This window comes from Marinobacter alkalisoli (genome assembly GCF_045449855.1).
GTDB lineage: Bacteria > Pseudomonadota > Gammaproteobacteria > Pseudomonadales > Oleiphilaceae > Marinobacter.
Window position 1 is genome coordinate 1 of the sequence record NZ_JBJJLC010000003.1, and the last position, 112324, is coordinate 112324.

Sequence of the window (112324 nt, forward strand, 5' to 3'; positions counted from 1 at the left end):
CCGCACTCGCTTCCCAGAACTGTCAGTTACCTGAGGAGAACGAAACGCCATGACGGTTGAGACGCAAAAAGAGACCCTGGGTTTTCAGACCGAAGTGAAACAGTTGCTTCACTTGATGATCCACTCTTTGTACTCCAATAAAGAAATTTTCCTTCGTGAGTTGATTTCCAACGCCTCAGACGCGGAAGACAAACTGCGTTTTGCGGCATTGAAGGACGACGGCCTGTACGAAGGCGATCCCGAACTGAAAATCCGCCTGGACTACGACCAGGAAAAGAACACCATCACCCTGACCGACAACGGCATCGGCATGACCCGTGATGACGTGGTCCAGAACCTCGGTACTATTGCTCGCTCCGGCACCGCCGAATTCCTGCAGCAGCTGTCGGGTGACGAGAAGAAAGACAGCAAGCTGATCGGTCAGTTTGGTGTCGGTTTCTATTCCGCGTTTATCGTGTCCGACAAGGTGGAAGTGTTTACCCGCCGTGCCGGCGCTGCGGCTGAAGAGGGTGTGCACTGGGAATCCAACGGCGATGGCGAGTTCACCATCGAGCAGGTTAATCGCGAAAACCGTGGTACCGAGATTGTCTTGCACCTGAAGTCCGACGCGAAGGAATTTGCTGACGGCTTCCGCCTGCGCGGCCTGGTGAAGAAGTATTCCGATCACATTTCCTTCCCGGTGGTGATGAAATCCGAGTCCGAGGAAGAGGAAGAAAAGGGCAAGGACGAAACCGTCAACGACGCCACCGCGTTGTGGACCCTGCCGCGTACCGAGATCAAGGACGAGGAGTACAAGGAATTCTACAAGCACATCGCCCACGATTTTGAAGACCCGCTGACCTGGTCCCACAACAAGGTGGAAGGCAAGCTGGACTACACCAGCCTGCTGTACATCCCGGCCCGTGCGCCGTTTGACCTGTACAACCGGGAAGCGCCCCGGGGTCTGAAGCTGTACGTGCAGCGCGTGTTCATCATGGACGACGCCGAGCAGTTCCTGCCGCTGTACCTGCGCTTTGCCAAGGGTGTGATTGATTCCAACGATCTGTCCCTGAACGTCTCCCGGGAAATCCTGCAGAACGACAGCACCGTTGAAAGCATCCGCACGGCGCTGACCAAGCGTGTGCTGGATATGCTGTCCAAGCTGGCGAAGAAGGATCCCGAACAGTACCAGAAGTTCTGGGGCGAGTTCGGCACCGTCATCAAGGAAGGCCCGGCGGAAGACTTCAGCAATCGCGAGAAGATTGCCGGCCTGCTGCGTTTTGCCACCACCCATACCGGTGAGCAGACCCAGAACGTGTCCCTGGATGACTACATCGGCCGCATGAAAGAAGGCCAGAAGAAGATCTACTACATCACTGCGGATAACTTCATGGCCGCCAAGAGCAGCCCGCACCTGGAAGTGTTCCGCAAGAAGGGCATTGAGGTGCTGATCCTGTCCGACCGCATCGACGAGTGGATGATGGGTTACCTCAACGAATACGACGGCAAGCAGTTCCAGGACGTAGCCCGCGGTGATCTGGATCTTGGCGAAGTGGAAACCGAGGAAGACAAGAAGCACAAGGAAGAGGCTGCCGAGGAGCATAAGGACCTGCTTGAGCGGATCAAGAAGGCTCTGGACGACCGGGTTCAGGACGTGCGGGTCACCAACCGTTTGACGGATTCACCGGCTTGCCTGGTGGTGGGTGACTTCGACATGGGTGCCCAGATGAAGAAGATCATGGAAGCCGCCGGCCAGAAAGTGCCGGACAGCAAGCCGATCTTCGAGATCAACGTGGACCACCCGCTGGTTCAGCGCCTGGAGAACGAGAAGGGCGATGAGCGCTTCGGCGAACTGTCCGCCGTACTGCTGGATCAGGCCACCCTGGCCAGCGGCGAGCAGCTGGCGGATCCCGGTGCTTATGTGACCCGTCTGAACCGTCTGTTGCTGGAACTGGCGAACTAAGAGCCTATGCAGCAGATCATTGTGGACATCAGCATCAGCCCTGATGAGTGGGTCAAGCTCTACCAGGGCGTGGCCACCGATGTTCACACCACGGCCCGGGACGGACGCTCTGTCCGCTTCCCGGCCCGTATCCTCTCCCGTTTCTATCTCCGCGATGGCGTTCGCGGCAGTTTCCGGATTCTGTTCGACGACGCCGGAAAGTTCTCCTCCATTGAAAGACTCTGAGCGGATCAGGTTTTTAATCTCCACCTTCCTCCCTCTTTTTCGATATACAAAATCTTTCACTCGATTGTTTTTAATTAATTGTTTCTTTGGTGGTGCCCGGAGTTAATCTGAAGGTGTCCTCGTTAGCGTAGGAAGTTTTTATAGGTATTCACTATTCAGACAGTAGGAAACATTCAAGCAGCCAACTGTGGTTGATCTATATTGAATGGTGCCCTTGACCAAATACGTTTTTTGCCAAAGTAGCAAAAGCAGGAGAGAACTATGAGTCAGAATAATGGTACTGGTGGTAAGTGCCCGGTTATGCACGGTAGTAGCACTTCGGCCAGCCAGAACAACACCAGTTGGTGGCCGGAAGCTCTGAATCTGGACATCCTTCACCAGCATGACCTCAAAGCCAACCCGATGGGAGAAGACTTTGACTACCGCGAGGAAGTCAAAAAGCTGGACTACGATGCCCTGAAGAAAGACCTGAATGCGTTGATGACAGACAGTCAGGAATGGTGGCCGGCAGACTGGGGGCATTATGGCGGCCTGATGATCCGTATGGCCTGGCACTCTGCAGGTACTTATCGTCTCGCCGATGGTCGTGGCGGCGGCGGTACCGGTAACCAGCGTTTTGCGCCGCTCGGTTCCTGGCCGGATAACGTGAATCTCGATAAGGCCCGCCGTCTTCTGTGGCCGATCAAGAAGAAGTATGGCAACAAACTGAGCTGGGCTGATCTGATGATTCTGGCCGGCAACATCGCTTACGAATCAATGGGCCTGAAAACCTTCGGTTTCTCCTTCGGTCGTGAAGATATCTGGCACCCGGAAAAAGACATCTACTGGGGTGCGGAAAAAGAATGGCTGGCTCCATCCGACACCCGTTACGAAGATGTGGAAAAGCCGGAAACCATGGAGAACCCGCTGGCTGCCGTGCAGATGGGCCTTATCTATGTGAACCCGGAAGGCGTCAACGGTAAGCCTGACCCGCTCAAGACAGCCGAGCAGGTGCGTGAAACCTTCGCCCGCATGGCGATGGATGATGAGGAAACCGCAGCGTTGACTGCCGGTGGTCACACAGTTGGTAAAACCCACGGTAATGGTGATGCCGAAACTCTCGGTTCCGAGCCGGAAGGGGCAGACGTTCACGAACAGGGGTTGGGCTGGTTCAACGCCAACCTGAAGGGTAAGGCTGCCAATGCCATTTCCTCGGGTCTCGAAGGCGCCTGGACAGCCAACCCGACCAAATTCGACATGGGCTATTTCGACATGCTGTTTGGCCATGAGTGGGAGCAGAAGAAGAGCCCGGCCGGCGCAAACCAGTGGGAGCCCATTGACATCAAGGAAGAGCACAAACCGGTTGACCCGACCGACCCATCCATTCGCCACAACCCAATGATGACCGACGCGGACATGGCGATGAAGATGGATCCCAAGTACCGGGCGATCTGCGAGAGGTTCATGGCGGACCCCGAGTACTTCAGGGACTGCTTTGCCCGGGCGTGGTTCAAACTGACCCACCGGGATATGGGGCCGAAGGCCCGTTACATCGGCCCGGAAGTGCCGGCCGAAGACCTGATCTGGCAGGATCCGGTTCCGCAAGGCGAGACCAACTACATCGAAGAAGTGGTCAAGGAGAAAATCGCTGAAGCCGGCCTGAGCATCAACGAGCTTGTCTGCACCGCCTGGGACAGCGCCCGCACCTTCCGGGGCTCCGATATGCGCGGTGGCGCCAACGGCGCCCGTATCCGCCTGGCTCCCCAGAAGGGCTGGGAAGGCAACGAGCCGGAGCGCCTCGCCAGGGTGCTGAAGGTCTACGAGAAGATCTCCGCCGAAACCGGCGCCAGTATCGCTGACGTGATCGTTCTGGGTGGTAACCTGGGTGTCGAGAAGGCGGCCAGCGCGGCTGGCCATGATGTTCATGTGCCTTTCCTCAAGGGGCGTGGTGATGCCACGGACGAACAGACCGACGCAGAATCCTTCGAGCCGCTGGAACCTCTGGCAGATGGTTTCCGTAACTGGCAGAAGAAGGAGTATGTGGTCAAGCCGGAGGAGATGCTTCTGGATCGTGCCCAACTGCTGGGTCTGACCGCACCGGAGATGACCGTATTGCTGGGTGGTATGCGGGTGCTGGGCACCAACCACGGTGGCACTGCCGACGGTGTGTTCACAGATCGCGTTGGCCAACTGACCAACGACTTCTTCGTGAACCTGACCGACATGGCAAACCGCTGGGAGCCCAAAGGTAAGAACTCGTACGACATTGTCGATCGCAAGAGCGGTAACACCCGGTTCACAGCGACCCGCGTTGACCTCGTGTTCGGTTCCAACTCCATCCTGCGTGCCTACGCTGAGCTGTATGCCCAGGACGACAACCAGGAGAAGTTCGTTAAGGACTTCGTTGCCGCCTGGACCAAGGTGATGAACGCCGATCGTTTCGACGTTAAATAACACCTGACCCCAAGCCGGGCATCCTGATAGTGGGATGCCCGGCTACCAACTTGTCGCCAAATTCCTTACAATCCGCTCCGCCTGATTTTTGATCAGCCGCACTCTGATTCTTTTCTCTCAGCTTCTGGAGCCTTCATGCGAATCATCCTTGCCCCGATGGAAGGGCTGGTCGACGCGCCTATCCGCGAAACCCTGACGAAAGTTGGCGGTATTGACCGGTGCGTGACCGAATTTATTCGCGTGACCCACGGTATGCTGCCGCCCAGAATCTTCTACAAGTTCGCTCCGGAGCTCCATAACCGGGCCCTCACCGAAGCCGGGACACCGGTAGCCGTCCAGCTATTGGGGTCGAACCCCGAGATGATGGGGCGTCACGGTGCGAAGGCTGTCGAGTTGGGGGCCGGGCAGGTGGATATAAACTTCGGTTGCCCGGCCAAAACCGTCAACAAACACAAAGGCGGTTGCGTGTTGATGCGGGAACCGGAGCTGATGCACGAGATCACCGCCGCCGTTCGCAAAGCGGTGCCAGCCGGAATAGCGGTGACCGCCAAGATGCGCCTGGGCTATGACGACCGCTCCATGGGCGTAGCCTGTGCGCAGGCACTGGAAGCTGCCGGTGCGGCGGAAATCGTGATTCATGCCCGCAGCAAGGTGGACGGCTACAAGCCACCCGCGTACTGGGAGGAGATCGCCAAAGCCCGGGAAGCGGTCAACACCCATGTGATTGCCAACGGTGAGATCTGGACCGTTGACGACTACTGGCGCTGCCGAGAAGTCTCCGGCTGTGAGGATGTGATGATCGGGCGCGGTCTGATTGCCCGACCGGACCTTGCCCGTAAGATCCGCGCCAGCCAACTGGGTGAATCCGTACCTGACATGACCTGGCCTGAAGCCGTAGCTCTGGTACAGGAATACGCCAATGCGTTGCAGGCGCGCCTGGAAGACAGATTCGTCACCGGTCGCATCAAACAATGGCTCAATTACCTCCGCCAGGGCTTCCGCGAGGCTGAAATCCTCTGGCCCGAGGCAAGAAAGATCCGCCAGGTTGAACCCATGCTGGCCTGCCTGCTGCAACCGGTTCCGGTTTCCCGCGCGGCCTGAATTACCCCCGTTTCTGTTTCCGATCCTTTCCTGCCGTCTACACTGGTATGAACGAGGTTTTATTTGCGGAGAGGGAAGCGATGAAACGTTTCGGATTGATAACCACACTGGCGGTCGGGCTGGCTCTTGGAGCACCCTGGGCGCTGGCAGAGGAGGCTGTCAGGATTACGCCCCTGGGCAGCCACGATGGTGAATTCTGCAGCCGTGACCGGGCCCTCGTGCTGGAAGATCCCAACGGCACCCGTATTCTGTACGATGCCGGGCGCACCGTGGCCGGCCCGGATGATCCCCGGCTCGGGGATATTGATGTAATCCTGGTGTCCCACATGCACGGCGATCATGTCGGCGATCAGCGAATACGTGAGACCAACGCCGGTAGCTGCGCATCGCCGGATACCTCCGTGGGCACCTTGCCGCAATCGAATACCGTCGACATTGCCGTGAAGAAGAGAGCGCGAATTGTTACCGGCAGCGAAATGCCCGCGTTCTTTGCGGCCAAGCTGAAAGAAGCCGGCGCGGATCCTGCCAACTCGGTGCTGGTCCGCTTTGGTGGTGAACGCGAAGAGGGTGGCGTGAAAATCACCACCGTTCCGGCTGTCCACAGCAATGGCGTGTCACCATCCTTCCTGACCGGGCCGCTGGCGGAACACCTGAAGGCTGCCGGCGTTGGCGCCAGCGTCGGGCCACCCACCGGTTACGTGCTCACTTTCAGCAATGGCCTGGTGGTTTACCTGTCCGGTGATACCGGCATTACTTCCGAACAGAAACTGGTGGTGAACGAGCATTACGGGGCTGAGCTGGTGGTGATGAATATCGGTGATACTTTCACCACCGGTCCGAAAGAGGCGGCTTATGTTATCAATGACCTGATTGGTCCGAAATCGGTGATTGCCTCCCACGCCAATGAAGCGGCCACCGAGGATGGCAAGGTGCGGGAGGGTACCCGCACAGCGACCTTTACGGAACTGGCCTCAGTGCCGGTACACGTGCCGTTGAGTGGCCGGACCATGGTATTCGATGGCAACGCCAACTGTTCGTCCGGTTGCCAGTAGTGGTCTGAACAGACAGCGGACAAGGGAGGGCGCTCAGCCCTCCATGTCCGGCGTGTAACTGCCGTTGCGTGCGGCGCCGTTGAGTTGTGCCCGTTTGTGCATTGCCTCCTGGGCCGCCGGACCGTTTTCAAGGCCTCCCGCCCATGCCTTCTGTGCCGGTTCCTGCAGGGCCCGACCGTAGGAAAAGCTCAGCGCCCATGGTTGGGGGCCGTGCTGGTTCAGGGCATTCAGGTTGCTGGTGGCTTCTTCCGGTGTCTGCCCGCCGGACAGGAACACAATCCCGGGAACGGCAGCTGGGACCACCCGGCGGAATATCTTCAGGGTCGCTTCCGCGACCTGTTCCGGACTGGCTTTGCTGGTGTGGGATTTTCCAGGGGTAACCATACTGGGTTTCAGCAGCATCCCCTCCAGCAGGACGCCATGCCGGTCCAGGGCATGGAATACCTCCCTCAGCACCGCCTCGTTGACCTCCGCACACCGTTCAATGGTGTGATGGCCGTCCATCAGCACTTCCGGTTCAACAATGGGTACCACGCCCAGTGACTGGCAAATGGCGGCGTAGCGGGCAAGCACTTCCGCATTGGCTTCGATGGCGAGGCGGCCCGGATTGGTGTCGGTAATGTGATAGACATCCCGCCATTTGGCAAAGCGGGCACCCTGATCGCGGTATCCCTGCAGGCGTTCTTCAAGGCCATCCAGACCGACGGTGATCTCATCGCCGGGCGCATTCACCAGAGGTATCTTGCCCTTGTCGACCTTGATGCCGGGCACTATCCCTTGGTTCTTCAGCAATTCGGGAATGGCGATATTGTCCAGGCTGTTCTGGCCAAGGGTTTCCTCATACAGGATGACCCCACTGATGTAATCCCCGAGGCCGGGGGTGGAAAAAATCAGGCTGCGGTACTCCCGCCGCTTGTCTTCGGTTGACTCGACACCAACGGCGCTAAAGCGTTTGGCGATAGTGGGGGCGCTTTCATCCGCAGCGAGAATGCCCTTGCCATCCTCAATCAACTCCGCGACGGTGTCTTCAAGTACCTGTTGCTGACCCATGTGTCCCTCCTTGTCCGACTTTGGTGCTGCATTGGTAGTGTGTGTCTTCCAATTGTAGACGGTCTGCCCGGCCTGATCTTACGAATTCCATCGGGTTGGCATTCGCTTGTCATTTAATTCACATGCGTAGTATATTTAGTTCACATGTGAATTAAGTGGCGAGAACATGGATAAACGGCTTTTCTACCTGCTCAACATCGCCCGACATCGGGTATACAAGCACGCCGACCAACGTAGCGAAGAGGCACTTGGCATTTCGGTTACCCAGATCGGGGCCTTGTTGCTGGTCGCCGGTGACGAAGGTTGCCTGCTGAAGGATCTGGCCCGCAGCCTGAACCTTAATAACTCCGCGCTTACCGGCCTGGCTGGCCGTATGGAACAAAAAGGGCTGCTGGAGCGCCGCCCCTGCGAGCAGGATGGGCGAGCCTCTCGTCTTTACCTCACCGAGCTCGGGCGCAGCAAGATCGACAGCGCCAAGCCCCTGATCACCGAACTGAACGAGCGCATGACCGAAGGGTTCACCGACGACGAAGTGGACGTAATCCTGAGGTTTCTGAATCGCCTCGTGAATGATTTCTGACACCAATAGCGAGGGAGCCAGATATGAGTGCCCACGAATCCGCACTGGACGTTGTTAACCGGCAAGACATACCACTGACCACCGACGGCGGCCATCGGATCAGCCTCCGCGTATTTCCTGCCGAGCCCGCCCGGTCGGTGGTGATTATTGCCGGTGCCATGGGGGTAAGTCAGAATTGCTATGAGAAGTTTGCACGATTCCTGTGCAGCCAGGGCTACACCGTTCTGACCTTTGACTACTTCGGCACGGGCGACTCTCTGCACACCCACCTGCGGGATTGCCCCACCAACGTAACGGGCTGGGGGAGCGAGGACTGCCATGCAGTGATCGAGTTTGCCCGCAGGCAGTACCCGGGCCAGCGCCTGCAGTGGATTGGCCATAGTGTCGGCGGGCAACTCCTGGGCATGACCCCCAACGTCAACCTGCTGGATAATGCCGTTACCGTGGCCGTTGGTAGTGGCTACTGGCGAGAGAATTCACCGCCCACCAAACGCATCGCATGGATACTGTGGTACTTCGTGGCACCTGCAACGCTGCGACTGCTCGGATACTACCCCGGAACCCGTCTCAGGCTGGTTGGCGATTTGCCTCCCAATGTCATGCGTCAGTGGCGGCGCTGGTGCCTCCACAAGGATTATGCCGTGGGCGTGGAAGGGGAAGGGCTGCGCGAGCAATTTGCCAATGTCACGGTGCCGATTACCGCGGTTTCTTTTACCGACGACGAAATGATGTCCGAACGTAACACCGAATCCATTCACAGCTTCTATTGCAATGCTCCGTTGACCATGAAAAGGATCGACCCGCGCGATGTGGGGGAAAGCCGGATTGGTCATTTGGGGTGGTTCCGGGAGCGTTACCGAGAGTCATTGTGGCGGGGAGTGCTATTGCCGCTGTTGAAATGAGTTGCGCTCCGCCTGTTTACTCCGGGCGGAGCGTGACTTCGAGAGCTCTATCAGGCGGACAGCCGCTGGCCGTACTCCTTTTTCAGTTTGGCGACGTTGTCCCAGAACGGCTCAGGATCGCTGCCTTCGAGCCGGGCCACCAATATATCCAGGTGGGCATGCCAGCCGGAACTGACTGAGAGCAGGGTGGCCTGGTCGGGCACGCGGTGATGGGTTATCGTCAGCATGACCTGGTTGCCCATGGGTTCCAGTTCAAAGGAAACGCCACCGGTTTCGCCCCAGGTGATGGCCAGCTTGCGGTGCATATCCAGATCCGTAATCCGGCCTTCCATCCGGTGCTCCCTGGAAGCCTCCGCTGGTCGTTGGCCCGGCGGGTTGGTCAGCTCATCATTACGCCAGACAAACTCGAAAGGCGTGTCCGCTTCCATTTCCATTTCGCCCGCCGCCAGCCACTGGCTGCGCAGTTCACTGTCGGTGAGATACGACCAGACACGCTCAACAGGGCCGGGTAGAAGGCGCTGAATTTTTAGCGTGGCCGGCTCGGTCAGTACGCCATAATCACTGGGGTTTTGATAGTCCGTCATGGGTTTTCTCCTTGTCGGGTGTGGTGTCAGCAGCCTCCTCCTGGTGAAGCAGCCGTTCCAGTACATCCAGGCGATCGTTCCAGAAGCCCTGGTAGAAACTCAGCCATTGGTGTGCGCTGGCCAACGGCCCGGGGTCCAGGTGGCAGACATGAGTGCGGCCACGCACCTCCCGGCGAATCAGCCCGGCGTTTTCCAGCACCTTGATGTGTTTCGAGGCAGCCGCCAGCGACATCTCGAAAGGCTCTGCAAGCTGACTGACCGAACGCTCCCCGCCAGAAAGCTCATGCAGAATCTGGCGGCGCGTGGAGTCACCAAGGGCGTGAAAGATAGAGTTCAATTGATGCGTATTTAATTCAACCATGAGGTTGAATATAGGGGTGCGGCTTATTAAAGTCAACCATTCGGTTGAATGTTTAATCGTTATGGAAATAAAGAAGATGCGGCGTTAACGGAGACCTGGTTGGTCAATACTGGGCCCGGTCGTTGCCCTCCGCGGCATCCGTGGGCACCAGTGCTTTCACCAGCTCTTTCATGTCGAGCACGCCCACCTGTTTGCCTTTGCGCATCACCCGGTAGGTGTGATTGGTGTCACCTTCGGACATGGCAATCACCGATTCCAGGTTATCCCGCTCGGAAATATCGCCGGCGCAGTCTTCCGGCGCTTCGGTTGTTTTTTCCATGATCGAGCGAACCCTGAGCACCCGGGCGCGGTTGATGTCGCTGATAAAATCGATGATGTAAGGATCGTTGGGGTGCATCAGAATGTCCTGGGGTTCGCCCTGCTGGACGACGTAGCCGTCCTTGAGGATCACCAGGTGGTCCGCCAGTTTCAGCGCTTCGTCCAGGTCATGGGTGATGAAAACAATGGTTTTTTCCAGCTCGGCCTGCAGTTCCAGTAGCAGGTCCTGCATGTCGGAGCGAATCAGCGGGTCGAGGGCGGAGAATGCCTCGTCCATCAGCATGACCGGTGAATTCGATGCCAGCGCACGGGCAATGCCCACCCGCTGCTGCATACCGCCGGACAACTGATGCGGGTACTGGTTCTCGTTGCCTTCCAGGCCCACACGGGCGAGCCATTTCTTGGCTTCAGCTTCAAAATCCTGAACCCTATAGCCGCGCACCAACAGAGCCATGCCAGCGTTCTCCAGCACGGTCTTGTGGGGGAGCAGGGCAAACTTCTGGAACACCATCGACATCCGTTCCCGCCGCAGCTTGCGCAGTTTGTTCTCGTCGAATTGCAGCACGTCTTCGCCGTCGACCTGAATTTCTCCAGCGGTTGGTTCTATCAGGCGGTTGAGATGGCGGATCAAGGTGGATTTGCCGGAGCCGGACAGACCCATGATGACGGTAATCTCGCCCTCGCGGATGTCCACGTTGATGTCCTGGAGGCCCAGCACATGGTTGTGCTTATTCAGCAACTCGGTCTTGCCCATGCCACGGCGAACGTAGGCAAGGGCAACGTCGGGGACGGGGCCGAAAATCTTGTACAGGTTCCGGATGGAAATCTTGATATTCCGATCCACAATTCGCTCCCTTACTGTTTCTGTGAGGCGTTAATACGTGCCAGCGAAGCTTTGGTCACCCGGTCGAGGATTACCGCCAGAATCACGATGCCAAGGCCCGCGACAAGTCCGACGCCAAGCTCCAGGTTGCGAATGCCCTGCAGCACCAGTACGCCAAGGCCCGGCGCCGATACCAGGGAAGCAATTACCACCATCGCCAGACTCATCATGATGGTCTGGTTCACCCCGGCCATGATGTTGGGCAGGGCGAGCGGAATCTGGACCTTGTAGAGCTTCTGCCGGCTGGTCATGCCGAACGCATCGGCGGCCTCGATTACATCCTTGTCCACCAGGCGAATGCCCAGGTTGGTGAGGCGGATCACCGGCACAATGGCGTAGAGGATGATGGCAATGCCGTACAGTTTGGATTCGGTTACGCTGAACAGGAAAATCAGCGGAATCAGGTAGACGAAGGGCGGCAGGGTCTGCAGCATGTCCAGCACCGGAATGGTCAGCCGCTGCATCATGTCGCTGCGGGACATGGCGATGCCTATGGGCACACCGAGAATCACGCACAGGAAGGCACAGACGAAAATGATGGCCAGTGTCTGCATGGCGTATTCGTAATAGTCGATAAACGCCAGTAAAGCCAGGCTGATCGCGACAAACACGACCAGCTTCCAGGATTTGGAAACCACGAACACCACCGCCAGCAGTATCGGGATCACGATCCACCAGGGCGTGTTGAGCATGCCGTAGAGAGCACCGTCCAGGAACCAGCTCAAGGGTTGGGTCAGCGGGTCGAGCACGATACTCATGTTATCCTTGACCGCCAGGAAGCCTTCCTCAAGGCCCTTGGTCAGATCCCTTGATTGTGGAAACGAGGCGCAGGATTCATTGAGCGCGTCCATGGAAGGAAAGGGCAGTTCCCAGAGGGAGTCCGGTTCGGCTTCGGTGCCCTTGGTTTTCTTCAGCAATTCCGCCATCGACAGGGGAGCGTCGCTTTTGTCTTCCGCGCACCAGTCTTCAAGTCCCAGTGACGAAAACAGGAAATCGTAGGTAGCCATCTAGGTTCATTTCCCCTGAATGTTCAGGATTATGGAGCCCGACAGGGTTGCCGGAAGCCGGAACGGACAGAGCCAGCGTTCCGGCTCTGTCCGTCAGGTCCGGTTATTATTCCAGTACAGCGGCGAGGCGTTCCCTCGCAGAGTCATTCAGCCAGCTGGACCACTCGTCACTGTTGTTGTTCAGGAAGTAAACCGCCGCCTCTTCAGCCGAGGCATTGCTCTCATCCATCCACGCCAGCAAGGCGCTCATGGTGTCGGTCTTGAAGGTCAGCTTACTGAGCATCTCGGCCACTTCCGGTTCGCGTTCCTTGAAGTCGGTGGTGACAGACGTCAGCACGGGCGCTGCCGGAAACTCCGAAACGCCGGGGTTATCGGCATCCTGAGTCTGGTTGCGGGTATGGATGTCGGGATCGTAATCCCCCAGCTCGACGCGGGTCATGTCAAACTTGCCGAGGGGAACGGTGGGGCCCCAATAGTAGCCGAACCACGGTTCTTCATCCTGCACGGCAGACGCCATGGACGAGGCCAGTGTTTCGCCGGACCCGTGGTTGAACACCTCAATGCCGGAGGATTCCAGATCAAGCGCCCGGATCAGGTTGTCACTGACCACACGGCAGCCCCAGCCGCTCGGGCAGTTGTTGAAGCGGTTGTCCACCAGCTCGGGGTTTGCCATGACGCCTTCGATGGTCGTCAGTTCCGGGTGCTTTTCCGCCAGATAGGTGGGAATCCACCAGCCTTCAACACCGCCGGGATCGAGCACTTTACCCAGGCGTTCGACCTTGCCCTGTTCTTCCAGCCGCAGGTAAGCCTCACCTGCGGAGTTCAGCCACAGCTCGGTAACAATGTCCGGCTCGCCATTCTCGGCAACGGACGTGACCGCCGGAACGGTATCGGATGGCACAACGGTGACATCGCAGCCGTAGCCCTGCTCCATGATGAACTTGGCAACGCTGGTCACCACAGTGTTGGAGGCCCAGTTCATTTCGGTGATGGTAACTTCACCGCAATCCGCCTGGGCGAGTGCGGGAACGGATAGTGCGCAAAGCATTGCAACAGACGTTAGCCTTCGCATGGTTGGTCCTCCTTATTGGGGTGGAGATTGCAGCAAAAAAGCCGCGGGCGAAGTCCGGATGACCTCGCTGGAAGTGAGAACTGCTTGTAAACCGACCGCTGAAATAGACCGAAAATAGGTTTACCCCTCGGTTAATACCTATACTCAAGAATAACGCTCCATACTTGAGTTACAAGTCTGTAATGGCAATTGATGTTAAATCCGGCCGCAAACCAGGAGGGAAAGGGCAGTGTCGTATGCTGACCAGGGTGTGGAGCGATTGCTTCACAAAGACCGAAGGGTCGTGCTGGCGCTACTGATTGCCGTGACCCTGGCCAGTTGGGCCTATCTGCTGGCCGGTGCCGGCATGGATATGTCGGCCATGGAGACAACCACCTGGTCGCCCGGCTACGCGGTGGTCATGTTTTTCATGTGGTGGATCATGATGATCGCCATGATGCTGCCGGGCGCCACCCCCATGATCCTGCTGTTTGCAAGCGTAAACCGCCGCCAGCGGGAGCAGGGCGGCCCCTACGTACCCACAACCCTGTTTACCGCAAGCTACCTGCTGGCCTGGGCCGGCTTCAGCCTGGCGGCCACCATATTGCACTGGGCCATCCATCAGGCCGGCCTGCTGGCGCACATGGCGGTAACCAGCGAACTTCTTGGCGCCGGAATACTGCTGACCGCGGGAGCCTATCAACTAACCCCCCTCAAGCAGGCCTGCCTGCGTCACTGCCGGATGCCTGCCATGTATATTGCGACCCACTGGCGACCGGGCCCCCGGGGAGCGTTTATCATGGGCCTGCAACACGGCGCGTTTTGTCTGGGTTGCTGCTGGGTGCTGATGCTGCTGCTTTTTGTTGGTGGCGTGATGAACCTTTACTGGATCGCCGGGCTGGCGATCTACGTGGTGCTTGAGAAAACCATCCCCGCCGGCAACTGGCTCGACTACGGGCTGGGTGTGATACTCATTGCCGTTGGGGGATGGTTGTTGGTGCAGACTTAGCCACGGCGGGTCTTGCTCTGGACCCGACGACTCAGGTCTTCGTCGCGGTGATGAAATGGACGGGCACCTTGAATTCCACAGCCCCGTGTGAGGTCAGAAATGGCTCCAGTTCCTTGCTCGCTTCCTGGACCACTGCCTCAATCGCACTCTCACCGAGCTTTATTCCCGCGAAGGGGAACCAGCCCCGGACATCCGAAAGCACCATGTTCCTGACGCTGTCAAAGTGCGCTGTGCCCTCGTGGGTGATAATCACCGGGGCCTGTATGCCCGCATCGTAGAACAGCTGGGAAAGCCGGCCTGTATCGCCCATCGAAAACGGGATCTGAAGTGTGTTGCCCACTCCCGGGTCGACAAGGCGCTCAAAGATGCTTGCCATGGTTGCGTAGGCCGGCAGTTTGTCGAGGGAATCGAAAACCGCCACCGCCAGGTGACCACGGGGCTTTAACACGCGTTTCATCTCCCGGAGCGCGATGTCCGGGGCGGAGAAGAGCATCAGCCCGAACTGGCTGACCACGGCATCGAACTGGTCGTCTTCATAGGGCAGCGCCTCGGCAGAGCCTTCGCGCCAGTCAATTCCCGGGGAGTTGCGCCTGGCCACCGCAAGCATGCCCGGATTGATGTCGACACCGGAGACGGCTCCGTTCTGACCGACACGTGCCGCAATCGTTCGGGCGAGTATGCCAGTGCCACATGCAACATCCAGTACGCGTTGGCCCGACCGGATTTCCGCGGCATCCGCCAGCCGGTCTGTCCACTGCTCGAATAATGCGGGGGCCAGCAACTGCTCGTAGGCTTCCGCCACCTTTTCGAGTTCCTGATCGCTTAAGTGACTCATGGAATGTCTCCTCTCATTCCGATGGATCCTAAGACTTACCCGCCAGCGTCTTTATTAGATTGATCGAGTCACGCTCGGTTCCCGGGGCGGCTTCCAGCAACCGACGGGACCACTGCGCGGCGGACTCGCTGTCCCCGGAAGCATCGGCCGCCCGGGCAGCCCCTTCCAGGGTGTGGTACCTTTGCGGCCAGGTGCGATTGGACTGTTCGTAAGCGGCCAGGGCTTCGCTCGGGCGATCCAGGGCAAGCAGCAGGTCGCCAAGCGCCTCATAGGGGGGGAGCAGGGCACCAGGCGTGACCGGATGCTTCTCCACCGTGGCTTCCATTTCCCCGGCATAACGCATCAGGTCGGCGGCACGTTCGGGGTCGCCCTTCGCCTTTGCGATCCAACCGGCAAGGATCAGGCGATCCACTTCAAGGTAGGTCGAGAACCGCTGATCGGCGGCGGAACTGGCACTTGCAACCAGTGCCGCTAACTTCTGCTCTGCCTCCCGGGCGGTTTCCAGATCCCCGGTGTGGACGGCGCCCAGCCCGCGGGCAAACCAGCTCAGGCCATCAGGCCACGGAAACTGGTCCCAGGCAATATAGTCCACAGCACGCGGGGTAATGGCGGCAGCCGCTTTCCAGTCCCGCGTTTCAACGGCCAGCCGTGCCGGGATGGAAGCCAGGTGATACGCACCGGGGAAATTCCCCTGGTGAGGGCCATTCGCCTGTGCGGTTTCCCAGACTTCCCTTGCAGCGTTGTCCTCCCCACGTTGGAGATGACCGTAGACCAAATAATCCAGGGCGTGGATGTAGTGGAACGACGTCGCGCCATCGACCTTGTGATCAACCGCTACGTCGGCAGACCGGTGATTCCATTCGATCACCCTTGGCCAGTCACCGAGCCGGACGTATATGTGTGAGGGCATATGCAGGGCATGGGGCACGTTGGGCGCAATTTCCCCATAAGACTTCACTATTTCAATGGCGTTGCCCGAGCGACCGTCGGCATCCGTGGCGTGAATGGTGTAATGCACCGCCCCCGGGTGAGTCGGTTCGGTTTCCCAGGCAGCACGCAGGATTTCTTCAGCTTCATTGTGCAGCGCTTTCCGGTCCTCGGCGGACAGTGCGAGAGTCAGGCGAGACAGCGCGTACAGTGTTGCGACGTTGAGATCTTCGGGGAAGGCCTGGTAGGCCTTGTCCATGCCCTCGATCCAGCCAGCCAGACGCTCCCGGAGCTGTTCGGTCTCGGGCTCGAAGAACGCCGCGGTGGCCTCAATCAGAAGCCGTTCCCGCCCATCCTCGACGGCTTCACGGGCCTTCTGGATCGCCTGGCGGCCCTGGGTGATATCCCCAGCGCTTGGCGTGGTGCCCCATAGCGGTTGGAACAGGGTTGTGGCGACACCCCAGTGAGCCATGGCACAGCCGGGATCGGCCTGGGTAATGGCCTCAAACTCGGCGCGTGCCTGGGTGTACATCATGTGATGCATCATCCCCAGCGCGTGATCAACATCAGCGCGCACATCGTCATTGCAGTTGGCCTGGAAATCAATCGTGCCGATAGCATCCCCGGCGTTCGCCGAATGCCCATTGTTCATGGATTGTTCATCTGCCGAAGCAGGAAGGGTAAGGCTCAGGGTAGCGGCAACAATCGCTATGCGAAACGTTGTGTTCATGACAGGACTCCAGTGGACCGTGGTGCTGGTGGAGCCGGCATGTCATACGCCGGTCAGCTACCGACAAAACACAGTCAGCAGTTGGCCCTGCATGCGCAGCTTGTAACTAAGAAATTACTCCTGTCGTGGTCGCTTTTCCAGAGGAATTGTGACGGTGGATTTTCAGGTCGAGTGATCTTATGCCTGACAAAAACCTGCGCTATACCTGCTTCGGCATTTCACCGTATATGCGTTTCATATCCGGAACCTCAGTCGCATGATAGTGCACCCATATATACAGATGGTTAAACGCAGCAACACACAGCGCGGCCAGTGAAGTCCACCAAAGGGCGGGAACCCATAGGAGGAGAAATCCATAGATATACATGCCATTACTGGTGAACCGGAAAATGCCTCTGCGCTCAAACGGCATGGGCCGGTAACGATTGTCGAAATGATCGATTCCAAACGCCCGCCTGAACCCAAAGTAGCGTTTCACTGAATAGAACAGATATAACGCAGGAAGCAGCAGAATCAAGGCGAGGATTTGCAGCGCGGTGGCATTGCCCGGCAACGTACCCTGGTTCGAAAGCGCGACCATAAAGACAGCAGCAACTCGCATAATGCCCAGGACTGAAAATCCAACGGCATACAAGGGAAACCCAAGCTTACCGAACATGCGCGTGAGCCAGGACGCATGTAACTGCGTTCTCCAGCAGAACCACACATACACCTGATGGGTTATCGCAATACCGATAGCGAACCAAAGCCAGAATGGCGTGGTGACTCCCCAATACTGCCCTGTATTGACGCCATGGTATCTGGTGACCAGCCACATTCCGGCGAGCAAGGCAGCCAGGAGCGCAACATGGAGCCACTGCCTTTCAAATATCAGCCGGGCATGGAGCATGATGTATTCACTCTGCCTGTCAGTGGGCCTGCCTGACCCAATTCATACCCCGGACCTGGCCTTTTGAATCAGCGCAGCCAATTCCGGTGCGATCGGCATTTTCCTGAACGGGCTGACATTGGCGCCACCCGTATTGCCCTGGGGGACTAGCCCAAACGCAGTTTTTGTCGCAGCGCCAACAATCCGCAAGACCTGACCGAGCGCTTCACGAACAGAGTGATTGCGAACGGCCCATACCAGCATCAACACATGAACCTTAACGTGCCAGTACGTGGATTCCTGCCCAATCACATGGGCCCGCTCCAGATGGGTAAACTCCTGCTGCGGGTTACCAACTGATCTGGCTTGCACGGCATCCGCCAGTTCTGCCTCGACGTAGGGGGCAATTCGTTGTGAAAAGCTGTGTGGCATAGTGGCTTCCTTCGGAATAGGCAATTGTTTATCCCGCTTGAAATGGGACTATTCGGACTGAACCTGAGTTCCCAAGGCAAGCTGGACAGCGTAATCCGCATGGATTTCCGTGGTGTCGTACAGCTTCACCGCTGTATCTGCCTCCTGAATCAGCAGCCCGATTTCGGTACAGCCCAATATCACCCCCTGGGCTCCGCTATCAGCCAGGGACGAAACCACTTCAAGGTACGCGGCCTTTGAGTCAGGGTTGATCACTCCCCGGCACAGCTCTTCATAAATAACGGAATGAACAACGTCTCTCTGGGCTTCGTCGGGCACGATAACGTTGATGCCACGCGCCTGGAGCCGTTCCCGGTAAAATGCCTGCTCCATCGTGAACCTTGTGCCAAGCAATCCCACGGACGTGACCCCGTCCTTGATGAGTGCATTGGCGGTGGCATCCGCGATATGGAGGAGGGGAATAGAGACAGCTTCTTCGATTTGGGGGGCAACCTTGTGCATGGTGTTGGTGCAAATGACGAGAAAATCCGCACCTGCGGATTCCACTGAGCGGGCTGCCGCGCCCAGAATCTCAGCCGTTGCGGCCCAATCGCCCTGATGCTGAAGCGCCTCAATTTCTGCAAAATCCACGCTGTAGAGAACAAGCCTGGCGGAATGCAGGCCACCCAGTTGCTCCCGCACTTTTTGATTGATTAACCGGTAATAGGTCTGGGTTGATTCCCAGCTCATCCCGCCGATCAGTCCGAGTGTTTTCATTCAGAACCTCCGTGTTAAACGTTTCCTGGTTTTACCCCTGAGCAATCAACTTTGCCAGGGCCCGGTCAACATGGCCACGCCAGTCAGTACGCTGTATTTCCTGAAAACCGGGATCGCCACCAAATGCACTGGAGAGCACGACATCCGGTTCCAGTTCCCGGAGGATTTTCAGACTCTCAATCAAAGTATCCCGATCACTGTAGCCAGGAATGAGCCCGGCTTGCCAGGTTCCATCTTTGCCCGGATACAGCGTGTCGCCTGTGAAAAGATAGCGTTTGCCATGAGGGGACTCCACAAGGAAGCACGTGCTTCCCGGGGTGTGTCCCGGGGTAGGGATCACTTCGACATTGCCCAGGTGAACTTCGCGCTTGTCGAATAGAATATCCGGAGTACAGATAGGGGCGAACTTGGCCAGTTCATTCTCATGGCCGCCCAACCTGGTGTTGAATCGCTCGCGAATCAGCTTCAGCGTTTCGCCCAACTCGTCCTGGTGACTCAGATACTGGTACGCCACGCCACCAAGCTCTGCCATGTTGTCTATTTCATGCCGATGGCTGGTGTTGTAAAAGAGCACGTTCCCATCATCCCGGGTGAGCAGGTAGGCATGGGTCGTCAGACCCGGGATGGGGTTCTCCGTCTCTGTTTGCCACAAATCAGGTTGTATCTGCTTCATGTCAAAATGCTCCTTGCCGTTGGTTCGGGCATCCCGCCGCCCGCGATTATCTGGCCCTGAATGTAGGTTATTCCACGGTAACCGTGATCTTTTCCGACATGACGGGTGGCTCGTGGGGCACGTGCATGTAGTCGCCCAATAGCAATTGCAGGGTATGTTCGCCCGGCTCTAATTCCAGCTCGGTACTGGTTTGGCCGCCGCCGAAGTGAATAACCTGATCCGTTGACGGCAACGGCGCATCCATGGGTGGCAGAGTGTCCAGATCGACCAAAAGATGGTGATGGCCGGTATTTTCCTTGTCGGTGCCTGCCTCGGCGACCTCCATACCTTCCAGGCCGAATTCCACAGTCACCGGACTGGTGACGGAGTCCCCGTCCCTTGGGCTAAGTATTGTGACCTCCGCGTTTGCCGGTGCACTCGCGCGTTCAGTGGACGGATTTTCGGTCGCTCCTTCGCTATCATCCATGGTCGCCTGGTCCTGCGCCATGGGTTCTTCTTCCTCACTGCTATCGGAACAGCCTTGCAGCAAAATGCCGGTGGTGAAAAGAATACTGATCAGCGAGATTTTCAACGGTGCATGCATGGCGAATCCCTCCTTGTGCCATCAATGGGTCGGGAAGAGCCAGCGCTTCAAATGACGACGGCTGGCCCATGTTTGATACTACAAGCAAGATAACAAAAAGCTAAAGATAAAAAACTGTGTGGTCAGGATCCAGTCACAAAGGCTTTGCCCTTCGCCGGCATGATTGAGAGTTCTGTAGTGGCCTATCGACCCCCGGCAACATCGAGCAGCGACCCGGTCACATACGAAGCCTCGTCGGATAGCAACCAGGCAATGGTATGGGCCACTTCTTCCGGTTGACCGCCGCGTTTGAGGGGAATGGAGGGCATCAGCCGTTCAACTCGGCCGGGTTCGCCGCCATCGGCGTGGATGTCGGTATGAATAAATCCGGGGCGGACGCCGTTTACACGAATCTTCCTCTCTGCCGCCTCGGTAGACAACCCCTTGGTCATCGCGTCCATGGCGGCCTTTGATGCCGCGTAATCCACGTATTCGAAAGGGGAGCCGGTACGGGCGGCGAGGGAAGACACGTTCACGATAGCGCCGCCGTCGGGCATCCGCCGCATGGCCTCGCGGCAGCAGAGGAAGCAACTGGTGACATTGGTGGTCATCACCCGGTTAAAGCGCTCGACGTCCATATCCATCAATCGCGATTGGGTAAACAACGCGCCAACGTTATTCACCAAAGCGGTTACCGGTCCAAACGCCTGCTCCGTGGCATCGAACAACGCGATGACGTCCGGCTCCTGGCTCACATCGGCCTGAAAGGCGAGGGCGGTTCCGCCGTCGGCGACAATCCCTGCTACCACCGCCTCAGCCTGCTCAACTCGGGAGCGGTAATTCACGCACACCGCGTAACCCTTCGATGCCAGCAGCTTTGCCGTGGCGGCTCCGATTCCGCGGCTGGCGCCGGTGATGATGGCTACGTGCTTCATGGGCGGCTTCCTCGGTTTTGTTGCGAAATCTACGGCCACCATTTCAGGATGATCGGCCTGACGGTCAGCCCATGGATGATGATCGAGAGCACGACAACAACCAGTGTAATGTGGATGAACTCGACGTCCACCTCTTCCGGCAACCCAAAGACGATCGCGAACATCAGGTAATAGATCGAGCCGATGCCGCGCACGCCGAACCAGCCGACCAGCATCTGCAGCCTGAGGGGCGTTCCAGAGCCAAGCAGGCCGAGGAAGACGCTGACCGGGCGAACAACCAGAAACAGGAACAGCGCCAGGCCGACCGCTCTGAAACTCCAGGAGTCAAGAAACAGCATCCCACCCAGCAACACAACGAGTACCAGCTCAGACAACCGCTCCAGGGGTTCCTTGAAAAGCAGAGCCCCTTCGGACACCTGGGGGCTGTGCTGCGGCGTCGGCATTGCGGTGTGACCCGAAGATTCCGGTACCGCGTGTGCGTTATTGCTGGTGGCATCCATACCCGCCAGCTTGAGTTCTGTTTGCCGAAGCGAAATAGCCGCCACAAACACCGCCAGAAATCCCCAGGCCTGGAGTGCCAGGCAGGCACCATAGACCACACCGATCAAGCCGAGCCCCAGAAAGTCGTCCAGCAATGGGCCTTCGCTGTCCTGGAGGCGCTGCTTCTGGACAATTCGCGCCAACATCTGTCCCAACACCAGCCCGACCCCCAGCGCTGACAGCGTCGACCACAAGACGTCCTTCAGCACCCAGGCGCCCAGCAGTTCGACACTGGCCGGAGCGTTCATCAGGGCCAGTCCCAGCATGATGAACGGGAAGGCACTGCCATCATTCATGCCAGCTTCACTGGTCAGGGTGAATCGTAAAGGGTCTTTGTCGCCCACGTGGCGAACCTGAACCTCCGTTGCCAGCACGGGATCGGTGGGCGCGAGAATGCCGCCGAGCAGAATAGCCGCGCCCAGAGGCAGGGCAAGCACGTAATGAGCAAACGCCGCGGTCAGGGCGACACTGATGGTCATGGACAGGAAGGCGAGTCGTACCGGAGCACGCCACTCCCGCCAATGGAACGGCAGGGGCATTTTCATGCCGGCGATAAACAGCGACACCAGCACCGCAACTTCGGCGAGCACTTCCAGCAAATGTGCTTCTTTCAGGGGATTGAAATGGAAGGCACCAAACACCGTCGGCCCGAGCACTACCCCAACCGCCAGGTAAACCATGGGCTGTGTCAGATTGAAACGCTGCAGCATGGATGACCGCAAACCCATCATGATCAACAGGCTTCCGATCAACACAAACCAGACGGCGATGGTCACGGTGGTTCTCCGATCCAGGGCCAGTTTAGACGTTATCGTATCCGGAGACCGGTCCGCGAGGGTAAATCAAAAAGCACTATTAACCGAGTATGATATCAGTCAGACCTTTACGTTTACCTTTATCATCGTCATCGTCTTTATCATCGTCATCGTCATCGCCACTACCGTCATCAGACCCGTCATCGCCAGTGCTGTCATCGCCACTACCGTCATCAGACCCGTCATCGCCAGTGCTGTCATCGCCACTACCGTCGTCAGACCCGCCATCACCAGCGCTGTCATCACCACCACCGTCATCAGAACCGCCAGTACCATCGCCGCTTCCTGAGTCATCATCCTCTGGAGGTGTTGGTGTTGGTGCTGGGGGAATGACCCCAAGGTTTCCACTTGAGATCAGGTCTACAAATGCCTGATAGCCAGTCACATTGGTCATGTCTCTCACTGCTGCGGAAAAAACATCAAGCAGCTGGTCCACGGCATCGTTGATCTCGAAGCTGGACTTGAATGGATCAAATCCGTCGTCCGGCAGGTTATAGTTTGCCTTCCGTAGCGCGCCCAGAAACTCCTCTTTGGCCTGATTCAGGCTACCTACGGTCGACGCATGCTCATCTTGTTCAAACCAGTCCATTGGCGCCCTGGACGCGGACAAGGCAATGATCAAATCCGTAAACGGGGTAATGTTGATGATGCCTTCCGAATTGGCATAGCTGTGCAGGATTTTATCCTCACCGTCGCCAGTCACCCGCAAGGCACAAGGTAAAGCAGAATTCTCCACCTGCCCCAGAAACCCACCGGAATCATCAGTGGTTACGGATTCGATAAAGCTTTGCCCACCGTCACATCGTGCATCAACCGGTGCGTTGGCGATTGGGGCGCCAACGGCAGCCCGCCCGGAAAGTGTCACTAACTGATCACCGGCAACATCACCTGAATCGTCAGATGAGGGCCCTGACGGACTACAACCATGCAATGCGACTGCCAGAGCCAGGATTCCTGCCCTGTTTGATATCCATGTCATGGTCAAACCCTCTCAGTACCCGACATGAGAGTTGCAGCAAAATGAACGCCACAGGGTAAGAAGTTTCGTGAAAACAGAGTGGGGGAAAGCCGGATAAGAGCCTGTCATTGCGAGGTTGTAAAATATGCCGACACAATAAACATACCGTGCCTTGTTACCAGGCACCTGGCATCAAAGAATCGTCAAGACTTTGCAGGCGTTTCATTCATTCGTTTTCGCCCGCATCCGCCTCGGAAATACGATCCAGCTCCCCCAGCTTCTGCCCACTGATGAGGTTACGAAAAATCTGGGAAGTCATGAACGGCGCCGAACCATCCACATTGGGCGCGCCCGAACCCGCAGCCATATCACGGCGGTTCACCGTCCGTGTTTCAAAAGACAGCCGTGTCAGATTCGTTGTGTTGGGAACGCTTGCGTGCAGGTGGGCACCTGAAAAGCACAGGAGATCACCCGGTAACAGACTGACCACCAGGGCGTCGTCCCAGCCCGGTGCTTCGGTCGCCGTCGGCAGAAGCGGATAAACGGGAGTGCTTTTCGTCCGGTGCGCCTGCACCATCTCCTGAAAATTCCAGTCGGCACTGTTGTTCTCGACGATCCGCGTAAAAAAGCCGGGGAAAAGCGCGAGCGTTCTCTCTGGCGTCGTGTCGTAGAGTGGCGCCCACCAATTGACCTGTGCCGGTAGATTGGAGCCCCAGGTGTCCCTGTGGGCGCGAAGCGGTTCGGTTCGCTCGCCTTGTGCACCCGATTGGGGTGGCTGGACACGAATGACAGCGCCGTCGCCGTAGGTCTCGTCCAGATCCGTATTGATCGCAGACAGCGCTTGCCGCCACGCCAGATCCACGTCGCTGTCCTTTCTGATTGCAGCGCGCAACGCCTCGACGGCGTGTTCGATTTCGATGGAGGACATCGATAGGTGGGCACCGGTCGGATCCTTGCCAAAATAGCGGATGCAATACGCGCGCAACCGATCGGTCAGCTGAGCCATCGCAGCAAAACCGCGAAAAACGATCAGCTCGCCCCGGTAGAGTCTGGCATTGCGCTCGGCCTCGGGCAGGGGTGTTGCGAGATGATATAAAGCTGCCATGGGCCGACACCTGTCCAGAGTGATGTTATGGGCCGGGTTGGATTGTCGCACATAACGCCAAGCTAGCGTAAAGGTCGCCCGGCCAGGCGCTGTTGCTGTGCCCGGATGGTTTCCGTGAGAAAGTCCATCAGCGCATGAATCCTCACCACGCCTCGCAGGTCCGGGTGCATCAGAAACCACAGGCCGTATTCCAACTCGGGGATGGGGTCGGTGAGCTGGATAATGTCGGGATCTCCGTCCGCCAGATAACAGGGCAGCACGGCCAGCCCCATACCAGAGCGAATAGCGCTGAGAATGCTGACCAGAGTATCCACACGGTAGACGCAGGCTTCCTTCAGCGCGTTATTGTCCATCCACTGGTTCAGCGCTGAATCCTGTAGTCGTGGCCCGGCGCCAATCCAGGGCTGGCTGACAAGGGATTCGATGGGCGCACCCGGGGTCAGGCCGAGACTTCGGTGTCCGTAGACGGCCTGGCCAATGGTGGTCAGCGGTCGGCCAATCAGATTTTCAGGGGGACGGTTGGACGGACGAATGGCGACGTCCGCTTCCCTACGCGTGAGGTTGAACAACTGGTTGGAGACAGCAACGTCCAGCACGATGCCAGGATATTTATGCCGGAATTGCGTGAACAGAGGCGCCAACAGCCCCATCAGCAGGGAGTCCGTTGTGGTGGTCCAGATCTCTCCACTGGGCTCCAGGTCACGACCGGCGACTTTACGTTCGGCGGCCAGGGCGGCCTCGTCCATAATCCTGCCCGTGTCGGCAAGTTCTTCCCCCGCAAGCGTTGGCCGATAACCGGTCCGGCTCCTCTCAAAGAGAGTCACCCCCAGACGCTGTTCAATATCACCCAGCCGCCGGAAAACCGTAGCGTGACTAACCCCCAGTGCCCGTGAAGCGCCGGAGAGGGAGCCCGCATTCGCGACTGCGAGTACGGTCTCAAAGTCACTCCACGCCAGATGACTCCGGGTTTTCTGCTCAGCGACAGAAGACTTATCGGATTGCTTGCCTGTTCGTTTTTGCAAAGTCTGTACTCGCATTTATGGAATAGTTTGCAGTTAAGAACAATATTAGCATGTACCTGAACTCACGAGATAACCACGACGCACCGCTATCAGGTGCGGCGTATGGAGGTCAGAGACATGTTGATTTCAGAAGAGATGAAGTACTTTCACGGCGGTCTTCCTTTTGCGCGCCGCGACAATGATGACGTGACAGACCGGAGAGTCGACGAGTCACTCGGCGGATGCATACCGCCCAGATATCAGAATGGGCTGGGAGGCATTGATATTGAGCAGGTAAGCCGGGATCAGCGCCAAGCGCGGCGAGAGTTTGTCGGGGCGATGCTACAACGCCTGGGGAAACTGCGGCACCGGCATTGAGAAGTTATGGGCGCGGCTGATCCGGAAGCCAGTTGTCACCAGCCAGAACTTCCGCAATGGCCCGGTAGCCCCTGTCACTTGGATGATAGCCATCACTGGCCAGAAGTGAAGCATCGGTGATCGCCGGGTAACCCCGGTATTGGAAATCCCCGGGTGCCTGCCTGGCCAGTTGCTCATAGACCCGATTCAGCTGCCGGGCCCGCCACCCGATGATGTGTCGAAGCGGGGAGGGCAACGCTGTAAACAGGTGCATGGGCGGCACGCTGAGCAGGTAAACCGGCCCCGGGTAACGTGGGGCGAGCATGTCGCGAAGCGCCAGCAGTTGCCGCCGGAACCGATACCTGGGTGTGAAGCCGGTGGTGTCGTTGACGCCCATGCTTAGCAGAACCACATCGGCCTGTGGTAGCTCCATGCTGGCCAGTTTTCGGTTGAGCTGATCCATACGGATGCCGTTCACGCCAAAGGTGTACCAGGAAACGGTTTGGCCTGTTCGCTCCTGCAGTTGCAGCGCCAGTTGGCTCGCAAGACCCTGCTCATGGCTGGATACCCCCACGCCGGCCGCCGTGGATTCGCCGATGACCAGAAGACGCAAATCCGGCAAGCCCTCGCCGTACTGGCCGGATGGGACACCCTGGGCTTCAGGCAGCCGGGGCGTATTCTTCCGGGCCCGTTTGCCCTGATACAGCAGAACCGGGAAGAGCAGGGCGGTGGTTAGCCAGAATGGAATGTGCATGGGGCGTTCTTTGTGGCAGCGACGCGCGTTAGCGCGTCCGCTGGCCAGGTTTGTTAGCAGAAATGTCCTTGAGACCACCCGAAACATACTTGTGTAAGACACTGGAGACCAGAGACTGGTAAGGAAGCCCCTCTTCCAACGCACGGCGCTGAAGTGCCTCCAGATCCCGGCTGGAGATTCGGATATTGATCCGCTTGTCTTTCTTGAACGTTTCTTCTGCCGCCTTGGTGAGATACTCCCGGCGGTCATCGTCCAGGTCCGATTCAAACTCCCCGGATTCATATGCTTCAAGCAGCTCTTGCTCTTCAGAATCTAATTTGGTTTTGGCCATACTACCCCCCTAGAAATTTCTTGGTGGCCTTGCGACTGGGAATAATTGTCTTGAAAAAGAATTCCCTGTCATTCTCAACGTACGGTACCAACCAGGCGTAGTCATCAATCCGAACTACAAATAAACGCTGGTTCGGATACTTGTCCCTGTTGGGGTGAGGTCCATCATCAAGTAAACCACCAGATTGAAGGGCGAACAGAACATCTTCGAAAGAAACCCCACGTTCGCTCATCAACTGCTGATTCTTTTCCGCATTCCAGTTAATTTGCTTCATGACGCGAGTCTAACAGAGTGTGTGCCTATTGGCATCTTGCTGTCATAGGCACGCTAGAAGCGCTGCCGGAAGACGATCCCGACAACCGCCTCGCCACTTCCTCCAGCAACGCCGAGGCGACGCCTTTCCTCGCGGCATCCGGCTCGGAAACTTTTCCGGCCCCTTTAATTTCTCTGATAGTGTAGGTTACTGCAGTCTCACTCAATGGGGCATCAGGATGAAAGCAATTGGCCTACTGTTCGTGTTGTTCGCCATTTACGGATGCTCCGGAAAACCCCATATCGTTGAGCCGGATGTCCTAACTGACAGCTCTCGGACGAGCAGACTGTACGTTGTGAGCCATGGCTGGCATGTGGGGCTCGCTATCGCCGCTGAAGAACTCAACCCGGTGATCCCGGATCTGAAGGAGCGGTTTTCAGGAGCAGAGTATTACGAACTAGGGTGGGGCGATGCGGGGTTCTACCAAGCCAGTGAGATCACAACAGGGGTGACGCTTCAGGCCATCCTCTGGTCGCAGGGAGCCGTGGTACACGTTGTGGCATTGCCGGTTTCTCCTGATGAGTACTTCCCCGGGACAAATGTTGTCGACACTTGCCTGAACGCTGAAGAAGCCGAATCCCTGACGCGCTACCTGTCCAACAGCCTTGCCCGGGATGCCGCCAACAACCTGATGGAACTCAAGCGTGGAATCTATGGTGACAGCCAGTTCTACGATGGCGAAGGCCGGTACCACTTACTCAATACCAGTAACAAATGGGCTGCGAAGGGGTTAAAGAGCGCGGGAATGGATATATCGCCAACGTTCAAGCTTACGGCCGATAGCGTCATGGGGTTTGTTGAGGAGAACCGCAAAGACTGCAGCCTGTAAATCCAGGTAACTCGGCAATAGAGGAGCTCCTGGTTAGCCAGAAGGGAAGGTGCTGCAGTAAATTACCGGAGTTGACTGTCCTTGCTGCCACGGCGATTAATACCGCGTGAAGAAGTTTCCTGCTTTTCGAGAGCGGATTGACACTCAACGCAAAGCCGGACGCCGGGAATCGCTTTGCGGCGCGCTTCCGGAATAGCACAGTCACACTCTTCACAATGGACGGCGCTCTCACCCATAGCCAACTGGCTCCGTGCGCGTTGCACTTCATCTTCAACGCTCGCGTCGATTTGATCCTGAACGGCGCCATCCCGTGACCAACCACCTGCCATAGCGTTCTCCGATCTGTGAATGAATCCCCGTCTCTGTTGGATACCGTACAGAAACTGCACATCAGTATGGCTAATATTTTACATCACGGGTATAGCAGTAAGCGATCGGCTATCAGTTTCCCGGCCGTCTAACCTCAGGATGAGGACAGGCGAGCCTACAAGGATGATCAAGGATAAGTTGGACCCCAAGGAATGACACGGATGTAATTGGGTGTGTCCGGGAAACTGATAGCCGATTGCCCCTAGTTTCCAGGCTGGCGAACGCGGGATACAGCAGCTTAAATTACAAAAGGTGCCGCACTGACTGCTTGAATCCAGGAAAGGAGGAAAGTTATGGATGTGCCCACGTTTGATGAGCTCAGGGATCTGCTCCAGCGTGACCCGGAAGGCTTTGAGAGATTGCGCGCGACATTGATTGACGACTGTATTCGCCGCAGTTCGAAGTGCAATCAACGCCGGTTGCGGGGCCTTCAGTTTGTGATCGATGCCCGGCGCCGGATAGCCGGCAGTCCCATGAAGGCACTACTGGATATTCAGACCATGATGCGCGACTCACTTCTCGCTCTTCAGCAGGCCCTACTTGCTCAGCACCGCACCTGTGAACCACCCGCGCCGACAAACGCAAGAATCCTGCAATTTCGACGGTCCCAGTCCTCAGTGGATGAACTGTGAATCGGATTCGTAACTGATCAGTGCCACCTCTGCAGGTATGCCAGGGCGTACAACTCGAGTTCGGTCTGCGTGTAGTAAAAGCCTTTATAGATAATGAGCGGCTCATGACGCGCCAGGTTGATTACCTTGTTATGGTCTATTCCGTGGTGTGTTGAGATCACGCCTTTGTGCGCCAGCTCTGAGTGAAGCGCGTCTACAGACCTGCCCGCCGAGTAATCGCGGAACAGTGGGTCTGCGAGCTCCGCAAGTTGTTCACTGAGTGGCGTTGTGGGCGCGGCTATGTCGCCGTTCTCAGAGGGACGCCCGTTGGGCGCAAGCCGCGCGCAACCGCTGATGCTGAGCCATATCGCCGTAGCGCTGAGACCGGCGAGCAAGGTGCGCCTATCCATGAGCCTTTCCTTTTAAAGTGCTGGCAAGATGCGCGCCCAGGCGCAACGCCATTGCCACAATGGTGTAGGTCGGGTTGGAGGCGCCGCCGGCAGGAAAAACCGACGACCCGGCCACGTAGAGGTTATCCGTCGTGTGCACGCGGCAGTTGCTGTCGACCACGGAATCGGCCGCAGACAGCCCCATTCGTGTGGTGCCCATCAGGTGTCCGCCATCATGCACCCTGAATTCGGGCTGCAGGACAGAGGGGCGTCCCAACCCCGAGCGCAGTAGTGCCTTGCCGAACAAGTGCCAACTCTCACGCGCCAGATCATGGTAACGGTAGTGGAAATCAACCCGCGGCATGGGGAGTCCAAGGTAATTGCGCTGGTCGCTGTCACGTACGGAATTCCTGGAATCCGGGGCAATCTCGGCCCGAATGGCGACCGGGGTATAAAGCATCTCGCGCCGCGTGCCCAGCAGCACGGCTGGGGTCGTCTGTTTCAGATTGAAATCAGCGCTGAAAGACAGCACGCCATTCTCGAGGCAATAACTGTCTGATAACTGGAGTGCGTGTACCACGCGAGGATCGTCTTCGATGCCCACCGGGAGCCTGTCCCGGTCCAGGTACATGTCCGCCACCGCGTAGATGTGTGGATGCTCCATCAGGCCCAGTCCGACGGGCATTGGCGCAACAATATCAGAGAGCTGCAGCAACCGCGGATTGCCCACCCCACCACAGGCAAGCACAAAGGTGTCTGCCGACACGAGCGTTGGTGAGAGCAGGGGCGCCAGTGAGTCTTGCAGTTCCAGAGCAGTGACGGTGCGCCCCCGCGTTTTGAGGCGGAGACCGGTGGTGCCAAGTATCAGGTCAACGCGAGGATGGTGTTGGAAGAACGAATGGTACTTTTTACTAAACCGGACCGGCGGGCTCAGGTAGAAGGGCTTGTAAACCAGCTCCGATGTTCCTTCAATGGCCACCATCGGTTGGCGATAGGCGTCGTTTGGCAGCTCGAGAATGCGGGCGGCAGCTGGGTACCAACGGTTTATTTCCTGATAGGGGACAGGCCACGCTTGAGCTGTGAAGGCTCTCTTCTCCAGCACGGCACAAAACCCGCCCCAGATGGTGGAGGTGCCGCCAAAGCAACGTTGCGTGTGCATGGGAAAGTAAAAGTCTGGCAAATCGCCATGTAACTGGACGCTGGCCAGGGTCTGGATGGTTGGGTGTGGCTCCAGCAATCCGCTCTCGATGACGGCGATTTTAAGGGAAGACTCTTTGGACAACTCAAGCGCCGTGGTGATGCCGGCGGGACCGCTACCGAGGATAATAACGTCATAATGACGGTGCTTGGGTTGATTGAGAATCATCGATTCAGCCTTCCCCGCTGGTTCGCCCGGGACCCGCCCGATAACGTCGCGTACTTCGTTCAGTATTGACGACATGCCGCGAAAAGCACGTAAATTTTTCGTAAATGAGGGAAATCCGGGCTAACGCGGCCGGGCAAAAACCTGGGTCCAGAAAGGGGAATATTGCGAGCCTGGCGCGTCGATCCTTGCCGCGCCCATTTCGGTGAATTCGGCACTCATTAAATTGGCGCAGTGTCCCGGGCTTGAGAGCCATCCATCAACGACGTCATCGACAGACTGCTGGCCTGCTGCGATATTTTCACCCACCGCCGACCAGCTGTAACCCCTGTCATTCACCCGCTTGCCGGTTTGAACACCTTCAGGGCCGGTATGACTAAAGAATTCCAGCTCTGCCATATCCTCCGAATGGGCCCGGGCGGCATCCTCGAGCTTGCAGTTCCAGGACAGCGGCTCTGCTGCGTCAAAGTCCTGGTCGCCGCATTGCCGGGGCTGGCTGCGAGCTTCATTGACGCGATTCAGCAAAGCCCGATCGGTTTCGTCCATCTCGCACTCGCTGGCCACAAGAAAACCGGAAAAGCCGAGAAAAACCAGCAGGGCAAGGGCGTAGGGTGAACGGGGAAATGAGGAAGTCATAACACACCTACCGAGTACGCTACAGAATTGGCATCAAAGCCGGGTTTACTGACCAATGGTTGGCTTGAGTTCACCCACTATTAAATCATTGGATCATTGAATCCGGAACAGATCTATTCTTTATCGTCGAAGATAATCCTGTCCCGGTTTTCGCTGGGGCTGATCACCTTGCCGAAAAACCAGCGAAACCCGAGTCAGTTCTTTGGCATTACGGCCACTGCATCTCGCCCTTGAGCACCTTGGCGCTCAGTTCGAGGCTGCTGTCGTCGAGCAATGCCGGGTACCTGGCTTTCATCGCCGCGATCAGGCTTTCGCTGTCCTTGGCTTTCGGCAACTCGGCTTCCAGAGTCAGCAGGTAGTCGCGGGTAAAGCGCAGGTCGTCCAGGTTCAGCTTGGGCTGGCCCAGGTAATGGCCGGGGATCAGCGTGGTCGGTTGCAGGGCTTCGAGCTGGTCGAGGGATTTGAGCCAGGACTGGCGCGCCTCGACGGTCTGCGCATCGGCGATCCAGGGGTGGATGTTGGCGTAGGTGAGCACCCCGCCGACCACGGTTTTGATGCTGGGGATCCACAAGCTGGTGTGCTTGGGATCGTGGCCGACCAACTGCAGGCTTTGCCCTTCCAGAGTCAGGCTATCGCCTTGCAGGATTTCCGGCACAATGGTGCGCTCCGGTGCGGTGTCCTTGAGGATCGGCCCCCAGTACGCCAGCTTGGGCTCGCGGCTTTTCTCGATATAAGCGACGGTCTCTGGCGTTGCCAGCACCATGGCTTCAGGGTAGGCGCGGGTCAGGGTGTCGAGGCCGAAGTAAAAATCCGGGTCGCCGTGGCTGATGAAAATGGTGGTCAGGTTTTTGCCGCTGGCCTGGATGCGCTCGACCAACTCCCGGGCTTCGCGAGTGGAAAACTGGGCATCGATCAGGATCGCGTCGCGCTCGCCGCTGATCAACGTCGAAGTGACCGGGAAGATGGCGCTTTCGCCGGGGTTGTACACCTCGACGCTGAGCGGTTGCGCCAGGGCGGTGCAGGCACTGGCGAGCAAAGCGGCGCCGGCGACGAGTTGGCGGACAATACGGGTAGTGGACATGCTGACCTCCGTTTCTTTAGTGGTGGAGAGATATTAGTTGCTTCAATTGTTGCAAAAAACCCCATAAACTGAGCAGGTTTATTGCGTATATCGAGCGAATAATGGATCGTCTGACGGCAACCCGGGTATTTGTCGAAGTGGTGGAGAGGGGCAGCCAAACCGCGGCTGCCGAGGCGCTGGAGATGTCGCGGGCGATGATCTCGCGCTATCTCGGGGAGCTGGAAACCTGGGTCGGCGCGCGTCTGTTGCATCGCAGCACGCGCAAGCTGAGCCTGACCGGCACCGGTGAACAGCTGTTGCCGCAGTGCCGGGAAATGCTCGCGGTGGCCGAAACCATGCAGGGCATCAGTTCGAGCGGCGACACCGTCCCGCGCGGCAACCTGCGCATCGCCTGCAGCCAGTCGTTCGCCCAGGCCTGGTTGGTGCAGGCGTTGAACGAGTTCATCGCCCTGTATCCGCAGGTCGGCATCGATCTGCTGATCGGCAGTCAGGCGGTCAATCTGGTCGAGGCGCGGGTCGACCTGGCACTGCGCATCACCAATCAACTGGCCCCCAATCTGATCGCCCGCCAACTCGGGGTATGCCGCTCGGCGGTGTGCGCCACGCCGGCCTATCTCAAGCGCCACGGCACCCCGCAGCGGCCCGAGGATCTGGCCCAGCACAATTGCCTGAGCTACGCCTATTTCGGCCGCAGCACCTGGAAATTCAAGCGCGACGGCGAGCCCTTCGCTGTCGCCGTCAACGGCAACCTCAGCGCTAACGAATCCATGGTGCTGCTGGAAGCCACGCTGGCGGACGCGGGCATCAGCCAGCAGCCGCTTTACTCGGTTAGCGCGCTGCTACGCTCGGGGGCGCTGGTGCAGCTGTTGCCCGAGTATCAAACGCAGGCGTTGGGCATCCATGCGCTCTATGGCAGCCGCCGGCAAATGCCGCCAGCGCTGCGCGCGTTACTGGATTTTCTGGTAGAGCGGCTTGCCGAGAAGCCGGACTGGGTGAACCAGGGGCCATAATTATCGGAGTTGGCTGTCCTTGCTGCCCCGGCCCCGCTTTTCTGGTTCCCCATTTCCGCCTTGGACGCTCTATTCCCTGGGGACTATGCTTAAATCAAAGGTGCCCGACTTGAGCCATCGGCACAAGGAGTGGCTGATGAACCGCCAGAAAGTTGTCCGCAGGAACAACGTCCACCTGATCGGGGATGGTGCTCGCACCATGATGCTTGCCAATGGGTTTGGTTGCGATCAGACCATGTGGAGGTACCTGGTGCCGCGATTGCCGGAGCATTACACGCTGGTGCTTTTTGATTATGTCGGCTCAGGCGGCTCGGATATATCGGCGTTTGACGCGGATCGCTACAGGTCACTGGGAGGCTATGCGAGGGACGTCACGGATATTTGTGAGGCGCTTGAGCTTCAGGACGTGATTCTCGTGGGCCATTCGGTAAGCAGCATGATCGGCCTTCTTGCATGCCAGGCAAATCCGGCCCTCTTTGAGCGGCTGGTGATGATCTGTCCGTCTCCCTGTTTTCTGAACATACCCCCCGACTACCTGGGCGGCTTTGAACAGGAAGATCTCCAGGAGCTCCTCGACTTGATGGAGAGGAATTATCTGGGGTGGGCCAGCTTCCTGGCCCCGCTGGTCATGGGACGCGAGGCACCACAGGATATGATTGATGATCTGGCCAAAACCTTCTGTTCAACCGATATCAGAGCTGCCAGGGTTTTCGCCCGGGCCACGTTCTTTTCGGATTATCGCCACATTCTTCCCGACTCAAAGCATCCCGCGCTGATCCTGCAGAGCGAAACTGACGCTTTGGCCGATCAAAGGATTGGTCATTATATGCATGAGCGGATGCCCGGAAGTACGTTTTCGTTGATCAGGGGAGAAGGCCACTGCCTCCACATGACTCACCCTGCCGACGTAGCGGACCGTATCGAGCACTTCTGCGGTGACCGGAGGCGCTGAATGCAGGAATTTTCCGACCCCGGCCCTGAAGAGTTCCCCTGTGGTTGCATGGTGACTACGGGCCCGGGTACGCCCGGTGAGCGCAAAATCGTGTTTGCGAACCGCTATTTTTATAACCGGCTGGGTTTCAACAGCGGCTCCTTGCTCGGACACTCCCTCGCTTCTTTGCTGACGCCCGCATCCTGCATCATTCTCGACAGTTTTATTCTGCCGATGCTCAAGCATGAAGGGAAAGTCGAAGAGATTCTGCTAGAGGTCCTCAGCTCCGATGACAGGCACATTCCTGTGGTGGTTAATGCCGTAACTGACGGGCCGGGGGAGAAGTACATTTATTGGAGCCTGTTCCGGGCGGTTCAGCGGGACAGGCTTAACAAAGAGCTGAACCAGACTCGGGATCTGGCCGAGCAGGCGAGCAGGGCAAAATCCCGGTTTCTGTCCAACATGAGCCACGAGTTGCGTACCCCGATGAACGCAATTCTTGGTTTCAGTCAGATAATGAAAGCCGATCCTGCTCTGTCCGAAAGTCACTGGAGCAGTGTCGATGAAATCATCAAAGCCGGTCATCATCTGCTTGAACTGATCAACGAGGTTCTGGATCTGGCGCGGGTGGAGGCTGGGCAGATAGACGTGTCACTGGAGCCGGTGCAGGTCACCACGTCCATTGAAGACGTGCTGGGACTGGTACGGCCTCTGGCCGAAGAACGTGAAATACAATGCCGCCTTAACGCCACCGAATGCCTGAGTGTGAAAGCTGACCGTACTCGCCTGAAACAGGTGCTGCTGAACCTGGCCTCCAATGCCATCAAGTACAACCACGTGGGCGGCGAGGTCACCGTGGATGTTAAGCGAGTTCAACACAACGGTGACAATCGGGTGCGACTCTCTGTTACTGATACAGGGCCGGGCATTGACCCTGAGGATTTACCCGGATTGTCCACACCCTTTAATCGTCTCGAGAAAGAGGACAGCAGCATCGAAGGCACAGGCATCGGGCTGACCATTACCCGGCAGATTGTCGAAGCCATGGATGGGACGCTGGGGATAAGCAGCGAGGTAGGCGTTGGCAGTACCTTCTGGATAGAGCTGCCCGAGTGCCAGCCAAAGGCTCCCCCACCAGAAACCTCGGCGGAGAAGCCTGCAGCTGACACCGGTGCACGAGAGCCACGATCAGACATTGTGTTATACATCGAGGACAACCCCGTCAATCTCAAACTGGTGGAGCAATTTGTCCGCCGGCACGGCAGGGCCCGGATGGTGGCAGCAGATACTCCGGAAAGAGGCATTGAGCTGGCTTCCACACTCAAGCCGGCGATTATCCTGCTCGACCTTAGCATGCCTGGTATGGACGGCTTTCAGGTAATGGAGATACTGAAGGCGAAACCGGAACTGGCAGGCATACCCATTATCGCCATGAGCGCTTATGCCTTGCCGGAGGACATCCACCGGGGAAAGGCCGCTGGTTTCGACGATTATCTGACCAAACCGCTAAAGCTGAATCATTTCTTCGAGGTTCTGGATCAGCATCTGAATGATCAGCCGCGCTGAAAGACGCCCACCAACCGGTTCATGCCCATCAAATGAGGCTCCACCTTTTCGAGAAATTCGCCCAGGCTGAGGCCGGCAGGCAGGTCCAGTTGCTCGTCCAGGGCCAACACCCAGAAATAATAATGATGTCGGCCATGGCCCTTGGGAGGCATGGGGCCGCCATAGCCACTGGTTCCGAAATCGTTGGTGCCCCGGGTGCCTTTTTCCGTGCCCTCGTCCAGATGGGGTGTCGAGGTCGGCAAGTTGTACAGTACCCAGTGCACAAAGCCGTAGGCGCCGTTTTTCACCTGCGGAGCGTCGGGGTCGTGACAGATTACCGCATAGGATTGGGTTCCCTTGGGCGCACCGCTCCAGGACAAGGCGGGTGAGAGGTCGGCGCCTTCTCCTGTATGCCGGGTGTGGAGCTGGCCATCCGGACCGAAGTCGGGGCAGGTTACCTTCATGCTGGACAGTGCGAAGGCCATGGTCTCACTCCTTCTTTCAAAGAGGGACGAAAGCCCTGCCGCAGGCTTGCTGTCGGGCGACAGAGCGTGGTTTAAATTCCATGATCCTCCCGTGTTGGTGGGCTTTCAACAACTTCGTTTCCGCAGGGTGGGTCGCAAATTGCCATAATCGGTCTTGTTGGTAACTGTGGTGTCCACGGCCTGATGACCACCAGCATGAAATTGGTAGAATAGCCCCCAATCAACACCGGACAAAGAGGCTACCAATGACGCCAAATTACCTGCGCACCCTGGTCGTAACCGGTAGCGAATTGAATCCTTGGCTCCAGGCGGTGGCTGAGCTGCGCATTCGGGTCTTTCGCGACTTCCCCTACCTCTACGATGGCTCACTGGAATACGAGCGCGATTACCTGCAAACCTATGTGGAGTCCGGCACAGCGGTCTGCGTATTGGCGTTGGACGGCGACCGGGTCATCGGCGCCTCGACGGGCCTGGCCATGACCGACGAAACCGAGGAGTTTCGCCAGCCGCTGGTCGAGGCCGGGCTGGATATCAATTCAGTATTTTACTGCGCCGAATCCGTGTTGCTGCCGGACTACCGCGGCCATGGCCTGTATCGGGCCTTTTTCGATGAGCGGGAGGCTCACGCCCGCCAACTGGGCAAGACCCTCAGTGTATTCTGCGCCGTGCAGCGGCCGGAGAACCACCCACTGAAACCGAAGGACTACCAGCCACTCCATCCGGTTTGGAAACGCTTCGGTTACAACCCAATGCCGGAGATTCAGGCAACCTTTCCCTGGAAAGACATCGACCAGCCTGTTGAGACGGATAAGCCTCTGATGTTTTATCGGAAATACCTGGGCCGTTGACGGCGCATCTCTATTTACTCTTTCTCTCACCCATCGTCGGGCTAAAAAAATAGGTCCTTCCCGGTTTTCACCGACCTTGTGGCATACGCTGCAAGGTTCCATACTTTGAGTCTCAGGATCCCTTTCCGGGGATCCACGGCGTATAACCTCAACAAGAGGGGAAGGAGCCATGTCAAAGAAATATGCCGGGGGTTGTGATCATATCCACACCCATTCAAGTAATGATCCGATAGACAACCACATCTGCCATTGTTCTGTCTGTAAACGTGTCACCGGGCAAGATTCGACCCATGTCGTCTTCTTCAACCACCGTGACCTGACAGTGGACAATCGGGAAGGCCTGAACCGACAACCTTTCAACGATCAGAATCCGGATGGACCACTCGAGCTGTGTACCTGCGCAACGTGTGGCACACCCATCATGCTGGATGACAAGCAAAGACGAATCCGAGCGATTGTTCCGAACCTTATGGGGTACGATCCAGAGAGCCTGCCCCCGACTTACCATGCGTTTTTTGACGAGTCCACGGGCACGCCTCGTCCTGATGATGGTCGTCCCGTTTATGAGGGTCTGCGGCCCGACTTCGTCTGGCCGCCTTCCGCGTGAATAGACTGGATTTCGCGACCGGGTGGGGGAACGGCATCCTATGCTGATCAATGCGGATTTCAACAAACGCGCAGTGGTTCACGGAGCGCGCCAGGACTGGATTCCGTCCCCCATGCCCGGTGTCGAACGGCGGATGCTCGATCGGATTGGCGACGAGGTGGCGCGAGCCACATCCCTGGTGCGCTACGCGAAAGGCAGTGCATTCTCACCCCACACCCATGACGGCGGTGAAGAGTTCCTGATCCTGCATGGGGTTTTCCAGGACGAGCATGGCGATTATCCGGCGGGAACCTACGTGCGCAACCCGCCGACGTCACGCCATACGCCCGGGGCAGAGCAGGGCTGCCTGATGTTCGTGAAACTGCACCAGTTTGATCCTGCCGATCGCACGTTCGTCAGGATCGATACCAACCGAATCGGTCGCATAACCGATCCCGAGAGGCCGGATGTAGCCGTCTCACCCTTGTTCGAAGATGAACGGGAGACGGTTCAACTAGAAACCATAGCCCCTGAGGCGTCGGTCAGGGTCGGCGACCCCGGGGGCTTCGAAATGCTGGTGGTTGATGGAACACTCACCGTTGACGGCGAAGACTACGAACCTCAATCCTGGCTGAGACTGCCCCCCGACGATTACGCGAGACTGGTGGTGGGACCAAAAGCCGCGACTGTTTGGGTCAAGCGGCGTCATCTCAGACAACGTGCGCTGAACGCAGGTGCTTTTGCCATTTCGTGAATGGACGGATTCGTCGAATGTTCCGTTAAGACATCTCCGAGACCTCATCGCTGGACGTCGAAGCGGGGATAGGGCGGTCAGTTTCTGGAGACCGGTGGTAAACCACCAGAAGGTGTCGCCCTGGTGGAACGACCTGATGCGGATGGAAGTCAGTCCAGCGCTGACGGATGAACAGATCGCTCCCTTGATGGCCGCGGCAGTTGAGCGGTGAACCCATTGACCTTTGTCATCGTGTAGCTATATATCCGGAATGCAGCCGCATCTTTGACGAGCAATCGGTAGGGGGAGTGCAGGGGTGATTCTAATCAAGGTGTTATGGTACCTGGCGGGCTTCGGCGCGGTCGCCGCGCTTGGCCTGATGCTTATTACCACGGTACGCATCGCCGTTTTCAGATTTCACCCACGCCCATTTCGCCCAACTTCCCTGGAGCACGGGGCGCTAATTGCCAGTATTCTGGCGGTGCTGGCCTCTGCCCTGTATTTCCATATCGGTTGGCAACCGGAAACCATTCAAATATCGGTACAGCGACTGGCCGATGGCACCACGGACTACAGTCGGAGTGTGGCGGAGCCGGCACGGTTGCAGCTGGAATGGCGGGGCAAAGTCGAATTTTTTCTGTTTCTGGTCATCCCCTTGATGATCGCCATGCTGGCTTGGTCCATGAAGCGGACTCGAACTCGACCCATCGTGTATGGATTCTGTGCTTTGTTGATGGTCAGCCAGTCTGCCGTCGGCATGTCCGGCTATGGGCTCCTCTATGTGCCGGCCGCCCTGTTTCTTCTGTTGGCCGGGGCCTGCGCGCTTTTAAAACCACCGGGCCGCGAGTGAGCAGCGACGGTTGGACTGCCTCACTCCAGAACCCCGGACCAGTTTCGGTCTCCCTGCTCCTGGTTGGAAACCTCTAAACCAACGCCCCATTAACAATAGCCCGCAATTCCTGACGGATCGGGTAGGTCGATGAGGGGATCAGTTGCGTCATGAAGATCACCACCAGCTCCTCCACCGGATCGATAAAAAAGTTGGTGCTCGCCATGCCACCCCAACCATACTCGCCGACCGATCCGTTGATCTGGGATTTGGCGACGTCAGTCTTTACCGAAAAGCCCAGACCGAAGCCACTCCCGGCGTAAGGTGTTTCGCTGAACGCACCGACAGAGAGGCCAGGCAGGTCCTGATTGCCGGGCAGATGATTGCGACGCATGAATTCCAGCGTCTTTCGGCCAATAATCCGCCGCCCACCAAACTCGCCGCCCTGACAGAGTGCCTGGGCAAAGTGGAAATAATCGTCAATGGTGGAAACCAGCCCGCCGCCGCCAGACAGAAACTTCCTTTTGTCCCGGAAAGGGGAGGTCTGCGGATCGTCCTGCAGCTTGAACTGATCGACAGGATCGTACTGATAGCAGGCGGCGAAACGGTCAAGCTGATCGTCACGAACATGGAAGCCGGTGTCGGGCATGGCCAAAGGTTCAAAGATATGTTCGCGCAGATACTCATCAAACGGCTGATCAGCCAGCAACTGCACCAGATACCCCAGCACATCCGTGCTGACCGAATAGTTCCAGGCGGTACCCGGTGAGAACTCCAGCGGCAGTTCCGCCAGATGACCGACCAGCGCTTCCAGTGTCATATTCCGGCTGCCATCCAGCTTCAGCTCCCGGTAGGCGGCGTCAACGTTGGTGCGGTTCATGAACCCGTAGGTCAGGCCTGACATATGGGTGAACAGGTCGCGAATGGTCATGGTGCTGGTTGCAGGTGTGGTCAGGAAGTTGGGATAGACACCGCTTTTGTAAACCCGCAGGTTTTTCCAGGCCGGAATATACTTGTGTACGGGATCATCCAGCAAAAACCGCCCCTGCTCATAGAGCTGCATCATGGCGATAGACGTAATCGGCTTGGTCATGGAATAAATGCGGAACACCGTATCCCGGCAGACTGGCTTGTTGCGCTCCACATCCATCAGCCCCTGAGCTTTCAGATAGGCAATTTCCCCACGCCGCGCCACCAGAGTCAGCGCGCCGGGCAATTTCCCCGGCTGGATATAGCGACGATCAAGATGGTCTTCAATGTGAGTAAGGTGGTCTGGTGAAAGGCCGGTGACCTGTTTGGATTCCGTCATAGTGATTACAGCTCCAGTACGAGATTTCTGCCGCCAAGAAAAAGCACCCAAACCGACACTGTAACCCAATGAATGATCACCGGCACCCAGATAGACCGGGAGAGGGCATAGCCATAGCCACAGGTGACGCCCAAGGCACAGGTGATCACCAGAAACCAGGGGTTCAGGAACAGCGGAATGGCCGTGGGATTAAACGCCAGCGCATTGAGCGGGTGCCACAGCACAAAGACAACCGTGCTGATCCCCACAGCCCAGGTGGCCTTGACGACGCCGGAATCCAGTACATTCCGCGGAATAAGCACGCCCCTGAAGAAGGCTTCTTCAAGAAAGGACGGGAACACAAACAAAAGGATGGGCAGCAAAGGCGTGAGGGTTGAGTCCAGCCATCCAAACTGAAACAACCCGGCCCAGAAACCGACTGACAGAGCTATGATGACGAACACTGGCACCAGTGCCCAGGCCTTCAATGGGGCCCGGAAAGGGGAGGCCAAAAGACTCTGGCCAAAGTTGTTACGGAGGTACTTGAAAGGCTGCTTTGACATCATAGGAGTGCGTACACCTGCCTCGATCTGCGCTAGACCTTGCGCCTCATCTTTGCCGCGATGAGGGATACCCACGCCACGCCAATAATCAGGGCTGACAGCAGCAGACCGCTCAGTACAAATGCAGACGGCGCCCCAAACGCTGGCTGAGGTACAGCCTCCCGAAACAGGCCGTTAGAGATGGCCAGGGCGAGTATGCTTAGCCAGATTATTAGTGCCTTTGAGGCCTCGGTCATATCATGTTTCGGGGTTTTCCCACAGCCTCAACGTTTAGCGAAGCGGCCCGTAAGGGACGTCCGGCTTGCGTGAATGGTTATTTGGACGATTGTCGTGAATCAAGCATCTTAGCTCCTGATCAACCTCACGAACGAATGCCGCTGATTCGCGGGCCAAGTCCATGATTTTGGATTGAGTAATTTCATGACGATTACCTTCTTTGTCCAAACCGTTGCGATGAACGCAATCATGTCTGATGAGAACCGCCTGGAATAGCCAAGGAATGTCTGGAAACTCAATACCCAGAACATCTCTAAACATAGGCTTAACTTTACGTAAGTCATAGAAAATCAATGCTTTTAGGTACCGGCCCACCGTTATTCGGAGCTCTTCCCACTGGGAAAAAATTTCCTTGAGCGAGAATTTTTGTTTGGCCAACTCTGGATCTGACTCAACTAATTTCTGAATCAGCTCTTCAGAGTTAAGAACTGCATGAATGAAAGCACTGGATAAATATGCCTCTACAGCAGTAACTGTTTGAACATATAGCATATTCTTCAATGTGCGATCCGCATGGGGTGGGACAGGCATTTCTACCAGCGCCACTATCCCTTGGATGACCTCAGTGAACTCCTCAAACTGTTGGGTAGATTGGATGATCCAAGAAACATCATCTTCTTCAGGTAGGTTTCTAGCATCAAACGATAGGTCCACCGCTCCAGCGACATTTACATCTACGTCGAAGAAAGTGTTCGATACCTCGACTTCGAATTCGTTACCGCACCCATCACAGGTTGCAGCATCAAAATACTCTGTTCTGCTATCGCTGTGCCTTTCCGCCATCAGGTTCGGAGGCGGAACCGGTAGTGTTTCCTCAACGACCGCGCCACAAGGGCAGTAGAAATGGATATCAACTTCCATGAATACTCACTAAGAATTCCAAATAATGCTTCGAATAAGCCGCCAATTTGTGAGCGGCAGCGAGTATATTGGTCGGCTTCATTCGCTTAGGCTTTGTTGCGATTCAATTCTCTGAATGAATGCTTCGAATATAGCTCGTCCTTTTTCAATATTTTCTTGAAAAATTGCTCGATAATCCTCTTCTTCTATCTCAAGATCGAGCTCGTTACGAACTGACAGAACCGCATCAGGTAATTCTTCGGAAACGTCGTAAAAAGCACCCATAGTTTTTTTTGTAAATTCGAGATGTTCTTGATTCTGCAAAACTGAAAGCTCAACGATCTCACCATCCAATCTATCACGTTGCTGGCTTTCGAATTTAAAGCTTTGATCTACGTACTCCCAAGTCCCCTGATTGACTACACCTTCTAGGTTAAGGCTCTTCATGACTTGGATGTACCTTTCCACTTCTGCCTGATGCTCATTCCGGATAATTTGCAAACCCTGAATTTGGCCCTGCCTTTGTAATAACTCGGCTCGTTCGAGAATTAAGTCAAGAAAATTAGCAGCGACTTCACCAATAAACTTGGTCACCGCATTGACAGTTTCTTTTCCGCCAACCAGCTGAACTCTTGCGATCTTTCCAGCATTAGAAGAGAAAGTGGAAGTAAGCTGGTCATTGGAAATGGTTAAATTGGAGAGACTGCTCAACATATTTTGGATTATAGTAATAGCCTCAACTGCATCCATATAAACTTCTTTCTTCAGCGTTTTCTCTCGTTCAATGGCTGCAATTTTTATCTGATTATTGCTTTTAACCTCTTCTAGAATCTTTGCATAATCAGTTTTCACGGACTCTACTTTTTCTGTAATACCCTCAATATCTTCTTGCGTCGCCAGATTTTTACCCTTTTCCGTCAGATATCCAGGTAGGAAAAATTTGATCAGCAGGAAAACTACCACACCAGCTATCGCAGCCTCAAAGCCATAGCGGATCGCGAAGTAAAATAATGATTCAATTTGATCTACTGGCACCTGCTCTCCTTATATGCCTAACGCCGCGCTCTGGGGCAAACTGAAGCGCAGCGTAAGTTTGCCCCTAGCAGCGCTTTATTATGGCCTGAGCTATTTTGTTAATATTTTATCCGCATGTGCGTTGGCTATATAGCCGAGCACTTGCTTTTCCTTAGATGGCTCAAAGGTTTTTGTCGATTTTGCTTTCACTTTTATTGTTGAAGCGACTGCACCGACTATTGTTCCAATGGGAACCGTATATAGACTTGTAAAAAAATCAAAGGCTGCGCCAGCTGCTACGCCGGTCCCAACATTTTTTCCATTTAAGTTTAGCTCTGCGGAAAGATCGAATTTACCACAGCTTTTCCAACTTTCTTTTGACACTTGATCAATAGCTACAATGGATTTCTGAAATTCAGATACTGTTTGCTTTGATTTCAAACTCGGATCTGGAGAACTGAGTACCTCGATGTACAGATCATCGATTGATTTGTGCAAATATTCCAGTTCATCCTTTCTGCGCTCCTTAAATTCAAGAATATCGGGAATATGGACATCGCCAGAAGGTACTGGGAGGCAATTAACGAGATCAATTCGAATGAGTTGCTTTTCTACCGAATCTTTGTCTGGAATAATAATCTCATCGCCTATTTGGTGAAGCACCCAATCAATATTTCTGTCATTTTCTATCAGATCCTTTGCTATTGATGTTTGCGCTATCAATTGAGCCCTAGCCATTAATTCGCCATTGAAAGTACCTGAAAAAGGAACTCTAGGTCTGGTAACAATACCTGTACTTAATAATTCATTTTCTTCCGGTACGGCTAAATGGATAATGTTATTCGTAGGAATTACAACTTTATCCCAATAAAGAAGGAAATACCTGAGATCTTCTTGTGTTAACCCTCTCTCAGTTCGGAATTCAGCACCATTACCAGAAACACGGGCAGGCGCTGCAATTATTCCTTTTTCCATCAGTCATTCCTCGAACTAATTTTTTGGTAGCCATAACACCGAAGCATTTAATGGTCGTGCGCAGCATGACCTTTAAATGTCTATTGGACTAAGCCGCCAAGGCCGCTGCTATCGGGCGGAGTATAAAGATAAAGTAATTCGGGGGCAGGAGCCGGAGCGGTGAGTCTGGTTGCCGGGGTGCATCAGCACCAGCGTACATGGGCCTCGTTATATCCTTCATGGGGCGGTTCCTTGTTGTGGTTTCATTCAGACTACCCCGCAGATACCGCTTTTTCCAGTCCTGGACCATACAGAAGCCCAGCTCACAAGGAACTGTAGGCTTTCACCCGCCAGATCAGGATCAACAGGAAGGCTAGCCAGTCGGCACGGCCGCTCTTCTGAACCGGGGGATCTGACGGACCATGCGAACCAGACCCTCATCACAGCGTGGGCATGGCCAGCAACGTTGGGACTCTGGGCTCACCCGCCTAATCTTCGACCTCCCAAGCAGGATTCCAAGCGATTTCCCAAAGGTGGCCGTCGGGGTCTTGGAAGTATCCGGAGTACCCGCCCCAAAACCGGTCACGGGCAGCATCTGTGACCTTGGCCCCAGCCTTTTGCGCCAATTGCATGATGGCGTCGACCTTCTCCTTGGACCCGACGATATGTCCGATAGAAATTTCGGATGAGCTAGGAGAATCCAAGGAAACATTCGCATCCTTGGCGAGCGCAGGTCTTGGATAAAGCGCTAGAATCAAATCATCGTTCATGTTAAAGAAAACAACGGCGCCGTCCTCGAATTCGGTACCGATAATACCTTCGGTAGGTAGACCCAGACCGTCACGGTAAAAGGCCAGTGCGCGCTCCAGATCGGCCACTCCCAGAGTGATTACTTTGATACGAGGCTTCATAAACTATTCTCCTCTCAGCCAGGTCAGTCTTCAGCCTAGCTCATGAGGACAGCGGGGAATTGAATAAATCGGACAACGCCACGCCAGACAAATGCCGAGGCAGTAGGCGGGTCGGAGACTGACCGGTCAAAGTGCGCACCTCGCGGCACAGGTGCGCTTGATCGGCATAGCCGGATTCCATGGCCAGCCAGGTCAAGCTGGTCGATAAAGAGGTATTGGCCAGCCAGCGCACACGCTGCAGCCTCATGATGCGCTGGAACACCTTGGGACCATAGCCCAGGGCAACCTGGCAACGGCGATGCAATAGCCGCTCACTCAGTTGCAGTTCCTTGGCCAATTGCCGAATCTGCCCATCAGGATTGGAGGCGAGCCAGTGGGCGGTGTAGCACATGGTCGGGTCCAATGGGGCGATATCAACGAAGTACTTTTGGAGCAGGGCCGGCAGCTTGGTCAAGGTGAGCTGGGTAGCCGTGCATAGAGGGCTGGTTCGCAAGATATCCGCCAGTGGCACATGCAGATTGCGAAACTGCGCTGCGGGAAGACCCAGAGCGACACCGGCCCAGCCTGGACGCAGGCGGGCTCCCAACACGGCGGTACCCGGAGGCAGGGTAAAGTGCTGTGCCCGGTCCATGGGGCCGGCTACCAATGGCGTAGCGCCATTCAGCCAGATCAGATCCACACAACCATCCGGCAAAATGGGGCGCTGGCCGTCGGTGTTGCCAGTGATGTGCAGCTGCCACAGGCAAACTAGTTGCCGAGTCAAGGCTGGCGGTGGCGGCCATTCCCGATAGTGGAACTTGGACAGAGCATGCATAGTTACCTCTCTGCAAGCATCGCTCGCAGCATTCGCGGCTTTGGAATGAAGGCGAAGCCGCAATGGAAAAAGCGTCGCCGTGCCTGCGATTGATACTGATTGAGCCTGCTCCCCAGTCCAACGGTTGCCCGCTAAGCTGGAAGGCGACCAAGCTCTACAAGGGAGAAGACTCATGAACTTTTACCATAGCACCCACCGCCATTATTGTGGAATCGATTTGCACCCCGCAGTTTGTATGCCTGTATCCTTGAAGAACAGGGTGATGGTCTTCGGGTGGAGATTCCGTTCGTGGAAAACCAAGCCCCTGTTCTTGCGTATGAAAAGTGGGAAAACGCAGTTCCAATGCTCGAGAATCCTATGAAAGTCCTCTAGTGTGTTCAGCTAGCGCCGGAAGGCAACCGAGTGATGGACGATTGAAGAGTGAGCCAGTGAGAGAGGCATGAGCCGCACAAAGGCCGTTGTATTGCTGGGCCCAGGTGGCCCGCAATGAATGCGGTAGTTCTACGCTAAGCGTTATATCCGGCGGCGCTGCGGCTAATTACGGCCGTGCAGGCCTGGATCTTCTATGTCTTCAGCCGATTCATTGTTGCTGGGGAGGGCATTGGAGTCTACGCAGTATTTTTATATCTGATCGCTCTGGTAGTCAGTACATTCTTATGGGCTGCGCAGGTGAGTGGAAGCTAGATATATGGTTACTCTATTGGGCAGCGGAAGAGCGCAGGGCTTTGCTGGGAAATGTCGCTTTCAATACTCCGAAAAAACTGTCACCAAAACCACTTGCCATCCCGCCGATGACCCAATAGCATTTCAAGCGTTGTAAAAGGACCAAAGGACAACACCGGACAAGGAAGAAGGAACAATGTCCTACCAGCTCTACGTGACGGGTGGCTATGGTTTTACCGAAGCCATTCTGCCGACGCTGTTGCACCCCTCAAACGCCGTGGACATCGCCCGGGACTATTTCATCCGTGGCTACCAGGGCCAGCATATCGACTTGCCCCCGGATGCCGATGTTTCCCAGACCGGCAACTTGACCAACGCCCAGAAACGAACCCTGTTGGAAGACCTGCAAGAGGGACGCCTGGTGCTATCCAGCCGTTATGAGCCGGGCTTTGCCCTGTTCACCGACACACAGGTCAGCCCGGACACCCTGCGTAACGACTTGCCGCCCACGCTCCGGCAACTTCTCCAGCAACACTGGCCGGGCCAATCACGGGGCGGTGCCGCTGCCGCCTACTCTGACTCCCTGGCACCAGCCAACGAGCCAATTACTCAATCACCGGAACCCCCTGCGTCTGAAAGCCCCGTGCCGGGCGCTGGCCCCTACAATGTAATCCTGGCCTACCGCTGGCCCGACGGCACTGGCGTGGCTGGTCTTCCCTTTACCCTGGCAACAGACGATGAGAGCGTAACGGGCACTCTGGATGCAAACGGCGAAGCGCGTATTGAAGGGCTGAATGGCCGGTTCGCCTTCGTCCGCCTGAGTTCGGATGCCTCGGATGACGAGGTGGGTCACCAGCGCCGGGCGATTCAGCATGCCCTGACAGAAATACTGAAGCGTGAGCAAGGAGAGGCCGATGCCCTGGAGCGGGAATACCAGCAAATGCCCTGGTACCAGCGCACGGCCGTTAGTACCGGTGCAGCATTCCAGGGGGTGGCGGACGCCGGTATCGGGCTCTTGCGGTTTGTCGATGGCATGGGGGACCTGGCCACACCGACCCTGACCCTCATGGATGGCCTGAAATCAGCCTGGGACGCCAGTGAGGGCAGCCCCGACACGTCCTGGTACGAGTCCTATCGGGCGAACTATAAGGAAGCCCGCCACCAGCGCTGGGTCAAGGCCCTGGGGTTCAATCCCTCGGATATCTCCCGTGAGGACGTGGCTCAGGCCTATGAGTTGACCAACCTGGTAATGTCCGACCCCATGCTCCGGGAAAGCCTCAACGACTTTGTTGCCGAATACGCCAGGATACAGCACCACACCGAAGTCACTTACTTTACCGGGGCCGTGGCCTTCGACCTGATATTGATGGCCTTGCTGGCCGTGGCCACCGGCGGTGCTGCGGCGGGGGCAGCCGCAGGCCGGATCCGCCATGCGGGCCTGCTAGCCTCTTTGGGCAAGACCGTTAAGGCCTACGGTGCCGCCGTGCGCAAACAGCGCCTGAGGTACCTCTGGCGCAATATCGATCTGAAGAAGCAGAACCATCTGGAAACCACGGCCTCCAAGCGGGTTGAAGGCCAGGAGTTGAAGCCTGCCAAGAATGTTCCAAGCACAACGTTGCTTACGCCGAAGCAGGGAATTTTGCAGGGAAAGCCAGAACTGCCTCATCCAAATGCTAATGCTGATATGGTGCGATCATTAACAAGGCAAAATGAATCAGCTGAGTTATTGGCTAATAGAGGTTTGGATGTTAAGCATCTTCCAAATTCTGGCAGAAAAGGCGGCAACCCAGATTTAGATATTGGCGGTAGGCCTGCCGATGTTTACTCGCCAAAATCGAAAAATCCTAATACTATCTGGGACAATATGACACACAAGGTTGAACATCAGTCACCTGACATAGTTCTTAACCTTACAGATTCTCCAATAACGTCCACTGATATGCTGAAATTTTTACATGAAAAGCCCGTTAATGGGTTAGAAAATCTTTACTTGATCAAAGGCGATGAAGTGTTACTAAAGAGGTATTAATTTATGTCGATGACTTTAAACCTGGAAGCCGCAGAGGGACTAAAGTTGGAAGAGGTCGCCCAAGCGCTGGGTCTAGTTGCTGGATCGGAGGTCACCAATAAAGGTTCTTCGCTAGAAGCATATTTTCCAAATTCAAATGTCTCTGTGTCGGTTAAAAATGATTTGAGTGATACATCTGTTTTAACAGAAGAGTTAGAGGGTGTTGACTGGAAAGTTGGTGTGCGAATCTATTTCGATATCGATTCTTCACGCTCCAATGCTATGGATGACGTAAAAGAATTTGTACATGCATTTTCGAGGTTAACGTCGGTTCCGTTTGCGCTCTCATTTGAATATGAGACTCTATATGCGAAACGTGATGAGAGCGGACTGGTGCTGAGCAGTGAGTTTTAATTGAAACCTTCTGTTCCAAACAAAAAATAAATACTCATTAGGCGCGCGGATTATCCGAGTCGGCTGAATTTTTGGTGATTCCTGATCTCAGCTAGGGCATGTCTATTACGCTGAACCCTCTGAAGTAGGAAATGAACGACGGCGCAAGCTTGCCGATGAGCTCTACCGGGTGGGAGTGCGGTAATGATTACATCGATGCTATGCAAAGCTCTATATCCGGCGGCATTGCTGCTAATTGCGACCGTGCAAGCGTGGATCTTTTATATCTTCAGCCGGTTCATTGTTGCTGGAGAGGGTGTCGGGGTTTACGCAGTATTTTTGTATCTGGTTGTTTTGGTTGTCAGTGCATTGTTATGGGCTGCGTCATATTACTACCAGCGGGGCAGGGCAAAGGCTGTGGTGTTTTGGGGCATCGCTTTGGCGCTGATGCCTATAATATTGGTTCAGCCAGTATGGTGGTCTGCGCCGGTGATTGGAAATTAGACGGACTTGCCAACTGGACAGCCAGGCTGACGGAGGGGGCTTTCAACGCTCCAGTACCAGGTTTCTGCCGCCAAGAAAAAGCACCCAAACCGTCACTGTAAGCCAATGAATAATCACCGGCACCCAGATAGGCCGGGAGAGGGCATAGCTATAACCACACGTAGCTCCCAAGGCACAGGTGATCACCAGAAATTAGGGGGGGCAGGAACAGGGGGTTACCGATGGATGACCTGTTAGGTTCCTGAGTGAAATTAACAGCAGTCATCTTTGTCCATCTGAGGCTTCTGTTTGAGCAAGGAGCGGATAAACAATTTTCGTGGCGGTATCCATCAGTTTTTAATGCACTTGGTAAAGCGAACATTATTAGTAGTCAACCTTAGCCATTTTGCTATGTTTAGTTATATATCAAATCATAATCTTCTTCTGTGTCGAAATACTGTTGGGCTTCAGTAGTATATGAAACTGCGGTTACTCTAAACACCCGGCCCGAACCACTTACCCATTCAAATGTTTCCGGATTAAACACAACATAATTCTTACCCCCACTTACACTGCTTTTAAATGCGAGTCCATCAAAGCCGATCTTACGTACTATTTCAGCAATGAACTGCGTAACACTGTATTGCCTATTCATTGAGGGGGAAACAGCCTTGGACAACGTGTTCTGTATTGCGATCATAAGTTCAAGAGCATCTAACCCATCATCGGAGAAAAGCTTTTGAGTTAGGCTGAGCTGCGAGAAATCAGCTATTTTCAATTCTTGAGTTGATTTGAACTCACCTACGGATACATTTTCTCCAGGATGTGGCCGAACTTCTGATACCGCGGTTTCGGCATCAGTAGATAAATATAAGTAAGAAACGCCCGGGCGATTTATTCTGCCTCCTTTGGCTAAGTGTATAGGAGGGGCACCAATCTCAGAATTCCGATAAGCCTCATGAAACTCTTCCTCATGCCTCATTTTCTTCCAATCAAAATTACTGGCCTTTAAAATTGATCCAATTCTCGCTCTATAGTAACTGGTTTTCGGCATCAATATAGCTTCTACATGCTCTGAAATAGAATGAAAACTTTTCTCAAACTCCCCTTCCACTAGATAGTAGTTAGAATTTGCCAATCTAGCTACTATCTCATCTAGCGCTTTTGACTTTCCAACAGATACGGCAGTCTTGGGAGGGAAGTTATAAATATTTCGTCCATAAGCAGTATATATTGAAATATCACGGTCTTGATTTAATATTTCCAGAAATGTGAGAAGAAATTCCTCAGTATCAAGGTCAGAAAAGCTATCTGGAATAACTAGTATCGGATTATCCATAGACAAATGGTGACAAAAATCGTCACCACCTAAAGTGCTATGGTACTCCGTCTCAGAGTAATAGTATCTAAGTAAAGCTTTTATGGCTTTAATAAAAACCAGTGAAGTTGTATCGATAATTTTCACTGAGTCCCTTTTGCAAAGTGAACATTTTCCTACCTCATTTTGTTCAGAAATTACCTCTTTTAGAATTGGTGCAATACAACAAGAACTACATATCCTATTCATATGATCGATTATTCTTTCTAGTTTAATGTCGCCACTAAGTGACCATTAGTTATGGAGAAAAGCGGGATGAAAAATAGGTCGCACTGATTGGCATGGTTATGCCCAGTTACCATCTGGAATTATATATTGGCCTCGAATGGACTTAGTATCATTGTCGCCCGTGTGTATAAACATTTGGCTATCTGGAAGATAGAAAAACCGACTGTGTACATGACCATCGGCCTGAATTAGCTCAAGCTTGCCGTTCACAATTCTCCATGTATTTTCATTGTCATTATCACCCTCAGTGATTTTTCCACCAGACCCGAACCTAATTGTCTTAGATCTATCTCGACCCATGCTAGGGTTGTAAAATAGCCTGAACTTCTTTGACAATAAAAAGCTCTCAAAATCAAAATTACTTTCAGACAATTGATAGGCAAAACTATTATTAAGGCTCTTTTCTATCTCTCGCTGCTTATACTCTAACTCAGCTTTCACACGCTCACTTTCATATCTCGCCTTATCCCGCTCTCTCTGTAACTGATCTCTGAGAGATTCGATTTTTTGTTTCTCTACCTCGGCCTCTGAAGTGTTACGATTAGCTCTCTTCTCATACTCCTGCTTTCTTTTCTCCAGTTCAGCCTCTTTCTCAGCGATACGAGTTTGTGCAAGGTTCTGCATTTCAGTTAACTCGTTCTTCAGCCGATTGATCTCATCCTGCTGCTCCCGGGCTAATTGGTCTTTGGCTAAAATTCTATTCAAATTTGCCTGGGCTTCAGCTCTCGCAACAGAGGCCACTAAAAAATCAGTATCAACCCCTAGCTTGTGCTTTCTTCTGTGGAGGTTAGCTACCTCCTGAAGTTTTTGAACTACAAAATTAATCCATGGCAGAATAAGCGCATAGAAGACTGCGAATAGAAGTGGCGCAATCAATAGGTTGTTGAGATGTAAATAGTTCTGTTCAATGAAACTTATTCGCTGCTCAACAGTTACATTGCTGCCAATAAGTACTGTTAGAAGCTTCCAGTTTGAAACTATCCACGCAGCAGTGAATGGACCAAGCAAAGGGTTTCTTATGCGATCGGCTGCCTGTGCCCGCAACTCTGAAATTAATTCTCCTAGCATTTATTTCCTCGGAAATGTTGTAAGGCCTTTCGTACGACCTAAAAGCTACCGCTGACGTAATTGTTAGGACTTCTGCCTGGACAGGGATAATTTAAAGTTATCCTTAAAGTTTTTAGACATCAGACTGATTTCGTTTTTTCCATTCGACAAATGGCCGATAAACGCTTGATTAGTTGGGCTATCTAATCCGAGCAATGAACTAGGTCTGCCGTCACTTCTCTTGCGCGTGTAAGTCCCTTCAATAGTAGACCCTGACACCTTAGCCGAAAGTTCAGCTGTGTAAGCGACATTCCCGTCTAGGGCTACTACTGCCTCAATCCAGTTAGCCTCGATAACACTCTTATCTATTTTAATAGTCATTGGGTAAACGCCATTTACGTACCAATCTCCCTCTAGCGACTTCGAGTTACCAAGATAGTATTGCTGGGTATATTCTCTAATCTGCTTCTGCCGGCTAAGTGATTTTTGGCTCAACTCTTCCCAATCATTTTTTTGCTTCTCTTTCCTATCGCTGATTTCAGAGAGCAAGTTATGAACATTTTGATGAGGATCATCGTCCTTTAGTGCGTTTTTGGCGATCTTTTCTGCCTCATCGGCAAAGCCAGCCCCTAGAAGCAAGAAACCTTGGTTCGCCATTGATAATGTATTGTTGTGGTTAGATGACTCTTTGTACTGATCTACTGCCATTATTTTGAGTCCAGCCTCTTGAGCTCTTACTCCAAGATTGTTCAATGCTGTCGAATTATTTTTGTCTATTTTTAATAATTTAACGTAGTTACTTATTGATATCTCATCAATATCTTCTTCGCTTGCGGCATAAGCTGACCTGAATAGTTCACTTCTATTGTTTACATCGAATTCCAATGACTTGTCTTTACAATAAATCGACATTGATTTATTGCCTAAACGATATTCTACCTCTGAGAGGGCCTCATAGAGCAATGCTTTTTGCTTATCATTTTCGACAGTAAGCAAACGATTCGTTATCAGCTTCTTGGCTTCAACGAACAATTCCTCTCTCACAAGGGAGTGCGAAAGATTGACTAGGGCTGTTGTCTTTAAAGACTCTGACTTTGTTTCCTTCAGAGCCGATCTCCACAATTCACTTTCCTTTTGATACTGCACACTGTCCCTGAGACAGAATGAAAGCCACATCAACGTGTTAATTTTAGATTCCTCTGTTGTGGCTTTGCGTGATAGCTGTTCTAACTCTTCAATTGCCGAGTTATCTTGCCCCTTCTCAAATTTTAGATATAGATAGAAAGCCTTATTTTCCTCTAGCTTAACTTCATCTGTCTCATTTAACCCATATTTTTTAAACGAAAGCTCTGCATCATCTATACGCCCTTCATCAAATGCCTGATACATGTCAGACATCCACTCCGCTTCTTTTTTCTCTATTTCTACTTCTGTTTCTGCTTCTTCATTCGCGGGAGACGGTCTTTCGTCTTCGGTACGTAATCTTCTATCTTCCTTATCTTTCTCTGTTGGGGCAGAGGCCTTCATACCGAGCTCAGATCGTCCATTTTTATAGGTTAAAGAAGTAAGTCTAGAAATAAAATTTGATATGGACGTTCGACAAATAAATAGCAAGAACAGAAAAACAATAGCGATTGAGTTGTTCGAAAAAAAATCGGTAATAATTTTTAGCGCTTCTAAGACCATACTTTGTGACTCATTCATAGATCACTCATGGAGACCTAACGTTTCACTTGAGCCGCGTCTTGTCCAGAAGCGCAGCGGAAGGGTGAGGCGTTGGACTCGAAGTGGTTGTTAGCATCCTTCGCAAGCAAGAGCGTCCTCTCAGGGGCGCTGGAGTCAGCACGGTTTATGAAGGCTTGGACGTATCCTTCGTACTCTTTTTGGATCTCCTCGCCTCTTAGGTAGAAACGGGGATCCTGGCAGTACGTTTCGTAGATGTAGAGCTCAGACATTACGTCCAAGAGCAGGCACAAGCGTACGCAGTTTTCTTTCGTTCCAAAATGGGAGTCGCTTAAAAGGTGGGCTGCTAGGTGCCGGTTGAAGTGTGAGTGTGCGTCCCCTTCTCCTGACGGCCTGAACAGATGCTCTCTAAGGATCTTGTCTGCAACGTTTACGTAGACTTCGTGGAAGAGGGGATTTCCAGGGCACGGTTGCCGCCTGTAAGAACTGGCGACAAATCGCTTAATTTTCCTAAAGTCTGGCTTTTTCCCTCGCCCGGTATACCCCATCCACCTTAGCGTTACTCCTTCTATGACGGGGACTAAAGTCAGGTACGCACTGATGTAATTCCCTCGAAAATAGGAAATTACCCCGGCCTCGATGATAGAAGCGCAGCCTCTGAATATAGGGAATACTTCGAATCGGCCCTTTTGCTGAAGCGCCCTCATCCGAGGCGACATCGTGATGTCTTCGATGGCCAGAAGGACCCTTTGCTCCTCCGGGCGGGCTCCGGTAACCAATTCCCTGAGATTACGGTAGTCCGCCATGGTACTTTCCGGCGGAAGGCAAAGCGCAAGGTCTGCGAGGATTCCATTAAGTGCAAGAATTCCGGCCACATCCTCATTGGAAGTGCACGCGACGTTCGACTTTGCCTCGTCCTTCGCTCTCTGCTCACGGGCTTTCTCAAGGTGTAACCGGTAGGCTTCCGCGCTTACTTGGTCCCATTCATCTTCATTCTGGCAAAGGCGCGATCTAATGCACTGTGGCGTATCGCCTCTCCCTAGCGCCAAAAGAACCTGTTTAGCTTTTTCTAGTACGTCCACTAGTCCCCCTGTCTTCGAGGTTAACGCCAGAATAAGCAGCCGTTTGGAGCGCCAGCGCAAAACGGTCGGCTTGATTCACTTGTTAAAAGATATTTCCAATAGCTAAACCGATTGATAGAACACTTGCGGCGATACCTATCAAAATAACAATCCAATGCTGCGCTGCGACCTCGACCCAGTACTTCGGGTTCATTCCATGAATGTCGAACCACCGCGCATTGGTCTTTAGGCTTCCATCCAAAGTTCTACCGAGAATGTTTGAAAAAACATCAACTTTTCGGAGGGTGGACTGGTGAAGCTTCACATATTCTTTACTGTCGAATGCGTCGGCTTCCTCTTTGCCCGTTAAGAAGTTTAAACCAGTCATGTTGTTTTTCTTCATTAGGCTTTCTAGTCGTGGATGCCCAGTGTATCGAGCTCCATAGAGAGCAATGAGAAGCCTGGCCAAATCAACCTTCTGAGAATCTTCAAGGATCTCAGGTTCACCTCCCAATACTCGGAAGCGATGCTCAAGCGCCGGAAAACCGTAGTTTATATCGCGCATATTCCAATGCACCCAAATATGCGTTTTCCGCTCCCTTAGGAAGCTAAAAAATTCCGCAAGCATCTCTTTTTCTAAGCGGTCGTAATTGTTCTCAATATCCGAGAAATCTACGCCCTCTGTTTCAGCAATTTTATGGATTGAGAAGGAAACCGTTTGTGCTGACAGATAGTTACGGACGGCAATCGAGGTAACTCTCGGTGTTTGACCCTCGGGTCGATCATAAAAACTCTCACACGAGTAGTGGACCAATAGGACGTGCTCTTCCTTTCGGCCCAGATCCTCCAAGGTTTGCAGCGCAACTTTGCGACGACGTCGCTTCTCAATCTCAGATGCCATTTTTTCCCTTTTAACGCTGAAGCTCAGTTGTGGCGACGCAGCCGATATCAACTGCAGCGACTTGGTGTACGTCAGCTCACAAAATTTCGTGGATTCTCAAATAGATATTGCCAGTCTCTGACGCTTTTCTCCGTTTCCTCAGAAGCAATTGGACGAGGTCGATTCGACCCTCTAGCACCGCCATAAGATCACTGCCGTCCATTAGAATCAGGAGCCTTCTGCCCGAAGAATGGGTTTTGACCGCGTCTTCGGAGTACCCGTTGACTGACAGGAATAAGCCGAGAGTGTTTTCAAGCTTTCTGGATAATTTTCCAGCCATTCCGTCGAGGTCATTCGCTGCAACTGGCTCCTGTTGCCATTTAGCTTCCAAGAGATAATCAGTTCCCTCGAAGCTGAATGCTCCGTCAATTTGTTCACCCGTAATACGAAATGAGGCTTTAGGGTCTAGATCGAAAAGCCCGAACAACCCCTTTAACACCTTCTCCAGCCTAAAACCTCTCTGCTGAGGATTATCCGAACTTACCAGCTCGAAAAATTCGGCTTTTAGCTTATCGAGTTCTTCTTGTACCGCATTTACACTCATCAGTTTCTGGTGAGCTTCTTTCCGACGTTTCTCGGCTTGCTTCTGTTCTTGCTCTATATCTTGGTGCCCTTTCAACTGTGCTCGAAGAGCGTCAACCGCAGTTTTAGCGTCAGAAGCTTTTTTATTACCGTCTTCAAGCTTTTTCAGATGCGAGTAGTCTGTAACTTTGCAGACTTCAGACATAAGGCGAATAAGATCTCGCTGATAAATCTCTTCATTCATTGCAAGGTGGTCAACTAAGGTAGCAACGATGTTTCGCTTGTAATCATCCCAGTTCAGTCGAGCCAGCACCTGAGGATCGGATAGGCATTGAGACAGAAAACTCCGAAGCTCAGACTTGAACCAGTAAACGAGTGTCAGCGCTTCCTTCAATGCCTGAAGAGAAGCTGGCGCGATTTTCTGCTGCATGGACTGGCCTCCTATGACGTACAACGCCCGGCACATACGCCGGTTTGGAGCCGCGAAGCGGCGGAAAAACGGTCGCTGTGATGCCGCTTGTTAAGCACAGTCCTGCTGACTCGCGATTGATTGATCGTTCTGACCTCGCGAAATCACCGAAAGAGTCGCTTTTCTTTTGCGCTTTTTTACGTACCCGTACCCCCCAAGCAGAATTAAAAGAACGAGCGCCGCAGCAGCACTCATCCACACATATCCTTCTCTGTACCAGGGAAGAGCTTGTAACGCCTCTGCATTATCAGTCGCAACTGCTTCGGTGGGGGTGATTTCAGATTGGCTAACCGTAGGAGCAATGTCAGAGGGCTTCAGGTTTTCAAGATCCGAACGCAGGGTATCAATCTGTTCTTGCAGCTCACCTACACTCTGACTGGTTGTAAAATCTCCCACATCGGACTCAAGCTGGAACAATCGTTCTTCTATTGAGTTAATACGGCTCTCTTGCTGCGTTTGCCTTGACTCTAAGTCAGCAACACGCTTTGGAGCCGACTCGAAGAAGTCGATGTCAAAACTAAAAAGTAAGGCAAGAAGAACACCAATGGCAATCCATTGGCCCCCTTCGTTAATTACTTTGAGCAGACTCATCCATCCTCCTTCTTTCTATGCTTAACGCGAAGCTAAGCGGCGGCCCGTCAGGGACGTCCGGTGGACGGCCGTCAGGCCGGGAACGTACTTAAGCGATTTGTTAACCGCTGTCACGACATTCTCCTGATCTCGACTTTACCCACCTTCTTGCCCTCCTTAACACCGCGATGGTCGTGGTAGGGGCGACGAAAGCTGAAATTGGTTTCCTCGTTCGTTGTAATAACAACGTGGTCGATTTTTGCCCGCTTGAACGTGGAAGTGGCGGCTTTGATTGCATCCCCAACTGAAGTAAAAAACTGATCGTCTTTTTGAAGGTTGCCACTCTGGCGGAAAATTCTGACCCGGAAGTTGCCTGGCTCTGCAAGACTGCAAACTTGAGTCAGCTGATCTAAATACACGACCTCGGTGTTGTTCGGGTCATCCAGCTTCTGCTGCTGGTTGAGCATGACGACAAACACTCCAATTACGAGCGCTCCCATCAGCAGTACACCGATAATCGCCTCACCTTCCATGTTGCTTCATCCTAAACGGTTAACAGTGATTAGACCGCAGCCAAATCCCCGCCATAAATATGACTGATTCGTTATTACGCTTATTTATTCCATTAATCGCCGAAATACCTGTGAAAAATAGACCTAAAAACAGCAATTTGCAAAGCTAACACGATCAATTCTTCACTATGTGGCGTAATAATGAAGCTGTCGCGTTCCTGCAATAACGAAACGGTCAAATGATTACGGCGGCCCAAACAAAAAAGGCCCGAAGCTTTCACTCCAGGCCTTCTCATCAATCACCGGTCAATCACCTCAACCGCACTTACTATCGCCACAAGACAGGCAAGTCGCACACCCGTCCATCACGATCACCGCCTTGGTGCTGCACTTGCCACACATGGTGGCGTTGGCGGGGTAGTCGCTGGCTTTTTCGTCGTTGGTGGCCGTGGAGTGGCCGGCTTCGAATTCGGCGCGTTTTTCGGCGAGGATGCGCTTGGTGGTTTCGCTCATTTCCTCGCTTTCCAGCAGGCCGATGGCCTTCAGGTGTTTCTCGATCACAGCGCCGATTTCAGCCACCAAAGAGGGCATGAATACGCCGCCTTTCTTGAAGTAGCCGCCGTTGGGGTCGTACACGCTGCGCAGCTCTTCCACCAGGAAGGTCACGTCGCCCCCCTTGCGGAATACCGCAGAGATAACGCGGGTGAGGGCGATTACCCACTGGAAGTGTTCCATCGACTTGGAGTTGATGAACACTTCGTACGGCTGCCGGCTTTCGTGGTCGGTGCCTTCGTTGAGCAGGATGTCGTTGATGGTGATGTACATCGCGTGCTCGGCGATCGGCGGTTTGATCTTGTAGGTGGTGCCCAGCAGGAAATCCGGCCGTTCGATGTATTCGTTCATCTCAACGGGTTTGGTTTCCGCCTGCACCGGTGCCTGGTGTTCGGTGGCTTCGGGGTCGGCTTTCTTTACGCGGTAGCCGACGATTTTGTTGCTGATTTTAACTGTCATGTTCGTTGTCCTGTGTCGGGTTCCCGGATCAATATTTACCGTAGGTGCCTTCTTTGAGGGCGTCGAAGAGGTTGGCGGCGTTGTGGATCTCGCCGTCGTACTCCACCTGTTCGTTGCCCTTCAGGGTCACCTTGCTGCCGTCGTCCAGTGTGAATTCATACAGAGTGTTTTCCAGGTCTTTCTCTTTCACCAGTACACCCTGGAACGCCTCGGGGTTGAAGCGGAAGGTGGTGCAACCCTTCAGGCCCTTGTCATAGGCGTACATGTAGATGCCCTTGAAGTCCGGGTAGGCGAAGTCCGTGGGCACGTTGGCGGTCTTGGAGATGGAGGAATCCACCCACTTCTGGGCCGCGGCCTGGATGTCCACGTGCTGCGTCGGCGTGACGTCGTCGGAGGTGGTGAAGTAGCTTGGCAGCTTCTTGTCTTCGTCCTCGGAGAACGGCATCGCGCCCTGGTTCACCAGGTGGCGGTAGGCCAGCAGTTCGAAGGAGAACACGTCGACTTTTTCCTTGGTCTTGCGGCCTTCGCGGATGATGTTCCGGGCGTAGTGGTGCGAGAAGCTCGGCTCAATACCGTTACTGGCGTTGTTGGCCAGTGACAGGCTGATGGTGCCGGTCGGCGCGATGGAGGTGTGGTGCGTGAAGCGCCCGCCTTTCTCGGCCAGTTTCTCGATCAGCTCCGGTTCCACGCCGGCAATCTGCTGCATGTAGCGGCTGTACTTGGCGTGCAGCAGCTTGCCCTTGAGCTTGTCGCCCAGCTTGTAGCCGTCTTCGCTCAGCTGCGGGCACTTGGACAGCATCTTGGGGGTAATCTCGAACTCGTCGTCCATGATCGGCGCCGGGCCTTTCTCTTCGGCCAGGGCCAGGGACTGGCGCCAGCCTTCCACGGCCATCTCGCGGACCACTTCTTCGGTGAACTGGACGGACTCTTTAGAACCGTAGGGCATGCGCAGCATGGCGAGGGTGGAACCCAGGCCGAGGATGCCCATGCCGTGGCGGCGCTTGTAGGTGATTTCGTGGCGCTGTTCGGCCAGCGGCAGGCCGTTGATTTCCACCACGTTGTCCAGCATGCGGGTGAAGATGCCCACCACCTTGCGGTACTTCTCATAGTTGAAGCTGGCCTTGTCGGTGAACGGGTAGTCCACGAACTTGGTCAGGTTCACCGAGCCCAGCAGGCAGCTGCCGTACGGGGGCAGGGGCTGCTCGCCGCAGGGGTTGGTGGCGCGGATGTCTTCGCAGAACCAGTTGTTGTTCATCTGGTTGACCTTGTCGATCAGGATGAAGCCGGGCTCTGCATAGTCGTAGGTGCTGGTCATGATGGTGTCCCAGATGAACTGGGCTTTCAGGGTGCGGTAGATGCGGCACGCAACCTTGCCTTCATCGTTGACCACGTAGCCTTCCAGAATGGGGAAGTCGCGGTACACAAACTGTTCCGGATCGTTCAGGTCCAGGCCTTCTTCTTCCACTTCCTTCTCGGTGACCGGGAAGGACAGGTGCCAGTCGTCACCGTTGCGCACGGCTTCGATGAAGTCCTCGGTGATCAGCAGCGACAGGTTGAACTGGCGCAGGCGGCCGTCTTCACGCTTGGCCTGGATGAAGTCGATGATGTCCGGGTGGTGAACGTCGAAGGTGGCCATCTGTGCGCCACGGCGGCCACCGGCGGAAGACACGGTGAAGCACATGCGGTCGAAGATATCCATGAACGACAGCGGGCCGGACGTCGTCGCGCCAGCGCCGGCGACGTAGGCGCCACGGGGACGCAGGGTGGAGAATTCGTAGCCGATGCCGCAGCCGGCTTTGAGGGTCAGGCCGGCTTCGTGGTTCTTTTCCAGGATGTCGTTCATGGAATCCTGAACAGAGCCAGACACGGTACAGTTAATGGTGGACGTAGCCGGTTTGTGGGCCTCGGCGCCGGCGTTGGAGGTAATACGTCCTGCCGGGATCGCGCCGTGCTGAAGGGCCCAGATAAAGTCCTTCATGTGTTTGGCGCGGTTGGCTTTGGCTTCCACCTGGGAAAGGGCAGTCGCTACGCGTTCGTAGGTAGCGTTGATGTCCTTATCGACGGGTTCGCCTGTCTTGGTCTTGAGCTGGTACTTGCTGCTCCAGATGTCGAGCGAAGCCTCCTGCATTGGAATTGTTGTTATCACTGCCTGTGCTTTAGCGTTCATTGCCACCCTCAATCTTCCAGTATGTCTTAATAAATGGTTGTCGGTGACCCCGAATACAACCATACCCCTGTTGGAACGTGCTGATTTTTACGGGCCAGGGTGTGTGTCCTGGCCGGATTGTGCTCTTTTTGAACAAAACCACTATATGTGGTGTTGACCTCGCTAGATTGTTTGCCGCTTTCCGGGGAAAGGCCGTGCCTGCAACCGGCAGCCGCGGCGCCCCTGGCGGCTTCTTTGGGCGATGGTCAGAAAACACCCGCTTAACCCTATATATGGGCCTCTTTCGAATTAGTATAACAGGATATAGTGGTCTGTGAATAAGAAGTCAACTATCGGTTGTGAGTCTGGGGCAAAGAAAATCAATGGAAAAGGGCTTGAATCCGGGGAATTGCCCGGAAAATCGCCAGGTTGGACATTTGGCCTACAAAGCACAACATGTAGTGGTTAAAAATTGGACGAAAAAAGGCGGGATCCTGTCCCGCCTTGTGTGGTCCCGGGGTTGGGTCTGTCAGTCCAGCAACAGGCTGTCGTCGTCGATCTCCAGCCCCCGTTGCTTTTCGAACAGTCCCAGCAGGTCTTTGACCTCCAGACCTTTGCGTTTCTCGCCTTCGATATCAAACACCACTTCACCCTGGTGAAGCATCACGGTGCGGTCACCGACTTCCAGTGCCTGCTTCATGCTGTGGGTGACCATCAGGGCGGTGAGTTTCTGCTCCTCGATGATCTGGGTGGTGAGCTCCAGCACAAACGCGGCGGTTTTCGGGTCCAGCGCGGCGGTGTGCTCGTCCAGCAGCAGGATAGCGGAGGGCGTGAGGCTCGCCATCAGCAGGCTGACGGCCTGGCGCTGACCGCCGGAAAGCAGGCCCATCTTGTCGCCCAGGCGGTTCTCCAGCCCGAGTTTGAGGGAAGACAGGCTGTTGCGGAACTGCTCCATGTACTCTTTCTTCACCGCGGCGGTCAGCCCGCGGCGCTGCCCGCGTTTGATGGCCAGGGCCAGGTTTTCCTCAATGCTCAGCCCTTCGCAGGTGCCGGCCAGCGGGTCCTGGAATACCCGGGCAACGCTGCCCGCGCGTTTGTGGGTTGGCAGTTTGGTGACGTCCTGGTTGTCGACAATGATCTTGCCGCTGTCCACCATCACTTCGCCGGCGAGGGCGTTAAGGAAGGTGGATTTGCCGGCGCCATTACTGCCGATCACGGTGACAAACTCACCCTGGTTGACGGTCAGGCTCATGCCCCGCAGCGCGGGGTTTTCCAGCGGTGTGCCTTTGCCAAACGTCAGTCTGAGATCCGTTGCGCTAATCATGCTGTACCTCTCAGGCTTTTTGGCGGGTGAAACGGGCGGCAACCGAGGTGCGCACACCGGGCAATACGATGGCCAGGGTGACCAGTACCGCCGTAATCAGGTTGAGATCCTGGGACTGCAAGCCGAGGAACTCTGCGTTCAGAGCGAAGGCGATGGCCAGCCGGTAGATGATGGCGCCCACCACGCAGGCAATCAGAGCCTTGATCACTGTGTTGGGGGTAATCACCGCTTCGCCGCCAATCAGGGACGCCAGGCCGATGACAATCACGCCCACACCCATGGTGACATCCGCCGCGCCCTGGCTCTGGGCGAAGAGCGCGCCCGCCAGGCCGACCAGACCGTTGGACAGGGCAACGCCGAGAATGATCATGCCGCCGGTGGCAATGCCCTGGGCCCGGGCCATGCGGGCGTTGGCGCCGGTGGCGCGCATGGCCAGACCGGTTTCGGATTTCATGAAACGCCACAGCAGGATCAGAGATACGAACACCACGATCACGAACAGCAGCACCGGCACCTGGTGGTAGGCCAGACCCAGGTCGTACCAGGGTGTGAGCACGGTTTCCTCGGTCAACAGCGCCACGTTGGGGCGGCCCATGATGCGCAGGTTGACGGAGTAGAGCGCGATCATGGTGAGGATGGACGCCAGCAGGTTAAGGATATTCAGTTTGACGTTCAGGATGGCGGTGACCGCACCGGCGGCCATGCCGGCTAGTACCGCGGCACCGGTGGCAATCCAGGGATTCCAGCCGGCAAGGATCAGCATGGCGGCGACGGCCGCCCCGAGGGGGAAACTGCCGTCGACGGTCAGGTCCGGAAAATCCAGGACCCGGAAAGAGAGGTAGATACCGAAGGCGACCAGACCGTAGATCAGACCGGTCTCGATAGCGCCGTATAGAGCAATGTCACTGAGCATGGGTAATATTCGCTGTAAAAGAATACGGGCGGGCCCTTGTGAGGCCCGCCCGTATTGAGTCAGGTGTTACTTATCGCTTTTGACGATTTCCTGGGCATCGTTCAGCACATCGTCGGACAGGGTAATGCCCATGCGCTCGGCTGCTGCGGGATTCACGAACAGGTTCAGCGTGTCAACGGATTCAACCGCCATCTCTCCCGGGTTGGCGCCGTTCAGCACCCGTACCACCATGCTGCCGGCCTGGCGGCCGTGGTCGTAGTAGTCGAAGCCGAGGGCTGCCACGGCGCCACGGCTGACGGTGGCAGTGTCTGCTGCGAAGACCGGGATCTTGGCGCGCTCACCCACGGAAACCACGGCTTCGGCGGCGCTGATCACGGTGTTGTCAGTCGTCAGGTAGATTGCATCTGCCTTGCCCACCAGGGAGCGGGCCGCACCCAGCACTTCAGAGGTTTTGGTGGCGGCGGCCTTGGCCAGTGTCAGCCCGCGGGCTTCCAGGCGCTCTTCCAGCAGTTCCACCAGGGCGACGGCGTTGGCTTCACCGGGGTTATAAACGGTGCCGATGGTCTTGGCGTCCGGGACCAGGCGCTCCAGCAGGTCAATGTGGTGCTCGATCGGCAGCATGTCGGTAACGCCGGTGATGTTGGCGCCCGGGGCTTCCAGGCTGTTCACCAGCTTGGCGCCTACCGGATCGGTGACGGCGGCGAACACCACGGGGATGTTGCGGGCGGCAGCGGCCATGGTCTGCGCTGAAGGCGTGGCGATGGCAACGATCACATCGGGACCTTCGCCCACGAATTTGCGGGCAATCTGAGAGGCGATGGCGGCATTGCCCTGGGCGCTCTCGTGCGTGATCTCGAGGTTATCGCCTTCGGTGAATCCCTCTTCCGCGAGTTCATCCTTGACCCCCTGGTAAACCGCATCCAGGGCCGGATGTTCCACAATCTGGGTGACGGCAACCACCCGTGGTTCGTCGCCTTGTGCCAGTCCCGCTGCGGCCAGCAGGGTTGCACCAATCAGGGTTCGCAGAGTCTTCTTGGCCATAAGCCCTTTCTCCCGAGAATGTTGAGCGGTGATTCATGGTTTTAAAGGGGCGGAAGTTTACCACACGGAAACAGACAGCGGGGTAGCGGAAGTTACCTGATTCGTATCAAAGCGTTGCAGAAAATCTGTAAAAACATGAGAAATGCAATAGTTTTATCGCCATCACGTTTTGACGAGAGGAGGTGTGTTGCAATACGCTACGAAAGTCTAATAAGCCCGCAAAGAGGCCGGCTCTCACAGGACACAGGTCATTCCAACAACTCAAATAACTTCAATAACCTTAAGCAAGGAAAGGTCCATGGACACAACAAACAAACTTCCCCTGGATATGGTGTACTACTGGGAAAAGGCCAAGGCCGATTCTCTGTATATGACGCAGCCGATGGGCGATGGACAGGTGGTTGAATACACCTGGAAACGGGCCGTTGATGAAGCCCGCCGCATGGCGTCTTACCTGAAGTCTCTCAACCTGCCGGAAAAGAGCAGGGTGGGGATTATTTCCAAGAACTGCGCGCACTGGATCATGTCTGACTGGGCGATCTGGATGGCGGGCCACATTTCCGTACCGCTGTACCCGACCCTGAACGCCGACACCGTCAGTTATATCCTGGATCACAGTGAATGTGAGGTGGTGTTTATTGGCAAGCTGGATGACTGGGACATGATGAAGCCGGGCGTGCCCGAGAGCGTCCGTTGTGTCTCCTACCCGCTGAGTCCGCCCAACGATTTCGAAACCTGGGATGACCTGGTCGCCAAGTTCCCGCCGATGGAAGAAAACACCACCCGCGAGGCGGACGAGTTGGCCACCATTGTTTACACCTCCGGCAGCACCGGTCGTCCGAAGGGCGTTATGCTGAGTTTCCGCAACATGGCCTATGCGGCTGCAGGCGGCACCGAAGTGTTGGGCGTGGGCCCGGATGAGCGCATGCTGTCCTACCTGCCGCTGGCTCACGTATTCGAGCGCACGTTTGTGGAGCTGGGGTCGCTGTATTCCGGTTTCCAGCTGTTCTTCGCCGAATCCCTGGACACCTTCGTGCAGGATTTGCAGCGCGCGCAGCCGACCCTGTTCCTGTCCGTGCCGCGCCTGTGGGTGAAGTTCCAGCACGGCGTACTGCAGAAGCTGCCCAAACAGAAGCTTGAGAAACTGCTTAAGATTCCTGTTGTAAGAGGTTTGATTAAAAAGAAAATTCTCAAAGGTCTTGGCCTGGACAAGGTGAAGCTGGCCGGCAGTGGTTCGGCGCCGTTGTCCCACGATGTACTGGACTGGTACCGCAACCTCGGCCTGGAACTGCTGGAAGGCTATGGCATGTCCGAGAACTTTGCATACTCCCACATGAACAAGCCGGGACGCTCCCGCACCGGTTATGTGGGCGAAGCGGCACCCGGGGTGGAAGTGAAGATCAGCGACCAGGGCGAGGTACTGGTGAAGAGCCCGGCCACCATGATGGGTTACTACAAGGACGAGGAGAAAACCCGCGAAACCTTCACTGAAGACGGTTTCCTCAAGACCGGTGACAAGGGTGAGATTGATGAGATGGGCCGCCTCAAGCTGACTGGCCGCATCAAGGAAATTTTCAAGACCAGCAAGGGCAAGTACATAGCTCCGGCGCCGATTGAGAACCGCCTGATGTCCCACGATGCCATTGAGATGGTGTGTGTCTCTGGCGCCAACCAGACCCAGCCCCACGCGCTGGTGATGCTGGGCGAGGAAACCCGCCCGAAACTGGCGGATGAAGCGTTCCGCAAAGAGCTGGAAGCCAGCTTCAAGGACCTGATCCAGGAAGTGAACAAGACGGTGGATCCCCACGAGCAACTGGCCTTCATTACCGTGGTCAGCGATGAGTGGTCCATCGAGAACAGCTTCCTGACGCCAACGCTGAAACTGAAGCGTAATGTCGTGGAAGATGCCTACGAGGAAAAAGTGGACAGCTGGTACGCCCAGCGCCAGCCGGTTATCTGGCAGTAATAGCTGCCGTTAACCAGCGGGGCAACCCGCCGATGGCCACAGGGAAGCCCGGATTCGTCCGGGCTTCTTTCATTCTGGTGACAAAAAGCCTACATAAGTCGCATAGGGCAAGCGTGGACAAGGGAATAAACTGAGGGCAATCAAGGAGGGACTATGACTCAGTTAGGTCGTTTCCAGAAACGCATTCATGAATCCATTCCCCTGACCCGTGCGCTTGGCCTGGAAGTGCTTTCCTATGACGGCCATGCCCTGCTGGTGAGTGCGCCGTTGGAACCCAATCACAATCACCAGGGCACCGGTTTTGGTGGCAGCGTGTACTCGGTAGCGGTAACGGCCGCCTGGGGACTGATCGAGCTGGCCATTGCCGATATGGGGCTGCGGGGCAATGTGATGGTCCAGAGCGGCAGCATGGATTATCTGACGCCGGTGGAGGGGGATTTCTACGCCCTGTGCCGGCTTCCCGCCGGAGAGATACCGGATCGCTTCAGGAAAAGCCTTGCCCGCCATGGCAAGGGGCGCCTGGCGTTGCACGCGGATGTGTATTGCGGTGAGCCGACGAACGATCCCAAGGGCGCGCCGGTAGCCACCTTTCAGGGCCGTTTCGTGGTCCAGGATGCCGGTTCCAGGCCGATCCTCTGACCCTGTCTGATCCCGGGCCGGTGGCGCATCAGGCGATGCTGCGGCTGGCCGAGATGGACCGGCTCATCAGGATGATCGGAATAATACCCGCCAGAACGATAATCAACGCCGGTAACGCACTGTGGGCAAGCCGTTCATCGGAGGCAAACTGGTACACGTAGGTGGCCAGGGTGTCGAAGTTGAACGGCCGCAGGATCAGCGTTGCCGGCAACTCCTTCATGCAGTCCACGAACACCACCAGCGCGGCGGTAATCAGCGTGCCCCGAAGCATGGGCAGGTGTACCCGTACCAGGGTACTGCCGGGCGTATGCCCCATGGAGCGGGACGCCATGTCCATACTCGGGGTGATTTTCTGCAGGGCGCTTTCCACGCTGCCGGCTGACACCGCCAGGAAACGAACCGTGTAGGCAAACACCAGGGCAAAGGTCGAGCCGCTCAGCAGCAGGCCGGTGCTGATGTTGAAGGTGTCCCGCATCAGGCTGTCCAGCCAGTTGTCGAAGCCCGCCAGGGGGATGATCACGCCGACCGCCAGTACCGCGCCGGGCATGGCATAGCCAAGGCTGGAAAGCCGCATCATGATCTGCATGCCCCGGGTGTCATGCAGCCGCCGGCTGTAGGCCAGGGTAACGCCGATCAGCAGGGTGGTCAGCGCTGCGGTTCCGGACAGGAACAGGCTGTTCAGGGTGTTGCGGAAGAATTCGGAATTCCAGCTTTCGTCAAAGTATTCCCAGGCGTACTGGCCCAGGGTGATGGCCGGGATTGCAAAGCCCAGAATAACCGGCGCGGCGCATACAACGATGCAGATCAGTTGCCGGGGCCGGGACAGAGCAAACCGGCGGATCGGATCCCGGTTGTCTCGTGCTGCGAACTGTTGTTGCCGGCGGCGGGAGTAGCGTTCGAGGGTGACCAGGATCACCATGAAGATCAGCATGGTGGTGGCAATCTGCGCGGCGCCGCCGAGGTTGCCCAGGTTCATCCAGGTGTCGAACAAACCGGCGGTCAGGGTCTGAACGGCGAAGAAATCAACGGTGCCGAAATCGTTGAGGGTTTCCATCAGCACCAGGGACAGGCCCACGGCAATGGCGGGCCGGGCAATGGGCAGGACCACCCGGAAAAACGTGCTGATGGCCGAATGCCCCAGGCTGCGGCTGACGGCAAACAGCGAAGGCGACTGCTCCAGGAAGGCGGCGCGGGCCAGCAGATACACATAAGGGTACAGCACCAGCCCGATCATCAGGGTGGCGCCCTCCAGGCTGCGGATTTCCGGGAACCAGTAATCCCTGGCGCTTTCCCAACCAAAGATCTCCCGCAATGCTTTCTGGACCGGCCCGGCATAGTCCAGCAGGCTGGTGTACACATAGGCAATAACGTAGGCGGGCACCGCGAAGGGCAGCAGCATGGCCCACTCGAAAAACCGGCGGCCGGGAAACTCGCACATGGTAACGGCCCAGGCCGTTGCCAGTCCGATCACCAGCGTGATGGCAGCCACGCCGACCATCAGTTTGAGGGTGGTGGTCAGGTAACGGGGCAGGGTGGTGTCCAGCAGGTGGGGCCAGATGTTCTCTTCGGGGAACAGGGCCAGGAAAATGACCGATACGACGGGCAGTGCGACGATGGCCGTGGTGAGGATGGCGGATATCAGCCACCGCTTGGAGGTGCGCTTCGCCAGCAGGGGCTGACCTAGCCCGGTTTCACCGCTGGTGACTGCCTCGGTCATGTCGTTCCTTTTTAGTAGGTTCTAGTAGGTTCCTGAAAAGAGCCACGATTCTAGTCACCTGCCGGTGTGGCTGCAATGACTGGCATGCCCGGGCGACAGGTTTTTCTGGCTCCCGCAAACAAAAAAGGGTGGGCCAGGCCCACCCTTTTCTCACGGTGTCACAGGTTTACAGGTTGTCGTAATCAACCCGGTCAACCAGCTTCACGGCGGCATTGCGGTTATTGGCAATTTCCTGCAGCGACAGCTGGTCAGGATTGATCTCACCCCATTCGGCCACCTGGCCGGAAGGGCTGACGTTCGGGTTTGCCGGGTATTCGGTGTTCGCTTCAGCGTAGATGCGCTGGGCTTCCTCGGTGGAGAGGAACTCCATCAACCGAACGGCGTTGTCGCGGTTGGGCGCGCTCTTGGTGAGCTGAATGCCGCTGATGTTGACGTGGGTACCACGGCCGTCGGCATTGGGGAATACCAGGCGAACGGCTTCGGCAGCTGGGCGCTGGTTGTCATCGTTCAGCATGTTGCCGTAGTAGTAGCTGTTACCGATGGCCAGGTCGCACACGCCCTCGGCAATGGCTTTGATCTGGTCGCGGTCGCCGCCCTGGGGCTTGCGGGCCAGGTTGTCCTTCACGCCTTCCAGCCATTGCTCGGTCTCTTCCTCGCCGTGGTGGGCGATCATGGAGGAGATCAGGGCGATGTTGTACGGGTGCTTGCCGCTGCGGGTGCAGATGCGGTTGTCCCACTTGTCATCCGCCAGTTCTTCGTAGGTGGTGATTTCACCTTCTTCAACCCGGTCCTTGGAGGCAAAGATCAGGCGGCCGCGGGTGGTCAGGGCAAACCACTTGCCATCCGGGTGACGCAGGTTTTCCGGGATGTTGTTGGCCAGGGTGTCGTTTTCCAGGCTGGCGACCAGGTCACGCTCGACCAGGTCGTTGATGCGGGAGATATCGACGGTCATCACCACGTCGGCCGGGCTGTTGCGGCCTTCGCGCTCCAGGCGTTCGGCCAGGCCTTTTTTAGCGAAGATCACGTTGGCCTTGATGCCGGTTTCTTCCTCGAATGCATTGAGCAGAGGTTCCAGAAGGTAAGCCTGGCGGTAGGAATAGATGTTTACTTCGCCTTCCGCTGAAGCGCTCAGGGGCATGACGGAGAGCGCCATGGTTGCAGCAGCAGCCAGTTTCATTCGCATGGTGTGACGTCCTTTCTCAAGCAGGTTTGAGCCGTCGTTAATTTGTTATGATGACGGCATTAAAAACAACAACCATTCTCATTTGTGTTAGCGGTTGTGTCAAGTTGACTATTGCAATTTTTATGATGAATGGTGATATGCTTCGGACGACTATAAAAGCCATGTAAAATCGGTGGATACGCAGTCTATGGTTGGCAAGGATCGGAGAGAATTCGGGCGCACGGCGATGAGTGCAAGGGTGAGGGTTCGCCATGACGATCTGGGGGAATATGTGTTCTCCACCCGGGATATCTCCGACGGCGGTATTTTCATAGTGGTTGAAGGCGAGTCATTTGATCCTGCCTTGGGCGATAGGGTGGAAGTGCAGGTGCAGGGCCTGCCGGTTCCCGCGCCGGTGCTGGAAATGGAAGTGGTTCGCCGGTGCAATGACGGTTTCGGTTTGCAATTTGCGGATCAATAAACGGTTTCCTGGGCCTCGCTGTGGATAATGGCGGTTTCTGAATACCCATTTCCAGCCGTGATTCCGACGCCATGAAAAACCATCGCTTTTTCTTCCTGCTTTCGTGCCTGCTGTGTTTGCCGCCCGTACTCGGCGGGTGCGCTTCCTACTACAGCCATTACGGCCTGTTTCCCGCTGAAAACTCCGAAGGTGATCCGCGCCAGGTCATGCTGAACTGGCAGACCGCTGACTATCCGGACTGGTGGTTCGTGGCGGACAAGTCCACGCCGATCACCGTGACGACCCAGTGCAGCACCCGCAGCTGGCGATTGGCGGATGACTCCCACGCCGTTGCCGGTGAATGCGCCGATGGTATCCGGGCCTGTGGTCAGGCCGGTCTTGATCGGGTGGCGGCAAGCGGGAAGCCGGCGGATGACCAAACCCAGTGCCTGTCGGTGAACGCCGGTGAGGCGGAGGCGAGGGTGGTGGATATTGGCGCTTCCCTGGAGTTGCTGGTGTCCTGTCGACCGGCGGCCACCCGTCGCGGTGAAGGCGACGACCAGGAAAGCGTCGATTACCTGCGAGCGTCACCGGTGCCGTATATGGTCCACATCCGCACCTCGCCACGGGGCGCGCTGAATGGGCGTCCGCCGGTCATGGATGATTCAGTTTGTGACGCAGATTGACACTTTTGTACCAGAAGTGTGAGTCCCGTCACGCTGCTACATTTTGTTTCTCCGTGATAGCAATCGTTACCTCCTGTTGCTTTTGGGTTACTTTGGACTACAAAAATGTAATGGAATCTGGCGTTGGTGGCGTCAGAATAGTGAGTATCGATTATTTTGATTGAAGGGGTGCACGTCGTGGGCGTTCGTCAAAGGAAAATCGCCGTACAAGACTTGGAAGTCGGCATGTTTGTGTCCGAACTGGACCGGCCGTGGCACCAGACACCTTTCCCGATCCAGGGCTTTCCTATTCGCTCCCAGGATGACATCCGGTCGGTGGGATCCCACTGCAAGTGGGTAGTTATCGACGTCGCTGAGCTGCGCGAAAAGGTGAATCTAGGCAAACCGGCGGGCCCGGTGTTTGGAAAGCGTGCAAGAAAGCTCGGTGACAGCCGTGAAGTGATTCAGCTGCCGCCGTTGCAGATCAAGGAGCCGGTCGAGTACGAGACGACCGCTACCCTGAAGAAAGAGCTCAAGGTTTCAGGGACGGTGCTGGCCGATGTCGAGACCGCACTGGCCCGGGTGTTTGGCTCGGTTCAGCGTGAGGAAACGCCGGACTTGAGAGAGGTGGCTGGCGTCACCCGCAAGATGGTTTCCAGTGTGGTTCGGAATCCGGATGCTCTGCTGTGGCTTAGCCGTACCCGTGAGCATGATGACTATATCTACCGGCATGCCATGAACACAGCGGTATGGGCGCTGGTGTGTGGCCGCCACCTTGGTCTGAACGAAGGGTTGCTTAACCACATGGGGCTGGGCTGCCTGTTGTCCCAGGTGGGCAAAACCGAACTGCCTGTGGCGTTGCTGCAGAAAGAGGGCCGGCTGGATGCCGATGAATTCGCCCGCTACCGGAGCTATGTCGGGCGCGGCGTGGCGATGCTGGATGGGACCGGCGTATCCCGCGCGGTGGTCAGCGTGGTGCAGGGGCATCGGGAACGCCACAACGGTTCGGGTTTCCCGGAAGGAGTCCGCGGGGATCGCATCCCGTTACTGGCGAAGATCAGTGGCCTTGCCGAGTTTTTTGAAACCCTGATCGGCCCCAGGGAAACCTCCGAACCGATGACGCCGGCCAAGGCGGTGAACCTGCTGTATGACATGCGCAACATCGAGTTTCAGGAAGACCTGGTGGAGAAATTTATTCAGGCGGTCGGAATCTATCCCACCGGAAGCCTGGTTCAGCTTAATAATGGCCAACGTGGCATTGTGGTGTCCCATTCCGCGGAACGCCGCCTGTGGCCTCGTGTCATGGTGATGACGGACCAGAACCAGCAACCGCTGGAGTCTGCGAAGATCATCGATCTGGCGAGTTTCAACGAGGACAAGGGTCCCGGCGAGACCCTGTCCATTGCCGAGTGCCTGCCCCATGGCACGGAAGGGCTCAATCCGGAGCACTTTGATGTCACCGGTACGGAATCCCGCTGGAACCTGTCACGACTGGTCGGTTCCTGATCCGATCTGAAGCCCCCGGGTGAGTCAGTCGATGATCACCCTGAGGCTTTTCCTGATCCAGCGATAGCTGTTTGCGGGGCGGAAATTGATGATGATTTCCGATTCGCCGCCGCTGTCTCCCGCGATAAAGTAATCCACCGTTGCCGATTGCCAGCTGAATGAGTGAACCACCACATCCTGGTCGCGGGTGCTCATGGCTTCGATGGCTGCCAGATCCGGTTCCCCGTTGATGCGGCGGATTCCCGCTTCCTTGATGTCGGTCTCGTTGGCGGGATGGTTGGCGGTTTCTCTGCCCAGATAGTAGCGGTTGCCGATGACGGTGGTGATGGCATCCAGTTCGCGGGTCAGGTAATCCTGTGCGGCCTCGGCGTCAACATCCTCCAGGCTGCGGACGGATTCAAGAATGCGGTCACGCCTGCTTTTCAGGTCTTCCTGGTACTCCTGGTCGGGGTCCCGCAGGTTCTCGTCCTCGGGGCGGGGCATGGCGTTATCAATCTCGTCCTGGGTGGGCGGGGCCTGACAGTGCTCGTCATCCGCCGGGTAGAAGCAGATGGCGGCCAGTAACTGATTGGCTGGTGACGGGGTGGTGCCCCGTTCGGTGAACTCGCTTTCGCTGACGGTGAAATCAATGGGGGCGGTCAGGTCGGGCAGCGCCCGGTTCAGTTGCCGGACGACCCGGTCGCGGATTTCAATGCCTTCGCCGTCCTCAATGGTTTCATCCCAGTTCAGTGCCAGCAGGAAACGGGTGAGGTTGAGCAGGGTGGTGTCGGTCCGCAACTGTTGCTCAGTGACCTGGTGTGAGCGTAGGCCTTCATCGTCAATGCCCGGGCTGTTGAGCCTCTCGCGGATGTCAGCGAGAAATTCCAGCGGGGTCATGTATTCGGCGGCGGGCACCTCCGTGGCCAGGGTAAGGTCGCCAACAGCAAAGGTCAGGCGTTCCCCGGGGTAGTAGCGGAACTGGCCGCGGTCATCGGTTGTCTCGCTGCGGCTGGCGCTGGTGTAGTTCAGGCCGCTGATGCCGTTGTAGGTGAGTGAGCCGGTCCGGGTGTCATCACCGCCGCCTCCGCTGTCGCCGCCGAGGCAGCCGGACAATGAGAGCACTGCCATCAGTGGCAGGGATAATCGAAGAAGCTGAACGGATCTCATGGTCTTGCGTACATTCCCTGGTCCTGGGGCCTGCGGTGCAAACGCGACGGGTTTTGCCGGGCCTTTTGTAAATTGTTGTAACCGGCATTATAGGGACGGGCGCGCGGGGATATCGGGAATCCCGTCGCAGTTTGATGTTTTCCCGGGGCGGCGGGTTTCCGCCACGGCGACTTGAAAATTCCGTCTGCGCCACAACTTAAAAGACTTCTGGTTTAACGCATCACACTCTTGGCCGGGCACTCTGACCCGACACGCCACTATTCTGGGTAGTTTATGACCAACGCACTGGAGATTGAGGGGCTGACCAAAACCTACGGTGATGGTTTTCATGCTCTCAAGGGGATCGACATGAACGTCAGGCAGGGGGATTTCTTCGCCCTGCTGGGCCCGAACGGGGCCGGGAAATCGACCACGCTGGGTATCGTGTGCTCCCTGGTGAACAAGACCGGGGGCAAGGTGAGGGTGTTTGGTTCCGACATCGATACCCACCTGTCCGATGCCAAGCTGAACCTTGGGGTGGTGCCCCAGGAGTTCAACTTCAATCAGTTCGAGAAGGTCTTCGACATCGTCACTACCCAGGCGGGTTATTACGGCATCCCGCTGAAGCAGGCCAGGGTGTCGGCAGAGAAGTACCTGCGCCAACTGGGGCTCTGGGACAAGAAGGATACCCCGGCGCGGATGCTGTCCGGGGGCATGAAGCGCCGGCTGATGATTGCCCGGGCGCTGGTGCACGAGCCCAAGTTACTGATTCTGGACGAACCCACCGCGGGCGTTGATATCGAACTGCGTCGGTCCATGTGGACCTTCCTGGAGGAAATGAACCGCCAGGGCACCACGATTATCCTGACCACCCATTACCTGGAAGAGGCCGAAGCGCTGTGCCGCAACATTGCGATCATTGATCATGGGCGGATTCTGAAACACACCAGCAAGCGTGAACTGCTGCAGCAGCTGCGTGTGGAAACCTTCGTGCTGGATACCGAAACCGCCCTTGAGGGCGTGCCGGCGCTGGACGGCTTTCCGTGCCGCCTGAGTGACGAGGGCGCGCTGGAAGTGGAGGTTCAGAAGGGCCAGGGCCTGAACCAGGTATTTGTGCAACTGGAGCAGCGGGGGATCAAGGTGGTCAGCATGCGGACCAAGGCCAACCGCCTGGAGGAACTGTTCATCCGGATGGTGGAAGAGAATGCCCGGGAAGTCCAGGGAGGTGACGCATGAAAATCCAGGCAATGGTGACGGCATTCAACACCATCGTGATCCGGGAGATTCGCCGTTTCACAAGGATCTGGCCCCAGACCCTGTTACCACCGGCGGTCACCATGACGCTGTACTTCATCATTTTCGGTAACCTGATTGGTTCCCGGATCGGTGATATGGGTGGCTTTGATTATATGTCCTTCATTGTGCCGGGGCTGATCATGATGGCGGTGATCACCAGTTCCTACGCCAATGTGGTGTCGTCGTTCTTTTCGATGAAGTTCCAGCGCAGCATCGAGGAACTGCTGGTGTCGCCGGTGCCCAACTGGATCATCCTCGCCGGCTATGTCTGCGGCGGCATGGCCCGCGGCCTGGGGATCGGGTTGATCGTGACGCTGCTGTCGCTGGCGTTTACGCGGCTGGAGATCCATAGCCTGCCGATGGTGGTGATTACGGTGTTCCTGACCTCGGCGCTGTTTGCCCTGGGCGGGTTTATCAATGCCATGCTGGCCACCAAGTTCGATGATATTTCCATCGTGCCGACGTTCGTGCTCACGCCGCTGACCTATCTGGGCGGGGTGTTCTACAGCATCAGCATGCTGCCGGACTTCTGGCAGGCCGTGTCCATGGTGAATCCGATCCTGTACATGGTGAATGCCTTCCGGTTTGGTATTCTGGGCGTATCGGATGTGAATCCCTTTGTGGCACTGGGCATGATCCTGGTGTTTATTTCGCTGCTGACGGCTATCTCGCTGCGGATGCTCAAGCGTGGCAAAGGCATTCGCCACTAAGTTTCAGGACCGTTTTAAAGGACACACCATGGCCCTTAATGATGCCCCCCTGGGCAAATCCAGTGAGTACCCGGATCGCTACAATCCGGACCTGCTTTTCCCCGTGCCGCGGGAGGAAAATCGTCGCCGCATTGGTCTGTCGGATGGCCGCTGGCCGTGGTTCGGAGAGGATCTCTGGCAGGCCTGGGAAGTGTCCTGGTTGCGTGCCGATGGTGTGCCGGCCGTGGCCTGGGCGGAAATCCGTTTCCCGGCTGCTTCGCCCAACATTATCGAATCCAAGTCTCTGAAGCTGTACCTGAACTCCCTGAACCAGGCGGTGTTTTCGTCGCCTGAGCAGGTCGCGGATGTGATCACCCGGGATCTGTCCAGCGGCAGTGGCGCGGCGGTGCAGGTCACCATGCGCAGCGTGGATGAGGGTTCCATGGCGGAAGGCCGCCCGCAAGGCTACGAACTGATTGACGGGGGCACCGTTGACGATGTGACCTACGAGTACGCGCCGGAATCCCTGTCGGCGTCTGGCGAGGCGGTATCGGAAAGCCTGTGCTCGCATCTGCTGAAAAGCAACTGCCCGGTGACCGGCCAGCCGGACTGGGGCACGGTGATGGTTCGCTACACCGGGCTGAAACTGGATCGCAGGGGATTGCTTCGCTACATCGTCAGCTTTCGCCAGAAGCAGGACTTCCATGAGCACTGCGTGGAAACCCTGTTTACCGACATTATGGCGAGGTGCAAACCGGAAGCGTTGATGGTGTGTGCCCGTTATACCCGCAGGGGCGGGCTGGATATCAATCCCTGGCGCAGCACCGATCCGGACGACGGTCCCGGAGCCCGGCTGATTCGCCAGTAAAACTCAGAAGGGGGAGGGGTTCAGCGAATCTCCTCTTCCTGCCGCAAGCGGTCGGCGGCATCTTCCAGGGCATTCAGAATGGCCTGACGCTCCCTTTCGGTGATCTTGTCGGAATCCAGGTACATGGCAAACCCGCTGTGTTCGTGTTCCAGGAAGCTGCGGTTCGGGCCCATGTCGCGGCGGAAGTCCACTACTTCATAAATGGGTACCGGCTTGCCAAACCCTTTCACCGTAATCTCACCCTTGTCCCGGCACATGATGCGGTCCTTGATCAGTGAGAAGGTTTCATAGGACACCAGTATTTCACCGGGATCGGCCAGGGATTCCAGCCGGCTGGCCAGGTTCACTTCCTTGCCGATGATGGTGTAATCCATACGGTTTTCCGCGCCGAAGTTCCCGACCGTGGTATAGCCGGTGCTGATCCCCATGCGGATTTCCAGCGGGGTCTTGATGCCCTGGCTACGCCACTTCTGGCGCATGATCTTCATATGCTTGCGCATCTCGATTGCCATGGATACACAGGCAAAGGCGTCTTCCCGCTGACCCCGGCTGGTAGGATCACCGAAGAACACCATGATGGAGTCACCAACGAACTTGTCGATGGTGCCGCCGTATTTCAGCGCCACTTCGGACATGCCGTTGAAGTAGTGGTTGAGCAGTTCGGTCAGCGCTTCCGGCTCCATTTCCTCGGACAACTCGGTGAAGCCCTTGATGTCGGAGAAGAAAACGGCGAGTTTCTTGCGCTGGGTTTCCAGGCGGACGTCCCGCTCACCGGTGAAAATTGACTGCCAGACCTGGGGAGACAGGTACTTGGACAACTTGTGGGAGAGAGCAATGGACTGTTCCCGCTGGTTCTGAATCTGGCTCTTGGCCATCATCAGCGCCCGGGCCTGTTGGTGGGAATAGAAAGCCGTAACGCAGATATACAGGCCGGTCGCGAGCAGTGACAGAATGCTGGTAAGCAGGGGCGCCTGAAAACTCTCCGCCGGCCCGAAAATGGCGAGCCCCACCGACAGGGATGCCGCCATGAACACCGTGCCGAACACCCACTGGCGGAAGCCGCCGACAATCAGGCAACTGAACATCAACATCAGCATGACCGACACGGATGGAATGGCCGTTGCTCCGATAGCGCCGACAAAGCCGCCGCCAATCACGCAATCGACGATCAGCATTTTCTGGCGGATACGAGAGGAATGTCTGAGGAAGGTGCGGCGGGTCAGAAGGTGCGCCAGGTGAGGCCAGGTCAGCGCACCGGCGATCATCCAGAGCATCCAGTCGGGAAATGCGCCCTGGAAAACACCCGCGGCGATAATGGCGGCCGCAGCGGTGAAGCCAAGGATGCGCCCGTTGTAATCCGGCATCGGCGGAATGGCGATGGGATCAATCTGCGCGTCCACGACAGTGGACTTGCCGGCGCTGGTGCTGGCATTGCGCAGATCCACGGGGGCGCTCATCATATCAGAAGCGTATCCGTCCGATGAGGATGTCGCGGAACATCACCCAGTCCCCCATCAGGCTGTACAATGGGTATTTGAAGGTCGCCGGGCGGTTTTTCTCAAAGAAGTAATGTCCGACCCAGGCAAATCCGTAACCGATCACGGGCAGCAACAGCAGCCAGACCAGTTTGGCGGTCACAATGGCGTAAAGGGCAACGATTATAACAAGAAGGCTGCCGACAAAATGGAGCCTGCGACAGGTCAAGTCGCTGTGTTCTTCCAGGTAGTACGGATAGAATTCAGAAAAATTGCGAAAAGCGCTTTGCTCACTCATGGTTTCGCTACCGGCTCATTTATAGTTTTTCGAAAGTCGGACTACGACGAAAGGTTAACAGTTATACAGAAAAGCCACAATTCAGTTCAGGCCTTTCCGAACCTGGTCGCAGGGGAAAGTCATTGCCGCTTCTTGTGCCATCTCCTCCGGAAGGGCCTCCGAATTTCCCGCCAGATCCTCTCCAGCCCGCTGTATCCGTAGCCTCCTGAAAACTGGCATTGACGTTGCTTTGTCTACAGCAACGAGGTGAACCGGCAAACCAATGCAGGGCCGGGCACAAGGTTCTGGAGGCAATATGGCAATTTCCTTTGATAAAGCACTGGGTATTCACCAGCACGCCCTGGAAGCCAGGGTTCAGCGTGGTGAGGTATTGGCGAACAACCTCGCCAATGCCGATACCCCGGGCTACAAGGCCAGGGATGTTGATTTCCGCGCGATGATGGAAAAGGCACAGCAGAGTGTCAGCGGCTTCAACATGGAGCGGACTCACGACGCCCACATGGATACGACGCCCGGTGGCCAGGACAACGAACTGCTCTACCGTGTGCCGCAACAGCCCTCCGTTGACGGCAACACCGTGGAGACCCAGCAGGAGCAAAGCCGGTTCATGAGAAATGCCATGGACTACCAGGCGAGCTTCCAGTTCCTGGACGGCAAATTCTCGGGGCTGAAGAAAGCCCTCTCTGGTCAATAATCGGGCGCAGCCACTAGCTGAGGAGCATCAACATGTCTCTGGGTAACATATTCGATATCGCCGGTTCCGGCATGACTGCGCAGTCACTGCGGTTGAATACCACTGCGTCCAATATTGCCAACGCGGAAACCGCCAGTTCCAGCACCGAAGGTACTTACCGGGCGCGCAAGCCCGTGTTCGCCGCGATCCAGCAGTCCATGCTGAACCCGGATCAGAAGGACCTGGCTTTCGGGAGCGACGAAGGCCAGGGCGCCGGGGTTCGTGTGGACGGCATCGTCGAGAGTGACGCGGAACTGCAAATGCGTTATGAGCCAGATCATCCCGCGGCCAACGAAGAGGGCTACGTGTTCTACCCCAACGTCAACGTGGTTGAGGAAATGGCAGACATGATGTCCTCGTCCCGCAGCTTCCAGATGAACGTGGACATTATGAACACGGCCAAATCCATGATGCAGCGCATTCTTACACTTGGGCAGCAGTAACCGGGCGAGGATTGAACGATGAGCGCGATTAACCCGGCGGGAACCTCAGCCTCCGATATCCTGGGGGATTACCGCCACGAGAAGGAAAAAACGGGCGCTGGTAACAATGAACTCGGCAAGAACGAGTTCATGGAACTGATGATTGCCCAGCTGAAAAACCAGAACCCGCTTGAGCCCCAGGACAACGGCGAATTTATTTCCCAGCTTGCCCAGTTCAGTTCCCTTGAAGAAATGCAGGGAGTGTCCCGGAGTGTGGATGAACTGGGCAGCCAGTTCCGCTCTACCCAGGCGCTGCAGGCGTCGGCGATGGTGGGGCGGACCGTTCTGGCGCCATCGCAAATGGGCATACTTGGTAGCGAAGGCGAGATCACTGGCACCATCCAGGTACCGGCATCCACCGGCGGGCTGCGTCTGTCCATTGAGAGTCAGAACGGTGAACGGGTGCGGCAGATTGACCTGGGCGCCAGTCAGGCCGGCATTGCTTCCTTCCAGTGGGATGGCAAGGACGGTAACGGCAATGCCTTGCCACCCGGCCCCTACCGCATTGTGGCTGAGGGCTCCTACCCCAGCGGAACCGAGCAGCTGGCCACCATGGTCAGCGCCAATGTGGACAGCGTTTCTCTCGGGCAGGGCGGTAAAGTCACACTGAATCTGGCTGGCATGGGCTCCATTGCCCTGTCGGACGTCGAACAAATCAACTGATACCGGTGCGAAACCACGAGGTGAATTATGGCTTTTAATACAGGGCTTAGCGGTTTGAGGGCAGCGTCCGTTGATCTGGACGTCACCGGTAATAACATCGCCAACGCCAGCACGGTTGGCTTCAAAAGCAGCAGTGCCCAGTTTGGTGATCTATATGCAAGCGGTCTGATGAGTTCCGGCACCAACCCTGTAGGTGATGGTGTGCGGGTGCAGGACGTGAAGCAGTCTTTCGGTCAGGGCAACATCAGCTTCACCGATAACGGCCTGGATATGGCCATCAACGGTGATGGTTTCTTTATTCTCAACAATGGCGGTGAAATCCGTTATTCCCGTGCCGGGCAGTTTGGTATCGACAAGGAAGGGTACGTTACCAACAACCAGAACATGCGTGTGCAGGGTTACACCGCGGATGCCGACGGAAACCTGTCTGGTGTTCGGGGCGACCTGCAGGTGGAGACGGATAACCTTGCGCCACGGCGCACCACCAATCTGCGCTCCGATCTCAACCTGGATTCCAGAGAGGGCGTGCTGGAGAACCGTATCCGGGACCTGGGCGAGAACCTGAATGTGGCGGACCTGGATGGTGACGCTTTTCAGATCGAGTATTCCGATGGCACCAGTTCGCAGCTTATCGACATCGGCACGGGGCAGCCCGCGAACGAGGTGGCCGAACTTCTGGGTTCCCAGAAAGGCGTGAATGCGTCGGCCCGTACCCGGTTCGACCTGTCGGAGCAGTTCGATATGACGCAGCTGGCCAATGATCTTTCCGATCCGGACTTTGAGCTGACCGTTTCCCTGAACGGGAGCGATAACGTCACCTTCCGCGGCAGTGACGGCATTACCGACCTGGATTCCCTGGCCGCTGCCATTAACGGGTCGGAACTGAACACTCTGCGTGCCGAGGTGTCGGACAGCGGTGACGATATTCAGATCACCGATAGCCGGGGTTTCAGCGTTGATATGTCCTACACCACCGGCGCTGCGGGAAACCAGGCCTTTGGCAGTCCGGAGCGTGGCAACCTGTTTGTAACCACCGAGCGTGAGGTGAACGGAATTCTGACCGATGGAGCCGGAACCGGTGCGTTTGCAGCAGCTTATGATGCCGGCGAAACCCGCATTACCAATGAGTTCAACCCGCTGGATCAGCGTACCTACAACCACGCGACGTCCACCACCATCTATGACAGCCTGGGCAACTCCCACGAACTGACGCAGTTTTTCGTGAAGGAGCCCTCGCCGGGTAACGGGGTGGGCCAGAGCGAATGGTCCATCTATATGCAGATTGATGGCGAGATGGTGGCCGGTACCGATGAGACGCCGTTCACCGCCAGGTTTAACCAGGACGGTGACCTGCAGTCCATCAATGGCGACCCTAACGGTGAAGTTGTCATTGATGACTGGGTGCCGAAAGACGAGAACGGCATTCCGAACGGCGCCGATGGCCCTCCTGCCGCTGGCGAGGAAGTGGTGACGCCGATCCCGGAACCGCCTACCACGTCCGCTTTTGTGGTGGACCTGGGCAATACCACGCAGTATGGCAGTGCTTTCGGTGTGAATGACCAGAACCAGAACGGTTACACCACCGGTCGCCTGTCCGGCCTGGACGTTTCCGATCAGGGTGTGCTGTTTGCCCGTTACACCAACGGCCAGTCCAAGGAGCTGGGGCAGGTGGCACTTGCGGCCTTCAATAATACCGATGGTCTTTCGCCGGTGGGCGATACCTCCTGGGTCGAGACCTTCGAGTCCGGTCAGCCGATCATCGGCGCCCCGGACACCGGAACCCTGGGTTCCATCAAGGCAAGCTCGGTGGAGGATTCCAACGTGGACCTGTCTGCGGAGCTGGTGAACCTGATCATTGCCCAGCGTAACTATCAGGCCAACGCGAAGACCATCGAGACCTCCGATGCGGTCACCCAGACTGTTATCAACCTGAGATAATCCGCAAAACTCAATTCTGGCATAACTCCTGCAGGAAGACTGGTAACAGTCAAAATTCCGGCAGGAGTTTTCCCATGGATAAAGCCCTTTATATCGGAATGTCTGGCGCCAAGCAGAACATGCTGGCCCAGCGTGCCCACGCCAATAACCTGGCAAACGTCAGTACCACAGGGTTCAAGAAGGACTTCGCCCAGGCTCGCAGCATGCCGGTGTTCGGTGAGCATCATCCGACCCGCGCCTACGCCATGACCGAGCGACCGGGGACGGATCTGTCCGCGGGGGCGCTGATGGAAACCGGCCGCAAGCTGGACGTTGCCGTTGAGGGCGACGGCTGGCTGGCGGTTCAGAACCAGCGCGGTCAGGAAGTCTTTACCCGGTCCGGCAGTCTGCAGATTGATGTCAACGGTCTGGTTCGTAACGCCAGCGGGGACATGGTCATGGGAAATGGCGGGCCGGTCGCTTTGCCGCCTTTCGATAATGTTCAGATCGGCGCCGATGGCACCGTTTCCATTGTTCCCGTCGGCGGTCCGCCGGATCAGCTGGTGGAAGTGGATCGCCTGAAGTTGGTAAACCCGCCGCCCGGTGCCCTGGAGAAAGGTGACGACGGGTATATGCGTCGCAAGCCGGACCAGGCGTTGGACGGCCCCGAGCCCCCCGATGGAAATATGCGCGTGGCGTCCGGATTTCTGGAAAGTTCCAACGTGAACGCCGTTGAGGAAATGATTGCCAACCTGCAGCTGTCGCGGCAGTACGAGATGCAGGTGAAGGTTATGACCACCGCAAATGAAAATTCCGAGGCATCGGCACGCCTGTTGCAGAACCTCTGATAAACCTTGGGCACAGTCGTCGGATGGGCAGAAAAGCGGCAAAACATGGCCGCCTGACAGAGTCCCCCGGCAAGGAGAAAAAACATGCATCCAGCACTTTGGGTCAGTAAAACCGGGTTGAGCGCACAGGACACCAAGATGTCCACCATTTCCAACAACCTGGCCAACGTTAACACCACCGGTTTCAAGCGGGACCGGGCGGTGTTCCAGGACCTTCTGTATCAGGTCAACCGGCAGCCCGGCGGTATGAGCACCGAGAATTCCGAGCTGCCCTCCGGCCTTCAACTGGGCACCGGTGTGCGTGTTGTCGGCACGACCAAGCAGTTTTCCCAGGGCAACCTTGAGGTGACCGAGCAACCGCTGGATATGGCGGTTGATGGTCGCGGTTTCATGCAGATCCTGCTCCCGGACGGGCAGGTTGCCTACACCCGTGACGGCCAGTTCCAGCTCAATTCCGACGGGGATATCGTGAACCCGGATGGCTATACGCTGGAGCCCAACATCAACGTGCCGGAAAACGCGACCAACATCACCATTGGCAAGGACGGTACCGTCACTGCCGTAGTGGATGACCAGGCAGCACCGATCAACCTGGGGGAAATCACTCTGGTGGACTTCATTAACCCCCAGGGACTGCAGGCTATTGGTAACAACCTCTACAAAGCCACCAACGCCAGCGGTGACCCCGCTGAAGGCGAGCCTGGCATTGGCGGGCTCGGTACGGTTGAGCAGGGCATGGTTGAGTCTTCCAACGTTGAGGTGGTGGAAGAGTTGGTCAGCATGATCACCACTCAGCGTGCCTATGAGATGAACTCCAAGGTGGTGTCGGCTACCGACCAGATGCTGCAGTTTATTACGAACAATATCGGCTGATCCGGTCGTGGTTCGTAGAGGGGACAGACAATGAAACGCATCGCGATAACAGATAGCACAATCTCCATCCGTACTCTGGCGCTGGTGGCCGTGTTGATCGTGTTGCAGGGATGTACCGCCATGAGTCGACAGAGGGCGGTTCCCGATGATCCGGCGTACGCGCCGGTGCGGGCCGAGGCAATGATGCAGCGCAATCCGGAATCCGGGGCCATTTTCCAGACCCAGCGTAACCACAACCTATACGGTGATACGGTGGCGCTGAATGTGGGGGATGTCCTGACGGTAACGCTCGAGGAATCCACTCGCGCCAGCAAGAACGCCGAAACCAGCATTAGCAAGGACCAGGAAATCTCAATGCTGGACCCTCAGATTCTTGGCAAGACCGGTCTGAACCTGGGTACCGAAATTGAACAGGAGCGTGATTTCGAAGGCCAGGCCGAAGCGGACCAGAGTAATAGCCTGGCGGGTAGCATCACCGTAACCGTCACCGAAGTACTGCCCAATGGCGTGCTGCATATTCGCGGTGAGAAATGGCTGTCCCTGACCAACGGCGATGAGTACATCCGCCTCACCGGTCTGGTTCGTCCCCAGGATATCGCGCCGGACAACACCGTGGCTTCCAACCGTATTGCCAATGCCCGCTTTGCCTATGGCGGCACGGGGGATTTCGACCAGGCGAATCAAATGGGCTGGCTGGCCCGCTTCTTTAACAGTGAGTGGTGGCCGTTATGAGGATGATCCGTTTCTGGGTTGTCGTCCTGGCTTTGTCCGTGGTGGCCTCGCCGGTGCTGGCGGACCGCCTCAAGGATCTGGCGCGCATCAAGGGTGTTCGTAATAACCAGCTGGTGGGTTACGGGCTGGTGGTGGGTCTGGACGGCACTGGTGACAAGGCGCCGTTCACCAACCAGACCTTCCGCAACATGATGAACCAGTTCGGTATCACGTTGCCGGAAGGGGTGAACCCGAACCTGGCTAACGTGGCAGCGGTGACCGTCAGCGCCACCTTGCCGCCTTTTGCCAAGCCCGGGCAGGAGCTGGATATTACGGTGTCCTCTATCGGTAACGCCGACAGCCTCAGGGGCGGAACCCTGTTGATGGCGCCGCTGAAAGGTGCGGATGACCAGATCTATGCCATGGCTCAAGGCAGCCTCGTGGTGGGTGGTTTTGGTGCCCAGGGGCAGGATGGTTCTCGGATTACGGTAAACGTCCCGTCCGTTGGCCGGATTCCCAATGGAGCCACCATTGAGCGGGAGGTGATTTCCCCCTTCAGCAAAGGTGACACGATTACTTTTAACCTGCTGCGTGCTGACTTCACAACAGCGCGCCGTGTGGTGGAGGCCATTAATAACACGCTCGGCCCGGACATGGCCTACGCCCACGACGCTACCTCAGTATCGGTGAAGGCGCCCAGGGATGCGGATCAGCGGGTGAGTTTCCTGTCGATTCTGGAAAACATCGAGGTGGACCCGGCCCAGGACGCCGCCAAGGTTGTCATCAACAGCCGGACCGGGACCATCGTGGTGGGTCAGAACGTGAAGGTCAGCCCGGCGGCTGTCACCCATGGCAATCTCACGGTGACCATTGAAGAGAACCCGGAAGTGGTGCAGCCAAATCCCTTTGCCGGTGGCGAAACCGCCGTCGAGCCCAATACCCAGATTGCCGTCACCGAGGACCCGGCCCGGATGTTCCAGTTCGGCCCGGCGGTGACCCTGAACGAAATTGTCCAGGCGGTGAACCAGGTCGGTGCGGCGCCCGGCGATGTGATGGCGGTTCTTGAAGCACTCAAACAGGCTGGCGCGTTGCGTGCCGAGCTGATTGTGATTTAGGTGGCGTGATGCAGGACTCCAGCATTCAACAGGCCCGGATCTACACCGATTTCAGCGGTCTCAATGAATTGAAATCCCAGGCCAGGACGGACAAGAAAGCCGCCCTGGAAGAGGTCGCTCGTCAGTTCGAGAGCCTGTTTATTGGCGAAATGATGAAGTCCATGCGCAAGGCCGGGGATGTCTTCTCCGAAGACAATTACCTGAACAGCAACGAGTCCGAGCATTATCGTGACATGTTTGATAATCAGCTCAGCCTGACCCTCGCGGGGCAGCGGGGTGGCACTGGGCTGGCCGAGGCGCTGGTTCGCCAGCTCAGCCGGCAGATCCCGGGCATGAGTGAAGAGGGCGAGAAGCTCTCGGGCCACAAGGCCACGCTTGCGGATTACGACCGCAGCGTTCCGGTTCCCTCCAGGGCGTTGCCGGAACAGGTGCGGGAAGTGAACCGGATTGCACCGGCGGAGCCAGCGGAACCAATCGCCGCTCCAGCCACCGAAGATCTGGCGCCAATGCCACGGAACTTCAACAGCCCGGAGGAGTTTGTCCGTGAGTTGTTGCCGGTTGCGGAGCGCGTAGCCAGGGAAAGCGGCATTGATCCGCGTGTCATGATCGCCCAGGCGGCGCTGGAAACCGGATGGGGCAAACACATGATTGAAGGTGAGGGCGCATCGCCCACTCACAACCTGTTTGGTATCAAGGCCGACCATCGCTGGCAGGGGGATTCCGTCAACATTGCCACCACGGAGTTCCGCGAGGGCGTTCCCATGAGTGAGCGGGCGTCGTTCCGGGCGTATCCGGATTATGAAGCGAGCTTCCGGGACTATGTCGAGTTCCTGGAATCCAACCCCCGTTACCGGGATGTTCTGGCCTCCGCTGATCAGCCCGAGGTATTCGCCCAGAAGCTGCAGGATGCCGGTTACGCCACCGATCCGGAGTACGGCGCCAAGATCCGCCGGATTATGAACGGTGATTCCCTGATGACACTGTCCATGGATGACGCGGAGTCCATGGGCAACACAGAGGCTGAGGAGTAACGGTTATGGCGGGACTGATCAATATTGGTCTGACGGGCATCCTTGGCCATCAGGCGGCGCTGAACACCACGGGCAATAACATTACCAACGCCAACACGCCCGGTTACAGTCGCCAGGAAGTGCAGTTCGATACCCAGCCGGGGCAGCGCACCGGCGCCGGAACCATTGGCAGTGGCGTCAGCATCTCGAATATCCGACGGCTCGCCAATGAGTACCTGGTTCAGCAGGTTCGCGAAGACACCACCCTCAACGGTGAGCAGCAAGCGTTGAACTCCGAGTTGTCGCGTCTCGATAACCTCCTCGGCGGTGAGACAACCGGGCTCAGCGATACCCTGAACAATTTCTTCGCGAGTCTGCAGAACGCGGCGGAAGATCCCGCATCGCTGCCGCAACGCCAGCTCGTGCTGAGTGAGGCACAACAGTTGGTCAACCGCTTCCAGGCCCTGAACCAGGAGTTCATACAGCAGCGGGAGTCGGTGAAGACGCAAATGCAGCAGGGGGTGAAAGACGCCAATACCCTGTTGAAAAGCATTGCCGAGCTGAACCTGGCCATTTCCGAATCTCCCGGGCTGGCCGAGGGCAAGATGCCCAATGAGCTCCTGGACAAGCGGGATGAAGCGCTCAGGGAATTGTCGGATCTTGTGGGAATCAAGGTGACGCAGGCTGAGGGCAGTCAGGTGAACGTATCCCTGAACAACGGCCTGGCCCTGGTGGTGGGCAGCAACGCCGCCGAGTTCGGTACCCGTGAGAGTGCTGAGGATCCGACATCGCTGGAGTTTACCCTCAGGAACGGCGGAAGAACCCTGACAGTGGACGAGCAGATCAACGGCGGCAAGCTTGGCGGTTTACGGCGGTTCGAAGCGGAGGCGCTGAAGCCTGCCTTCGACGAACTCGGGCGCGTTGCCATGGCGCTCTCCGAGACCATGAATCATCAGCATGAAATCGGGCTGGATCTGGAAGGCGAGCTGGGTGGGCAGTTCTTTACCGACATTAACAACATTGCGGCCCAGCGCGGTCGGGTGATTGCGAATGCCAACAACCAGGCCCCCAACGATGCCCAGCTGGCGGTGGAGATTACCGACAGTTCGGCTCTGGAGTCGGGCAGTTGGTCTCTTCAGTTCAGTGGCGATGGCCGCAGCTTTGAGCTGATTGACAGTGCAACAGGCAAAACGGTGAACCAGGGCCGGCTGCCGGACCCGGTCAATTCCGAGATCTCCATGCCCGGATTCAATATCCGTATTGAAGGCGGCACCTTTAACGCCGGGGATAAGTACCTGATTCAGCCAACCCGGAACGCTGCAGCCAATATCGGCCTGGAAGTGGAGCGGGAAGAGGATCTGGCGTTTGCCAGCCCGGTCCGTGCAGAGTCGGACCTGGGCAACAGCGGGACTGCCCAGATCAACCAGGGCAAAATGCTGGATGTCCGCAACCCGTTTACCAATGCCCTGTTACCTGGCTTCCGGACCGAGGGCGAGCTGACAAACGGCCCGCTGGAAGTCCAGTTTGATGACGATGGCGCCGGGAACCTGGTGTTCAGCGTGTTCGACAACAACGGCGATGCGATCATTGCCGATAAGCCCTATCAGGACGGGATTTCCAACAAGCTGTTCAGTGAAGACCCCAGTGACGGCGCGGAGTACCAGGGCTTTCAGTTTGAGATTTCAGGGAAGCCGGAGGTGGGTGACGTTTTCACCATCGGTTTCAACGAGAACGGCGTGTCCGATAACCGCAATGCCGAGTTCCTGGCGGCACTGGGAACGGCCAATACCATGAACAATGGCACCCAGAACTTCACCGAGGGCTATGCCGGGGTCGTGGAGGCGGTTGGCGTAAAAACCCGTCAGAGCCAGTTGGACAAGGATGCCAGCCAGACCCTGCTGGAGCAGTCCACCAATCAGCGGGAATCGGTATCAGGCGTCAACCTTGATGAGGAAGCCGGAAAGCTCATCCAGTATCAGGCAGCCTATAACGCCTCGGCCCAGGTCATGAGTGTGGCTCAGGATTTGTTTACGACACTGTTGCAGAGTTTCCGGTAACAGGGGGGAGGTGACATGATCAGAATTTCATCGCAACAGGTATTTTCGGGGGGCATCAATCGCCTGCAGGATCTCAACGTTGGCCTGAACAAAACCTCTGAACAGGTATCCACCGGCAAGCGTGTTAACCGGCCTTCTGATGACCCCGTGGCCGCAGCGCGCATTCTCAAGCTCAATCAGGAGCTGGCTCGTGTGGAAACCTATCAGCGCAATGCCACGCTGGCGGACAATCGCCTTAAGCAGGAAGAGAGCGCCCTCGAGAGCTCCATCGACGTCATCCAGCGAGTGAGGGAGCTGACGGTGCAGGCCGGGAACGGCTCGTTGAGCCAGAACGACCGTCAGTCCATTGCATCGGAACTGAAGGAGCGCCTGGGGCAACTGGCTACCATCACAAACACCAAGGATGCCTCTGGCGAATATATTTTCAGCGGCTTTCAGGGTGATCAGGAGGCGTTCACAAAGAACGTGTCCGGTGACTGGGTCTATCGTGGTGACGAAGGTCAGCGTGTGCTGGAAATTGATGACGGGGTGACCGTCCCGATCAGCGACCACGGCAAGGGGATCTTTGTCGATGTGGCGGCGGCAGAGCCCACCTTCTTTGCCGAGGCGTCGTCCACCAACGAATCCGGGGCGCGGATCAGCTCCGGCATGGTGGCGGATCGCGATGCGTTTGACCTGGTGTATCCGGATGATATTTCCGTCTCGGTTGTTGATGACGGTGCGGGTGGACTGGAAGTGCAAGCCTTCAACCGGCGCACCGACGCTCCACTCGCCGTTACGCCTCCGGCGTACGACAATGGCGGAAGCTTTGAGGTTGCCGGGGCCCGGGTAGAGATCTACGATGCCGCCGATGGCGACGAGTTCACCCTGAAAACGGCCCAGAAGCAGTCCGTGTTCACTTCCGTTGAAAAATTGATTTACGGCCTGGAAAACATCGACAAGTCGGCCCCCGGTGGCCAGGACACCTATGATGACCTGATCGCCAATTCCCTGACCAACCTGGACAATGCCCAGGAAAGCATTATCAAGAAGCAAACCGAGCTGGGCGGGCGAATGAATGCGGTGGAATCCACCCAGTCCTTCCTTGAGGATTCTTCTGTATACAGCAATGAAATCCGTTCCCAGCTCCAGGACGTGGACTACGCGGAAGCGATCAGTAACCTGAGTTTCCAGAGCTTCGTACTGCAGGCCGCCCAGCAGTCATTTGCCCAGGTTTCACAATTGTCATTGTTCGATCGCCTGTAAAAAGCCCGCCGGAACAAGGAAGTCCGGCACTTGTTATTGCTTTCAGATTCAACCTCAGTATAATCCCCAGCACTCTCCGATGGCGGCGTGGTGAAATTGGTAGACACGACGGATTCAAAATCCGTTGGGGTAAAACCCGTGGCGGTTCGAGTCCGCCCGCCGCTACCACTTACAAGCCGCACTATGCGGTGTCGTGAACAGTCCATCCAATGAACGTCTCCGATTTTCACTTTGATCTGCCGGATGAACTTATCGCCCGGTATCCGCTCAAAGAGCGAAGTGCGTCCCGGTTGCTCAGCCTTGATGGCTTGTCCGGCGAAACCAGGCATCTTCGTTTCACCGATTTGCCGGACTTGCTCCAGCCGGGTGACCTGCTGGTCTTCAATGATACCCGAGTGATTCCCGCACGCCTGTTTGGCCAGAAAGAAACTGGCGGTCAGGTGGAAGTGTTGGTTGAGCGTGTGCTTGGGGAGCGTGAAATCCTGGCTCACGTAAGGGCTTCCAAGGCGCTGAAGGAAGGCCAGAAAGTGTTGCTGGAAGACGGAACGGCGTTACGGATGACCGGTCGGGATGACGCCCTGTTTCACCTGTTCTGTGACAGCGACGAAGTCATTCTGGACGTGCTTGACCGCATTGGGCACATGCCATTGCCTCCCTATGTGGATCGTCCCGATGAGTCCTCGGACCGCGAGCGTTACCAGACCGTGTACGCACGGGAAGCGGGGGCTGTGGCGGCGCCAACGGCCGGCCTGCATTTCGATGAGCGGTTGCTGGCAACGCTGAAGGAGCGGGGCGTGGACGTGGCCTGGGTGACCCTTCATGTAGGGGCGGGTACCTTCCAGCCCGTACGGGTCGAGCGAATCGAAGACCATATTATGCACAGTGAAGTGGCCCATGTTCCGGAAGCCACCGTTGAGGCGGTGAAACGTACCCGTGCCCGCGGCGGCCGGGTGGTTGCTGTGGGGACCACGTCCGTGCGCTCGCTGGAATCCGCCACCCGTGGCGGTGTACTGCGGCCTTTCCGTGGTGAAACCGATATCTTCATTCATCCTGGTTATCGTTTCCAGGCGGTTGATGCCATGGTCACCAACTTCCATTTGCCGGAGTCCACGTTGATCATGCTGGTCAGCGCGTTTGCCGGATACAACAATGTCATGGCGGCTTACGCTGAAGCAGTGCGGGAGAAGTACCGCTTCTTCAGCTATGGCGATGCCATGTTTATTACGGGCCAGGAGCCCAGCCTCGGTATGCTGAAAGGTTGTGCCGGGGAAACCAGTCAGGAAAGCGGAGTGAAATCGTGAGCCAGTCCTGCTTCATGTCGTTTGAAAAACTCGGTGAAGACGGTCGTGCCCGCCGGGGCCGACTGACCTTTCCGCGCGGAACCGTGGAGACGCCGGCGTTCATGCCGGTTGGAACCTACGGTACCGTCAAGGGGATGTTGCCACGGGATATCAAGGAGATCGGGGCCGAGATTATTCTGGGCAATACCTTTCACCTGATGCACAGGCCCGGTACCGAGGTGGTGAAAGCCCATGGAGATCTCCATGATTTCACCCAGTGGCAGGGCCCGATCCTGACCGATTCCGGCGGGTTCCAGGTGTTCAGCCTTGGTGAAATGCGCAAGATCACCGAGGAGGGCGTCACCTTCCGCTCGCCGGTTGATGGCTCCCCGGTCAAGCTCAACCCCGAGATCGCCATGCAGGTTCAGCGTGACCTGGGGTCGGATATCGTAATGATCTTCGACGAGTGCACGCCTTACCCCGCCACGGAAAAGGAGGCGAGGGAGTCCATGGAGATGTCACTGCGCTGGGCCGAGCGGAGCAAGCAGGCCCACGAGGGAAATCCTGCAGCGTTGTTCGGAATTGTTCAGGGTGGTATGTATGAGTCCCTGAGGGATCGCTCCCTGGGCGGGCTGACCGACATTGGTTTTGATGGCTATGCCATCGGTGGGCTGTCGGTGGGCGAGCCCAAAGAGGATATGATTTGCATCCTGGATCATTTGCCGCCCCGTATGCCGGAGGACAAGCCCCGTTACCTGATGGGAGTGGGGCGGCCGGAAGACATTGTTGAGGCCGTTCGTCGCGGTGTGGACATGTTTGACTGCGTCATGCCGACCCGGAACGCCCGTAATGGCTACCTGTTTACGTCCACCGGGATCGTGAAAATCCGTAACGCGAAGAACCGTCACGATATCGGGCCCCTGGACGAGCGGTGTGACTGTTACACCTGCCAGAATTTTTCGAGAAGTTATCTGCATCATCTCGATAAGTGTGGAGAAATGCTCGGCTCCCAGCTGAACACAATCCACAACCTGAGGTTCTACCAGAACCTGATGGCCGGATTGCGTGGCGCAATTGAAGCAGGTACATTGTCGGACTTTATCAGCGACTTCTACGCCCGCCGGGGTGAGACTGTTCCGCCGCTGGCGGACTGACGACCCTCATTAAAGCAGGCCGAATTTACTTTGAACAATTATCTCAAACAACGGAGACATTGAATGAAATCGATCAAGCTGCTTGTTGCCGCACTCATTGCCGTTATGCCTTCACTGGCGTTGGCGCAGGATCCCGGTGCCCAGGGCATGGGAGTTATGGGGCAGGTTATCTTTTTTGCCGGCTTCATCCTGATTTTCTACTTCCTGATCTGGCGTCCGCAGTCCAAGCGCGCGAAAGAGCACAAGGCGCTGATGTCAGGCCTGAACAAGGGTGATGAAGTGGTTACCTCCGGCGGCGTTGCTGGCCGTATCACCAAGGTAACTGATGATTTCCTTGTCGTTGAAGTGGCTGACAACGTTGAGATCAAGGTTCAGAAAGTCGCGGTTGCCGCTGCTCTGCCCAAAGGTACCCTGAAAGACATCTGAACCGGCGCTTCGCCAGACTGAATTAGGGAGCCTCTGAGCAACTCCTAAGCCAAGCTGACATTTCAGAGCCGGCCCCCGGGCCGGCTAAAAGGGAACCCATGCTTAACAAGTACCCGCTCTGGAAAAACCTGATTATCCTGATCGCCCTGGTGATCGGGTTTATCTACGCATTACCCAACCTGTTTCCTGATGATCACGCCGTTCAGATTACCGGTGCAAGGAGCAGTACCGAAGTCAATCAGAGCACGCTCGACCGTGCTGTTGATGCACTGGAATCCGAAGGCATTGAGATCAAAGGCAGCGATCTTCAGGATCGCAACGGGTTAATCCGGGTGCTCGACGGGGATGACCAGCTCAAGGCGCGTCCGGTAGTACAGAATGCCCTTGGAAATGATTACCTGGTTGCGTTGAACATGGCGCCGTCCACCCCGGACTGGTTGCGCAGCCTCGGCGCGGGCCCGATGAAGCTTGGCCTGGACCTTCGCGGTGGCGTTCACTTCCTACTGGAAGTGGATATGGAAACCGCGGTTGAGCAGCGCCTTGAAGCCTTGTCGGGACAGATCAAGGGTGATCTCCGGGAAGAGCGTATTCGTTACCGTGGTGGCGACCTTGATGATCGGGAAATCGTCCTGAGTTTCCGTGACGAATCGTCCCGCACTGAAGCATTTGCGCTGATTCGTGATCAGTACAATCAGTTCCTGCTGGACGAACAGACCGAAGGCGATGAATTCCGGATCGTCCTGTCCCTGTCCGAGCAAGAAGTGAAGTCGATTCAGGACTATGCACTGGAGCAGAACCTGACGACCATCCGTAACCGTGTGAACGAGTTGGGTGTGGCCGAGCCTCTGGTGCAGCGCCAGGGCGCTGATCGCATCATTGTTGAGTTGCCCGGCGTTCAGGATACGGCACAGGCCAAGCGTGTTCTCGGGGCAACCGCCAACCTCGAATTCCGCCTGGAAGCAAGGTCGGATGCGCCGCGCTCAGAAACCGAAACTTTCGGGTTCCGGGATGAACCGCAACGCAGTGCCCGGCTGGAGCGGGACATCATCGTCACTGGCGAAAACGTTTCCAATGCCCAGCAGGCCTTCGATGAGAATGGTCAGCCCCAGGTCAACATCACCATGGATTCGGTGGGCGGTGACCTGATGAACCGCGCCACGCGCAATGCGATCCAGCGTCGCATGGCGGTGCTGTTCATTGAATACCGCACCGAGACCGAGCAGAAGGTGGTCGACGGTGAAATCCAGACCGAAGAAAACCGTGTTGTTGAAAGGGGCATCATCAGTCTGGCGACGATCCAGTCCGCCCTGGGCAGCAGCTTCCGGATTACCGGCCTGGATTCCATTCCCGAGGCATCGGAGCTGGCCCTGTTGCTGCGTGCGGGCTCCCTTGCCGCGCCGATGTATTTTGTCCAGGAACGGACCATCGGCCCCAGCCTCGGTCAGAAGAATATCGATGCCGGCATGATGTCGGTCGCTCTGGGCTTTGCCCTGGTGCTGATCTACATGGCGATCTATTACCGCGGATTTGGCCTGATCGCCAATGTGGCGCTGACGCTGAACCTGATGATGCTGATTGCCTGCATGTCCATCCTATCGGCCACACTGACCCTGCCGGGTATCGCCGGTATCGTGCTGACGGTCGGCATGGCGGTTGACGCCAATGTGCTGATCTTCGAACGAATACGGGAAGAGCTTAAAACCGGTGTGCCGCCGCAGTCCGCGATCAATGCCGGCTACTCGCGGGCGTTTGTCTCGATTGTCGATGCCAACATCACCACGTTGCTGGTGGCCGTTATTCTGTTCGCCATGGGTTCCGGCCCGGTGAAAGGGTTCGCGGTGACTCTGTGCCTGGGCATTCTCACGTCGATGTTCTCGGGGCTTATGGTTAGCCGCAGCATCGTGAATTTCGTATACGGTGGTCGCAAGATTCAGAAGCTGTCGATCGGGGGGAAGCTGGCTAATGTCTGATACACAGAAGCAGCCAATTGATTTCATGGGGATACGGAAGATAGCCTCCGTATTCTCCATTGCACTGATTATTATCTCCGTCGCTTTGCTGGCCGCCCGCGGACTGAACCTGGGAATGGACTTCACTGGCGGTACGTCGGTGGAGCTGGAATATCAGCAAGCGCCGGTATTGTCCGATATCCGGGGTGAGTTGGAGCAGGCCGGGTTCAGCAATTTTGTGGTGCAGAACTTTGGCTCGGACACCACGGTGCTGATCCGCATGCGCGAATCCGGCAACGATGAGCTGGCGCGGCAAGTAATGGAGGCGCTGACCAGCGGTGGCGCCGAGCTGGAGCTGGTGAGTTCCGAGTTCGTGGGCTCCCAGGTTGGTGAGGAACTGAAGGAAGACAGCGGCCTGGGGCTGTTGATTGCCTTGGCCGTGGTGTTGATCTACGTCGGCATGCGCTTCCAGTTCAAGTTCGGGATCGCCTCCGTGCTGCCTCTGGCACACGATGTGATCATTGTGCTGGGGGTATTTGCCCTGTTCCAGTGGACGTTTGACCTGTCGGTGCTGGCTGCGCTGCTGGCGGTGATTGGTTACTCGCTGAACGATACGATTGTGGTATCGGACCGTATCCGGGAAAATTTCCGTAAGCTGAGGGAGGGGGATTCGTGGTTCATTATTAACGAGTCCATTCACCAGACCATCAGCCGTACCATCAATACGTCCGGTACCACGTTGGTGGTGTTGCTGGCCCTGTACTTCTTTGGCGGCGAAGCCATCAATAACTTTGCCATCGCACTGATGATTGGTGTTGTGGTCGGTACCTATTCCTCGATTTACGTGTCTGCCAACATGCTGATGGTGTTGAACGTATCTCGCGAGGATCTGATGGTGCCGGCGAAGGAAGGTCTTGCCAACGAAGAAGAGGAAGAGCAGCCGCCGGAGTGGCTCAACCGGATGTAACGGCCTGTCGGATTGCGGCTTCGCCTAATCCGACCTACGATAGGGGTGTCAGGATCCGGTAGGTTGGATTAGGCCCGAAGGGCCGTAATCCAACAAGAGGCAGCCGCCCAGCGCTAAAGCGCACCTCCCACAAAAAAAGCCGCAGCCCTTACGGGTTGCGGCTTTTTTCGTTACAGCTGAAACTCTGCCGGAGTCTAGCGGGGCAGGCGTCCACGAAATGGGTGGAGAACTTTCAGCACTTCCCGGAACAGCTTCGGGTTGGCGACAACCAGTTGGCGGGCGTTGCCCGTCGAAGGGTTGCCGGAGAAGTCGCCGGTGAGGGCGCCAGACTCCATGGCGAGGGTGACGCCGATGTCGAGATCCGCCGCTTCAGGCTTGAAGATAACCGCCGCATCCAGATAACCGGCGGACACGCGTGCAATGTCCAGGGCCACGCACCCGGAGGTGCGGAACATGCCGGATTCCCTGGCGATCACGGAGGCCATTTCACCCCAGAGCAGGGCATCATCACCTGTGCGCGCCTGGTCCAGCAGGTTGCTGCTAATGGCACACTGCTGGGTATGCTTGATCTCGCTCGTGCGGACGCGGCGGCTGTTCAGTGCGGCGCCGTGGCCCCGGCTGGCGGAGTACTCTTCGCCGGTAATCGGGTTGACCAGCAGCAGGTTTTCCGCCCGGTTGTTCTTCTTCTGGATCAGCGCCAGTGCGAAGTCCGGAATGCCGCGCAGGAAATTGTCACGGCCCAGGAGCGGAAAAATGTGCCAGCTCTTCTCGCTGCCATTGGCGTCGGACTCGCCCATGGGTGCAATGGTGTGGTCTTTGTAGGCTTTTTCGAGCTGTTCCGTGAAATTGTCGTAGATGGACGTTTCAACACGGTCCAGTTGGCCCAGGCGGTCGGACTCGTCCTTGCCGTTGGGTTCCTGGCGCTCGAAATGTGCTTTCAGATAGTCAGACCCCTGACGCGCTACGCGCAGGGCCATTTTAATTGCTGGTTGCATCTGAGTGTTCATTATCCGGGTGTGTGAAGGTCGCGTATGATAGCAAAAGAAAGGGCTGCTTGTATGTTTTTTGCCTCAGCAATGTCACGGATCACGCTCTGTTTCGGGATGTCCGGAGAGGCAAAGCGGGGTAGGAATCTGCTATGATTAGCGGCCCTAAATCATTGACAGAGATTACGGCCCATGCATAAACCGGCGCTTCCCCTGGAAGGCACTGATACGTTTCAGGACCAGATCCGCATTGTCCTGGTGGAAACTTCCCATTCCGGGAATATCGGGGCGGTGGCGCGTGCCATGAAAAACATGGGGCTTGGCAATCTGTGTCTGGTTAATCCGGCATCGTTCCCCGACGAGACATCCTACGCCCGCTCGTCCGGAGCATCGGATGTGCTGGATAACGCCAGGGTGGTGTCTTCCCTGGACGAGGCCATCTCCGATTGCGTGCTGGTGATGGGCACCAGTGCCAGGGGGCGCAAGGTGCCCTGGCCGGTCATTGCTCCGCCTGATGCGGCGGTCAAGGCGGCGGAACATACCTCCGCCGGGCCGGTGGCCCTGGTGTTTGGCCGCGAGAATCACGGGCTCAGCAACGATGAGTTGCAGCGTTGTCACTACCATATCCATATTCCCTCCAATCCGGAATACAGCTCCCTGAACCTGGCCATGGCCGTTCAGGTGGTCTGCTATGAAATGCGCATGCATTACCTGCGCGGACTTGAAGGAGGCGAGGGCAGCCCATACCTTAAACCCATGACCGCTCCCGGTGATGCGGGCTGGGATGTCCCTCCCGCACCGGTGAACGATGTGGAGGGCTTTTTCGGGCACCTTGAGCAGGTGCTTGTGGATATTGATTTCCACCGCCGGGAAAACCCGCGTCAGTTGATGACTCGTTTGCGCCGCCTGTTCCAGAGAGCAAGAATGGATCAGATGGAAATCAATATCCTCAGGGGGATTCTGACTGCGGTGCAGAAATCGGCAGCCAAAGAGTCCCCGGAAATGGCTTCAGAGGCCGATAAAGCCGCCACTGGGCAGGAAGAAGATCATGTTTGAACGATTAAGGGAAGATGTTGCCAGCGTGTTCCATCGCGATCCCGCTGCCAGAAATACTTTCGAGGTGCTGACTAATTACCCGGGCTTGCATGCCTTGCTGTTGCACCGGTTTTGCCACTGGCTATGGAATCTGGGGCTGAAATGGCTGGCGCGCACCATCTCCACCATCGCCCGTTGGCTGACTGGCATTGAAATACACCCGGGAGCGACCATTGGCCGCCGCTTTTTTATCGATCACGGCATGGGCGTGGTGATCGGTGAAACGACCATCATCGGTGATGACGTCACCCTGTATCAGGGCGTAACCCTGGGTGGAACCAGTTGGAATAAGGGTAAGCGTCACCCCACCATCGGTAACGGCGTAGTGGTAGGCGCTGGCGCGAAGATTCTGGGGCCATTCGAAGTCGGGGAAGGGGCCAAGGTGGGTTCCAATTCCGTGGTTACCAAGGCGGTTCCGGCCGGAGCGACCGTGGTCGGCATTCCTGGCCGGGTTATTGTGAAACGTAAGCCCACCGAAGACGATAACGATGTGCGCCGCAAGGAGATGGAAGAGCGCATGGGCTTCGATGCCTACGGCGTGACTGAAGAAATGCCGGACCCTGTGGCAAGGGCAGTGCGCAGTCTGCTGGATCACATGCATGTCGTGGATGACCGCATTGAGAACATGTGCAAGGCGCTTAAGAAGGTGAACAGCGAGTACCAGAATGGTGAGTTGCCGCCACTGCAGGACGAGGATTTTGACTGTGTCCGGGACGATCAGCCCCAGGATAAGTGAATACTTGACTGTTTTGGTAGGTCAATTCATACTCGGCGCTGTGAATTCTGATTCATTCCCTTGTCGGGGCTGAGACTATGAAACTGACCACCAAAGGCCGCTATGCCGTTACGGCGATGCTGGATCTGGCTCTTCATGGGAGTCAGGGGCCGGTCAGTCTTGCGGACATTTCAGCCCGGCAGGAAATCTCCCTCTCCTATCTGGAGCAGCTGTTTTCCCGTCTGCGCAGGCACCAGTTGGTGGTCAGCATCCGTGGTCCGGGTGGCGGCTACCGCCTGAGCCGTGATGCCGCCTCTGTATTCATCTCCGAAGTGGTGGATGCAGTCAATGAATCCCTGGATACCACGCGCTGTGGTAACAAGGGTGACTGCCAGAACGGCGAAAAATGCCTGACTCACCATCTGTGGTCGGATCTGAGCGATCAGATCCATCAGTTTCTCAGTGAGATCAGTCTTGCCGATCTGATGAAAAAGCGGGAAATCCAGACGGTGGCGGACCGACAGGATCGCCTCCAGTCGGATGCTGACTCCCAGACGATCAACACCGAGCGCCTGACTGAGCAGACGCCGGCCTGAACCAAGTAACTCTCGATACCATTATGAAAAAGCCCGTCTATCTGGATTACGCGGCGACGACGCCCGTTGATCCCCTTGTTGCTGAAGAAATGGTCAGGTATCTGACCCTGGATGGCGTATTCGGAAATCCGGCGTCACGCTCCCACGCCTACGGCTGGCAGGCAGAAGCGGCGGTCGAGAGTGCGCGCAAGCATGTGGCTGGCCTGATCCACGCCGACCCGAGGGAGATTGTGTGGACTTCCGGTGCGACCGAATCCGACAATTTGGCTATCAAGGGGGCGGTAGCCGGGAAACCCGGCGCCCATGTGATCACCTCGATGATCGAGCACAAGGCCGTTCTCGACACCTGCAAATGGCTTGAGAGCCAGGGTGTGGAAGTGACGTGGCTGAAGCCGCAACCGGATGGCCGCATTACGCCGGACCAGGTGGAGGAAGCCCTCAGGTCGGAAACGGTGCTGGTCAGCCTGATGATGGTGAATAATGAGTTGGGCTGCATCACCGATATCGGCGCCATCGGTGGCCTTTTGCGTGAGCGGGGCGTTCTGTTTCATGTGGATGCGGCCCAGGCGGCCGGAAAGATGCCGGTGGATGTAACGGCGACGCCGGTGGATCTGTTATCGCTGTCCAGCCATAAGGTCTACGGCCCGAAAGGCGTGGGTGCCCTGTACGTCCGCCGTTCGCCGGATGTGAAAATCGAGGCTCAGATTCATGGCGGCGGCCACGAAAGGGGGATGCGCTCCGGGACCTTGCCGACCCATCAGATTGTGGGTATGGGCAGCGCGTTTGCCCGGGCGCAAGAGTTGCTTGATGACGACATGGCCCGGCTGGAAGCGTTGCGTACCCGGTTCCTGGATGGCCTGTCGTCGCTGGATGGGGTGTCATTTAACGGCAGCGCTGAGGCAAGGGTGCCGGGCATTATCAATCTGTCGTTCGCCGGCGTTGACGCAGAGTCCCTGATGCTGGGCTTGCGGGAACTGGCGGTTTCGTCCGGCTCGGCCTGTGCGTCGGCGACCATCGAGCCGTCGTTTGTGCTCCGTGGTATCGGCCTTGGCGATGAAGAGGCCCATCGCGCCCTGCGATTCTCCCTCGGCCGATTTACCTCCGACGAAGAAGTGGACTTTGCGACGTCACAAATCATTGAAGTTGTTGGGCGTCTCCGCTCCGTGCGGTAGGCAGTAGCCTCCGGACTGCGTATAATCCCAACCCTGAATTTTTAACCTGAACCATACTGGAGAAATGACATGGCGAATGAGCGCACGCTCTCGATTATCAAGCCCGACGCAGTTGCAAAGAATGTGATCGGTGAAATCTACACCCGTTTTGAAAAAGCCGGTCTTAACATCGTTGCTGCCAAGATGATGCACCTGACCCAGGAGCAGGCGGAAGGCTTCTACGCTGAGCATAAAGAGCGTCCTTTCTTCAACGACCTGGTTGCTTTCATGACCTCCGGCCCGGCTGTGGTTCAGGTTCTGGAAGGCGAAGGCGCCATCCTGAAAAACCGCGACCTGATGGGCGCGACCAACCCGAAAGAAGCCGAAGCCGGCACTATCCGCGCCGATTTCGCGTCTTCTATCGACGCTAATGCCGTACACGGTTCCGACTCTGCCGCTTCCGCAGAGCGTGAGATCGCGTACTTTTTCAATGACAGTGAAATCTGCCCGCGCGGTTGATTCTGCTGCCGAAGCGGGAGACGTTCTCCCGCTTCGGATTGGTTATTTGATCGAGGTTATGAAATGACAGCGGCCGCTGAGAAAACCAACCTGCTGGGGATGCCGAAAGCCAAGATGGAGGCTTTCTTTGAGACCCTGGGGGAGAAGCGTTTCCGCGCCACCCAGGTGTTGCAGTGGATTCACCAGCGTGGCACTGATGACTTCGATCAAATGACCAATATGAGCAAGGTCCTGCGGGAAAAGCTCAAGGAAGTCGCCGAAATTCGCGGGCCTGAGGTGGTTTACGACGAAACCTCCAAAGACGGTACCCGCAAATGGGTCATGCGCATGGACAACGGTAACAGCGTTGAAACGGTGCTGATTCCCGATGGCGAGCGTGGCACTCTGTGTGTCTCTTCCCAGATTGGTTGCAGCCTGGACTGTACCTTTTGCTCGACTGGCAAGCGTGGCTTCAACCGCAATCTGACGGCTGCCGAAATCATCGGTCAGGTATGGGTGGCCCGGAAGGCCTTCATGCCGTTCGAGCCGGGCCCGGATCGCCCCATCACCAACGTGGTGATGATGGGTATGGGCGAGCCTCTGCTGAACTTCGACAACGTTGTCGACGCCATGAACCTGATGATGGAAGACCTGGCTTACGGGATATCGAAGCGTCGGGTGACCGTCAGCACCTCCGGTGTGGTGCCGGCCCTTGATCGTCTTGGCGAAGTTACAGATGTTTCACTGGCCATTTCGCTCCATGCCCCTAATGATGCACTGCGTAACCAATTGGTGCCATTAAATAAAAAGTACCCGATCGCGGAATTGCTGGCAGCGACAAAGCGGTACCTGGCCCGGTTACCGGACAAGCGCAAAGCCACCATCGAGTACACGGTGATCGAAGGAGTGAATGATCAGCCTGAGCACGCCCGTGAACTTGCGAAAATTCTTCGCGGTCTGCCCTGCAAGATTAACCTCATTCCTTTCAATCCGTTTCCGGAGAGTGACTTTCGTCGCCCGAAAATATCGGCGACCCGGCGCTTCCAGAACATCCTGAACGAGGCGGGCTATATCTCGACCGTGCGTACCACCCGGGGAGATGATATTGACGCTGCGTGCGGGCAACTTGTGGGCCAGGTTGAAGACCGTACCAAACGCAGTCAGCGGTACATTGCGGTTCAACAGGTCAATCCCTGAATCCGGCCGGCACTGAAACCAATTAACAATGTGAGGAATTGATAACCGTGGCATTTAGTCCAGTGAACCGTGTCCGAACCCTGTTGACCGTTATGCTGGTGATGTTTTTTGTCTCAGGTTGCGTCACCGTTTCCGACAGCCGCTTTGCCCGGGAAGAGGATCGCGAGAAAGCGGTTCGCAACTATGTTCAGCTTGCCACAGCGTATATTGGCCAGGGCAATCTGGACCGTTCACGGAAACATCTTGAGCGGGCCCTTGAACTTTCTCCCGATAATGCCGGCGCACTGTCTGCCATGGGCCTGCTGCACAATACCGATGGTGAGCCCAGGCTGGCCGAGGAATCCTTCCGCAAGGCGTTATCCAGTGACAGCGACTACACCCGTGGGCGCGTTTATTATGGCGCGTTTCTGTACGGTGAGCGGCGTTTCGACGAAGCACGGGACCAATTCCTCGTCGCGTCAAAGGATACCAAGTACGATGATCGTGCCTCGGTTTTCTTCAATCTGGGGATGAGTGAGGAGCGTCTGGATAACAACGATGCTGCGATTGATGCTTACCGGCGCTCCGTGGAACTGTCCAGGGGCGATGCGAAATCCCTGCTGGCATTGTCCCGCACCCTGGTGAAGGGTGGGAATTACTCGGCTGCGTCCCGTTATTACGATCGCTTGAGCAGGCTTATGCAGCAGAACCCCAGGTATCGGCATTCTCCGGAGAGCCTGCTTACCGGTATCCGGATTGCCCGCCATTCTAATCAGCGGGACCGGGCATCCAGTCTCGCTCTTCAACTGAAGAATAATTTTCCGGAGTCAGTCGAATACCAACAATACAAGGTGCTGATTTCTAATGAGTAATGAAGAAACCACTCAACAGCGTGTCGGTGAATCGGCAGGCAGCCTGCTAAGGCAGGGCAGGGAAAAGAAAGGGCTGAGTGTGTCGGGCGTTGCCGACGCGCAACATCTTCGTCCCGCTATTATCCAGGCCATAGAGGACGGCGATTACCAGCAGATTGACAGCGAATTGTTTCTCAAAGGCTATGTCAGGGCTTATGCGAAACAGGTAGACCTTGATGCGGACTCAGTGGTTGCCGTTCTCGACAGGGAACTGGAACCTCTGCGCCTGAAAAAGGCAGAAGCCCTGGAAGCCAATCCCCTGGTGGATATTGAACGCCGCAGGCGGCAGAAGCGGCGATTTGCAAAGATTCTTATTCTTTTGGTGGCTGTTCTGGTGGCCGCCTATCTGGTTCTGCGCTTTATTGATGACGGTACCAGCGATACCGAAGCGCCTCCGGTACAGGAACAGCAACAGGATCCGGAGCAGGATGCGGGTTCACTTCAGGAACCTGAACCGGAACCTGCTGTCGATGTCAGTGAGGCCCGGGTCAGGACTGAGGACGAGGCGCCTGTACAGGATACGGTGGCAGCACCGGAGTCCACGGCCGGAGAAACGTCCGACGAAGCGTTTGTTACCGCCGATGAGCCAGAGGCCGCTGAGACGGAAATTCCGGTTGCGGGGTCCGTTGGGGGTGATTCAGGTGAGGCGCTGGATGAATCCCGTATTCCTGTTGTCACCAGCACCACGGAGCCTGCATTGGCAGAAAGCGCGCCGGCAGAGGATCCCTCAGATACGGGGCGTCTGCAGGTTTCCTTTTCCAGCGATTGCTGGATTGAAGTGACCGATTCCGCCGGGTCAAGGCTGGTCAGCTCCCTTCAGCGGGATGGCGATCGTGTCGACGTTACCGGTCAGGTGCCTCTGAATGTGGTCATTGGTGCAGTGGATGCGGTGGCTGACATCAGTTTTCAAGGCGAACCGGTGGATATGTCTGAGTACCGGGTTGTGAACAACCGTGCCCAGTTCACCCTGGAAATCTGATAATTCTGAACACACTTATTTTGGTTAGCATGAGATGAAACAGGAATCTCCGATTAAAAGACGGCAATCCCGCCAGATCATGGTGGGTAATGTGCCGGTTGGCGGTGATGCTCCCATTGCGGTTCAGAGCATGACTAACACCAACACTTGTGACGTGGATGCCACTGTCGGGCAGATCCAGGCATTACAGGATGCCGGCGCGGATATTGTGCGGGTTTCCGTACCCAGCATGGAGGCGGCTGAAGCGTTCGGTCAGATTCGCTCCCGGGTATCCCTGCCGCTGGTGGCGGATATTCACTTTGATCACAAAATTGCCCTCAGGGTGGCCGAACTCGGGGTTGATTGCCTACGGATCAATCCCGGCAATATCGGCCGTGAGGACCGTGTGAGTGCGGTTATCAGTGCGGCAAAGGACCGGAACATCCCGATCCGTATCGGCGTCAATGCCGGTTCCCTGGAAAAGGAACTGCAGCGCAAGTACGGCGAACCGACGCCGGATGCGCTGGTGGAATCCGCCATGCGTCATATCGACATCCTGGACCGTCACGATTTTCAGGACTTCAAAGTAAGTCTCAAGGCCTCCGAGGTGTTCATGACGGTGGCGGCGTATCGCAAGATCGCTTCCCAGATTGAGCAGCCCCTGCACCTGGGTATTACGGAAGCCGGTGGCTTCCGCTCGGGCACGGTGAAATCGTCCATCGGCCTGGGCATGCTGTTGATGGACGGCATTGGCGATACCATCCGTGTATCCCTGGCGGCGGATCCGGTTCAGGAAATCAAGGTGGGCTTTGATATCCTCAAGAGTTTGCGACTGCGTAGCCGTGGTATCAACTTCATTGCGTGCCCGAGCTGTTCCCGCCAGAATTTCGACGTCATCCAGACCATGAATGATCTGGAAGCGCGGCTGGAGGATGTGAACACCTCCATGGACGTAGCCATCATCGGTTGCATCGTGAATGGCCCCGGTGAGGCAAAAGAGGCGGACATCGGATTGACGGGCGGTAGCCCCAAGAACCTGTTTTACATGGATGGCAAGCCAAACCAGAAACTGGATAACTCGACCCTGACGGAAGACCTTGAACGTCTGATCCGTGAAGAGGTGGCTCGTCGCAAGGAACAGGAAGACGCAATTATTGCCCGGTCCGGTGAGTAACCGGCGATCGCCCCATTAAATGATTCAGGATTAAGGGTTTAACTTGGCTAAGATTCAGGCAATTCGCGGGATGAACGATATCCTGCCGGATCAGACCCCCGTTTGGCAGTTTGTTGAAGGCAAGGTTCGTGAGGTTCTTTCCGGGTATGGCTACCAGGAAATCCGTATGCCCATCGTGGAGCAGACGGACCTTTTCAAACGGTCCATCGGAGAAGTGACCGACATCGTTGAAAAGGAAATGTACACCTTCGATGATCGCAATGGCGACAGCCTGACCCTTCGCCCCGAGGGCACGGCGGGCTGCGTGCGGGCGGCGGAAGAGCACGGCCTGCTGTTTAACCAGACCCGTCGGCTCTGGTACACCGGTCCGATGTTCCGCCATGAGCGCCCCCAGAAAGGTCGTTACCGCCAGTTCCACCAGATTGGTGTGGAATGCTTCGGCATGAGCGGGCCGGATATCGATGCCGAGCTGTTGATACTGACGGCGCGCCTGTGGAAGGAGCTGGGACTGGATGCCCATACCCGCCTGGAGATCAATTCCATTGGCACTTCCCAAGCCCGCCGGGCCTATCGTGAGGCACTGGTCGGCTATCTCTCCGGATACCACGACCGGCTCGATGCTGACAGTCAGCGTCGTCTTGAAAGCAATCCGTTGCGGATTCTGGATAGCAAGAGCCAGGAGACCCAGCAGATCCTGCAGGATGCCCCGAAACTGGATGACTACCTGGATGAGGAATCCCTGGAGCACTTCCGTCGCCTGCGTGAACTGCTGGACGCTGCGGGCATCGACTACACCGTAAACCCGCGCCTGGTTCGTGGCCTGGATTATTACGGCAAGACGGTGTTCGAATGGATTACCGATAGCCTGGGCGCCCAGGGTACGGTATGCGCCGGTGGCCGCTACGATGGTCTGGTTGAGCAACTGGGCGGCAAGCCAACGGTTGCCGTCGGTTTTGCGATGGGACTGGAACGCCTGATCCTGTTGCTGGAAACCCTGGAGCTGATCCCCGATTACGTGAATGCCAATGCCGATGTCTATGTTACCGCGATGGGGGATCAGGCTGTCCCGGCGGCGCTGGGACTGTCTGAAACCCTGAGGGCGGCTCTGCCCGGCAGGGTTGTCGTGACTCACTGCGGCGGCGGAAGCTTCAAGAGCCAGATGAAGAAAGCCGACCGTAGCGGCGCACGTTACGCTGTTATTCTCGGTGATAATGAAATTGAACGCGGTACCGTTGGCCTGAAGCCTCTTCGCTCCGATGAGGAGCAACAGACGCTGGGGCAGAGCGAACTTGCCGATACACTGGATAAATTGCTGGGTGCCTGATCGGCGCACCCGGACAAACTGACAAAAGCTGACTACAGGAGTCATCATGGCCGAAATGCGTACCGAGGAAGAACAGGTTCAGGCGATCAAGGACTGGTGGAAGAAGAACGGCAGTTCACTTCTGATCGGTATCGGTGCAGCGCTGGCGATCGTATTCGGCTGGCAGACCTGGCAGAACCATCAGATGCAGCAGCGAACCGAAGCTGCTAACCAGTTTGCCAACCTGCTGAATGCCTACAGTGACCAGTCTGATGAGCAAAGTGGTGAAACGGTAGCCTTTGTTGCCAATAATCTTCAGGAAGAGTTTTCCGACAGTGCCTACGCCATTTACGGCATGCTCATTCTGGCTCGTCAGCAGCTGATGGACGAAGGGGATGTCGCCGCAGCGATTGAGTCCCTGGAGTGGGCCAACGGGCAGGTGGAAGAAGGCAGCGCGCTGTCATTTATTATTCGCAACCGTCTGGCGCGGGCTCAGTTTTCAGCAGAGCAGTATGACGAAGCGTTGAGCACACTCGACGGCGCCGGCGACAACGAGACCTTTGCCGCGATTTTTTCCGAGCTCAGGGGCGATATCCTGCTGGCCCAGGGCGATCGTGAAGGCGCCCGTGAAGCCTACCTGGCAGCCAGGGAGCAAGCCCGGCAGAGCCGCAGTGGCATTCTGGAACTGAAGTTGTCGGACCTCGGCGTACAGGAGGGTGCCTGATGCCCTGGTTGTCTGACGGGCCATCATTCGTTCGTTTTGGCGCTATTGCTCTGATAGCGGCGCTGTTTGTCGGGTGCAGCACCAAAGAACCCTTTGAGGAACCTGCGCCGGTGCCCGACATTGAAGGCACGGTGGAGCTGGATCGTGTGTGGACCATGCAGGTGGGTGATGGTCATGATGACCAGTTCCTTTACCTGACGCCGCTGAACACGGGTGATCTGTTGTACGCTGCCTCTGCGGATGGAGAGATGTACGCCGTTGAGGCCGAAAACGGCAAGGTTGTCTGGTACAAGGATCTGGAAGAACAGATCTTTGCCGGCGTTGGTGGTGACCGCGAACAGCTTTACCTGGTGACCCGCGATGCCAGTCTGATGGCTCTCTCCAGGGAAGACGGAGAGGTGCTCTGGGAATCCGCGCTTCCGAATGAGATCCTGGCCACGCCACAATCCAATGGCAATATCGTGGTTGTGCAGACCACGGATGGCAAGGTGCTGGCGTTTGACGCCTCTTCCGGGGAAAAACGCTGGCAGTACGACAGCGTGGTTCCGGTGTTGTCCATGCGGGCGGCCGCTCCGCCGCTTGTGGGGGGCGAACTGGTGTTGGCCGGGTTTGCGAACGGCAAACTGATGGCGCTGTCTGTGGATAACGGGCAGCCAACCTGGCAATACGAGGTTGGCCAACCCAAGGGCCGTACCGAGCTGGAACGCCTGGTGGATGTAACCAGCCAACCGCTGATCCTGGAAAATGCTGCTCTGGTTGTTGGCTATCAGGGTAAACTGGCGCTGGTGAACCTGCGCAACGGTGACGAAATCTGGAGTCGGGAGGCATCAAGCCTGCACTCTCCCATGGTCGGTGCCGGCAACATCTACGTGTCTTCGGCAAACGGCGATATCATTGCCTATCGCGGGTCAGACCGTCGCGAATTGTGGACCCAGGACCGGTTGTCCTGGCGCCAGACCACGCAGCCGGTTGTGTTCGACGATTACCTGCTTGTTGGTGACTTTGAGGGGTACATCCATATGATGTCCCTGGAAGACGGTTCCCTGCAGGGCCAGCTGGAATTCGACAGCGACGGACTGCGTGTACCGGCACAACGGCTTGGTAACGGTAACCTGCTGGTGCTTGGAAACAGCGGTAAGATGACCGTTTTTGAACTCAAGGAAAGCGATTGAGCGCTTCCTTCCCCGGGCCCATGAGGGCCCGGTCAATCTTTTGTAGCGAAACTATATGATCCCTGTAATTGCCCTTGTCGGCCGCCCCAACGTCGGAAAATCGACTCTATTCAACCAGATGACGCGGTCTCGGGATGCACTGGTTGCGGATTTCCCCGGGCTGACCCGTGATCGGAAATACGGTGAGGGCACTTATGAAGACCAGCGCTTCATCGTTATCGATACTGGTGGTCTGACGGGTGATGAGGAAGGCCTTGATGCGGAAATGGCGCGTCAGTCCCTTCAGGCGGTCGAAGAGGCGGACATTGTACTGTTCCTGGTGGATGGTCGCTCCGGCCTGACCAGTGGCGATGAACTGATCGCCAATCAGCTCCGAAAGTCCGGGAAACAGGCTCACCTGGTTGTCAACAAAACCGACGGTCAGGATCCGGACATCGCCGCTGCGGATTTCTACAGTCTCGGGTTCGAGTCCACGTTTCTGATTGCTGCGTCCCACAACCGCGGTATTCGATCCTTGTTGGAATGCCTGCTTCCGTCGGAAGAGGAGCGCGAAGAGCAGGATCGTGCCGAGCGTTATCCCGGTATTCGTATTGGTGTGGTCGGTCGTCCGAACGTAGGAAAGTCGACCCTGGTCAACCGCATGCTGGGGGAGGAGCGGGTCGTGGTGTTCGACATGCCGGGCACTACGCGGGACAGTGTCTACGTACCCTATGAGCGCCAGGGCAGTCAGTACACGCTGATCGACACGGCGGGGGTTCGCCGTCGCAAGAATGTCCGTGAAGTGGTCGAGAAGTTTTCCATCATCAAGACCCTGCAGGCCATTGATGACGCCCATGTGGTGATTCTGGTGATTGACGCCCGGGAAGGCCTGGTGGATCAGGATCTTCACCTGATCGGCTTTGTGCTGGATGCGGGGCGATCACTGGTGATCGCAGTCAACAAATGGGATGGCATGGACCCGGAAGAGCGCGCCCGCGTGAAGGAACAGGTCCGTCGCCGTCTGGATTTCCTGGACTACGCGGATAAGCATTATATCTCGGCGCTGCACGGTTCGGGTGTTGGCGTGATGTACGAGTCCGTGCAGGCCTGCTACGAATCGGCGATGGCCAAGTGGCCCACCAACCGGCTTACCGCAATCCTTCAGGATGCCGTTGCACAGCATCAGCCGCCGATGGTGCAGGGCAGGCGTATCAAATTGCGATACGCACACCAGGGCGGCTCAAACCCGCCGGTCATCGTGGTACACGGTAACCAGACGGATGCGCTTCCTGGCTCCTACAAGCGTTACCTGGAAAATACCTTCCGCAAGGTTCTGAATGTCACCGGCTCTCCGATCCGCTTTGAGTTCCGCTCCAGTGAAAACCCGTTCGCCGGCAAGGTCGATCGGCTGACGCCGCGCCAGCGGGTCAAGAAAGACAATGACCTAAAGGCTGGCCGGCGTCCGAAGAAACAGCGGATGAAGAGCAAGAAGCGATAGTCGCTTGCGGGGCGGTCAGGCCAGCCCCGCATTTTCGACCTGCTTCGCCTGAACCGCCGTGATGGCGATGGTAAAGACGATATCCTCCACCAGCGCGCCCCGCGACAGGTCGTTGACCGGCTTTCTCAGACCCTGGAGCATGGGACCGATACTCACCACGTTTGCACTGCGCTGCACCGCCTTGTAGGTGGTATTGCCAGTATTGAGATCCGGAAAGATAAAGACTGTGGCACGTCCTGCCACTTCGCTGTCCGGCGCCTTGCTTTTAGCGACGCTTTCAATGGCGGCGGCATCATATTGCAGAGGGCCGTCGATCAGCAGGTCCGGGCGACGTTCCCGGGCGATACGCGTGGCTTCCCGCACTTTCTCCACATCCTGCCCGCTGCCGGACTCGCCGGTGCTGTAACTGATCATCGCCACCACCGGTTCAATGCCGAACGCTTCCGCCGACTGGGCGCTCTGGATGGCGATATCCGCAAGCTCCTCGGCGTTCGGATCGGGGTTGATGGCGCAGTCTCCGTAGACCACCACCTGTTGTGGCAGCAGCATGAAGAAGACGGATGACACTACCTTGGCTGCGTCGTGGGTCTTGATCAGTTGAAGGGCAGGGCGCACGGTGTTGGCGGTGGTATGAACAGCGCCTGACACCAGCCCGTCGGCTTCGTCCATGGCCACCATCATGGTGCCTAGCACTACGTTGTCTTCCAGCATGGCTTCGGCCATATCGGGCGCCAGGCCCTTGTGTTTCCGCAGGCTAACCATGGGTTGAATGTAGTCGCCCCGCACTTTGGCAGGATCGATGATCTCCATGTCGTCCGGCAGGTCCAGTCCCTGGGATTTCGCGACGTTCCCGATTTCGGCAGGGTCGCCTATCAGGGCGCATCGGGCCAGGCCCCGCTGGTGACAGATGATGGCTGCCTGGACGGTACGGGGTTCATTGCCTTCCGGCAGGACAATGCGTTTGGCCGCGGCCCTTGCGCGCTCGGACAGCAGATAGCGGAAGGCCGGCGGTGAGAGTCGGCTCTGGCGCTGAACCTTCAGGTGTTGCTGAAGCCAGTCGGTATCCACCCGGGTGGCGACGGCTTCCATGGCGTTTTCGATCCGGTCGGGGTCGTCAATCGGGATGGCCGCCGACAGATTGGCCAGGCGATGGGCGGTTTCATAGGTGTTGGTTTCTGCACGCAGTACCGGCAGCCCCGTGTCCAGGGCCCTCCGGCACAGGTCGACCACCCGCTCGTCGGGCATCAGGTCACCGGTCAGCATCAGACCGGCCAGAGGAACACCGTTGAGCGCCGCCACGGCCGTGGCTACGATGATGTCCTCCCGGTCCCCGGGGGTGACCATCAGGGTGCCAGGCCTCAGGGTGTCCACCATGTTTCTGATGGTGCGCGCACAAACCGAGACCTTCTGAACCCTGCGGGCGTGCATATGGCCCTCGTGCAGCACGGATACCTGCATTTCCCGGGCGATGTCCGACACCCGAACGGCCAGCAGTTCCGGTTGCCAGGGAATGCATGCCAGCAGCCGGAAACGGCCCTCGGCGAATACCTTGCAGTCGGTCTGGAAATCGACGTGGGCATTGGACGCTGCGGAGTTGACCCGCGGTGTAAATTCCGACTTTTCGGGTTCGCCCACCTTGTTCAGGACGATGCCAATCACGTCAGGATCGGAAGGGCTGGCAAACAACCGTGATGAGAAATCCAGCTCTTCGTCCAGTTCTTTGGCTGTGGCATTCTTCGGTGTGCTGACCAGTACGACTTCCGATCCGAGGTTTCGCGCCAGCTCCACGTTGAGGCGGGCGATGTAGGCTTCGCTGCGGTCCGGCACCAGGCCTTCAATGATGACCACATCAACGGTTTTCGCAACTTTCTGGTACTCGCCCACGATGGTTTCCATCAGCAGATCGGATTTACCCTTGTTCAGCAATTGCTGAGCTTCCTTCAGGCTCATGGGGTCCGGTGGCTCGAGGTGGCTGCGGGCGCGAACGAAGGCAACGGAGGCGTCCTTGCCATCATTGTGCTGGGATTCGCCCTGGTGAACCGACTGGCTGAAAGGCTTGTAGAATCCGACACTGACTCCGACCCGCTCCAGGGCCCTGAGCAGTCCCAGACAGACGGACGTCAGGCCGGAATCCATGGACGTTGGCGCGATAAACAGGTTTTTGGCCATAGAGATATCCTTGCAGGTGTTGCGTGTTCAGCTTTGGCGTTGAGGGTGACGGGCGTCCAGGGCTTCCCGGGCAATGACCAACTCCTCGTTGGTGGGGATGACCATCACCCTGAATCGACTGTCGGCCTGGTCAATTCGGCCGCCGGTGTGCTTCCCGTGTTGCCGATTGGATGACGGGTCAAGGGAGAAGCCGGCCAAGCGGAGGTGACCGAGGGTCTTTTCCCGCACCAGGGCGC

The 112324-nt window shown here is 56.5% G+C and carries 114 protein-coding genes, 1 tRNA gene and 1 pseudogene (1 of these 116 cut by a window edge); 60 read left to right on the forward strand and 56 right to left on the reverse strand.

Annotated elements, in window-relative coordinates:
- Positions 1 to 49 precede the first annotated feature (49 nt).
- The 5 genes from htpG to ACJO5Y_RS00100 all read left to right on the forward strand — a co-directional run bounded on the left by htpG (position 50) and on the right by ACJO5Y_RS00100 (position 6753).
- The gene (gene htpG / locus ACJO5Y_RS00080) at positions 50 to 1942 is read left to right on the forward strand and encodes a molecular chaperone HtpG (RefSeq protein ID WP_406984136.1); all 1893 of its coding nucleotides are present in this window, start codon (positions 50 to 52) and stop codon (positions 1940 to 1942) included.
- 6 nt (positions 1943 to 1948) lie between these two features.
- Positions 1949 to 2167: a DUF2835 domain-containing protein gene (locus tag ACJO5Y_RS00085; RefSeq protein ID WP_406984138.1), complete on the forward strand. Its 219-nt coding sequence runs from the start codon at positions 1949 to 1951 to the stop codon at positions 2165 to 2167.
- A 261-nt stretch (positions 2168 to 2428) separates the two neighbouring features.
- Positions 2429 to 4600 (forward strand): catalase/peroxidase HPI, encoded by a 2172-nt coding sequence (gene katG, locus ACJO5Y_RS00090; RefSeq protein WP_406984140.1) that lies wholly within the window; start codon positions 2429 to 2431, stop codon positions 4598 to 4600.
- A 135-nt stretch (positions 4601 to 4735) separates the two neighbouring features.
- Positions 4736 to 5701 (forward strand): tRNA dihydrouridine synthase, encoded by a 966-nt coding sequence (locus ACJO5Y_RS00095; protein ID WP_406984142.1) that lies wholly within the window; start codon positions 4736 to 4738, stop codon positions 5699 to 5701.
- Positions 5702 to 5781: 80 nt separating this feature from the next.
- A complete protein-coding gene (locus ACJO5Y_RS00100; protein ID WP_406984144.1) occupies positions 5782 to 6753 on the forward strand; it encodes an MBL fold metallo-hydrolase in 972 nt (323 codons plus the stop codon).
- Positions 6754 to 6786: 33 nt separating this feature from the next.
- Here ACJO5Y_RS00100 and ACJO5Y_RS00105 read toward each other — a convergent pair whose 3' ends face one another.
- Positions 6787 to 7803 (reverse strand): class I fructose-bisphosphate aldolase, encoded by a 1017-nt coding sequence (locus tag ACJO5Y_RS00105; RefSeq protein WP_406984146.1) that lies wholly within the window; start codon positions 7801 to 7803, stop codon positions 6787 to 6789.
- 166 nt (positions 7804 to 7969) lie between these two features.
- On the opposite strand from ACJO5Y_RS00105, the gene ACJO5Y_RS00110 reads away from it, so the two are divergent.
- Both ACJO5Y_RS00110 and ACJO5Y_RS00115 read left to right on the forward strand, forming a co-directional pair.
- A complete protein-coding gene (locus ACJO5Y_RS00110; RefSeq protein WP_406984148.1) occupies positions 7970 to 8383 on the forward strand; it encodes a MarR family winged helix-turn-helix transcriptional regulator in 414 nt (137 codons plus the stop codon).
- A gap of 23 nt (positions 8384 to 8406) precedes the next feature.
- Entirely contained in the window at positions 8407 to 9285 is an 879-nt protein-coding gene (locus ACJO5Y_RS00115) for an alpha/beta hydrolase family protein (protein WP_406984150.1), read from the forward strand.
- A 50-nt stretch (positions 9286 to 9335) separates the two neighbouring features.
- Here the strand turns inward: ACJO5Y_RS00115 and ACJO5Y_RS00120 are convergent, their stop codons facing one another.
- From ACJO5Y_RS00120 to ACJO5Y_RS00140, 5 genes are all read right to left on the reverse strand, one after another.
- A complete protein-coding gene (locus ACJO5Y_RS00120; RefSeq protein WP_406984152.1) occupies positions 9336 to 9869 on the reverse strand; it encodes an SRPBCC family protein in 534 nt (177 codons plus the stop codon).
- Positions 9844 to 10206 (reverse strand): ArsR/SmtB family transcription factor, encoded by a 363-nt coding sequence (locus ACJO5Y_RS00125; RefSeq protein ID WP_406984154.1) that lies wholly within the window; start codon positions 10204 to 10206, stop codon positions 9844 to 9846. Before ACJO5Y_RS00125 ends, ACJO5Y_RS00120 begins: the two co-directional genes overlap by 26 nt.
- 127 nt (positions 10207 to 10333) lie before the next feature.
- On the reverse strand, positions 10334 to 11392 hold the full coding sequence (locus tag ACJO5Y_RS00130) for a quaternary amine ABC transporter ATP-binding protein (RefSeq protein WP_406984156.1): 1059 nt from the start codon (positions 11390 to 11392) through the stop codon (positions 10334 to 10336).
- Positions 11393 to 11403: 11 nt separating this feature from the next.
- Positions 11404 to 12438 carry an ABC transporter permease gene (locus ACJO5Y_RS00135; protein WP_406984158.1) on the reverse strand — a complete coding sequence of 345 codons (1035 nt, stop codon included), beginning with the start codon at positions 12436 to 12438 and terminating at the stop codon, positions 11404 to 11406.
- A 106-nt stretch (positions 12439 to 12544) separates the two neighbouring features.
- Entirely contained in the window at positions 12545 to 13510 is a 966-nt protein-coding gene (locus ACJO5Y_RS00140; RefSeq protein WP_406984159.1) for an ABC transporter substrate-binding protein, read from the reverse strand.
- A 229-nt stretch (positions 13511 to 13739) separates the two neighbouring features.
- Here ACJO5Y_RS00140 and ACJO5Y_RS00145 point away from each other — a divergent pair, with 229 nt between their 5' ends.
- On the forward strand, positions 13740 to 14498 hold the full coding sequence (locus ACJO5Y_RS00145; protein ID WP_406984160.1) for a DUF2182 domain-containing protein: 759 nt from the start codon (positions 13740 to 13742) through the stop codon (positions 14496 to 14498).
- A 31-nt stretch (positions 14499 to 14529) separates the two neighbouring features.
- On the opposite strand, the gene ACJO5Y_RS00150 is transcribed toward ACJO5Y_RS00145, so the two are convergent.
- The 12 genes from ACJO5Y_RS00150 to ACJO5Y_RS00205 all read right to left on the reverse strand — a co-directional run bounded on the left by ACJO5Y_RS00150 (position 14530) and on the right by ACJO5Y_RS00205 (position 25656).
- A complete protein-coding gene (locus ACJO5Y_RS00150; protein ID WP_406984161.1) occupies positions 14530 to 15333 on the reverse strand; it encodes a methyltransferase domain-containing protein in 804 nt (267 codons plus the stop codon).
- Between the two features lie 28 nt (positions 15334 to 15361).
- Positions 15362 to 16990 (reverse strand): tetratricopeptide repeat protein, encoded by a 1629-nt coding sequence (locus ACJO5Y_RS00155; protein ID WP_406984162.1) that lies wholly within the window; start codon positions 16988 to 16990, stop codon positions 15362 to 15364.
- Between the two features lie 199 nt (positions 16991 to 17189).
- Positions 17190 to 17879, reverse strand: a complete 690-nt coding sequence (locus ACJO5Y_RS00160) for a methyltransferase (protein WP_406984163.1) — start codon at positions 17877 to 17879, stop codon at positions 17190 to 17192.
- Between the two features lie 42 nt (positions 17880 to 17921).
- Positions 17922 to 18290 carry a DUF3703 domain-containing protein gene (locus ACJO5Y_RS00165; RefSeq protein ID WP_406984164.1) on the reverse strand — a complete coding sequence of 123 codons (369 nt, stop codon included), beginning with the start codon at positions 18288 to 18290 and terminating at the stop codon, positions 17922 to 17924.
- A 48-nt stretch (positions 18291 to 18338) separates the two neighbouring features.
- On the reverse strand, positions 18339 to 19046 hold the full coding sequence (locus ACJO5Y_RS00170) for an aspartate/glutamate racemase family protein (RefSeq protein WP_406984165.1): 708 nt from the start codon (positions 19044 to 19046) through the stop codon (positions 18339 to 18341).
- A gap of 31 nt (positions 19047 to 19077) precedes the next feature.
- Positions 19078 to 19719 carry an MBL fold metallo-hydrolase gene (locus ACJO5Y_RS00175; protein ID WP_406984166.1) on the reverse strand — a complete coding sequence of 214 codons (642 nt, stop codon included), beginning with the start codon at positions 19717 to 19719 and terminating at the stop codon, positions 19078 to 19080.
- A gap of 67 nt (positions 19720 to 19786) precedes the next feature.
- On the reverse strand, positions 19787 to 20185 hold the full coding sequence (locus tag ACJO5Y_RS00180; RefSeq protein ID WP_406984485.1) for a DUF4399 domain-containing protein: 399 nt from the start codon (positions 20183 to 20185) through the stop codon (positions 19787 to 19789).
- Between the two features lie 299 nt (positions 20186 to 20484).
- Complete coding sequence (locus ACJO5Y_RS00185; RefSeq protein WP_406984167.1) at positions 20485 to 21216, reverse strand: glucose 1-dehydrogenase; 732 nt, start codon at positions 21214 to 21216, stop codon at positions 20485 to 20487.
- 29 nt (positions 21217 to 21245) lie between these two features.
- Entirely contained in the window at positions 21246 to 22532 is a 1287-nt protein-coding gene (locus tag ACJO5Y_RS00190; protein WP_406984168.1) for a cation:proton antiporter, read from the reverse strand.
- A gap of 79 nt (positions 22533 to 22611) precedes the next feature.
- Entirely contained in the window at positions 22612 to 23436 is an 825-nt protein-coding gene (locus tag ACJO5Y_RS00195) for a hypothetical protein (protein ID WP_406984169.1), read from the reverse strand.
- 319 nt (positions 23437 to 23755) lie between these two features.
- On the reverse strand, positions 23756 to 24634 hold the full coding sequence (locus tag ACJO5Y_RS00200; RefSeq protein ID WP_406984170.1) for a phytanoyl-CoA dioxygenase family protein: 879 nt from the start codon (positions 24632 to 24634) through the stop codon (positions 23756 to 23758).
- A gap of 62 nt (positions 24635 to 24696) precedes the next feature.
- Positions 24697 to 25656, reverse strand: coding sequence for a LysR family transcriptional regulator (locus ACJO5Y_RS00205; protein WP_406984171.1), 960 nt, complete (start codon positions 25654 to 25656; stop codon positions 24697 to 24699).
- 117 nt (positions 25657 to 25773) lie between these two features.
- Between ACJO5Y_RS00205 and ACJO5Y_RS00210 the strand changes: the two genes are divergently transcribed.
- On the forward strand, positions 25774 to 26013 hold the full coding sequence (locus tag ACJO5Y_RS00210) for a hypothetical protein (RefSeq protein ID WP_406984172.1): 240 nt from the start codon (positions 25774 to 25776) through the stop codon (positions 26011 to 26013).
- A 4-nt stretch (positions 26014 to 26017) separates the two neighbouring features.
- Here ACJO5Y_RS00210 and ACJO5Y_RS00215 read toward each other — a convergent pair whose 3' ends face one another.
- From ACJO5Y_RS00215 to ACJO5Y_RS00225, 3 genes are read right to left on the reverse strand one after another with little or no spacing between them, the layout of a single operon-like run.
- Positions 26018 to 26746: an SGNH/GDSL hydrolase family protein gene (locus tag ACJO5Y_RS00215; RefSeq protein WP_406984173.1), complete on the reverse strand. Its 729-nt coding sequence runs from the start codon at positions 26744 to 26746 to the stop codon at positions 26018 to 26020.
- A gap of 28 nt (positions 26747 to 26774) precedes the next feature.
- Positions 26775 to 27077 (reverse strand): CopG family antitoxin, encoded by a 303-nt coding sequence (locus tag ACJO5Y_RS00220; RefSeq protein ID WP_406984174.1) that lies wholly within the window; start codon positions 27075 to 27077, stop codon positions 26775 to 26777.
- A 1-nt stretch (position 27078) separates the two neighbouring features.
- The gene (locus ACJO5Y_RS00225) at positions 27079 to 27351 is read right to left on the reverse strand and encodes a BrnT family toxin (RefSeq protein WP_406984175.1); all 273 of its coding nucleotides are present in this window, start codon (positions 27349 to 27351) and stop codon (positions 27079 to 27081) included.
- Positions 27352 to 27568: 217 nt separating this feature from the next.
- Here ACJO5Y_RS00225 and ACJO5Y_RS00230 point away from each other — a divergent pair, with 217 nt between their 5' ends.
- Complete coding sequence (locus ACJO5Y_RS00230; protein ID WP_406984176.1) at positions 27569 to 28219, forward strand: TIGR02117 family protein; 651 nt, start codon at positions 27569 to 27571, stop codon at positions 28217 to 28219.
- Positions 28220 to 28281: 62 nt separating this feature from the next.
- Here ACJO5Y_RS00230 and ACJO5Y_RS00235 read toward each other — a convergent pair whose 3' ends face one another.
- Positions 28282 to 28548 carry a DksA/TraR family C4-type zinc finger protein gene (locus ACJO5Y_RS00235; protein ID WP_406984177.1) on the reverse strand — a complete coding sequence of 89 codons (267 nt, stop codon included), beginning with the start codon at positions 28546 to 28548 and terminating at the stop codon, positions 28282 to 28284.
- A gap of 333 nt (positions 28549 to 28881) precedes the next feature.
- Between ACJO5Y_RS00235 and ACJO5Y_RS00240 the strand changes: the two genes are divergently transcribed.
- Positions 28882 to 29220, forward strand: a complete 339-nt coding sequence (locus ACJO5Y_RS00240) for a DUF3135 domain-containing protein (RefSeq protein WP_406984178.1) — start codon at positions 28882 to 28884, stop codon at positions 29218 to 29220.
- A 17-nt stretch (positions 29221 to 29237) separates the two neighbouring features.
- Here ACJO5Y_RS00240 and ACJO5Y_RS00245 read toward each other — a convergent pair whose 3' ends face one another.
- The 4 genes from ACJO5Y_RS00245 to ACJO5Y_RS00260 all read right to left on the reverse strand — a co-directional run bounded on the left by ACJO5Y_RS00245 (position 29238) and on the right by ACJO5Y_RS00260 (position 32668).
- Positions 29238 to 29609, reverse strand: coding sequence for a hypothetical protein (locus ACJO5Y_RS00245; protein ID WP_406984179.1), 372 nt, complete (start codon positions 29607 to 29609; stop codon positions 29238 to 29240).
- Positions 29602 to 30954 carry a GMC oxidoreductase gene (locus tag ACJO5Y_RS00250; RefSeq protein ID WP_406984180.1) on the reverse strand — a complete coding sequence of 451 codons (1353 nt, stop codon included), beginning with the start codon at positions 30952 to 30954 and terminating at the stop codon, positions 29602 to 29604. The genes ACJO5Y_RS00245 and ACJO5Y_RS00250 overlap by 8 nt, the downstream gene beginning before the upstream one ends.
- A gap of 120 nt (positions 30955 to 31074) precedes the next feature.
- Positions 31075 to 31587, reverse strand: a complete 513-nt coding sequence (locus ACJO5Y_RS00255; protein WP_406984181.1) for a CAP domain-containing protein — start codon at positions 31585 to 31587, stop codon at positions 31075 to 31077.
- 208 nt (positions 31588 to 31795) lie between these two features.
- On the reverse strand, positions 31796 to 32668 hold the full coding sequence (locus ACJO5Y_RS00260) for an MBL fold metallo-hydrolase (protein WP_406984182.1): 873 nt from the start codon (positions 32666 to 32668) through the stop codon (positions 31796 to 31798).
- A 101-nt stretch (positions 32669 to 32769) separates the two neighbouring features.
- Here ACJO5Y_RS00260 and ACJO5Y_RS00265 point away from each other — a divergent pair, with 101 nt between their 5' ends.
- The 3 genes from ACJO5Y_RS00265 to ACJO5Y_RS00275 all read left to right on the forward strand — a co-directional run bounded on the left by ACJO5Y_RS00265 (position 32770) and on the right by ACJO5Y_RS00275 (position 36175).
- A complete protein-coding gene (locus ACJO5Y_RS00265) occupies positions 32770 to 33678 on the forward strand; it encodes a LysR family transcriptional regulator (RefSeq protein WP_406984183.1) in 909 nt (302 codons plus the stop codon).
- Positions 33679 to 33814: 136 nt separating this feature from the next.
- Positions 33815 to 34630, forward strand: coding sequence for an alpha/beta fold hydrolase (locus ACJO5Y_RS00270; protein ID WP_406984184.1), 816 nt, complete (start codon positions 33815 to 33817; stop codon positions 34628 to 34630).
- Positions 34631 to 36175, forward strand: a complete 1545-nt coding sequence (locus ACJO5Y_RS00275) for an ATP-binding protein (RefSeq protein WP_406984185.1) — start codon at positions 34631 to 34633, stop codon at positions 36173 to 36175.
- Here ACJO5Y_RS00275 and ACJO5Y_RS00280 read toward each other — a convergent pair.
- On the reverse strand, positions 36163 to 36639 hold the full coding sequence (locus ACJO5Y_RS00280) for a YbhB/YbcL family Raf kinase inhibitor-like protein (protein WP_406984186.1): 477 nt from the start codon (positions 36637 to 36639) through the stop codon (positions 36163 to 36165). The genes ACJO5Y_RS00275 and ACJO5Y_RS00280 overlap by 13 nt on opposite strands.
- Positions 36640 to 36884: 245 nt before the next feature.
- Here ACJO5Y_RS00280 and ACJO5Y_RS00285 point away from each other — a divergent pair, with 245 nt between their 5' ends.
- From ACJO5Y_RS00285 to ACJO5Y_RS00305, 5 genes and pseudogenes are all read left to right on the forward strand, one after another.
- Positions 36885 to 37487, forward strand: a complete 603-nt coding sequence (locus ACJO5Y_RS00285; RefSeq protein WP_406984187.1) for a GNAT family N-acetyltransferase — start codon at positions 36885 to 36887, stop codon at positions 37485 to 37487.
- A 169-nt stretch (positions 37488 to 37656) separates the two neighbouring features.
- Complete coding sequence (locus tag ACJO5Y_RS00290) at positions 37657 to 38094, forward strand: GFA family protein (RefSeq protein WP_406984188.1); 438 nt, start codon at positions 37657 to 37659, stop codon at positions 38092 to 38094.
- Between the two features lie 40 nt (positions 38095 to 38134).
- On the forward strand, positions 38135 to 38827 hold the full coding sequence (locus tag ACJO5Y_RS00295; RefSeq protein ID WP_406984189.1) for a cupin domain-containing protein: 693 nt from the start codon (positions 38135 to 38137) through the stop codon (positions 38825 to 38827).
- Between the two features lie 124 nt (positions 38828 to 38951).
- Positions 38952 to 39038, forward strand: a pseudogene (locus ACJO5Y_RS00300) (DUF3303 domain-containing protein); the annotation flags it as partial.
- 84 nt (positions 39039 to 39122) lie between these two features.
- Positions 39123 to 39656 (forward strand): hypothetical protein, encoded by a 534-nt coding sequence (locus tag ACJO5Y_RS00305; RefSeq protein WP_406984190.1) that lies wholly within the window; start codon positions 39123 to 39125, stop codon positions 39654 to 39656.
- Positions 39657 to 39729: 73 nt separating this feature from the next.
- Here the strand turns inward: ACJO5Y_RS00305 and ACJO5Y_RS00310 are convergent, their stop codons facing one another.
- The 8 genes from ACJO5Y_RS00310 to ACJO5Y_RS00345 all read right to left on the reverse strand — a co-directional run bounded on the left by ACJO5Y_RS00310 (position 39730) and on the right by ACJO5Y_RS00345 (position 46295).
- Positions 39730 to 40944 carry a serine hydrolase domain-containing protein gene (locus tag ACJO5Y_RS00310; protein WP_406984191.1) on the reverse strand — a complete coding sequence of 405 codons (1215 nt, stop codon included), beginning with the start codon at positions 40942 to 40944 and terminating at the stop codon, positions 39730 to 39732.
- 5 nt (positions 40945 to 40949) lie between these two features.
- On the reverse strand, positions 40950 to 41489 hold the full coding sequence (locus tag ACJO5Y_RS00315; RefSeq protein ID WP_406984192.1) for a CPBP family glutamic-type intramembrane protease: 540 nt from the start codon (positions 41487 to 41489) through the stop codon (positions 40950 to 40952).
- Between the two features lie 29 nt (positions 41490 to 41518).
- Positions 41519 to 41722 carry a hypothetical protein gene (locus ACJO5Y_RS00320; protein WP_406984193.1) on the reverse strand — a complete coding sequence of 68 codons (204 nt, stop codon included), beginning with the start codon at positions 41720 to 41722 and terminating at the stop codon, positions 41519 to 41521.
- A 34-nt stretch (positions 41723 to 41756) separates the two neighbouring features.
- Entirely contained in the window at positions 41757 to 42623 is an 867-nt protein-coding gene (locus tag ACJO5Y_RS00325) for a hypothetical protein (protein WP_406984194.1), read from the reverse strand.
- Positions 42624 to 42701: 78 nt separating this feature from the next.
- Positions 42702 to 43637 carry a chromosome segregation ATPase gene (locus ACJO5Y_RS00330; protein WP_406984195.1) on the reverse strand — a complete coding sequence of 312 codons (936 nt, stop codon included), beginning with the start codon at positions 43635 to 43637 and terminating at the stop codon, positions 42702 to 42704.
- A gap of 90 nt (positions 43638 to 43727) precedes the next feature.
- Positions 43728 to 44591, reverse strand: a complete 864-nt coding sequence (locus ACJO5Y_RS00335) for a DUF6236 family protein (RefSeq protein ID WP_406984196.1) — start codon at positions 44589 to 44591, stop codon at positions 43728 to 43730.
- Positions 44592 to 45058: 467 nt separating this feature from the next.
- Positions 45059 to 45481 (reverse strand): VOC family protein, encoded by a 423-nt coding sequence (locus ACJO5Y_RS00340; protein WP_406984197.1) that lies wholly within the window; start codon positions 45479 to 45481, stop codon positions 45059 to 45061.
- 40 nt (positions 45482 to 45521) lie between these two features.
- Positions 45522 to 46295, reverse strand: a complete 774-nt coding sequence (locus ACJO5Y_RS00345) for a DUF6597 domain-containing transcriptional factor (protein WP_406984198.1) — start codon at positions 46293 to 46295, stop codon at positions 45522 to 45524.
- Positions 46296 to 47154: 859 nt separating this feature from the next.
- Here ACJO5Y_RS00345 and ACJO5Y_RS00350 point away from each other — a divergent pair.
- The 3 genes from ACJO5Y_RS00350 (at position 47155) to ACJO5Y_RS00360 (ending at position 49863) form a co-directional block, all read left to right on the forward strand.
- Positions 47155 to 48987: a CdiA C-terminal domain-containing protein gene (locus tag ACJO5Y_RS00350; protein WP_406984199.1), complete on the forward strand. Its 1833-nt coding sequence runs from the start codon at positions 47155 to 47157 to the stop codon at positions 48985 to 48987.
- 3 nt (positions 48988 to 48990) lie between these two features.
- Complete coding sequence (locus ACJO5Y_RS00355; protein ID WP_406984200.1) at positions 48991 to 49380, forward strand: hypothetical protein; 390 nt, start codon at positions 48991 to 48993, stop codon at positions 49378 to 49380.
- Between the two features lie 183 nt (positions 49381 to 49563).
- Complete coding sequence (locus ACJO5Y_RS00360; protein WP_406984201.1) at positions 49564 to 49863, forward strand: hypothetical protein; 300 nt, start codon at positions 49564 to 49566, stop codon at positions 49861 to 49863.
- Positions 49864 to 50257: 394 nt separating this feature from the next.
- Here the strand turns inward: ACJO5Y_RS00360 and ACJO5Y_RS00365 are convergent, their stop codons facing one another.
- From ACJO5Y_RS00365 to ACJO5Y_RS00425, 13 genes are all read right to left on the reverse strand, one after another.
- Positions 50258 to 51307 carry an RES family NAD+ phosphorylase gene (locus tag ACJO5Y_RS00365; protein WP_406984202.1) on the reverse strand — a complete coding sequence of 350 codons (1050 nt, stop codon included), beginning with the start codon at positions 51305 to 51307 and terminating at the stop codon, positions 50258 to 50260.
- Positions 51308 to 51505: 198 nt separating this feature from the next.
- The gene (locus tag ACJO5Y_RS00370; protein WP_406984203.1) at positions 51506 to 52516 is read right to left on the reverse strand and encodes a flotillin family protein; all 1011 of its coding nucleotides are present in this window, start codon (positions 52514 to 52516) and stop codon (positions 51506 to 51508) included.
- A gap of 63 nt (positions 52517 to 52579) precedes the next feature.
- On the reverse strand, positions 52580 to 54199 hold the full coding sequence (locus ACJO5Y_RS00375) for a tetratricopeptide repeat protein (RefSeq protein WP_406984204.1): 1620 nt from the start codon (positions 54197 to 54199) through the stop codon (positions 52580 to 52582).
- A 17-nt stretch (positions 54200 to 54216) separates the two neighbouring features.
- Positions 54217 to 54984, reverse strand: coding sequence for a hypothetical protein (locus ACJO5Y_RS00380; protein WP_406984205.1), 768 nt, complete (start codon positions 54982 to 54984; stop codon positions 54217 to 54219).
- Positions 54985 to 55342: 358 nt separating this feature from the next.
- Entirely contained in the window at positions 55343 to 56140 is a 798-nt protein-coding gene (locus ACJO5Y_RS00385; protein ID WP_406984206.1) for a hypothetical protein, read from the reverse strand.
- 76 nt (positions 56141 to 56216) lie between these two features.
- Complete coding sequence (locus ACJO5Y_RS00390; RefSeq protein ID WP_406984207.1) at positions 56217 to 57131, reverse strand: hypothetical protein; 915 nt, start codon at positions 57129 to 57131, stop codon at positions 56217 to 56219.
- A 90-nt stretch (positions 57132 to 57221) separates the two neighbouring features.
- On the reverse strand, positions 57222 to 57761 hold the full coding sequence (locus ACJO5Y_RS00395) for a hypothetical protein (RefSeq protein WP_406984208.1): 540 nt from the start codon (positions 57759 to 57761) through the stop codon (positions 57222 to 57224).
- Positions 57762 to 57871: 110 nt separating this feature from the next.
- The gene (locus ACJO5Y_RS00400) at positions 57872 to 58273 is read right to left on the reverse strand and encodes a hypothetical protein (protein WP_406984209.1); all 402 of its coding nucleotides are present in this window, start codon (positions 58271 to 58273) and stop codon (positions 57872 to 57874) included.
- A gap of 294 nt (positions 58274 to 58567) precedes the next feature.
- Entirely contained in the window at positions 58568 to 59263 is a 696-nt protein-coding gene (locus ACJO5Y_RS00405) for a TSCPD domain-containing protein (RefSeq protein WP_406984210.1), read from the reverse strand.
- A 28-nt stretch (positions 59264 to 59291) separates the two neighbouring features.
- On the reverse strand, positions 59292 to 61430 hold the full coding sequence (locus tag ACJO5Y_RS00410; RefSeq protein ID WP_406984211.1) for an adenosylcobalamin-dependent ribonucleoside-diphosphate reductase: 2139 nt from the start codon (positions 61428 to 61430) through the stop codon (positions 59292 to 59294).
- Positions 61431 to 61938: 508 nt separating this feature from the next.
- A complete protein-coding gene (locus ACJO5Y_RS00415; RefSeq protein WP_406984212.1) occupies positions 61939 to 62733 on the reverse strand; it encodes an ABC transporter ATP-binding protein in 795 nt (264 codons plus the stop codon).
- Positions 62734 to 62743: 10 nt separating this feature from the next.
- Positions 62744 to 63646 (reverse strand): ABC transporter permease, encoded by a 903-nt coding sequence (locus tag ACJO5Y_RS00420; RefSeq protein WP_406984213.1) that lies wholly within the window; start codon positions 63644 to 63646, stop codon positions 62744 to 62746.
- A 66-nt stretch (positions 63647 to 63712) separates the two neighbouring features.
- Positions 63713 to 64687 (reverse strand): ABC transporter substrate-binding protein, encoded by a 975-nt coding sequence (locus ACJO5Y_RS00425; RefSeq protein WP_406984214.1) that lies wholly within the window; start codon positions 64685 to 64687, stop codon positions 63713 to 63715.
- Between the two features lie 298 nt (positions 64688 to 64985).
- Here ACJO5Y_RS00425 and ACJO5Y_RS00430 point away from each other — a divergent pair, with 298 nt between their 5' ends.
- Both ACJO5Y_RS00430 and ACJO5Y_RS00435 read left to right on the forward strand, forming a co-directional pair.
- Complete coding sequence (locus ACJO5Y_RS00430; RefSeq protein ID WP_406984215.1) at positions 64986 to 66653, forward strand: AMP-binding protein; 1668 nt, start codon at positions 64986 to 64988, stop codon at positions 66651 to 66653.
- A 153-nt stretch (positions 66654 to 66806) separates the two neighbouring features.
- Positions 66807 to 67292, forward strand: a complete 486-nt coding sequence (locus ACJO5Y_RS00435) for a thioesterase domain-containing protein (RefSeq protein WP_406984216.1) — start codon at positions 66807 to 66809, stop codon at positions 67290 to 67292.
- A 28-nt stretch (positions 67293 to 67320) separates the two neighbouring features.
- Here ACJO5Y_RS00435 and ACJO5Y_RS00440 read toward each other — a convergent pair whose 3' ends face one another.
- Together ACJO5Y_RS00440 and ACJO5Y_RS00445 are read right to left on the reverse strand one after the other, a co-directional pair.
- Positions 67321 to 69009: an ABC transporter permease gene (locus ACJO5Y_RS00440; protein ID WP_406984217.1), complete on the reverse strand. Its 1689-nt coding sequence runs from the start codon at positions 69007 to 69009 to the stop codon at positions 67321 to 67323.
- 166 nt (positions 69010 to 69175) lie between these two features.
- Positions 69176 to 70192 carry a Fe(3+) ABC transporter substrate-binding protein gene (locus ACJO5Y_RS00445; protein WP_406984218.1) on the reverse strand — a complete coding sequence of 339 codons (1017 nt, stop codon included), beginning with the start codon at positions 70190 to 70192 and terminating at the stop codon, positions 69176 to 69178.
- Between the two features lie 187 nt (positions 70193 to 70379).
- Between ACJO5Y_RS00445 and ACJO5Y_RS00450 the strand changes: the two genes are divergently transcribed.
- The 3 genes from ACJO5Y_RS00450 (at position 70380) to ACJO5Y_RS00460 (ending at position 72802) form a co-directional block, all read left to right on the forward strand.
- Complete coding sequence (locus ACJO5Y_RS00450; RefSeq protein WP_406984219.1) at positions 70380 to 70652, forward strand: PilZ domain-containing protein; 273 nt, start codon at positions 70380 to 70382, stop codon at positions 70650 to 70652.
- A gap of 71 nt (positions 70653 to 70723) precedes the next feature.
- Positions 70724 to 71317 carry a hypothetical protein gene (locus ACJO5Y_RS00455; protein WP_406984220.1) on the forward strand — a complete coding sequence of 198 codons (594 nt, stop codon included), beginning with the start codon at positions 70724 to 70726 and terminating at the stop codon, positions 71315 to 71317.
- A gap of 177 nt (positions 71318 to 71494) precedes the next feature.
- A complete protein-coding gene (locus tag ACJO5Y_RS00460) occupies positions 71495 to 72802 on the forward strand; it encodes a cyclic di-GMP phosphodiesterase (protein ID WP_406984221.1) in 1308 nt (435 codons plus the stop codon).
- Positions 72803 to 72826: 24 nt separating this feature from the next.
- On the opposite strand, the gene ACJO5Y_RS00465 is transcribed toward ACJO5Y_RS00460, so the two are convergent.
- Positions 72827 to 73948, reverse strand: a complete 1122-nt coding sequence (locus ACJO5Y_RS00465; RefSeq protein WP_406984222.1) for an organic solvent ABC transporter permease — start codon at positions 73946 to 73948, stop codon at positions 72827 to 72829.
- A gap of 273 nt (positions 73949 to 74221) precedes the next feature.
- On the opposite strand from ACJO5Y_RS00465, the gene ACJO5Y_RS00470 reads away from it, so the two are divergent.
- From ACJO5Y_RS00470 to queF, 3 genes are read left to right on the forward strand one after another with little or no spacing between them, the layout of a single operon-like run.
- Positions 74222 to 75163, forward strand: a complete 942-nt coding sequence (locus ACJO5Y_RS00470) for an ABC transporter ATP-binding protein (RefSeq protein WP_406984223.1) — start codon at positions 74222 to 74224, stop codon at positions 75161 to 75163.
- A complete protein-coding gene (locus ACJO5Y_RS00475; RefSeq protein ID WP_406984224.1) occupies positions 75160 to 75933 on the forward strand; it encodes an ABC transporter permease in 774 nt (257 codons plus the stop codon). Before ACJO5Y_RS00470 ends, ACJO5Y_RS00475 begins: the two co-directional genes overlap by 4 nt.
- Before the next feature lie 28 nt (positions 75934 to 75961).
- Positions 75962 to 76780: an NADPH-dependent 7-cyano-7-deazaguanine reductase QueF gene (gene queF / locus ACJO5Y_RS00480; protein WP_406984225.1), complete on the forward strand. Its 819-nt coding sequence runs from the start codon at positions 75962 to 75964 to the stop codon at positions 76778 to 76780.
- 20 nt (positions 76781 to 76800) lie between these two features.
- Here the strand turns inward: queF and ACJO5Y_RS00485 are convergent, their stop codons facing one another.
- Together ACJO5Y_RS00485 and ACJO5Y_RS00490 are read right to left on the reverse strand one after the other, a co-directional pair.
- Positions 76801 to 78240 carry an adenylate/guanylate cyclase domain-containing protein gene (locus tag ACJO5Y_RS00485; protein ID WP_406984226.1) on the reverse strand — a complete coding sequence of 480 codons (1440 nt, stop codon included), beginning with the start codon at positions 78238 to 78240 and terminating at the stop codon, positions 76801 to 76803.
- 1 nt (position 78241) lies between these two features.
- Complete coding sequence (locus tag ACJO5Y_RS00490; protein ID WP_406984227.1) at positions 78242 to 78553, reverse strand: Mpo1-like protein; 312 nt, start codon at positions 78551 to 78553, stop codon at positions 78242 to 78244.
- A 295-nt stretch (positions 78554 to 78848) separates the two neighbouring features.
- Between ACJO5Y_RS00490 and flgB the strand changes: the two genes are divergently transcribed.
- The 17 genes from flgB (at position 78849) to secF (ending at position 95983) form a co-directional block, all read left to right on the forward strand.
- Positions 78849 to 79247 (forward strand): flagellar basal body rod protein FlgB, encoded by a 399-nt coding sequence (flgB, locus tag ACJO5Y_RS00495; protein ID WP_406984228.1) that lies wholly within the window; start codon positions 78849 to 78851, stop codon positions 79245 to 79247.
- 32 nt (positions 79248 to 79279) lie between these two features.
- Positions 79280 to 79729, forward strand: a complete 450-nt coding sequence (flgC, locus tag ACJO5Y_RS00500; protein WP_406984229.1) for a flagellar basal body rod protein FlgC — start codon at positions 79280 to 79282, stop codon at positions 79727 to 79729.
- 18 nt (positions 79730 to 79747) lie between these two features.
- Positions 79748 to 80431 (forward strand): flagellar hook assembly protein FlgD, encoded by a 684-nt coding sequence (locus tag ACJO5Y_RS00505; protein ID WP_406984230.1) that lies wholly within the window; start codon positions 79748 to 79750, stop codon positions 80429 to 80431.
- 27 nt (positions 80432 to 80458) lie between these two features.
- Positions 80459 to 82369, forward strand: coding sequence for a flagellar hook protein FlgE (locus ACJO5Y_RS00510; protein WP_406984231.1), 1911 nt, complete (start codon positions 80459 to 80461; stop codon positions 82367 to 82369).
- A 74-nt stretch (positions 82370 to 82443) separates the two neighbouring features.
- Complete coding sequence (locus tag ACJO5Y_RS00515) at positions 82444 to 83196, forward strand: flagellar basal body rod protein FlgF (protein WP_406984232.1); 753 nt, start codon at positions 82444 to 82446, stop codon at positions 83194 to 83196.
- A gap of 84 nt (positions 83197 to 83280) precedes the next feature.
- A complete protein-coding gene (gene flgG, locus ACJO5Y_RS00520; protein WP_406984233.1) occupies positions 83281 to 84069 on the forward strand; it encodes a flagellar basal-body rod protein FlgG in 789 nt (262 codons plus the stop codon).
- Positions 84070 to 84099: 30 nt separating this feature from the next.
- Entirely contained in the window at positions 84100 to 84801 is a 702-nt protein-coding gene (gene flgH, locus ACJO5Y_RS00525) for a flagellar basal body L-ring protein FlgH (protein WP_406984234.1), read from the forward strand.
- Positions 84798 to 85895 (forward strand): flagellar basal body P-ring protein FlgI, encoded by a 1098-nt coding sequence (locus ACJO5Y_RS00530; RefSeq protein ID WP_406984235.1) that lies wholly within the window; start codon positions 84798 to 84800, stop codon positions 85893 to 85895. The genes flgH and ACJO5Y_RS00530 overlap by 4 nt, the downstream gene beginning before the upstream one ends.
- Before the next feature lie 8 nt (positions 85896 to 85903).
- The gene (gene flgJ / locus ACJO5Y_RS00535) at positions 85904 to 86926 is read left to right on the forward strand and encodes a flagellar assembly peptidoglycan hydrolase FlgJ (protein ID WP_406984236.1); all 1023 of its coding nucleotides are present in this window, start codon (positions 85904 to 85906) and stop codon (positions 86924 to 86926) included.
- 5 nt (positions 86927 to 86931) lie between these two features.
- The gene (gene flgK / locus ACJO5Y_RS00540) at positions 86932 to 88962 is read left to right on the forward strand and encodes a flagellar hook-associated protein FlgK (RefSeq protein WP_406984237.1); all 2031 of its coding nucleotides are present in this window, start codon (positions 86932 to 86934) and stop codon (positions 88960 to 88962) included.
- Positions 88963 to 88977: 15 nt separating this feature from the next.
- Entirely contained in the window at positions 88978 to 90207 is a 1230-nt protein-coding gene (gene flgL / locus ACJO5Y_RS00545; protein ID WP_406984238.1) for a flagellar hook-associated protein FlgL, read from the forward strand.
- A gap of 81 nt (positions 90208 to 90288) precedes the next feature.
- Positions 90289 to 90375: transfer RNA gene (locus ACJO5Y_RS00550), tRNA-Leu, on the forward strand.
- Between the two features lie 41 nt (positions 90376 to 90416).
- Positions 90417 to 91508, forward strand: a complete 1092-nt coding sequence (gene queA, locus ACJO5Y_RS00555; RefSeq protein ID WP_406984239.1) for a tRNA preQ1(34) S-adenosylmethionine ribosyltransferase-isomerase QueA — start codon at positions 90417 to 90419, stop codon at positions 91506 to 91508.
- 14 nt (positions 91509 to 91522) lie between these two features.
- Positions 91523 to 92641: a tRNA guanosine(34) transglycosylase Tgt gene (gene tgt / locus ACJO5Y_RS00560; RefSeq protein ID WP_406984487.1), complete on the forward strand. Its 1119-nt coding sequence runs from the start codon at positions 91523 to 91525 to the stop codon at positions 92639 to 92641.
- A 63-nt stretch (positions 92642 to 92704) separates the two neighbouring features.
- Positions 92705 to 93067 (forward strand): preprotein translocase subunit YajC, encoded by a 363-nt coding sequence (gene yajC / locus ACJO5Y_RS00565; RefSeq protein WP_406984240.1) that lies wholly within the window; start codon positions 92705 to 92707, stop codon positions 93065 to 93067.
- Positions 93068 to 93165: 98 nt separating this feature from the next.
- Positions 93166 to 95037, forward strand: coding sequence for a protein translocase subunit SecD (gene secD / locus ACJO5Y_RS00570; protein ID WP_406984241.1), 1872 nt, complete (start codon positions 93166 to 93168; stop codon positions 95035 to 95037).
- On the forward strand, positions 95030 to 95983 hold the full coding sequence (secF, locus tag ACJO5Y_RS00575; protein ID WP_406984242.1) for a protein translocase subunit SecF: 954 nt from the start codon (positions 95030 to 95032) through the stop codon (positions 95981 to 95983). The genes secD and secF overlap by 8 nt, the downstream gene beginning before the upstream one ends.
- A 194-nt stretch (positions 95984 to 96177) precedes the next feature.
- Here secF and ACJO5Y_RS00580 read toward each other — a convergent pair whose 3' ends face one another.
- Positions 96178 to 96978, reverse strand: coding sequence for an inositol monophosphatase family protein (locus tag ACJO5Y_RS00580; protein ID WP_406984243.1), 801 nt, complete (start codon positions 96976 to 96978; stop codon positions 96178 to 96180).
- 183 nt (positions 96979 to 97161) lie between these two features.
- Here ACJO5Y_RS00580 and trmJ point away from each other — a divergent pair, with 183 nt between their 5' ends.
- The 13 genes from trmJ (at position 97162) to der (ending at position 109919) form a co-directional block, all read left to right on the forward strand.
- The gene (trmJ, locus tag ACJO5Y_RS00585; RefSeq protein WP_406984244.1) at positions 97162 to 98025 is read left to right on the forward strand and encodes a tRNA (cytosine(32)/uridine(32)-2'-O)-methyltransferase TrmJ; all 864 of its coding nucleotides are present in this window, start codon (positions 97162 to 97164) and stop codon (positions 98023 to 98025) included.
- A complete protein-coding gene (gene cysE, locus ACJO5Y_RS00590; protein WP_406984245.1) occupies positions 98018 to 98800 on the forward strand; it encodes a serine O-acetyltransferase in 783 nt (260 codons plus the stop codon). The genes trmJ and cysE overlap by 8 nt, the downstream gene beginning before the upstream one ends.
- Before the next feature lie 77 nt (positions 98801 to 98877).
- On the forward strand, positions 98878 to 99375 hold the full coding sequence (gene iscR / locus ACJO5Y_RS00595; RefSeq protein WP_406984246.1) for a Fe-S cluster assembly transcriptional regulator IscR: 498 nt from the start codon (positions 98878 to 98880) through the stop codon (positions 99373 to 99375).
- A gap of 23 nt (positions 99376 to 99398) precedes the next feature.
- Complete coding sequence (locus ACJO5Y_RS00600) at positions 99399 to 100547, forward strand: IscS subfamily cysteine desulfurase (protein ID WP_406984247.1); 1149 nt, start codon at positions 99399 to 99401, stop codon at positions 100545 to 100547.
- 69 nt (positions 100548 to 100616) lie between these two features.
- The gene (gene ndk, locus ACJO5Y_RS00605; protein WP_406984248.1) at positions 100617 to 101045 is read left to right on the forward strand and encodes a nucleoside-diphosphate kinase; all 429 of its coding nucleotides are present in this window, start codon (positions 100617 to 100619) and stop codon (positions 101043 to 101045) included.
- A gap of 63 nt (positions 101046 to 101108) precedes the next feature.
- On the forward strand, positions 101109 to 102221 hold the full coding sequence (gene rlmN, locus ACJO5Y_RS00610) for a dual-specificity RNA methyltransferase RlmN (protein WP_406984249.1): 1113 nt from the start codon (positions 101109 to 101111) through the stop codon (positions 102219 to 102221).
- Positions 102222 to 102313: 92 nt separating this feature from the next.
- The gene (gene pilW, locus ACJO5Y_RS00615) at positions 102314 to 103072 is read left to right on the forward strand and encodes a type IV pilus biogenesis/stability protein PilW (RefSeq protein ID WP_406984489.1); all 759 of its coding nucleotides are present in this window, start codon (positions 102314 to 102316) and stop codon (positions 103070 to 103072) included.
- Entirely contained in the window at positions 103065 to 104090 is a 1026-nt protein-coding gene (locus ACJO5Y_RS00620; RefSeq protein ID WP_406984250.1) for a RodZ domain-containing protein, read from the forward strand. The genes pilW and ACJO5Y_RS00620 overlap by 8 nt, the downstream gene beginning before the upstream one ends.
- A 34-nt stretch (positions 104091 to 104124) precedes the next feature.
- Positions 104125 to 105243, forward strand: coding sequence for a flavodoxin-dependent (E)-4-hydroxy-3-methylbut-2-enyl-diphosphate synthase (gene ispG / locus ACJO5Y_RS00625; RefSeq protein ID WP_406984251.1), 1119 nt, complete (start codon positions 104125 to 104127; stop codon positions 105241 to 105243).
- Between the two features lie 70 nt (positions 105244 to 105313).
- The gene (hisS, locus tag ACJO5Y_RS00630; RefSeq protein ID WP_406984491.1) at positions 105314 to 106567 is read left to right on the forward strand and encodes a histidine--tRNA ligase; all 1254 of its coding nucleotides are present in this window, start codon (positions 105314 to 105316) and stop codon (positions 106565 to 106567) included.
- Positions 106568 to 106613: 46 nt separating this feature from the next.
- On the forward strand, positions 106614 to 107270 hold the full coding sequence (locus tag ACJO5Y_RS00635; RefSeq protein ID WP_406984252.1) for a YfgM family protein: 657 nt from the start codon (positions 106614 to 106616) through the stop codon (positions 107268 to 107270).
- Complete coding sequence (gene bamB, locus ACJO5Y_RS00640; RefSeq protein ID WP_406984253.1) at positions 107270 to 108442, forward strand: outer membrane protein assembly factor BamB; 1173 nt, start codon at positions 107270 to 107272, stop codon at positions 108440 to 108442. Before ACJO5Y_RS00635 ends, bamB begins: the two co-directional genes overlap by 1 nt.
- A gap of 55 nt (positions 108443 to 108497) precedes the next feature.
- On the forward strand, positions 108498 to 109919 hold the full coding sequence (der, locus tag ACJO5Y_RS00645) for a ribosome biogenesis GTPase Der (RefSeq protein WP_406984254.1): 1422 nt from the start codon (positions 108498 to 108500) through the stop codon (positions 109917 to 109919).
- Positions 109920 to 109934: 15 nt separating this feature from the next.
- Here der and pta read toward each other — a convergent pair whose 3' ends face one another.
- Positions 109935 to 112088, reverse strand: coding sequence for a phosphate acetyltransferase (gene pta / locus ACJO5Y_RS00650; protein WP_406984255.1), 2154 nt, complete (start codon positions 112086 to 112088; stop codon positions 109935 to 109937).
- Positions 112089 to 112115: 27 nt separating this feature from the next.
- Positions 112116 to 112324 carry the 3' end of an acetate/propionate family kinase gene (locus ACJO5Y_RS00655; RefSeq protein WP_406984256.1) on the reverse strand. Its footprint extends 988 nt past the window's final position, so 209 of the gene's 1197 nt are visible here — the last part of the coding sequence; the start codon falls outside the window, past its right edge — the gene reads right to left on this strand; its stop codon occupies positions 112116 to 112118.

Excerpts from the sequence above, each read along its gene's own strand:
- htpG (WP_406984136.1), top strand. The coding sequence starts at position 50 with ATGACGGTTGAGACGCAAAAAGAGACCCTGGGTTTTCAGACCGAAGTG.
- bamB (WP_406984253.1), top strand. The coding sequence starts at position 107,270 with ATGCCCTGGTTGTCTGACGGGCCATCATTCGTTCGTTTTGGCGCTATT.
- ACJO5Y_RS00530 (WP_406984235.1), top strand. The coding sequence starts at position 84,798 with ATGAGGATGATCCGTTTCTGGGTTGTCGTCCTGGCTTTGTCCGTGGTG.
- ACJO5Y_RS00290 (WP_406984188.1), top strand. The coding sequence starts at position 37,657 with ATGTCAAAGAAATATGCCGGGGGTTGTGATCATATCCACACCCATTCA.
- ACJO5Y_RS00140 (WP_406984159.1), bottom strand. The coding sequence starts at position 13,510 with ATGCGAAGGCTAACGTCTGTTGCAATGCTTTGCGCACTATCCGTTCCC.
- ACJO5Y_RS00180 (WP_406984485.1), bottom strand. The coding sequence starts at position 20,185 with ATGGATGATAGCGAAGGAGCGACCGAAAATCCGTCCACTGAACGCGCG.
- ACJO5Y_RS00490 (WP_406984227.1), bottom strand. The coding sequence starts at position 78,553 with ATGAGTGAGCAAAGCGCTTTTCGCAATTTTTCTGAATTCTATCCGTAC.
- ACJO5Y_RS00095 (WP_406984142.1), top strand. The coding sequence starts at position 4,736 with ATGCGAATCATCCTTGCCCCGATGGAAGGGCTGGTCGACGCGCCTATC.
- ACJO5Y_RS00425 (WP_406984214.1), bottom strand. The coding sequence starts at position 64,687 with ATGGCCAAGAAGACTCTGCGAACCCTGATTGGTGCAACCCTGCTGGCC.
- ACJO5Y_RS00265 (WP_406984183.1), top strand. The coding sequence starts at position 32,770 with ATGGATCGTCTGACGGCAACCCGGGTATTTGTCGAAGTGGTGGAGAGG.
- ACJO5Y_RS00285 (WP_406984187.1), top strand. The coding sequence starts at position 36,885 with ATGACGCCAAATTACCTGCGCACCCTGGTCGTAACCGGTAGCGAATTG.
- ACJO5Y_RS00375 (WP_406984204.1), bottom strand. The coding sequence starts at position 54,199 with ATGAATGAGTCACAAAGTATGGTCTTAGAAGCGCTAAAAATTATTACC.
- ACJO5Y_RS00200 (WP_406984170.1), bottom strand. The coding sequence starts at position 24,634 with ATGGCAGCTTTATATCATCTCGCAACACCCCTGCCCGAGGCCGAGCGC.
- ACJO5Y_RS00280 (WP_406984186.1), bottom strand. The coding sequence starts at position 36,639 with ATGGCCTTCGCACTGTCCAGCATGAAGGTAACCTGCCCCGACTTCGGT.
- ndk (WP_406984248.1), top strand. The coding sequence starts at position 100,617 with ATGGCGAATGAGCGCACGCTCTCGATTATCAAGCCCGACGCAGTTGCA.
- ACJO5Y_RS00240 (WP_406984178.1), top strand. The coding sequence starts at position 28,882 with ATGGATGTGCCCACGTTTGATGAGCTCAGGGATCTGCTCCAGCGTGAC.
- ACJO5Y_RS00275 (WP_406984185.1), top strand. The coding sequence starts at position 34,631 with ATGCAGGAATTTTCCGACCCCGGCCCTGAAGAGTTCCCCTGTGGTTGC.
- ACJO5Y_RS00250 (WP_406984180.1), bottom strand. The coding sequence starts at position 30,954 with ATGATTCTCAATCAACCCAAGCACCGTCATTATGACGTTATTATCCTC.
- flgC (WP_406984229.1), top strand. The coding sequence starts at position 79,280 with ATGTCTCTGGGTAACATATTCGATATCGCCGGTTCCGGCATGACTGCG.
- secF (WP_406984242.1), top strand. The coding sequence starts at position 95,030 with ATGTCTGATACACAGAAGCAGCCAATTGATTTCATGGGGATACGGAAG.
- ACJO5Y_RS00380 (WP_406984205.1), bottom strand. The coding sequence starts at position 54,984 with ATGGCGGACTACCGTAATCTCAGGGAATTGGTTACCGGAGCCCGCCCG.
- ACJO5Y_RS00440 (WP_406984217.1), bottom strand. The coding sequence starts at position 69,009 with ATGACCGAGGCAGTCACCAGCGGTGAAACCGGGCTAGGTCAGCCCCTG.
- ACJO5Y_RS00270 (WP_406984184.1), top strand. The coding sequence starts at position 33,815 with ATGAACCGCCAGAAAGTTGTCCGCAGGAACAACGTCCACCTGATCGGG.
- ACJO5Y_RS00395 (WP_406984208.1), bottom strand. The coding sequence starts at position 57,761 with ATGAGTCTGCTCAAAGTAATTAACGAAGGGGGCCAATGGATTGCCATT.
- ACJO5Y_RS00165 (WP_406984164.1), bottom strand. The coding sequence starts at position 18,290 with ATGCCACACAGCTTTTCACAACGAATTGCCCCCTACGTCGAGGCAGAA.
- ACJO5Y_RS00475 (WP_406984224.1), top strand. The coding sequence starts at position 75,160 with ATGAAAATCCAGGCAATGGTGACGGCATTCAACACCATCGTGATCCGG.
- hisS (WP_406984491.1), top strand. The coding sequence starts at position 105,314 with ATGAACGATATCCTGCCGGATCAGACCCCCGTTTGGCAGTTTGTTGAA.
- ACJO5Y_RS00465 (WP_406984222.1), bottom strand. The coding sequence starts at position 73,948 with ATGAGATCCGTTCAGCTTCTTCGATTATCCCTGCCACTGATGGCAGTG.
- ACJO5Y_RS00210 (WP_406984172.1), top strand. The coding sequence starts at position 25,774 with ATGTTGATTTCAGAAGAGATGAAGTACTTTCACGGCGGTCTTCCTTTT.
- ACJO5Y_RS00320 (WP_406984193.1), bottom strand. The coding sequence starts at position 41,722 with ATGACCGAGGCCTCAAAGGCACTAATAATCTGGCTAAGCATACTCGCC.
- rlmN (WP_406984249.1), top strand. The coding sequence starts at position 101,109 with ATGACAGCGGCCGCTGAGAAAACCAACCTGCTGGGGATGCCGAAAGCC.
- ACJO5Y_RS00225 (WP_406984175.1), bottom strand. The coding sequence starts at position 27,351 with ATGAAGCAAATTAACTGGAATGCGGAAAAGAATCAGCAGTTGATGAGC.
- ACJO5Y_RS00470 (WP_406984223.1), top strand. The coding sequence starts at position 74,222 with ATGACCAACGCACTGGAGATTGAGGGGCTGACCAAAACCTACGGTGAT.
- katG (WP_406984140.1), top strand. The coding sequence starts at position 2,429 with ATGAGTCAGAATAATGGTACTGGTGGTAAGTGCCCGGTTATGCACGGT.
- ACJO5Y_RS00385 (WP_406984206.1), bottom strand. The coding sequence starts at position 56,140 with ATGGCATCTGAGATTGAGAAGCGACGTCGTCGCAAAGTTGCGCTGCAA.
- ACJO5Y_RS00515 (WP_406984232.1), top strand. The coding sequence starts at position 82,444 with ATGGATAAAGCCCTTTATATCGGAATGTCTGGCGCCAAGCAGAACATG.
- ACJO5Y_RS00085 (WP_406984138.1), top strand. The coding sequence starts at position 1,949 with ATGCAGCAGATCATTGTGGACATCAGCATCAGCCCTGATGAGTGGGTC.
- ACJO5Y_RS00160 (WP_406984163.1), bottom strand. The coding sequence starts at position 17,879 with ATGCTCCATGCCCGGCTGATATTTGAAAGGCAGTGGCTCCATGTTGCG.
- flgB (WP_406984228.1), top strand. The coding sequence starts at position 78,849 with ATGGCAATTTCCTTTGATAAAGCACTGGGTATTCACCAGCACGCCCTG.
- ACJO5Y_RS00635 (WP_406984252.1), top strand. The coding sequence starts at position 106,614 with ATGGCCGAAATGCGTACCGAGGAAGAACAGGTTCAGGCGATCAAGGAC.
- ACJO5Y_RS00255 (WP_406984181.1), bottom strand. The coding sequence starts at position 31,587 with ATGACTTCCTCATTTCCCCGTTCACCCTACGCCCTTGCCCTGCTGGTT.
- ACJO5Y_RS00415 (WP_406984212.1), bottom strand. The coding sequence starts at position 62,733 with ATGATTAGCGCAACGGATCTCAGACTGACGTTTGGCAAAGGCACACCG.
- ACJO5Y_RS00405 (WP_406984210.1), bottom strand. The coding sequence starts at position 59,263 with ATGACAGTTAAAATCAGCAACAAAATCGTCGGCTACCGCGTAAAGAAA.
- ACJO5Y_RS00120 (WP_406984152.1), bottom strand. The coding sequence starts at position 9,869 with ATGACGGACTATCAAAACCCCAGTGATTATGGCGTACTGACCGAGCCG.
- ACJO5Y_RS00335 (WP_406984196.1), bottom strand. The coding sequence starts at position 44,591 with ATGGAAAAAGGAATAATTGCAGCGCCTGCCCGTGTTTCTGGTAATGGT.
- flgK (WP_406984237.1), top strand. The coding sequence starts at position 86,932 with ATGGCGGGACTGATCAATATTGGTCTGACGGGCATCCTTGGCCATCAG.
- ACJO5Y_RS00355 (WP_406984200.1), top strand. The coding sequence starts at position 48,991 with ATGTCGATGACTTTAAACCTGGAAGCCGCAGAGGGACTAAAGTTGGAA.
- ACJO5Y_RS00390 (WP_406984207.1), bottom strand. The coding sequence starts at position 57,131 with ATGCAGCAGAAAATCGCGCCAGCTTCTCTTCAGGCATTGAAGGAAGCG.
- ACJO5Y_RS00235 (WP_406984177.1), bottom strand. The coding sequence starts at position 28,548 with ATGGCAGGTGGTTGGTCACGGGATGGCGCCGTTCAGGATCAAATCGAC.
- ACJO5Y_RS00400 (WP_406984209.1), bottom strand. The coding sequence starts at position 58,273 with ATGGAAGGTGAGGCGATTATCGGTGTACTGCTGATGGGAGCGCTCGTA.
- tgt (WP_406984487.1), top strand. The coding sequence starts at position 91,523 with ATGTCGTTTGAAAAACTCGGTGAAGACGGTCGTGCCCGCCGGGGCCGA.
- ACJO5Y_RS00450 (WP_406984219.1), top strand. The coding sequence starts at position 70,380 with ATGGTTGGCAAGGATCGGAGAGAATTCGGGCGCACGGCGATGAGTGCA.
- ispG (WP_406984251.1), top strand. The coding sequence starts at position 104,125 with ATGAAACAGGAATCTCCGATTAAAAGACGGCAATCCCGCCAGATCATG.
- ACJO5Y_RS00185 (WP_406984167.1), bottom strand. The coding sequence starts at position 21,216 with ATGAAGCACGTAGCCATCATCACCGGCGCCAGCCGCGGAATCGGAGCC.
- ACJO5Y_RS00325 (WP_406984194.1), bottom strand. The coding sequence starts at position 42,623 with ATGGAAGTTGATATCCATTTCTACTGCCCTTGTGGCGCGGTCGTTGAG.
- ACJO5Y_RS00155 (WP_406984162.1), bottom strand. The coding sequence starts at position 16,990 with ATGAACACAACGTTTCGCATAGCGATTGTTGCCGCTACCCTGAGCCTT.
- flgH (WP_406984234.1), top strand. The coding sequence starts at position 84,100 with ATGAAACGCATCGCGATAACAGATAGCACAATCTCCATCCGTACTCTG.
- ACJO5Y_RS00105 (WP_406984146.1), bottom strand. The coding sequence starts at position 7,803 with ATGGGTCAGCAACAGGTACTTGAAGACACCGTCGCGGAGTTGATTGAG.
- ACJO5Y_RS00260 (WP_406984182.1), bottom strand. The coding sequence starts at position 32,668 with ATGTCCACTACCCGTATTGTCCGCCAACTCGTCGCCGGCGCCGCTTTG.
- ACJO5Y_RS00360 (WP_406984201.1), top strand. The coding sequence starts at position 49,564 with ATGATTACATCGATGCTATGCAAAGCTCTATATCCGGCGGCATTGCTG.
- ACJO5Y_RS00170 (WP_406984165.1), bottom strand. The coding sequence starts at position 19,046 with ATGAAAACACTCGGACTGATCGGCGGGATGAGCTGGGAATCAACCCAG.
- der (WP_406984254.1), top strand. The coding sequence starts at position 108,498 with ATGATCCCTGTAATTGCCCTTGTCGGCCGCCCCAACGTCGGAAAATCG.
- ACJO5Y_RS00315 (WP_406984192.1), bottom strand. The coding sequence starts at position 41,489 with ATGATGTCAAAGCAGCCTTTCAAGTACCTCCGTAACAACTTTGGCCAG.
- ACJO5Y_RS00510 (WP_406984231.1), top strand. The coding sequence starts at position 80,459 with ATGGCTTTTAATACAGGGCTTAGCGGTTTGAGGGCAGCGTCCGTTGAT.
- ACJO5Y_RS00455 (WP_406984220.1), top strand. The coding sequence starts at position 70,724 with ATGAAAAACCATCGCTTTTTCTTCCTGCTTTCGTGCCTGCTGTGTTTG.
- ACJO5Y_RS00435 (WP_406984216.1), top strand. The coding sequence starts at position 66,807 with ATGACTCAGTTAGGTCGTTTCCAGAAACGCATTCATGAATCCATTCCC.
- flgG (WP_406984233.1), top strand. The coding sequence starts at position 83,281 with ATGCATCCAGCACTTTGGGTCAGTAAAACCGGGTTGAGCGCACAGGAC.
- ACJO5Y_RS00620 (WP_406984250.1), top strand. The coding sequence starts at position 103,065 with ATGAGTAATGAAGAAACCACTCAACAGCGTGTCGGTGAATCGGCAGGC.
- ACJO5Y_RS00150 (WP_406984161.1), bottom strand. The coding sequence starts at position 15,333 with ATGAGTCACTTAAGCGATCAGGAACTCGAAAAGGTGGCGGAAGCCTAC.
- ACJO5Y_RS00230 (WP_406984176.1), top strand. The coding sequence starts at position 27,569 with ATGAAAGCAATTGGCCTACTGTTCGTGTTGTTCGCCATTTACGGATGC.
- ACJO5Y_RS00445 (WP_406984218.1), bottom strand. The coding sequence starts at position 70,192 with ATGCGAATGAAACTGGCTGCTGCTGCAACCATGGCGCTCTCCGTCATG.
- ACJO5Y_RS00310 (WP_406984191.1), bottom strand. The coding sequence starts at position 40,944 with ATGACGGAATCCAAACAGGTCACCGGCCTTTCACCAGACCACCTTACT.
- ACJO5Y_RS00295 (WP_406984189.1), top strand. The coding sequence starts at position 38,135 with ATGCTGATCAATGCGGATTTCAACAAACGCGCAGTGGTTCACGGAGCG.
- ACJO5Y_RS00370 (WP_406984203.1), bottom strand. The coding sequence starts at position 52,516 with ATGCTAGGAGAATTAATTTCAGAGTTGCGGGCACAGGCAGCCGATCGC.
- ACJO5Y_RS00115 (WP_406984150.1), top strand. The coding sequence starts at position 8,407 with ATGAGTGCCCACGAATCCGCACTGGACGTTGTTAACCGGCAAGACATA.
- ACJO5Y_RS00485 (WP_406984226.1), bottom strand. The coding sequence starts at position 78,240 with ATGATGAGCGCCCCCGTGGATCTGCGCAATGCCAGCACCAGCGCCGGC.
- ACJO5Y_RS00135 (WP_406984158.1), bottom strand. The coding sequence starts at position 12,438 with ATGGCTACCTACGATTTCCTGTTTTCGTCACTGGGACTTGAAGACTGG.
- ACJO5Y_RS00430 (WP_406984215.1), top strand. The coding sequence starts at position 64,986 with ATGGACACAACAAACAAACTTCCCCTGGATATGGTGTACTACTGGGAA.
- ACJO5Y_RS00215 (WP_406984173.1), bottom strand. The coding sequence starts at position 26,746 with ATGCACATTCCATTCTGGCTAACCACCGCCCTGCTCTTCCCGGTTCTG.
- ACJO5Y_RS00175 (WP_406984166.1), bottom strand. The coding sequence starts at position 19,719 with ATGAAGCAGATACAACCTGATTTGTGGCAAACAGAGACGGAGAACCCC.
- ACJO5Y_RS00505 (WP_406984230.1), top strand. The coding sequence starts at position 79,748 with ATGAGCGCGATTAACCCGGCGGGAACCTCAGCCTCCGATATCCTGGGG.
- iscR (WP_406984246.1), top strand. The coding sequence starts at position 98,878 with ATGAAACTGACCACCAAAGGCCGCTATGCCGTTACGGCGATGCTGGAT.
- ACJO5Y_RS00245 (WP_406984179.1), bottom strand. The coding sequence starts at position 29,609 with ATGGATAGGCGCACCTTGCTCGCCGGTCTCAGCGCTACGGCGATATGG.
- ACJO5Y_RS00110 (WP_406984148.1), top strand. The coding sequence starts at position 7,970 with ATGGATAAACGGCTTTTCTACCTGCTCAACATCGCCCGACATCGGGTA.
- ACJO5Y_RS00410 (WP_406984211.1), bottom strand. The coding sequence starts at position 61,430 with ATGAACGCTAAAGCACAGGCAGTGATAACAACAATTCCAATGCAGGAG.
- secD (WP_406984241.1), top strand. The coding sequence starts at position 93,166 with ATGCTTAACAAGTACCCGCTCTGGAAAAACCTGATTATCCTGATCGCC.
- queF (WP_406984225.1), top strand. The coding sequence starts at position 75,962 with ATGGCCCTTAATGATGCCCCCCTGGGCAAATCCAGTGAGTACCCGGAT.
- flgL (WP_406984238.1), top strand. The coding sequence starts at position 88,978 with ATGATCAGAATTTCATCGCAACAGGTATTTTCGGGGGGCATCAATCGC.
- pta (WP_406984255.1), bottom strand. The coding sequence starts at position 112,088 with ATGGCCAAAAACCTGTTTATCGCGCCAACGTCCATGGATTCCGGCCTG.
- ACJO5Y_RS00340 (WP_406984197.1), bottom strand. The coding sequence starts at position 45,481 with ATGAAGCCTCGTATCAAAGTAATCACTCTGGGAGTGGCCGATCTGGAG.
- ACJO5Y_RS00420 (WP_406984213.1), bottom strand. The coding sequence starts at position 63,646 with ATGCTCAGTGACATTGCTCTATACGGCGCTATCGAGACCGGTCTGATC.
- ACJO5Y_RS00600 (WP_406984247.1), top strand. The coding sequence starts at position 99,399 with ATGAAAAAGCCCGTCTATCTGGATTACGCGGCGACGACGCCCGTTGAT.
- ACJO5Y_RS00580 (WP_406984243.1), bottom strand. The coding sequence starts at position 96,978 with ATGCAACCAGCAATTAAAATGGCCCTGCGCGTAGCGCGTCAGGGGTCT.
- yajC (WP_406984240.1), top strand. The coding sequence starts at position 92,705 with ATGAAATCGATCAAGCTGCTTGTTGCCGCACTCATTGCCGTTATGCCT.
- cysE (WP_406984245.1), top strand. The coding sequence starts at position 98,018 with ATGTTTGAACGATTAAGGGAAGATGTTGCCAGCGTGTTCCATCGCGAT.
- ACJO5Y_RS00350 (WP_406984199.1), top strand. The coding sequence starts at position 47,155 with ATGTCCTACCAGCTCTACGTGACGGGTGGCTATGGTTTTACCGAAGCC.
- ACJO5Y_RS00220 (WP_406984174.1), bottom strand. The coding sequence starts at position 27,077 with ATGGCCAAAACCAAATTAGATTCTGAAGAGCAAGAGCTGCTTGAAGCA.
- trmJ (WP_406984244.1), top strand. The coding sequence starts at position 97,162 with ATGCATAAACCGGCGCTTCCCCTGGAAGGCACTGATACGTTTCAGGAC.
- queA (WP_406984239.1), top strand. The coding sequence starts at position 90,417 with ATGAACGTCTCCGATTTTCACTTTGATCTGCCGGATGAACTTATCGCC.
- ACJO5Y_RS00345 (WP_406984198.1), bottom strand. The coding sequence starts at position 46,295 with ATGCATGCTCTGTCCAAGTTCCACTATCGGGAATGGCCGCCACCGCCA.
- ACJO5Y_RS00100 (WP_406984144.1), top strand. The coding sequence starts at position 5,782 with ATGAAACGTTTCGGATTGATAACCACACTGGCGGTCGGGCTGGCTCTT.
- pilW (WP_406984489.1), top strand. The coding sequence starts at position 102,314 with ATGCTGGTGATGTTTTTTGTCTCAGGTTGCGTCACCGTTTCCGACAGC.
- flgJ (WP_406984236.1), top strand. The coding sequence starts at position 85,904 with ATGCAGGACTCCAGCATTCAACAGGCCCGGATCTACACCGATTTCAGC.